Origin of the sequence: Streptomyces sp. NPDC013457 (assembly GCF_043089925.1) — a bacterium.
Classification (GTDB): domain Bacteria; phylum Actinomycetota; class Actinomycetes; order Streptomycetales; family Streptomycetaceae; genus Streptomyces.
The window spans coordinates 112101-226679 of the sequence record NZ_JBICBL010000001.1 but is presented as its reverse complement, the minus strand read 5'-3'; the positions used below and the strand labels follow the sequence as shown (position 1 = coordinate 226679).

The window sequence follows — 114579 nt, the reverse complement described above, 5'->3', positions numbered from 1 at the left end:
ACGACCGCACGCTGGAGAGGCACGGCGGCGACAGCGAGGCCGCCCACCGCGATCTGCGCGAGCGGGCCGAGCGGCACGGCGGCATCCGCCCTCTGCCGCTGGAGCACGCGGTTCGCGAGCACTACACCGCTCAGTGGACGATGCTCCAGGAGCGCTTCGTCGACGCGCCGCGGCAGGCCGTCGCCGATGCCGAGGAGCTCCTCACCCGGATCGCCGCGACGCGGGGATTCCCGGAGCCCGAGCGGCGCGAGGAACAGCTCGCCGCCCTGTCGGTGCACCATCCGCACCACGTGGAGGGTCTGCGCGCGGTACGCCGCGCGGTGCGCTCCGACGCGGCCTCCACGGAGGAGCTGCGTGAGGCGCTGGTGCACGCGCGTGCCCTGTTCGAGGACCTGACGGCGGCCGGGAGCCCGACCGCCACGGAGAGCGCGCGGACACGACCGGTGGCCGGGCGCGACCGCAGGCATCTCCTCAAGCCGAAGGGAAGTGGTGCGTGATGTCACGCGAGAACCGGGACAGGCGGGCAGCGGGCGGGCCCGAGGGCGACGCGCGGCGGGACACCGCACCCGAGGCCGCGAAGGCCCCGGGCGCGGCGGGCGGCGCCGGAGGGCCGGCGCCCACCGGGAACGGGGGAGTGCCCTCCGCGGCCGTACCCGCCCAGCGCACCGGCCTTCCCACGGTGCCGGCGGGCGGCGCGCCCCCGCCGCCGCCCCCGCTTCCCGCCCCGCGCACGTCGGGCACGCCGACTCCGCCTGCTCCGCCGACCCCGCCTGACCCGCCTCCGGCCATGCCGCTGTCGAAGGCGCCCCAGTCCGCAGTCCCGCCCGGCGACCCCGGTGCCACGGGCCGGAGCGGCGGGAGCCGCACGAACGCTCCCGCCGCGACCCCCGCCGCACCTCGCGGACGGGACACGACGGACCGGCACGGCGACCGGCGGGGCGTCGGCTCCGCGACCGGTACGGGACACGGTGCCGCCGCCGACGCCGACGGAGGTCCGGCCGGACAGCTCCTCGGCGAGGGCGAGCGCGACCGCCTCGGGCAGCGCCTGCACCACGCGCTCGCGGGGTTCGTCGACTCGCCCCAGGGCTCGGTCGCCGAGGCGGCCGAGGTTCTCGCCGAGGCGGAGCGAGAGCTCATCGCGGCGCTGCGGGACCGCAGCACCGCGTTGCGGGCGGGCTGGCAGGAGAACGGCGACCCGGACGGGCCGGGCCCCGACACCGAGCAGCTCCGGCTCACCCTGCGGACCTACCGCGAGGTGACGGAACGGCTGCTCCGGGCCTGACCCGGCCCCGCCACCGCGGAGCGCAGAAGCCCCCATGGCCCCATGGGGGCTTCTGGCGTGCGTGCGGCCCGTCCCGGCCCAGGAGCCACGCGTCGAGGGGTCGTGGCACCGTGTCGAGTACGTGTGCGAAAGTGGCCCGGTGACGACCCCCGAGAAGACCGACCACCGCCTCCTCTTCGGCTGCATGGGCCTCGGGGGAGGCTGGGACCCGGCGCCCCACACGGCCGCCGACATCGACGAGGCGGAGACCGCCGTCGAGGCGGCGCTGGACAGCGGCATCACCGCGTTCGACCATGCCGACATCTACCGGCACGGAAAGTCGGAGGCGGTGTTCGGCGAGGTCCTGGCCCGCTCGGCCGGACTGCGTGAGCGGATCACCCTGCAGACCAAGTGCGGCATCCGCCTGCCCGAAGGGAACCGGCCCGGCCTGTACGACCTGCGAGGCGCCTCCATCGTCCGCAGGGTCGAGGAGAGTCTGCGGCGGCTGCGCACCGACGTCCTCGACGTCCTTCTCCTGCACCGCCCCGACCCGCTGGCGGACCCGGCCGACATCGCCGACGCCCTGACCTCGCTCCACCGGCAGGGGCTCGTCCGCCGCTTCGGTGTCTCGAACATGAACGGAGCGCAGATCGCCCGGCTCCAGGCGCACATGGACCTGCCGCTCGTGGCCAACCAGCTGGAGATGAGCCTGCACCGGCGCGCCTGGCTGGAGGACGGCGTCCTCGTCAACGCCCCGGAGTCCGCGGCCAACGGCTTCCCCGCCGGCACCGTCGAGCACTGCCTGACCCATGGCATCGAACTGCAGGCGTGGGGGTCGCTCGCCCAGGGGCGCTACACGGGGGCGGCTCCGGGGACCCCGGAGGAGACGGCCACGGCCGCGCTGGTGGCCTCGCTCGCCGAGGCCAAGGGCACCACACCCGAGACCATCGTGCTCTGGTGGCTGCGGCGCCACCCGGCCCGCATCGCCCCCGTCATCGGTACGTCGAACCCCCAGCGCATCCGGGCCTGCCGGGACGCGGCGACGGGCGAGCCGGACCTGAGCCACGACGAGTGGTACGCCCTGTGGGTCGCCGCCCGCGGCGCCGCGCTGCCGTAGCGAGGAACTCGCTCATTCGCAGGGATGTCTGACGAAGTGCGGGGCAGGCGGAGAGCCTGGAGGTGGATAGGAATGGTTCCTCTTCTCTTGGTTCTGCTGATCGTGCTGGTTCTCTTCGGCGCCGGCTTCGCGGTGAAGGCGCTGTGGTGGATAGCCGTGCTCGCGCTCATCCTCTGGTTGCTGGGCTTCGTGGTCCGGCCTCAGGGGCGTACGAGCCGCTGGTACCGCTGGTAGCCCGCACGTCGTGTCCGTGGGCGCCATCCCTCGACGGGGTGGCGCCCACGGCCTTTTCGACGTACCGCATCGCCTCCACCGGGTGGGCGCGGTGTGCGGCGGGCACAGAGGGGAATCCGACGGACAGGGGAAAGGACGACATCATGCGAAGGAGGACGGACGATGGATGAGGCGAACGGCACGGCGAGCGCCGTGCGTCGGCCGTCACTGTCGGCGAGCGTGGCCTTCGAGGACGCCGACATGGGGGTGAGGACGATCGCGTCGGCCCGCGACTTCGCGGCCGACTTCCTGACCGCCGCGCCGGCCGCCGGAGGCGGACCGGTGCCCCAGGAGCGTGTCGACGTGGCCCGCCTGGTGGTCAGCGAACTGGTGACCAACGCCGTACGGCACGCGCCGGGCCCCTTCCGGGTGCTTCTCGAATGGTTCGAGGACGCCCTGGACATTTCGGTCGCCGACCGGCTCGACGCCGCCCCGGTCCCCAGGCCCCCCGATCCCCAGCGCATCGGCCAGCACGGGCTCGAGATCGTGGTGGCAGTGTGTGAGAGCGTACGCGTGGAGCCGGAGTTGACCGGGAAGCGGGTGCGGGCGCGGCTCTCATTGGCTTGAAACATATGACTGAAAGTCGACTGACATGTTCTGAGAAAGTGGGGGTAGGCGAAGCCCGCACGGGGGGTAATCGCTGCCAACGGACGAGAGAAGGTCATCAGAGTGCCGACCGAGGTGACGACGGATACGAGGACTGGTGTCGAGACGGGTGCGGAGGACCTTCCCGCACTCGAATCTCCCCGCAAGGTCGCTCCGAAGGACGCGCGGGAGCTGTCGAAGGTGTTCTTCGACAAGCTGGCGGTGTTGGAGGAGGGGACGCATGAGTACCAGTACGCACGCAACACGCTGATCGAGATGAACATGTCGCTCGTCCGCTACGCGGCCGGCCGCTTCCGGGGGGCCCGCGGCGACGAGATGGAGGACATCGTCCAGGTCGGAACCATCGGTCTGATCAAGGCCATCGACCGCTTCGACCTCTCCCGGGAGGTGGAGTTCACCAGCTTCGCCATCCCCTACATCGTCGGTGAGATCAAGCGCTTCTTCCGTGACACCTCCTGGGCGGTCCACGTGCCGCGCCGGTTGCAGGAAGCGCGGCTGGAGCTGGCCAAGGCCACCGACGAGCTGAGCTCCCGGCTCGGCCGCTCGCCGAGCGTGGCGGAGCTGGCGAGCCTGATGAACCTCTCCGAGGACGAGGTGATCGAGGCACGGATCGCCGCGAACGGATACAACTCCGCGTCGCTCGACGCGGCGATCGGCCCTGACGGCGAGGACGACGCCACGGCGCTGGCCGAGTTCATCGGAGTGGATGACCCGGCGCTCGAACTCTTCGAGGAGTTCCACACGCTGGCGCCGCTGCTGGTGGAACTCGACGAACGCAGCCGCCGCATCCTGCATCTGCGCTTCGTCGAGGAGCGGACGCAGTCGGAGATCGGCAACGAACTCGGCATCTCCCAGATGCACGTCTCCCGCCTGCTCTCCCGCAACCTGAAGCAACTGCGCAAGGGCATGCTCGACGAGTCGTAGACGCACGCCCCCCCGACGGGAACGGCCTCACCAACCCCCTTCTGGTGAGGCCGTTCCGCGTGCGTGCACCGGTGTCGAGGAACCGTCGGGGAGCGCATGACGACCTGGTGCGCAATCCGCTCGCGCACGAGTCACCACGCGAACTACGCTCGGGCCATGACGTCACAGGATGCGCCGGGAAGCTCTCCGACCACTCCCGCCGGCGCCCGAGCGGTGATCCGGCAGGAGACCGCCGACGATCACCGGGATGTACGCGAGCTCCATGCGCGCGCCTTCGGTGACGGCGAGCGGGTTCCCGGGCTCGTGGAGGCACTGCGCGCCGCTGAGGCCGCATGGGCGCCGATGTCCTTCGTCGCCGTCGTCGACGACCAGGTCGTCGGGCATGTCCTGCTGAGCGCGACGAGATTGGACGCCCCGCGCCGGATCGTGGACGTCCTCTCGTTGTCACCGCTGGGCGTGGTCCCGGAGTTCCAGGGCCAGGGCATCGGTACGCGGCTCGTCGCCCACGCCCTCGAGGCGGCCGACAGCCAGGGCGTGCCGTTGGTGTTCCTGGAGGGTTCGCCGAGCTACTACGGCGCGCGCGGCTTCGAAGCCGCCGGCGCGTTGGGCTTCCGTTCGCCCTCGCTGCGTATCCCCGAGGCCGCGTTCCAGGTCGCCCGGTTGTCCTCTCACGAACCGTGGATGACGGGCACCTTCGTCTACTCGGAGGCCTTCTGGGCCTTCGACTGCGTCGGCCTGCGCGAGCCCGTAGCCACTCGGTGACACCGCATCGGCCCACCGCGCGGCGCCAGGGCGTGTTTCGAGAGTCCCGTCTGGCCGGGAACGCCTGGCACCCACGCTCGCCGCGTTGTCGGTCGTGGGCGCGGCCCGAAACAGGCCCTAGGCGTCCCGGGCCGGGATCGGGGTGGCCTGGTGGTAGTACATGCGCAAGGCCGCCCCTTCGTCCGGCCTGCGCCACAGCGAACTCCGGCGCGCTCGGCGGCCCTCGATCTCGGTCTCGTACGTCAGGTGCACCACGCCCGGCGCCAGCACGGCGCCCGTCATGCCTGACGGCACGTAACGGGGGCCCTCGGCCGAGTTGCCGGCCATGGCCGGCAACTCGGCCAGCATCTCCTCGTACGACCACCGTCGGCCCGAGGCGCCGACCTCCACGAACTCCGGGTCCAGCAGCTGCCTGGCCTCCGCCCGCGACGTTCGCACGCCCGGGTCCATGAGCCTCAGCTCACCCCTGATCGCCTCTTCTACCGCGTTCGCCTCATCGTTCACCTCGGTATCATCGCCTGCCTCAGTCCGATCGGTTCGCCCGGCGGCGCGCCCTTCGCTTCAGCGACTGCCGCTCGCCCTCGTCCAGGCCGCCCCACACGCCCGTCACCTGGCGGGAGTCGTCCATGGCCCAGCGCAGGCACTCCTCCCTCACCGGGCAGCGCCGGCAGACCTCCTTGGCCTCCTCGACCTGGATCAGCGCCGGTGCTCCCGTCCCCACCGGGAAGAAGAGGTCGGGGTCGACATCCTGGCAGGCCGCACGTGCACGCCAGCTGTCCAACATCATGTCCTCCTGTCGTCTTCATGTGTGAGTCCGTCGCGTGATCCCGCGTCTACGGCCGCGCGAACAGTTGCGGGGTCTCGGCCTCCCAGACGATCCGGGCGGCCTCCTCTCCCTCGGGCACGGCACCGTACGTCTCGCCCAGCCAGCCCCGCAGACCCGCGCGATCCACGTCGACCACGGCGAACAACTCGACCGGGCCGAGCCGCATGCGGACGCGCCCCTCCCTGCCACCGCGGCGCAGGGGCCACAGCCGGACGTCGCCCTCGCCGCTCAGGACGCGGGTCCCGGAGCGCAGCAGCTCCCGGGAGAACGTCCAGTCGACGGCCTCGCCCAGCGGGGGCCGGAAGGTGACGCGTACCGCCCAGGGGTCGTCGGGGTCGTAGTGGAACGTCGCCTCGACGGGCAGACCGACCCCTCCGTGGACCCGACGCGCGGTGGTCCGCCACGACCGCACCTGAGGTGCAGGGGGCGGCTGCGCGGTCTTGTGCCGGCTCGTTTCAGACATCGTCACCCGTTCCGTCGGGGGCAGTCGCGGCGCGTCCGAACGGCGCCGTACCCCCGCTCGTAACCCCGGATCGCGATTTCACGCATGCTCGCTGTGAGAGGGGCGTGAAAGGCATGCCCGGGGCCGGAATTATCGGTTCCAGGTTCGGTTCGGGTGCACTCGGGCGAATGCGCGGCGCGACTCGGGGCAGACGGAGCCGAGGCGGGGCAGGCGCCCCGCCGGGAAAGACACACGGAAGTGGAGGACGGCAGCGTTCCGTTGGCCGTCCTCGCGTACCGGAGGAGTTGGTTTCGCGTGACTGAGCAGGTGTGGAGCTACAAGTCGACCGCGGGTCATCTGGCCGGCACGGACCTGACCGGCTACAAGGTCGAGGCGATCGACGGCAGCATCGGGAAGGTGGACAAGCACTCCGACCAGGTCGACGACGCCTACCTCGTCGTGGACACCGGGGTCTGGATCTTCGGCAAGGAGGTCCTCCTCCCGGCCGGCACCGTGGTGCGGATCGACGTGGACGACCGGAAGATCTTCGTCGACCGGACCAAGGAACAGATCAAGGACGCTCCCGAGTTCCACCGCGACAAGCACCTCGAGGACCCGGACTACCGCCACGGCATCGGCACGTACTACGGACTGGGCGGCCCGTTCGGCGGCCCGATGATCTGAGGCTCCGCATGGCGGTACGGCGGGAGGGCCCGGACTCGTCGAGTCCGGGCCCTCCCGCCGTACCGACCGGCGCGTGCGGAGGCGATCACCGGAGGGCCTGCGTAGCCTGAGAGCCACGGGCCGTTCCCTGCCGCCGCCCCGCGAGACGTCCTGAGGAGAACCGCGGAGGTCGTGTGTCGACGTACGAGGATGTGCTGGCCGATCTGTTGAGCCGCTCCCACCTGCTGTCCGTACGGGAGCTCGCGGGCCTCGTCGACGACGCCGGCCGGTCCATGGGGCTCCAGGGGACGGCCATGTACGTGGCGGACCTGCAGCAGATCCGGCTGATCGCACTGCCCCAGCCGGGTGCCGCACGGCAGGAGACCGCCGACATCGACGCCTCACTCGCGGGCCTCGCCTACCGTACGCAGCAGGTGCAGCGGTCGAGGGACGGCGGAACCGCCTGGCTGCCGATGATCGACGGGATCGAGCGCCTCGGCGTCCTGATGGTGACGGCGCCCTCGCTGGGGGACGCCCTGCTCAGGCGCAGCGAGACGCTCGCCGGTGTGGCCGCTCTGCTCGTGGTGTCGAAGTCGTCCCACAGCGACCTGCTGGTCGAGGTCGAGCGCATGCGGGCGATGACGGTGCAGGCGGAGCTGCTGTGGGCCTTCCTGCCGCCGCGGACCATCGGTACGGCGGAGGTGACCTCCTCGGCGGTGCTGGAGCCCGCGTACGACATCGGCGGCGACACCTTCGACCACAGCCTGGACGACCGAGGCCTCCACCTGACCGTCATGGACTCCATGGGCCACGACCTCGCCTCGGGCGGGGCCAGCGCCGCCGGGCTCGCCGCGTGCCGCGCGACCCGCCGCTCCGGCGGTTCGCTGACCGACATCGTCACCGCGATCGACCGCATCCTGGACCAGTGGTTCGTCGACCGGCTCATGACCGCCGTCGTCGCCCACCTGGACACCTCCGACGGACGGCTGACCTGGATCAACTGCGGACATCCGCCGCCGCTGCTCATCCGCGAGGGAAGGGTGCTGCCGCAGGTGCTGGCGCGGGAGCCCGACCTGCCGCTCGGGTGGGCGTTCGTCACCGAGTTCCCGCCCACCGAGCACTCCCAGCGCCTCCAGCCGGGCGACCGGATCCTCCTCTACAGCGACGGGGTCACCGACGCCCGCTCGCGCGACGGGGACCTGTACGGAGAGGAACGGCTGGCCGACACCGTCATCCGCGCCACCGCGGCGGGTGATCCCGCCCCCGAAGCCCTCCGCCGCCTGATCCAGAGCCTGCGGCAGCACCAGGGCCACAAGCTGCGCGACGACGCCACCATCCTGCTCACCGAGTGGCACCCCAGCGGGCGCGGCACGACGGCACGGGGCCGGATCGCGACGTCCGCATCCGCAGACACGCCCTAGGTGTATCGACCCTCATGCGTTCTCCCGGACGCTCCCGTCCTCCCGGGCAGGGTGCCCCTGCCGGTCCCGTTCGAACGTGCGCAGCAGGTCCGCGGCGACGCTCACCGCGATCGTGGCGGGCTCCTTGCCCGTGATCTCGGCGATCCCGATCGGGGTCCTGATCCGGTCGATGACGGCGTCGTCGTGGCCGCCCTCGGTGGCCAGGCGGTGCCGGAACCGCGCCCACTTGGCGGCCGAGCCGATCAGCCCGATCGGGCCGAGACCGTCGGTGCGCAGCGCGGCGTCGCACAGCGCCGCGTCCTCGGCGTGGTCGTGGGTCATGATCAGGACGTGGGTGCCGGGCGGCAGTTCCGCCAGCACCTCCTCGGGAAGCAGCAGCGTGCGGTGCACATGGATCTGCGCCACCGCGTCCGCGAGCACCCCGAGCCGTTCGTCGGTGAGCATGTCGGGGCGGGTGTCGATCATGTGCAGATCGAGGTCGTGACGGGCCAGGACGCGGGCCAGTTCGAGGCCGACGTGCCCGACGCCGAAGAGCGCGACCGCCGGGACCTGCGGCAGCGGTTCCAGCAGGACGCTCACGGCGCCGCCGCAGCACTGCACGCCGTGCCGGCCGACGACCTTGTCGTTGAGGGCGAAGTCCATCAGCTCCGGCTCGGCGTCGGGCGTCCCGATCAGCTCGCGGGCCCGGTCGATCGCGACGGCCTCGATGTTGCCGCCGCCGATCGAGCCCCAGGTCTCGGTCCGGCCCACCACGAGTTTGGCACCGGCCTTGCGTGGTGCGTGGCCGCGCACGGTCGCGACGGTCACGAGCACGCCGGTCTCCCGGCGGGCCCGCAACCGCGCGACCGCGGCGACCCAGGTCATGTCAGGCATGGCTCAACGAGGTCGCTCCGGCGGGGACTTCGCGAGCGCCGCCGGCCCTGGCGGCGCGCGCGGCCTCGACGGCCCAGTACACCGCCTCCGGCGTCGCGGGAGAGGCGAGTTCCACGCTGACCCCGGCCGGTCCGAACGCCGCGGCGGCCTCCCTCAGTGCCTCCCGTACGCAGAACGCCAGCATCAGCGGAGGCTCGCCCACCGCTTTGGAGCCGTAGACCGCGCCCTCCTCGGTGGCGTTCTCCAGCAGCGTCACGTGGAACTCCTCGGGCATCTCCGAGAAGCTCGGAAGCTTGTACGTGCTCGCCGCCTGGGTCAGCAGCCGACCGCGGTTCGGACCTTCCCCGGCGTCCCAGCGCAGGTCCTCCAGCGTCAGCCAGCCCGCGCCCTGGACGAAGCCGCCCTCCACCTGGCCGATGTCGATCATCGGGGACAGGCTGTCACCCACGTCGTGCACGATGTCCACCCGGCGGATGCGGTACGCACCGGTGAAGCCGTCCACCTCCACCTCGGCCGCGGCGGCGCCGTAGGAGAAGTACTTGAACGGCGAGCCCCGGAACGACTTCGCGTCCCAGTGCAGCCCCTCGGTCCGGTAGAAACCGGCCGCCGAGAGCTGGACCCGCTGGAAGTACGCGGTCCGCACCAGCTCGTCCCAGGCCAGCTCCCTGTCGTCGCCGAGGACGCGCGCGACGCCCCCGGCGATGCGCACGTCCGAGGCGTTCGCGCCCAGTTGGGTGCCCGCCACCCGCAGCAGCCGCTCGCGCAGCTGCTCGCAGGCGTTCTTCACCGCCGCGCCGTTGAGGTCCGCCCCGGAACTGGCGGCCGTGGCCGAGGTGTTGGGCACCTTGTCGGTACGTGTGGGAGCCAGCCGTACCTTGTGCAGCGGAATGCCCAGTGTGGTCGCGGCCACCTGCAGCATCTTGGTGTGCAGGCCCTGCCCCATCTCGGTGCCGCCGTGGTTGATCAGGACCGAGCCGTCCTTGTAGATCAGCACCAGCGCGCCGGCCTGGTTGAAGGCGGTGAGGTTGAACGAGATGCCGAACTTGATGCCGGTGATCGCGAGCGCCCGCTTGGTGTGCGCGTGCGACGCGTTGAAGGCCGCGATCTCCCGTCGGCGGTCGGCGAGGCCGGCGGCGTCCTGAACCTGGTTCCAGACGACGGAGATCCGCTCGGGCTGCGTGACCGGCTGCCCGTACGGCGTCGTCTGCCCCTGCCCGGGCCGGTAGAAGTTGCGCTCACGCAGCTCCGTCGGGTCCAGGCCGAGCAGCGGCGCGCACCGCCCCAGGATGTCCTCGATGACCAGCATGCCCTGCGGCCCGCCGAAGCCGCGGAAGGCGGTGTTGGAGACCTTGTGGGTCTTGGCGATGCGACCGGCCACGCGCGCGTGGGGAATCCAGTAGGTGTTGTCGATGTGGCACATCGCGCGGGCCACCACCGGCTCGGACAGGTCCAGGCTCCAGCCGCCGTCCGCGGTCAGGGTGGCGTCCAGCGCCTGGATGCGGCCGTCGGCGTCGAACCCGATCTTCCATGTGGCGTGGAACCCGTGCCGCTTGCCGGACATGGTCAGGTCCTGGGTCCGGTTGAGCCGCACCCGGACCGGCCGGCCGGTCAGCCTGGCGCCGAGCGCGGCGACGGCCGCGAACCCGTGCGGCTGCATCTCCTTGCCGCCGAATCCGCCGCCCATGCGCAGGCACTGCACGGTCACCTCGTGGCTGTGCAGGCCGAGGACGTGCGCGACGATCTCCTGCGTCTCCGAGGGGTGCTGGGTGCTGCTCTGGACGAACACCTGCCCGCTCTCGTCGACGAGGGCCAGCGCCGCGTGCGTCTCGAGATAGAAGTGCTCCTGGTCGGAGAACCGGAACTCCCCGGTGAACACGTGCGCGGAGTCGGCGAAGCCCGCGTCGACGTCGCCGGTCACCATGACGGGCCGTGCGCCGTGGAAGCTGCCGGCCGCGATGGCGTCCTGCAGCGTGATCAGGGAGGGCAGCTCGTCGAGCTCCACCTCGACGGCCGCCGCACCGAGACGGGCCGCCTCCAGCGTCTCGCCGAGCACCCAGGCGACCGCGTGGCCGTGGAACATGACCTCGTCGGGGAAGAGCGGTTCGTCGTGCTTCATCCCGGCGTCGTTGACGCCGGGCACGTCGGCGACGGTGAGCACGCGCACCACACCGGGGACGGCGAGCGCGGGCTCGGTGCGGAGCGCGGTGATCCTGCCGTGGGCCTTCATGACCTGCACGGGGTAGGCGTGCAGCACGTCCTTGGTACGGGAGACCAGGTCGTCGGTGTAGAGGGCGGCGCCCGTGACGTGCAGGCCGGCGCTCTCGTGCGGCAGCGGGACGCCGACGACCGGCTTCTCGGGACGTTCGGACAGATGACTCATGACGACACCGCCTCGGTGGTCTGTGCGTACAGCTTGAGCAGGCTCTGGCCGAGCATCGCCGATCGGTACTCGGCGCTGGCACGGTGATCGTCCATCGGCGTGCCCTGGGCCCGCAGCACCTGGGCCGCGGCCTCGACATGCTCCGCCGTCCAGGACCGGCCCTCCAGGGCGGCCTCGGTGGCGAGGGCGCGGATCGGGGTCGCGGCCACGCCGCCGAGGCCGATGCGTGCCTTGCGTACGATCCCGTCCTCGATGTCGAGCGCGAAGGCGACCGCCACGCTGGAGATGTCGTCGAACCGGCGCTTGGCGATCTTGTGGAAGGCCGTGACGGGCGACAGGGGCAGCGGGATGCGTACGGCCCGGATCAGCTCCCCGGGACGGCGCACGCTCTGCCGGTAGCCGGTGAAGTACTCGGCGAGCGGTACCTCGCGCTCACCGCCGGCGCCGGCGAGGACCACCGACGCCTCCAGCGCGAGCAGCACCGGCGGGGTGTCGCCGATGGGCGAGCCGGTACCGAGGTTGCCGCCGAGGGTCGCGCTGTTGCGGATGAGCCGCGAGGCGAACTGCGGGAACAGCTCGCCCAGGAGCGGGACGCGGCCGTCGAGACGTCGCTCGATCTCGGTCAGCGTCTGTGCCGCCCCGATCACGACGGAGTCGGATGCGACGCGCAGCTCCCGCAGTTCGGGCAGCCGGTCGACGGCGACCACGTAATCCGCCCTGCGGGAGCGGATGTTCACCTCCACGCCCCAGTCGGTGCTTCCCGCGACGACCACCGCGTCGGGCCGCTCGCCCAGCACTCGCAGCGCTTCGGCGAGGGTTCCCGGCCGCAGGAACGTGCTGTCGTCACGGGTGTACTCGGTGGCGACCGGTGCGGGCGGGGACTGTTCGCGGCGCCGGGCCAGCGGGTCGTCCTCGGCGGGCATGCCGACGGCGAACGCGGCGTCGCGGATCGGGCGGTAGCCGGTGCAGCGGCACAGGTTTCCGCTGAGGGAGTGCAGATCGAATCCGTTCGGTCCGTGCTCGGCGTCGGCACCGCCGGCCGCGTTCGTGCCCGCTCCCGGGTCCGTGCCCGCTCCCGAGTCCGCGGCGGCGTGCGCCCCCGCGCTCGCGCAGCGGTCCGGCCGGTAGTACTCCGAGGCCATGCTGCAGACGAACCCCGGTGTGCAGTACCCGCATTGGGACCCGCCGCGGACCGCCATCTCCTCCTGCACCGGGTGCAGTGCGGGCGGCATGCCGGGCTCGCGGGGGGTGGCGAGACCTTCGGAGGTGACGACCTCCTGACCGTCGAGCGCCGCGACCGGGACCAGGCACGCGTTGACCGCCACCCAGTCCGTCGGCTTGTCCACCCCGGGGCGGGCCACCAGGACCGAACAGGCGCCGCACTCGCCCTCGGCGCAGCCCTCCTTGGTCCCGGTGAGGCCGCGCTCGCGCAGGAAGTCCAGCACGGTGGTGTGGGGAGCGGCCGGCGAGATCGGTGTTCCGTTCCCGTTGACCGTGATCCGCGCCTCTACCACGGCAGACCCCCGTTCCGGCGCACGGTCGACGTGTACATCCCTGTAGTCATGTCAGGAGCTTCCTCGTTCGGTTGCGCAGCGCGATGACCCGGAGCGCGCGCGTCGGCACGCAGCGGCGTGCCGCAGGCGGTAACAGAAATCGAGAGAGACCGGGGCCGCAATCGGGCACGCCGGGAAAGAGGCTGCTAGCAGCCGTGTGCTACGCGCCCGGGAGCCCAGGCGATCTCGTGAGCGAGGCGAATCTGCGCGGAGATGGTCGACATCCGGCTTCGCCTCCTTCCATCGGCTCACGGGCGGGTGCGCTGAAACTACGACGCCACAGGTCGATCGGTCAACCGGCGCGGTGGCGGACGCTGGTCCTGGTGGCCCACGTCGTGGTGCGGGGACCGGCCGTCCGCGACACCATCGAGATGACCCTGGCAACCAGGAGGAGACGGAGGCGTCCATGGCGACCGGTTGGGGACCTCGTTCTTCGGTCGACGACGAGGAAGGCGAGTGGCGCCCGCCGCTGGACGTGCCGCCGCCGGGGCGGCAGCGCCGGTGGACGGTGCTGCTGCGCTGGCTGCTGCTCGTCCCACAGTTCGTCGTCGTCCTCCTGCTCTCGATCGCCGCCTTCTTCGTCACGATCGCGGGCTGGTTCAGCGCCCTGGTGCTGGGGCGGCTGCCCGAGCCGATCGCCTCGTTCCTCGGCTCGGTACTCGCCTATCAGACCCGGGTCTCCGCCAGCGCCGCGCTGCTCGTCGACCGCTACCCGCCGTTCGCGTTCGACGCCCCCGACTACCCGGTGCAGATCGAGCTGCGCAGCACCCCGCTCAACCGTCTGGCGGTGTTCTTCCGGCTCATCCTGATGATCCCGGCAGCGATCGTCAGCAGCCTGGCGCAGTCCGGCTGGTTCGCGATCAGCTGGGTGTTCTGGCTGATCGGCATCGTCCTGGGGCGCCTGCCCGAGCCGGTCTTCGGTGCGACGGCGGCGGTCGTCCGGTACCGGATGAGGCTGTCCGCCTACGTGATGATGCTGACGCCCGTGTACCCGAAGGGAATCCTGGGCGACGCCCCCGCTCCCGCCGGAGCTCCGGCGCGCTCCGCCACCCGGCCGCTCCGCCTGGGCACGGGTGCGCAGGTACTGGTCTGGCTCTTCCTGCTGCTCGGACTGGCCGGCCATCTGACGTCAGGAACCGTCCAGAGCGACATGGACGACGACCGGGCGGACGCGCCCGCCGTGTCGGTGGCGCGCTGACCTTCCGGTATCCACCCGGCCGGGGCCGGGTGACCCCTTGAGGTCCACCCGTCCGGTCCACGGTGAGGACGGCGCGTCGGCGATCCCGTCGGGCGCCGACGCGTCGACGACGCGGGGTCCGGGTCACTGCTCGCTGATGTTGACCATCCACGTGATGCCGAACTGGTCCGTGCACATGCCGAACACATCGCCCCACATCTGCTTTTCCAGGGGGACGGACACGGTGCCACCGGCGGAGAGCTTGTCCCAGTAACCGCGCAGCTCCGCCGCGTCGACGCCGCTCAGGCTCACGGCGAAGTTGTTCCCGGGCGTGTGCTCGCTCCCGGGCGGGTTGTCGGCGGCCATCAGGGTGAAGCCGCCGGTGCTCTCCAGCATGCCGTGCATGATCTTGTCGGAGTATCCGGGCGGCGCCTCGGCGCCGAAGTCGCCGTAGGTGTTGAGGCTCAGGGTGCCGCCGAGGACCTCCTTGTAGAACTCCAGGGCTTGCTTCGCTTCACCGGAGTACGTGATGTAGGGATTGAGGCGAGACGCCACAAGAGGCTCCTTTCGTGACGCGTGGTCGGTGCGGGGAGCCTATGCGCGGTCGCGGTGGATTCGAACGACGTGAGGGTCGTGGTCACTCGCCTGGGCGCAGGCGCAGACCTCACGGGGCCCGGGCCCGCCCGGCCCGGACGGGTCACCTGTTCAGGGACTGTGCGAGGCGGCGTACAACTGGCTCCATGGGGAGGGGCGTCCGCCGTTGCGGCGCCGATCCGATGGCTCTCGTGACGAGGTGATCAGCGTTGGCGACCGACCGGTACGGTCACGACTTGTACAACGGCTCAGCAGAGGCCGCCGCGCACCTGGACCGTGCCGTGGAGGAGCTGCTCTTCTTCCGCCCCGCGGTGGTCGGTGCCGTCGACGGCCTCCTCGGGGCCGCCCCCGGCTCGCCGGTGGCTCAGGCGTTCGGCGCCTATCTGGGAGTCCTCGGCACGGAGCCGGCGGACGCCGCCGAGGCGCGGCGGAGATTCGGCGGGTTCGTCTCCGGGCTCGACGTGACCGGGCTGCCCCTGCGGGAGCGACTGCACACGGAGGCCGCCGGCAGTCTGCTCGCGGGGGATCTGCGGCGGGGGAGTGCCGTGCTCGAGGAGCTGACGGTGGCCTTTCCCCGCGACGCGCTCGCGCTCTTCGTCGGGCATCAGCTCGACTTCCTCACCGGTGACGCCCCGCGGCTGCGGGACAGGATCGGCGGCGCCCTCTCCGCCTGGGAGGAGGACGACCCTCACCTGGGCCCGCTGCTCGGCATGTACGCCTTCGGCCTGGAGGAGTCCGGGCACTACACCCACGCCCGGGAGACGGGATCGGCCGCGGTCGAGCGGAACCGGCACGACGTGTGGGCCATCCACGCCGTCGTGCACACCTACGAGATGCAGGGCCGCTTCTCCGAGGGCATCGCGTTTCTCGACGCGCGCAGCGGAGACTGGTCCGGAGGCAACTTCCTCACGGTCCACAACTGGTGGCACTACGCGCTCTACGCCCTGGAGGCGGGCGACACCGGCACCGCGCTGGACATCTACGACGCGGCCCTGCACAACGAGGAGTCCAGAGGGCTGGCCATGGAACTCCTCGACGCGGCAGCCATGTTGTGGCGTTTCCGCCTCGCGGGCTCCGACCAGACCCGCCGGTGGGAGGCGCTCGCGGACGCCTGGTCGGCGCGGTGCGACCCTCCGTTCTACGCCTTCAACGACGTGCACGCCGTCATGTCCTACGTCGGCGCCGGCCGGGTCGCGGACGCGCGGCGGCTGATCGCCGACCGGCGGCGCTGGCTGGCGGAGCCGGGCGCGGACGTGGTCACCAACCACGCGATGACCGCGAACGTGGGGCTGCCGGTGTGCGAGGCGCTGGTCGCCCACGCCGCGGGGGACCACGACGCCACCGTGGAACTGCTGTGGCCGGTGCGCCGGAGACTCCACGAGTACGGCGGCAGCCACGCCCAGCGCGACGCGATCCAGAAGACCCTCGTCGAAGCCGCCCTGAAGTCCGGGCGGCACGACGCGGCGCGGGTCCTCATCAGCGAACGGACCGCGCTGCGCCCGCACAGCCCGTACAACTGGCTGAGCAGGGCCCGCCTCGCGGACGCCCTGGGCGATGCCGCGCAGGCCGCCGTCGCCCGCGAGCGGGCCGGCCGGCTCGGCCGGGCCGGGGACCTCACGACCGACCGGTTCTGAGGCGGTCGATCTCGTGCCAGGCGGGGACAAGGGCCGGCCGGCCGGTGGCAGTTGACCCCCGTGCAACACCACCGACCGCCCGGCCCCGCCCCCTGCCGTCACTTCACCGAGCCCGCCATCACCCCCTGCACGAAGTGCCGCTGGAAGGCGAAGAAGACCACCACCGGCACGATGAGCGAGAGGAAGGCCCCCGGCGCCAGGACGTCGATGTTGCTGCCGAACTGCCGTACCTGCGACTGCAGTTCCACCGTCAGCGGCTGCGACGAGCTGTCGGCGAAGAGCAGCGCCACGAGCATGTCGTTCCAGACCCACAGGAACTGGAAGATCGCCAGGCTCGCGATCGCCGGCCGGCCGACCGGGAGCACGAGCCGCGTGAAGATCCGCCACTCGCCGCCGCCGTCCATGCGCGCCGCCTCCAGCATCTCGCGCGGGATGTCCGCGAAGTAGTTGCGCAGCAGGAACACGGCGAACGGCAGCCCGTAGGCGACGTGGAAGAGCACCACGCCCGGGATCGTGCCGAACAGCCCCAGCTGCCCGAACAGCTTCGCCACCGGGAGCAGACCCACCTGCACGGGCACCACGAGCAGCGCCACCACGCCCAGGAAGATCCAGTCCCGGCCCGGGAACTCCAGCCAGGCGAAGGCGTATCCGGCGAGCGCCGCGACGACCACGACCAGGACGGTCGTCGGCACCGAGATCAGCACGGTGTTCCAGAAGGCCTGGGTGATGCCCGCGTTGCCCAGGAGGGCGGTGTAGTTGTCCACGGACAGCTCACCGGGTCCGGTCAGCGCCGTCCACCAGCCGCTCGCGGCGTTGTCGCTCGCCGAGCGCAGCGAGGACAGCAGCAGCCCGGCGACCGGGGTCACCCAGATCAGGCCGACGACGGCCAGGAAAGCCTGGACCAGACCGTTGCCCAGCCAGCGGCGCAGCCGGCCGCCCGGCATCGTGGCGGTCGCACTCATGACTGACTCCTGCGGAAGCGGCGGACGTTGAACACCATCGCGGGGATCACCAGGAGCAGGAGCAGGACGCCCAGCGCGCTGCCGAGCCCCTGGTCGTTGCCGCCGCCGAAGGACACCAGCCACATCTGGGTGGCCAGTACGGTGGCGTCCTCCTGCACCGGCCCCGGCGCGATGATGTAGATCAGGTCGAAGACCTTCATCACATTGATCACCAGCGTCACGAAGACGACGGTCAGCACGGGCGCCAGCAGGGGGACGGTGATCCGCCGGAAGACCTGCCACTCGTTCGCGCCGTCCATCCGGGCCGCCTCCAGCGCGTCGCGCGGCAGGGACGAGAGTCCGGCGCCGATGAGCACCATCGCGAAGCCCGTCCAGATCCACAGGTACGCGCCGATGATCGCCGGAGTGACCAGGGCGGGACCGAGCCAGGAGACACCCTCGTAGGGCGGCGCGAAGTTCTCCGCCGGCAGCCGGACGGTGTAGGCGCCCGGCTCCAGGCCGGTGAGGCGGAACGATCCGTCGGCCGCCGTGGTCGCGGTGGCGACGGTCCTCCCGTCACGTACCGCCTGCACCGTCATGTCGGGCAGCCCCCGCTCCGCGGTGTCGATCGCGCCCGGACGCCCTCCACCGCCTGGCGTGAAGTCCAGGTAGACGGCGCCGGCCACGTCCTGCGGACCGGCCTTCCCGGCCGCCGCCGGCTCGGCCCCCGCGGGCAGTTCCTTGGGCGGTACGCCGACGAAGCCGAGGGCGATGCTCTGCCCGGGGGAGACCGTGCGGGACGTTCCGTACGAGCCGTCCTGCCCCCGGTCGAGCCCCTGGTCCTCGCGGGCCCGGGCGGTCGGGTACGACGACGCGTCCTGGAAAGCGTCGTGGACGCCGACCACGGCCGCGTTCAGCACGCCCTTGTCCGGGTCCTCCTCGTACGCGAGGCGGAAGATGATGCCCGCCGCCAGGAAGGAGACGGCCATCGGCATGAAGAGCAGCAGCTTGAACGCCGTCGCCCAGCGGACCTTCTCCACCAGCACCGCGAGGATCAGCCCGAGGCCGGTCAGCAGGGTCGGCGCGACGACCACCCAGACGGCGCTGTTGCGGATCGCGGTCAGTGTGGCCGGATCGCGGAACATCTCCGCGTAGTTGTCCCCGCCGACGAAGCGCGTCCCGGACGCGTCGAAGAAGCTGCGGCCCACGGAGAACAGCACGGGGTAGACGACCAGTGCGCCGAGCAGCAGCAGCGCCGGCAGCACGAAGGTGACGGCGGCGACCCGCCGGCGGCGCCGGGCCCGGGCCCGCGGACTGCTGTCCCGCCGACCGTCCCCGGCGGCGTCGACCCGGGGCGGCGGGGGAGCGGTGGCTGTGGACATGACCGCCGCCTCAGTTCTTGTACGCCTTGGCCGCCGCGCCCTCCAGCGCCGCGGCCGTGGCGGCCGGGTTCGACGGGTCGCGCAGGAAGTCCTGGAGGATCTTCCACTCGCCCACGCCCTTGGTGCCGCCGAAGGCCGCCGGGGCCTGGTCCGACATGTCGAAGCGCACCGAATCCCCGGCGTCGATCAGCGACTTGGCCGTCTCGCGCAGCGTGTCGTCGCCGTAGGAGGCGAGGTCGAGCTTCTTGTTCGGCGAGAGGAAACCGCCGGCCTCGGCCCACACGGCCGCCGCCTCCGGCGTCGCGAGGAACTCCAGGAACGCCGTCGCGGCCTTCTGGTTCTTGCCGTCCTTCAGGACGACGGCCGCGTCACCACCGCTGACCACCGGAGCCGTGCCGCCCGCGACCGCCGGGAAGGGGAAGAAGGCGGCGTCCTCGCCGATCTTCCTGCCGAACTGGTCCTTGGCGATGCCGGCGACGAAGTCGCCCTCGTACACCATGCCCGCCTCGGGCTTCGGTCCGAAGACCTTCTCGACGGAGCCGGGGAAGTCGGTGCCCAGCGCCCCCTTCTGGCCGCCCGCGATCAGCTTCTTGTCGGAGAAGAGCGCCCCGAGGGTGGTCAGGGCCTTCACCACGGTGGGATCGGTCCACGCGATCTCGTGCCGGGCGAGCCGGTCGTACTTCTCCGGGCCGGCCTGGGACAGGTAGATGTTCTCGAACCAGTCGGTGAGGGTCCAGCCGTCCTCGCCGGCGACCGCGAAGGCCGGCAGGCCGGAGTCGGAGACGGCCTGACCGCTTCTGAGCATCTCCTCGTACGACTTCGGCGGCACCACTCCCGCCTGTTCGAACGCCTCGGGGCTGTACCAGACGGTCGACTTGTGGGCGGCCTTGAAGTAAAGGCCGTAGAGGGTGCCGTCCACGGAGCCGTAGTTCTTCCACACCGGCGCGTAGTTGGCGTCGACGGACTTCTTCGTGGTCTCGGACAGCGGCCTGAGCCACTTCTGCTCGGCGAACTGCTGGAGCACTCCGACCTGGGGGACCATCACCACGTCGGGGGCGTTGCCGCCCTCGATCTTGCTGCCGACGACGGTGGAGACGTTGTCGCCGGTGGACACGAACCGGGTCTTCGCGCCGGTCTTCTCCGTGAAGGCGTCCAGCACCTTCTGGAAGTTCTTCTGCTCGGCGCCCGACCAGACGCCGGCCACGTCGAGGGTCTGGCCGGACAGTTCCTTGCTGCCGCCGCCGGCGCTCACGGCTCCTCCGCCGCACGCGGTCGCGGCGAGCGCCAGGGCGAGTGCGGAGCAGCAGGCCGTCGTCATCCGTCGTATGGTCATCGCGGTCCCTCCAGGGTGGTGTCGTCGCTGATCCACCAGGCGGCGGTGGATCCGGGAAGTACGCCGGTCGGGCAGGGCCCGCTGGACAGCAGCGGGGCGCCGGAGACCGGGGCGGGCACCGGAGCGGTGCCGAAGTTGACGGCGCAGACGAGTCCGTCACCGCGCACGAAGGCCAGCACACCGGGCGGTGCGTCCAGCCAGCGCAAGGTGCCCTCGCCCAGCTGCGGCAGACCGTGCCGCAGCTGAAGGCCGTCGCGGTACAGGTGCCAGAACGAGCGGGTGTCGGCCAGCGCCCGGTCGGTGGCGTGCTCGGCGAACCAGCCGGGCTGCGGCAGCCACGGCTTGGCGCTCTCCGCCCCCGTGCTGAAGCCGAAGGGAGAGGCGTGCCCCGACCATGGCAGCGGCACGCGGCAGCCGTCGCGGATCCGGGCCCGGCTGCCGGTGCGCCGGAATATCGGGTCGGTGAGCACCTCGTCCGGCAGGTCCACGACCTCCGGCAGGCCCAGCTCCTCGCCCTGGTAGATGTACGCGGCGCCGGGCAGGGCCAGCATCAGCAGGGCGGCCGCGCGCGCCCGGGCGGCCCCGAGCCCGCTGCCCTCGGTGCCGGACTCGCCGTACCGGGTGACCGTGCGCACCTGGTCGTGGTTGTTGAGCACCCAGGTGACGGTGGAGCCGGTGCCCGCGATGTCGCGCATCGCCTCGTCGATGACCTTGCGGAAGGCGTCGGCGTCCCAGGGCGCGCCCAGCAGGTCGAAGAAGAACGCCTGGTGCAGTTCGTCGGGGCGGACGTACTCGGCGTGTTCACGGGCGGTCGGCACCGACACCTCGCCGACGAGGAGCCGCTCGTGCCCGTCGCGGGCCGTGTACTCCTCGCACACGGACCGCCAGTGGCGCCATACGTCGTGCACCTCGGGCTGGTTCCAGGCGAGCGGGTTGACCGAGTCGCGGGTACGGGCGTCGGCCTCCGGGTCGGGGGAGTCCGGCAGCGCGGGGTGCTTGAAGAGGCCGGCCGCCACGTCGATGCGGAATCCGTCGACGCCACGGTCGAGCCAGAAGCGCAGGGCGTGGTCGAAGTGGGCGCCGACCTCGGGGTTGCGCCAGTTCAGGTCCGGCTGTTCGGGGGTGAACATGTGCAGGTACCACTGGCCGGGCGTGCCGTCCGGCTCGGTGATCCTGGTCCAGGCCGGGCCGCCGAACATGGCGTGCCAGTTGTTGGGCGGCAGCTCGCCGTCCGGGCCGCGGCCCTCGGCGAAGTGGAAGCGGGCGCGGGCCTCGCTGCCGGGGCCGGCCGCGAGGGCCTCGCGGAACCAGACGTGGTCGCTGGAGCAGTGGTTGGGGACGATGTCCAGGAGCACCTTGACGCCCAGCCGGCGGGCGTCGGCGACCAGCAGACCGAACTCGGCGAGGTCGCCGAAGACGGGGTCCACGTCGCAGTAGTCGGCGACGTCGTAGCCGTGGTCGTGCTGCGGCGACGGGTAGAAGGGGCTCAGCCAGATGCCGTCGACCCCGAGCTTCTTGAGGTAGGGAAGACCGGCCCGGACACCGGCGAGATCGCCGATGCCGTCGCCGGTGCTGTCCAGGAAGCTGCGGACGTACACCTGGTAGATCACCGCGTCGCGCCACCAGTGACGGCGGCTGGGGGCTGTGAGCATCACCCGTTGACCTGTATTTCTGCGTGAAGGGGTGCGCGCCACCCAGAATGGGCAGCTGTTATGCATGCATGTTAAGTAGGTGTGTCGCGGGGGTGTCAATGAAGCTGCCGAAAAACGGTGCTTGTTGGGGATTTATGCCCTGCTTTGTCCCGATCGCGAGGGCGTGCAGTTCCGCATGCTGATACCTAACAGGTATGTAGATCGCCAGAAGGGGGTGCGGAGGTGAGAGGGTGCTGAAGGCGTCAGCGACGACCGGCGATGGCCGCGAGCTCGTCCGCGAGCCGGCGTACCGCGGCCTCGGGTGTCTGGTGCTGAGCCATCGCGTCATGGACCACGGCCTGCACGGCGAGGCTCACCTGCTCGTAGTGCGGGCTCTTGGGGCGCGGCGCGGCCGCGAGCACACTCGCCCGCAGCGCGGGCAGATAAGGGAAGCGCGCCACCAGCGCGGGATCCCCGTACAGCGCGGCCCGCACCGGTGGCAGGGCGCCCTCGCTCAGGACGCGGCGCTGCACCCGCTCGCTCGTGAGGTACGCGATCAGGTCACGCGCCGACTCCGGGTGCCGGGCATGGCTGCTCACGGCCAGATTCGACCCGCCCAGCACGCTCGTGCCCGCCCTCCCCGGGCCCGGCAACGGCACCGCGCCGAACTTCCCGGCGACCTTGGACTGGGCGCCCGAGGCGCCGGCGTACGCGTACGGCCAGTTGCGCAGGAAGAGCAGCCGGCCGTCCTGGAACGCCTGCCGGGACTCCTCCTCCTTGTACGTCAGGGCTTCCTCCGGGATCCAGCCGTCCCGCACACCGCGGGCGAGGAACCCCAGCCCCTCCCGGGCGGCCGCCGAGTCGACCGTGACCCGCTCGCCCTCGTCGCCGAGGATCGTCCCGCCGGCCGAGTACACCGCCTCCGCGGCGTTGACCGTCAGCCCCTCGTACGGCAGGAACTGGCCCGCGTAGCCGCCCAGGCCGTACTCCGGGGCGACGGTCCGGGCCTGCCGCTCCAGCTCCGCCCAGGTCCGCGGCGGGCGCTGCCCCTCGCGGTCGAGCACGTCCTTGCGGTAGAAGAGCATCCCCGCGTTGGTCACGTACGGGACGGCGTACAGCCCTCCGTCGTACGTGGCCGTGTCCACCACCGGCGGCAGGAAGCTCTCCAGCGGGAAGCGCCCGCGCTCCAGCGGTGCGATCCATCCCGCCGCGGCGAACTCCGACGTCCACGCCACATCGATGTTGAGCAGGTCGAACCTGCCCTCGCCGGACCTGAGATCCGTGATCATCTGGGCCCGGGTCTCGTCGGCCGAGTCCGGCAGCTCGACCAGGGTGACCCTCTCGGCCGGATGCGCGCGGTTCCAGCCCTCCAGGACGGGGCCGAGATAGCCGGTGAGATCGCCGGCCGTGGCCAGCGTCATCGGGCCGCGCCCGCCCGCGGGCTCCCCGCCGGACGGGACACCGGCAGCGATGTAACCCGTCAGTACGACCGCGAGCGCCAGGAGACCCCTACCCGCGGCACGCATCCACCGCATAGGTTCCTCCCAGAGCACCGCGCCGTACACCTTCGTCCGACGACAGGGCATGTATACCCGTTAGGCATGGGCGATACTAGAGCCCAGATCACACCGGGAGCACGCCAAGGGAGGACAGCACGGGTGCGCCTTCCCCTTCTCGCCCTCCTGGCCAGGGGCCCTGCCCACGGGTACGAGCTCAAGCAGGACCTTGAGCAACTGCTGGGCGCCGCGTACCCTCCCACCAACGTCGGGCAGATCTACGTCACGCTCGGACGGCTGGAGAAGTCCGGGCTGATCGAGGGCGAGGAGATCGCCCAGGAGAGCCGCCCCAACAAGAAGATCTACCGCCTCACCGACGCCGGGCAGGAAGCACTGCGCGGCTGGTTCGACGAGACGGCGGACGAACCGAGGGTCCGCGACGAGTTCTTCATGAAGCTCGCCCTGGCCCCGCGCACCGGTCTCGCCGACCAGATCGCCCTCATCAACAAGCAGCGACGCGAGTACCTCACCACCATGCGCAACCTGTCCAAGCTGGCCGCCACCGAGAACCGGGACAACCGCATCGCCCACCTGCTCATCGAGGGCGCCATGCTGCACCTCCAGGCCGACCTCGACTGGCTGGAGCGCTGCCAGGAGGAACTGGAGGAGCTGCAATGACGGACTCCGCCATACCCGTGCCGCTCGTGCACGCCGAAGGCCTCGTCAAGACCCACCACGGCGAGGGCGCGCCCGCGCACGCCGTCCGCAGGGTGGACCTGACGGTGCGGCGCGGCGAGTTCGTCGCGATCACCGGGCCCTCGGGCGCGGGCAAGTCCACCCTGCTCCATCTGCTCGGCGGCCTCCAGCGTCCCGACAGCGGATCGCTCCGGCTCGACGGCGAGAGCACGGACGGCTGGACCGAGGCGCGCTGGGCGGTGGAACGGCGCCGCCGCATCGGCATCGTCTTCCAGTTCTTCAACCTCGTCTCCAACCTCACCGTCGCCGACAACGTCGAACTCCCCGCCCTCCTCGCCGGCACCTCCGCCAAGCGGGCCCGCGCCGAACGCGAGAAGCTCCTTGCCGAGCTGGGCCTCGACAGCAAGGCACGCAGCATGCCCGGCGAGCTCTCCGGCGGCGAACAGCAACGCGTCGCCCTCGCCCGTGCCCTGGTCAACCAGCCTCGGCTGCTCCTCGCCGACGAACCGGCCGGCAGCCTCGACAGCAAGGGCACCCGCGAGGTCATGCGCCAGCTCGCCCGGCTGCACGAGCGCGGCCAGACCATCGTGCTCGTCACCCACGACGCGCGGCTCGCCAGCGCGGCGGACCGGGTGATCAGCTTCTTCGACGGCCGGATAGCCGACGACGCCGAACTGGGCGGCACGCCGCCGCGCGGCACCGGCCTCGCCGGCGTACTGGAACTCAAGGACTGACCGTGCGGGCCACGCTGCGCTGGGCGCACGCCGATCTGCGCACCCACCGGGGCGAAGCGCTGTTCATGGTCGCCGCCACCGCCGGGATCGTCGCCTCGCTGCTGCTCGCCACCGCGCTCTTCGGCTACGCCACCAACCCCTGGCAACGGGTCTTCACCCAGTCGCGCGGGGCCCACGTGTGGATCCACACCGGCTCCGCCGCCGACCCCCGCACCCTCGCCGGCCTCGACGGCGTCGAGCAGCTCTCCGGCCCCTACCGCACCGCGGCCGGCACCGTCACCTCACGCGGCGCCCGCGCCGACGTGGAGATGCGCGCCACCGCGGCCGAGCCTCCGGACACCGGCCGGCCCCTGCTGACGTCGGGCCGCTGGCTCGACGACGCCGACCCCGAGGGCGTCGTCCTCGAATCCGGCCTCGCCCAAGCCCTGTGGGCCGAACCGGGCGACCGTCTCACCCTGCCGGCCGGCCGCACCCTGACCGTCCTCGGCGTAGCGGACAGCGCGGAGCCCCGCTACCGCCCGGGGGAGCGGCCCGGCACCGTCTGGGCGCTGCCGCGCGCCGTGCCGGACGGACGCGGCGGCGGCCACGTCGTCGGACTGCGCCTCGCCGACCCGGAGGACACCGACTACGCCGTCCAGCGCGCCGTCACCGCACTCGGCGCCGGCGCCGTCACCGACGTCTCCACCTGGCAGCAGGCCCGCGCCGAGGCACAGGGCGACACCAAGCTGCTCGGCCAGGTCCTCGGACTCTTCGGGCTCGGCGCGCTGATCGCCGCCGCCCTCGCGGTGTTCGGCGCGATCAGCACGCGGGTGCGCGGCCACTTGCGGGACATCTCCGTCCTCAAGGCCATCGGCTTCACACCCGGCCAGGTCGTCCGCGCCTTCCTCGGCCAGCACCTCGCGTTCGCCGTGTTCGGAGCGGCCCTCGCCACGGCCGCCGTCCAGGTGCTCGGCGACCGTCTGCCCGGGCGCCTCGGCGACGCCGTGGGCGTCTGGCAGGGGCTCCCGGGCCACACGATGGCCCTGCTCGCCGTACCCGCCGCGGTGGTGCTGTTCATCGGAGCGGCCACCTGCCTCGCCGCGTGGCGGGCCGGACGCGTGGAGCCCGTCCCCGTCCTGCCCGCGGCCGCGGCCACCGGCCGGGGGTCTTCCCGGCCGGCCTCCGGGGCCGGACTCTCCCGGGCCGCCCGGAGTGCGCTCGGCCTGCGCGTGCCGGCGGGTCTGGTCCTCGGCTGGCACCGGGCCTTCGGCCGAGGCCGCCGCGCACCGGCCACCATCGTCCGCCTCGCCCTGCCCCTGCTGCTGGTCACGGTCGCGGTCGGTGCCTGGACCACGCTCCAGCGCTTCGACACCCACCCCGAGCATCTCGGCCACGCCGCCGCACTCACCGCCCGCCCCGACGCGACCCTCACCGACCGCGAGGCCGACGCGCTCCTCGACGCCGACGACCGGATCACCGCCGCCCACCCCGGTCTGGAGGTCGCCGCCCTGGTCCCCGGCCAGACAGGCACCATCGCGCTGCGCGGCCTCGGCACCCGCGCCGAGCCCTACCCGTACTCGATCGCCGAGGGCCGCGCCGCCCACGGCCCCGACGAGGCCGTCGCCGGCCAGGGCCTGCTCGACCTGCTCGACGTACGCGTCGGCGACTGGGTCCGCGTCACCGTCGGCGGCCACCCACAGGTCCTGCACCTCGTCGGCCGGAGCATCGAACCGGAGAACGGCGGCCGGGTCATCTCCACCTCGCTCGACACCCTGCGCGAGAACGACCCCACCCTGCGCCCCACCCTCTACCAGCTCCGCCTCGAACCCGGCGCCGACCCACGCGCCGTACGCGCCGGACTCGCCGCCGCCTCCGCGGGCCACCTGGACCTCCACGAGGTCACCACCCCCGCCGACCGGCTCTCCGCCCTGCGCGGTGTCGTCGTCGGCCTCATCGCCGTCTTCGCGCTGATCGGCCTGACCGAACTCTCCACGGCGATCGGCGGCAGCATCCGCGACGGCGAACGCGACCTGCTGGCGCTCAAGGCCATCGGCCTGTCCCCACGTCAGATCACCGCGGTCACCGTGACGGCCGTCGGCTGCACCGCACTCGCCGCCGCTCTCGCCGCGACAGTCCTCGGAATCCCCTTCACCCGCTGGCTGATCGACCGCGAGGCCGACACCACCGGCATCGGCTCGGGCATCGCCCACACCCCGCCGGTCTGGTACTTCGTGGCGATGTGCGCGACCGCCGTGCTCGGCGCCGTCGCCCTGGCGGCGGTCCCTGCCGCCCGCGCGGCCCGCCGCCGTCTCGCGGACACCCTGAGCGCCGCAGCCTGACGTCCGCCGGCACCCGGCCCCCACGGACCGGACCGTGGAGCCGGGCCGCCTACGTGAGCTGCGCGTCCGAGCGGAGGGCGGCGCGGACACCCGTGCTGACCACGACGAGCAGGCACAGGGCGATGACGCTCTCGGCCCAGAAGAAGGCGAACCAGTCCATCACGCAGCCGATCGGAGGCGTGCCGGGGGCGGTGTTGCGGAACGCGGAGAGCGCGAACAGCGTGGCGGCCATCCAGGCGAGCGCGGGCCAGACCACACCCTCGCCACGGGTCGTCAGATACCAGGCCCCCAGGAGCACGGACGTCGCCAGGGCCCACATCACGACCATCATGAAGACCGCGAAGACGAGCAGACTGCCCGACCGGGCCAGCGCCAGCTCCACCGCGGCCTCCTGGCCCGAGGGCGGCGGCGTCACGGAGACGGCGAAGAGCGTCTCGTTGTTGGAGAAGAGCATCCGCACCGGCACCGGTTCGCCGCCCATCAGGGCCCAGAACTCCAGGTCCGTACGGTAGGAGTCGAAGGGGTAGTCACCGATCGATCCACCGGTGATCGCGACCTGTACGTCCTTGGGCGCGATCCGCTCGTGCGCCGTGAACGCCAGGTCGCTGAGGGTGGCCGTGGAGGTCTGGAGGCTGAGATCCTCCACCGGGGCGGTCCCCTCCTCCTCTCCGAGGCTCCCGCGCGGGACGACCCGCACCCGCAGGACCAGTTCTCTCGCCGCGGCGTCGACGCTCTGCACCGTGGCGACCACGTCCACCCGGTCGGCCGCCTGGGAGCCGACCGTGTGGACCGTGTCGTTGGCCTGCCGCTCGGTGTACTGCAGCCACGACCCGACGGCCACCGCCACCAGGATCAGCACCCCGAGAGGCAGCAGGACCGGCAGCATCGACGCCCCGAAACGGCGTGGGCGGCGCGGGCGCGGGGGCGGGGCCATGGTGACTCCGACGAGGTGAGAGGGGCGACGGGCTCCTCCCGCGCGGTGCCGGGAGAGGGCCTTCGATCACAGACCGCCACTGTAGGTGTTCCAAGGCCGGTCGCCGCGGAGGTGCCGGTGTACGTCTCGCTGAGGACCTTGCGACGGCCGTGTAGCACTCGAGGATGACCCGGTGCCAGCACCGAGACGGACATTGCGTCGCATGCGGAACCCGCGTCCGCGGTCGACGTCTTGCTCCTCGCGTCGGCTTGATCGTCGAGTCGACATGAGGAGGTTCTGATGGCAGGTCAGGTACGTGAGGCCGGGCGGGCGAAGGCGTCGGCGCCGGAATATCAGGGGGCTCTCGGGTCCCTGTCCGTGAACTCCTCCCTGCCGGAGGTGCTCGCCCGGGGCCTCGAGGAGCTCCGGGCGGCGGAACGGGCCGGAGATTTGCGCGAGGCGGCGCGCTGCGGACTGGCCGTGGCGGAGGCGTGCCGGAGGCTCGGGCGGATCGAGGAGGCCGACCGGGCGTGGAAGGCGAGCTTCCGGGCGGCGCGTTCGGCCGGCCACGAGGGGGCGATGGCGTGGGCGCTCTGGAGCGGCGGGACGCTCGCCCGGCAGCGCGGCGCGCTGAGCCTCGCGTACCGGCTGCTGAGGCTGGCGGCCGAGGCGGGTGAGCGGGGCGGCGATGTCGTCGTGCGGGGCTACTCGCTGGCGGGGCTCGCCGAGACCGGGCGCATACAGGGCGACTACGCGGCCGTGGGCAGGCTCCACGAGCAGCTCCTTGCCGAGGCCCGACGGCGCGGCGAGGCCCGGCACACGGTGTGGGCGCTGGAGGGCATCGCGCAGATGCACCGCAACACCGGCTCGTACGACAAGGCGCTGGCCCTGTTCGAGGAGGCGGCCGAGACGGCGTCACGCGCCGAGGACCGGCGCGGCTGGGCGTGGGCACTGCGGGGCATTGCCGACGTGGTGTCCGTGCGTGACGGGGATGTGGAGCGCGCGCTGTCCCTGCTGTCGGAGGCTGAGGAGGCGTGCCGCGAGATGCGGCTGTCCAGCGCGCTCGCGTACAACCACAAGATGCGCGGCAACGTGCTGTACCGGGCGGGCCGGTACGAGCAGGCCCGTGAGCTGTACGCACGGGCACTGGAGGAGTTCCGGGAGATGGAGGAGCCGCGCGGGACGGCGCTGTCGAGGCTGGGACTGGTCAAGGCCCGCGCCCGCCTGGGCCGCGACGCCGCGGGCACCGCCGTCGAACTGGCCGAGCTGCGCTCGACGCTCGACCGCATCGGGCTGCGGCACGCGCGGGACATGGTGGACAAGGCCGCGGCCGAGCTGGGGGTGGGGCCGCTGCCGGACCACGGCGGAAGGGACGGAGCGCGCGCGGCCGAGCCGGTGCTGCCGGCCGTCGGGGCGGAGGCCCTGAGGACGGCGGACGTGGAGGGGCTGCGGTGAGCGCGCTCCCGATGCCGCCCTCGCCGGTCCGCCCGCCGGTCCGCTCGGCGACCGACGTCCTGGAGCGGTGCCGTGAACTGGTCCGGCCCGCGCTGGTGGAGGCGGTGGGCCGGTTGCATCCCTGGACCGGTGAGATGGCGGCGTACGCGCTGGGCTGGGCCGATACGGCCGGGAACCCGGACCCCGGCGGGTCCGAGGGGAAGGGGGTGCGGCAGGCGCTCGCCGTGCTCGGGGCCGAGGCCGTCGGTGCGGACGGCTCCGACGGCGTCCCCGGCGCCGTGGCCGTCGAACTCGTGCACACGTTCTCCCTGCTCCACGACGACATCATGGACGCCGACGCGCTGCGCCGGCAGCGCCCGGCGGTGTGGAAGGCGTACGGGACGGGCCCGGCCGTGCTGGCGGGCGACGCGCTCTTCGCCCAGGCCGTGGCGACCCTGGCCGAGGCCCGGGGCCGGTACACGGCGGCCGCGGTACGGTGCCTCGCCCGGACCCTGGGCGCGCTGGTGGCAGGCCAGGCCGAGGACCTGCGCTTCGAAGACCGTCCCTGGCACGGACCCGACGCGGTCGGGCCGGACCGCTACCGGCTGATGGCCGAGCAGAAGACGGGCGCCCTGCTGGGCGGTGCGATCGCGCTCGGCGCGGTCCTCGGGGGCGCGCCGGACAGGACCGTGAACGCTCTCGAACGGGCCGGGCGCCACCTCGGTCTCGCCTTCCAGGCGGTGGACGACATCCTCGGCATCTGGGGCGACCCGGAGGTGACCGGCAAACCCGTCCACGCGGATCTGCGCCAGGGGAAGAAGACGTACCCGGTCCTCACGGCACTGGCGGGCGAGGGCAGGGCCGCGCGCGAGCTCGCGGTGCTGCTCGACTCCGGCCGGCGGATCGACGGAGAGACGGCCGAGCGCGTCGCGAGGCTGGTGGAGGAGGCGGGCGGACGGACCGCGACCCGCGAGGAAGCGCGCCGACACCTGGACACTGCGCGCCGCGCCCTGAGAGAGACACCGCTCACGGGCGCTGCCGCGGACGAACTGGACGCGCTGTTCGCCTACGTGCTCGACCGCACCTGGTGATCGCGGGGCGTCGCGGGCGGAGGGGTCGTCGCTCCGCGCACCTTGTGGGCGCTGTGCGGGCGACGGGATCGACGTCGGGTGGACGCCTTTACGACACGTCCCGGGCCTGTTGGGCGATCTGCTCGAGGACGAGCTTCGGGTCGGCGGACGGCGCGACGGCCTTGCCGATGTTGCGCTTGATGGTGTTGCTGACCTGCAGCCAGGACGGTTCGTCGACCGGGTAGAGCTCGGCCGTGCGCAGTGCGGTCAGGAACTGCTCGGCGCTGGGGTCCGCCGCCGCGTACCGGGACGCCTGGGTGGCGGACACCGTCGACGGCAGCAGGTGGTAGCGCGCGGCGAACTCGCTGAGGTTCTTGTCCTCGTAGACGAAGTCCAGGAACGAGGTGACCAGTTCGCGGTTGCCGTCCCGCTTGAAGGCCATCATCCAGTCGGCCACGCCCGCCGTCGGCGGGGTCGTCGCGTCGCCGAGCGTGTCCGACACGGGCATGCGCAGCGTGCCGACCTTCATGCCCTTCTCCCTGGCCTTGTGCAGGAGGGAGGGATAGCCGTTGACCATGCCGACGTCGCCGCGCAGGAACGCGTCGAAGGCGTCCTGCCGGTTGAGCTCGGCAGGGGGGACCGGACCGGTCAGGGCAGGTGTGACCAGGTTGTCCCGGATCCAGCGGAACGTCTGGGTGTTCGCCTGCGACGCGATGCTGTAGCTGCCGGTGCTGTCGGTGTAGCCGCCGCCGTTGCTCAGTTCCCAGATCAGGGCTTCGGCGTGGGCCTCCTCGGGGCCGAGCGGCAGGGCGTACGGGTAGAGCACCCCCTCCTTCTTGAGCGCCTTGGCCGCGGCTTTCAGGTCCGACCAGGTCTTCGGCGGCTCGGCGCCGGCCTCGTCGAACAGCTCCTGGTTGTAGAAGAGCAGCCGGCTGCTGGCCACGAAGGGCAGGCCGTAGAGGGTGTTGTCGACCGAGCCCGCCTCCGCGAGGGGCGGCAGGAAGTTCGACTCCGTCTTGATCGACATCACCTCGCCGGCGGAGTAGAGGCGGCCCTGCGCGGCGAAGTCGGAGTACGCGCCCATCAGAGCCACGTCCGGGGCGTCGTCCTCCTCCACCATGCGGGTGACCACCCGGTCGACGTCGGCCCACGGGCAGAGCGTCACCTCGACCTTCTTGTCGGGGTGGGCAGCGGTGAAGGCCGCGGTCAGCTTGTCCCAGTACGCCTTGGAGCTGGTCGCCGGGCTGTCCCCGTACTCGGGGGCCACCAGTCGGAGCGTCGTCCCGCCGTCGTCGGACGAGCCGCAGGCGGTGACGAGGGATCCCAGTATTCCGAAGGCCGCCACGGAGGCGGTCATGCCGAAGAGTCTTCGTCGCACGGATCTTTCCTCTTGATCTTCTTTTGGACAGTGCGTCCGAAATTCTCTCCTGGTCAGGGGCATATTCGGCGCTCTGGCGACCAGTTGTGGTGATAGCTCCAACGGGGAAGATTCCGAATGGTGTCTTCCGATATGCCAGAACTGCATCCGACGCGCGTAGAAGCTTCCGCGATGTCCGGAGCGGCCTCGGTTCGGGACGTCCGACGGAACCAAGGGCCGTCGGACGGCAGTCTGCTCGGGCATGACCCTCCAGCGGATCGCCCACGGGTGCGCCCAGTTCTGGCGCTTCGGGCTCGACCAGGTGCGCGCCGTCGCCTTCGCCGTCACGCTCGTCGGCGGCATCGGTGCCTCGCGGCTGCTGCCCGGCGATCTGCCGGTCGCGCGCTACGACCTGCTCCTGATCTACGGCATCGCCCTGACGGTCCTGGCCCGGACGGCCGGCTGGGACGGCCCCCGGGACACCGCCGTGATCCTGGGCTGCCATGCCGTGGGGCTGCTCTTCGAACTCGTCAAGGTGCGCATGGGCTCGTGGAGCTATCCGGAGGACGCCGTGTCCAAGTTCGCGGGCGTTCCGCTCTACGGCGGTTTCCTCTACAGCGCCGTGGGCAGTTACTGCTGTCGCGCCTGGAAGATCATGGACCTGTCGCTGTCCCGGTACCGGCCGCGCCTGATGGCCGCCCTCGCGGCCGCGGTGTACCTCAATTTCTTCACCCACCACTGGCTGCCGGACGTACGACTGGTCCTGGCCCTGCTGCTGCTCGCGGCGACGGCCGGCACCTGGGTCCACTTCACGGTGGGGACCTCCCGTCAACGGATGCCACTGGCCCTGGCCTTCGCCCTGATCGGTTTCTTCCTGTGGGTCGCGGAGAACGCGGCCACCTACGCCGGAGCCTGGAGCTACCCCCACCAACTCGACGGCTGGCAGCCCGTACCCCTCACCAAGTTCGGAGCCTGGGCCCTCCTGATCAGCGTCACCTTCGTCCTCGTCGCGCGCACCAGGGGCGGCTCGACGGGGACGGCGGCGAGGTTTGCGTGGCACCACACCGGTCAGCAGCCGAAGGGAAGGGCCGTCTCGGCCGGCGAAGGCACGTGACCAGAGGAAGGTGAGCAGTATGCGCACTCCGGGCGATCCCGAGGAGACGGCGGAGCCGCTTCCCCGTGACCCGCAGAACCAGCAGTCGGCGGAGGGGGAGGACCCTCTGGCGATACCGGTACCGGACTGGCCCGACAGCGAGCTGCCCCACACCGACGTGGCGGGCACCGCGCGCCGGGACCGTGCCGAGGACGACGACACCGAACAGGAGGGGAAGGAAGGCTCCGCCCTGGACGAGCCGGTGGACTGACACCCCCGTGGCACGGCGGTGTCAGTCCACGGGCGGGGCCCCGGCCGGCCTGTCTCAGTCGACGTCGGCCCGCGTCGTGCCCATCTTCAGGCCGTCGACCCAGTGGATCGACTCGACGTCGAAGATCGTGGATCCGTACGAGCCCCAGCGCGGAACATTGCCCTGGAGGTCCCACGTGCGTGCGTTCCGGCGGTCGGCGACCAGCCGGCCGTTGACGTACAGGGCGAAGGAACCACTGGTGGAGGTCTGGGCGTCGATACCCAGCTCGATCTTGTTCCAGGTGCCCGGCGTCCAGGCGACGTCGCCGACGGAGATCCACTGCTCTCCCGGGGCGACGTACCAGATCTTCAGCCGGCTGTCCTCGACCTTCATGATCACCGGGTAGTTCTGGTCGTGCTCGTCCCCGGTGCCCCACGACTTCCACTGGAAGACCGTCTGGGCGTCGCCCGTCTTGGTCATGGACTCCCAGCCGAACCAGTACGCCCTGCCGGACGTGAGGGTGCGGCCGGCGATGCCGTGCCCCTCGCACCGCTCGGAGCCCGCCGCCTTGGTGAAGCCGAAGATCTTCCCGCGGCCGTCGTTCCAGTCCGGCTGGTACACGGAGGACGGGGCGTCGCAGAGCACCGAGGCGAACACGGCGGTGCCGCCGTTGTCCGCGTCGCCGTTCCACTCGACCGACGCGTGCGCGGGTGTCGCCGGGAGAAGCGCGAGAGCCGCGGCCGGCGCCGTGAAGGCGAACGGCCGTACTCGCCGGGGCCGGGACGTCCGGGGCCGGGAGAAGCGTGAGGTGGTGCCCTGGTCGGTGCCGTGACGCATGGGTTCCTCCGGTGGGGGGGAGTGGGCGGGTTCTGCCGGAGAGGCGCACCCCGGGTGAGGTGGGGGGAGGTGCGACCTCGCGGCCGGGGAGGCGCCGTCCTGTCCGTGCGTGGCACGCGGGCCAGGCCGGCGCCTCCCCGGTCCTCGGGTCAGCCGAGGCGTACGGTGATCTTCTGGGGCGCTCCGGCCTGGCCGGTGAGGTCGCCGAACGTGAGCTTCAGCGACGAGCCGGTCGTGGCGGCGGCGACCGTGGCGGGCTTGGAGAGCACCCGGCTCACCCTGCGGTTCCAGACGACGCTCAGCGAGGTGGCCTGCCGGGCGGGGTCGGAGACGACGATCGTCGCCGTGCCGTTGCGGTGCTCCCGGACGAGGACGGAGGCGGGGCCGCCCGCGTGGATCCTGTCGACGGTGCCCGCCGTCCAGAAGTTCACCGCGGTGAAGCCCAGCTTGGGGACGCGTACCCCCTGCTGTTCGGCGGAGTTGGCGAGGATCCGCAGCCACCCCCTGTCGCAGGCGCGGTGGGCCGTGGTCCTGGTGCCGGCCCCGGGCAGGAGGACGTAGGCGTAGCCGGCGTCGGCCGGATCGACGCCGTGGTCGGTGAAGAGCGTCAGATACCGGCGGGTGATCGGGTCCGGGGTGCCGCCGGTGTTGATCTCCTTCCAGGAGCCGGTGCGCTCCTCGCGTACCGCGCCGATCCTGGCCCCACCGGGGAACACGTACCCCGCATGCCCGGCGATGTGGGCCCACTCGACGTCGTCGAAGGCGGCGGTCCAGCCCTGCGTCACCGGCTGCGCCCTGCCGTCGACGGTGAGGACGGGGGCACCGGTGGCGCCGAGGGCGCGGTTGTCGACGGTCGTCTCGACGGCGTGACCGTCGGCAGAGGTGATGCCGGCCCCGAGACAGACGATGGAGTCGTCGAGGCAGAACCAGGACTTTCTGGCCTCCATGGTGCTGGAGATGCCCTTGAGGTGCTGACCGACGGCCGCGTATTCGCCGTCGGTGGTACCGCCCACCCAGGCTGCGTCCGGCATCGGCTGCCCCCAGTTCCCGCCCTCGCCGTCGGCGAGAGGCTTGCGCGAGGCGGTGATCCCGGGCAGACGGTACGGGTCGACGGTCGGCCAGTACGCGTCCGAGTACTGCTCCAGGCCGAAGTCGCCGCCCCACCAGGAGAGCCAGCCGGCACCGGTGTGGTAGCCGCGGGCGTGCTCGCCGTTGCCGAACTCGTAGTGGGCGATGCGGTTCGAGGCCATGGAGAGGGAGGCGGCCCAGCCGCGACGGCGGTGGGTGGCCCGCGCCATCTCGGGGAAGAGGCGGTGCTCGACGGGTTCGGGGGCGGCCTTGACGGCGGTGTCGTCCTGGAGCGCCTGCAGGAGCGAGGCCCTGATCAGGCTCAGTCCGGGGTTCTTCAGTGCGGGGTAGTAGTAGTCGCGCTGCAGCCAGCCCTTGACCATCGCGCGCCAGCGGGCGTTCTCCTCGGGGCTCGCCCCCTGACCCACGAGAAGGATGGTCGCCATGAGCCCGTGCGCCCGCTGGTGCTCGTTCGTCCCGACGCGGCTGATGCCCCGGCTGCTGACGTTGTCCATCATCAGGCCGTTGTAGATGAACGGTGCGACGGCCTTCTCGATCGTGTCGAGGAAGAGCTGGGTGCCGGCGTCCTTCACCTCCCAGCCCGACCCGCGCAGCAGGGCGAGCAGTCGGCCCACACCGTCGTGCAGGACCGCTCCGTACCCGCCGATGTACGGGACGTTGCGGTGCTGGACGAACGATCCGTCGGCGTAGAAACCGTCGCCCGAGGTGACGTACGGGAAGACCGGGGCCAGCGCCCGGGCGGCCAGCGCGATCCTGCCCGCGTCCTTGCCGACGATCCCGCGCAGGATCACTCCACGGCACAGATCGACCCGGTTGGCGCCCGTACTGGTACCCGTGTACGAGGCGAAGACCGAGTCCGGCACGAACGCGTCGACGGCCCGGCAGTAGGAGGCGATCTGCGCGGCAGACAGGTGGTCGTACATCAGGACGCAGGTGTCCATCAGCGCCTGTGGTGCGCCGATCTGCCAGTTGTACCAGTTGCCGTACCGTGCGGTGGTCTCGTTGTAGACCTCCGCGTAGAGGTGGTCGAGGCCGGCGATGACGGCGTCACGGAGCCCGGCGTTCCCGGTCAGCCCGGTGCCCGGCTGGGAGTAGGCCTCGGCCATGGTGCGCAGCCGGTTGTAGCTGTCGTTGATGACCGCTGAGAAGGCGTAGGACTCGGCGTCGAGGTCGGGCTCGGGATCGGTCCAGGTGCGGCCCGGCCAGAGGGAGCCACTGGCCGGGGCCATGGTCGCCCGGTAGCCGGCCGCGGTGGTGCCGAGGCTGGTGAGGATGGTCCGGAACGGCTCGGCGGTCGGGCTGAATCCCGTACCGAGGATGAGGTCGCGCCACTTTCCGCGCAGCGCGTCGTACTCGGCGTCGGTCGCGGCGGCCGATGTGCCGGCCGGATCGTCTGCTGCGGCGGACGGGTGCGCGAGGGTGCCCGTGAGTCCGAGGGCGAGCGTGCCCCCGCCCGCGGCCTGGAGGAACGTGCGACGACGCCAGGGAGATGGCATGGGAGACGACCTTTACGGGAGGAGCGCGTCGTTGCCTCGGCGCTGTCGCTGGCTCGTGAGCGTGGGGTTTCTAACACGCAGAAAAGCAGGACAGCAACAGTTTGGACAGAAACAGCCACTCAATGTTCGTTCGAACTAAAACAGACAGAGACGATCAGGGGGTCGCTACACTGCTCGTGAACGGGGGTTCGTCGGAGGGGAGCGCGGCAGTGCACGCGGAACACAGGCATCAGGCGATCCTGCGGAGACTGCGGGAAGAAGGCTCGCTCCGCGTCAGCGACTTCGCGGCCGAGCTGGGAGTCTCCCCGGTCACCGTCCGCCGTGATGTCGAGATCCTCGCGGACCGCGGTCTGGTCGCCCGTGTCCACGGCGGGGCGATGCTTCCCGAGACCTGGGCGGAGACCGCGACCGCCGAGGCGGCGCCCGCCGCGTCGTCGCGGGGCGGCCGGGAGCGTGTCATCGGTCTGATCGTGCCGTCCGCCGACTACTACTACCCCGAGGTGATCAAGGGCGCGCGCGAGGCCGCAGCCGCCCGGCGCGTCCGGCTCGTGCTGGACATCTCGGGGTACGACGCGGACGAGGAGCGCGCACAGGTCGAACGGATGGTCGGCGACGGGATCGACGGACTGCTGGTGGTCCCCTCGGGGCCGCGTGGCTGGTACGAGCAACTGCCCGTCCCCGTCGTGATCGTGGAGCGCCGCCCCGAGGCGGACGAGGTCGCCGGGATCGACCATGTCGTGTCCGACCACGTCCACGGAACACGCCTCGCCGTGCGGCATCTCGTGGAGGCCGGCCGCCGTCGCGTCATGCTGCTCGTCCGCGGGACCAGCCCGACCGCGCAGGGGATCATCGAGGGCTTCCAGGCCGGAGTGCGCGCCGCCGGGCTCGAGACCTCCGGCTCGGTGTCCGTCTTCGACACCGGGGACGCGGGGCCCGGGAGCCCGGAGCACGACGGCCCCTTCGAGGAGCTGCTCGACGCCGCGGCGGAGGGCCGCGTCGACGCCGTCATCGCCCATCCCGACCAGGAGGCGCTCGTCCTGCTGAGGCGGTTGCGCGCGCGGTCGATCCAGGTTCCCGGCGACGTCGCGATCGTGGCGTACGACGACGAGGTGGCGGGGCTCGCCGACATCCCGTTGAGTGCGATCGCCCCCGCGAAGTACGAAGTCGGTTCATCCGCGGTGGAGTTGCTGGTCCGCAGGCTCGACCAGCCGGACGCTCCGCGGCACCGGCTCTTCGTCCTCCCGAGACTCCGGGTGCGCTCGTCCAGCGGCGGCTGAGCCTCGATCGCCCCGCGCCCGACAAGGCTCGGGCGGCCTCGACTCGGGCGGCCTCGATTCAGGCGGCCTCGACCTGGAACCAGACCCACTTGCCGCGGTCGCCCACCGTGGCCACACCCCACGCCCCCGCCACGGCGTCCAGCAGATCCAGCCCCCGGCCCGTCTCCAGCTCGGTCTCGGCGGTGTCCGGCTCGTCGCGACTCGACCGTGCCCCCGTGCCCATGCGGGGGTTGGTGTCGAAGACCGCCCCGGTGACGACACCGGCACGGCGGTCGTAGCCGATGGCGACCTCGATCGCCGGCCCGTCCGCGTGCCGGACCGCGTTCGAGACGACCTCGCTCAGGAGCAGGGCGGCCATGTCCACCTCGTCGTGTCCGTCGGGCGTGATCCGGTCCAGGACGTCACGGGCGTCCGCGGCGGCGCGGGGGTGGCGGGGCAGGACGGCGATACCGCTGTGTGCGTTCACGATGAACTCCAGGTCTGGGTGCGCCCCCCCGACGGGCGGAACGGTCCCCCACCATCCCCGTCGTGGGCGGCTCCGCCCCGCCGAGGAGGGAGGAGGAGGGCGGTGCCGCGCCACTCCTCCATCGTCCCGTCGATTCCCGGCCCACCAAGGTGCCTATGGTCGGCCTTCGGACTGACGAAAGTAGGGGGCCACCGGTCCGCGCGGCCGGGTCAGTCCGTGTCCAGCCCCGCGCGGTACGCCACGCGCGCGGCCTGGACACGGCTGTCCGCGCCCAGTTTGGCCAGCACGGCGCTCACGTACCCCTTGACCGTCCCCTCCGTGGTGTCGAGCTCGGCCGCGATGCCGCTGTTGGTGAGCCCCCGCGAGAGCAGCCGGAGCACGTCGAGCTCGCGGCCCGTGAGGGAGTCGAGCCGGTCCCGCTCCTCGGGAGAGAGCGCGGCCGAGCTCCGGGCGAGACCGTCCACCAGACGCCTGGCCACCGGGGGGCCGAGGGCGGCCCGGCCGCCGTGGACGTCGCGGATCGCGCGCAGCAGCTCCTCCGGCGGGGTGTCCTTGAGCAGGAACCCCGAGGCCCCGGCACGCAGCGCGGTCCGAACCTGTTCGTCGTCGTGGAACGAGGTGAGCATCAGCACCTTCGGCGGCTCCGGCAGCCCCAGCAGCCGGGGGAGCGCCGCGAGACCGTCGACGCCGGGCATGCGGATGTCGAGGAGGACCAGGTCAGGGCGGGTCTCCTCGGCCCGGGCGAGCGCCTCGTCCCCGTCCGCCGCCTGACCGCACACCTCGATGTCACCGCTGGCCTCGATGATCCACAGCAGTCCGCGCCGGGTGATCTCGTTGTCGTCGGCGACCAGGACGCGGATGCTCATGGTGCTCCTCGTGGGGGTGCTCCCCGGCGGTGGGGGGATGAAGGCCGAGAGCAGGAAACCGCCGCCCTGAGGCCCCGCGGTCAGTGTCCCGCCGAGCAGCGCGACGCGCTCGGTCAGGCCGACGACACCATGCCCGCCGCTGGGCAGATCGGGCGACGCGGGACGCGTGGCGGCCGTATTGGCGACGGCGAGGTGCACACCGTCCGCGCGGCAGGCGACGTCCACCCGCACCGCCGCCCCGGGAGCGTGTTTCGCGGCGTTGGTCAGCGCCTCCCGCACGATCCGGTGCAGGGCCCGCTGCACCGGGAGCGGCAGGATCTCCGGATGGCCGTTCACCAGCAGCTCCACCTCCTGGCCGCGCTCGCGGGCGTGCGTGACGAGGTCGGACAGCTCCTCCGCGTCCGGCCCGGGCGGCGCCGCCCGGGCCGGACCGGCCGCCGGTGCCCCGGACGGCTCCCCGGCCGCGACACGAGCGGGAGCGAGCACGCCGAGGATCTCGCGGAGCTCCTCCAGCGCCTGCCGGCCGTCGGACCGGATCAACTCCGCCGTACGGGCCGCCTCCGGCACCCCCGAGGCCGGACCCGACTCCAGGGCACCCGCGGCCAGCACCATGTTGCTCACCCGGTGGCCGACCACGTCATGCATCTCCCGGGCTATCTCGGCCCGTTCCTCCGCCCGCGCCCGCTCTTCCATGAGCCGGTTCTCACGCTCAAGGTCGGCCACGCGGGCCTGCACGGACGCCGTCAGATCACGGCGCACACCGACCGCGTAACCGACGGCCAGCGGGCCGACGATCGCGGCCAGCGAGTACGCGGCCTCCCGGATCCCGGCGTCCGGCAACCCTCCGCGCAGCCCCCCGAGACCGGCGACGAACCCGGCCACGCCGTACGCGCAGAGCACCTTCAGCCGCCGGTCCAGACTGCCGACGGTGTACATCGCGACGGCCAGCGCCACCGGGGTGAAGGACACCACGTGCATGACCGTCACGAACACGGCCACCAGATGGGGCCGGCGTCTGCGCCACCACAGGCTGAGGCCGACCGCCGCCGAACAGGCCGCGATCACCGGGGTCGGCAGGCCCGTCAGCAGACCGCTGGACGGCTTCACCCAGGAATCGGCGATGCCGAGCGCGACGACCACCACGGTGACCAGGGCGTCGACGCGCCGCGGAGACCAGCGGGAGAGCGGCGTAGCGGCCATGCCGCCACGCTAGTCAGCGAGGGGGCCCCGGGCGCGGCGAGCCGCCGCCGCCCTCACCCGTACGGGCCGTCCCGATCCCCGCCCCGTCGCCCGCCTCCGCGATCCGGGCGAGGATGGCGGCATGAGGCGCTGCTCATGATCACGGTCCTCGTCGCGGACGACGACTCCGCCGTGCGCGACGGGCTGCGGGCGATCATCGACTCGGCACCGGACCTGCGCGTGGTCGCGGAGGCGTGGGACGGCCACTCCGCGGTCGACCTGGCGCGCCGTCTGCTCCCGGACATCGTGGCGATGGACGTGCAGATGCCCGGCATGGACGGGATCGCCGCGACCCGGCGGCTCCGCGAACTGCCCAGCCCGCCCGCCGTGCTCATCCTCACGACCTTCGGCCGCGACGAGTACGTCGAGCAGGCCCTCGCGGCCGGCGCGGTCGGCTTCCTCGTCAAGGACACCCCGCCGGCGGAACTGCTCGGCGCCCTGCGCAGCGTCGCCGAGGGGCACGCGGTGTTCGGCTCCACGGTCACCGGCCACGTCATCGACCTCACCACGAGGAACGGGGACCGTACGGCCGCCGAGGGCGACCCACGCGTCGCCTCGCTGACCGCCCGCCAGACCGACGTGCTGCGGCTGCTCGGACGGGGACTCTCCAACGCCGGCATCGCGGCGGAACTGGGCATGACCGAGGGCACGGTCAAAGCGCACGTCACCCAGCTCCTGGCCCGGCTGGAGGTGTCGAACCGGGTCGAGGCGGCCCGGATCGCGTACCGCTCCGGCCTCTCCCCCGACGACGCGTGAAAGCGGGTGTCCCTAGCGGGCCGCCTGGCCGGCGCCTCGGGCCCACCACCGGCGGCGGGGGCGGGGGTGGACGGCACGGCCCATACGGCGACCGATGAGAAGGTAGCCGAGGAGCGCGCCGGCGGTGTTGAGGAGCACGTCGTCGATGTCGAAGGCGCGTCCCGTGATGAGGGCGCCCTGGACCAGTTCGACCAGCAGCATCGTCCCGACCACGAGCAGGCACACGCGCAGCGAACCGCGCGTCCTGCGGGAGAGCAGCGGCAGGAGAACGCCGAACGGCACGCCGAGCGCCACGTTGCCGCCGAGCTGCTTGACGGTGTCCACGAAGCCCGGCTGCTGGAGGTACGCGCGGATCGAACTGCCCGGCGTCAGGTTGCTGTGGGTGAGGGGCACGGACGCGGGGGACGCGTTGAGCGTGAGCCGGGCCAGGACGATCGCGAACGCGACCATCCCCGCCAGGGCCACCAGCGCCACCAGCGCCCGGACCACCCGGCCGGGCCCGCGCCGCCGCGGTGCCTCCTCCGGCGGCGTCTCCCCGGCCTCGCGCTTCTCCCTCGCCGCCTTCTCGACCCGCACGGCTCTCCACGCCTTCATGTCCGTCCCCTCCTCGCAGAGCCTTCCTCGGCTGAACCCGGTTACCCGGGACACGGCCCGGCAATCCGGGGGCCGTTCGGAATGACCGCGCGTACGGAGGGCACCAGACTCCTATGCGAGACGACACAGAGACCAGACCCTCGCGCATACCGTCGCCACGTGGACGAGAACGTGGCACCCCACGGTGGACCGCCGTCACCGCCGTACTCCTGGCCCTGGCCCTGGCCCTGGCCTTCGTCCTGCTGGGGCGCTTCTTTCAACTTCCGGGCCTGGGAGACCTGTTCGGGACCGAGAGCAAGGACCGCTCGGGACCGGCCGTGCTGAAGTCGATCCAGGACATGAACCGCCACGAAGGCGCTCTCGGTACCTACCAGGTCGTGGTGGACCTGGAGAAGGACGCCCGGTTCCTGCCGGACGCGATCCGGGGCACCCGCACCCTGTACGTGGCGTACGGCAGCGTCAGTTCGTACGTCGACCTCTCCCGTCTGCGCTCCGACGCCGTCACCGTCGACGAGGAACGGACGACCGCCACCCTGCGCCTGCCCCACGCACGGCTCGGCGACCCCGCCCTCGACCCCGAGCGGTCCTACACCGTCTCGAAGCAGCGAGGGCTCCTCGACCGGCTGGGCGACCTCTTCTCCGACAACCCGGCCGGCGAGACGGCCGTCCACCGTCTCGCCGCCCAGCACATCGGTGAGGCGGCCCGGGAGAGCGACCTCACGAGCCGGGCCGAGCGCAACACCACCGCGATGCTCCAGGGGCTGCTGAGCGCGCTCGGCTTCGAGAAGGTCACCGTCACGTACGGCTGACACCAATGGAGCAGGAGGCGCTTCACACGGGGGGCTCGGTCCTCAGCGGTGGAGCCGGCTCTGCCAGTCCTGGGGGACGCGGTCGGCGGGGCCGGGCGCCGGCTGGTCGGCCGGGTGGCCGCCGGGAGGGGTCAGCGGGGGGCCGGACGCGAACATCTCGTTGGTGGCGTAGTTCCAGTACCACTCCTCGCCCGGTTCGAAGCTCTGTACGAGAGGATGCCCGGTGGACTTCCAATGGGCCGTCGCGTGCTGGGCCGGTGAGGAGTCGCAGCAGGCGACGTGGCCGCACTGGGCACAGCGCCGGAGGTGGAACCACCAGCCGTCCAGCGCGTCGCAGTCCGAGCAGCCGGTGCCGCTGGGCGGGACGGTCGGGTCGATGCCGTCGATCTCGGTCATGTGGGCTCCTCCGCGGTCTCGGCGGCGGTCAGCGGCAGCAGCACCTGGAACCGGGTGTCGCCGGGTACGGACTCGACCTGGAGGCTGCCGTGGTGCTTGCTGACGACGATCCGCCAGGAGATGTCGAGTCCGAGACCGGTGCCTTCGCCGACCGGCTTGGTGGTGAAGAACGGGTCGAAGATCCGGCTGCGGATGTCCTCGGGGACACCGGGGCCGGTGTCACGGAACTCGACGAGCAGCCGGTCGCCCTCCCGGGCCGTGCGGACCGTCAGGGTGCCCTCACCTCCGGTCGTTCCGATGGCGTGCACCGCGTTGTCGATCAGGTTCGTCCACACCTGGTTGAGCTCGGCCGGGTAGGCGGGTACGGCGGGCAGGGAGCGGTCGTACTCCTTGACCACCCGCACCCGCGGTCCGATCTTGGCTGACAGCATCAGCAGCGTGCTGTCGAGGAGTTCGTGGACGTCGACCTCGCGGTGCGGGGCGCGGTCGAGCTGCGCGTACTGCTTGGCCGCGTCCACCAGATGGGAGATGCGGTTGGTGGAGTCGTCGATCTCGTCCATCAACAGCTCTGTCTCCACCGTGTAGTTGAGCCAGCCCACGGCGCCCGGCAGGATGTCGTCGGCCACGGTCGCCGCGACCTGCTCCAGCCAGTCCGTGTCGAGCCCTGCCTGGACGAAGGTGGGCGCGATCCGCCAGCCCTCCGGGATGCCGTGGTCCTCGAGCCAGTCCGTCAGCTCGTCCTCCCGGTCCGACGCCTCCAGGGGGGTCAGCACCGGCGCTTTGGCGACGCGCTCGGCGGTTCGCTCCTGGATCTCGATGAGCGAGGCGAGGGCCTCGCGCGAGTACGGCCCCTGGGCGATCACCGCCAGCTTGTGCCGCATCTTGCCGACCCGCTCACGCAGGGTCGCGGTGGCCCTTACGGCGGCCGCCGCCGGGTTGTTGAGCTCATGGGTCAGTCCGGCGGACAGCGAGCCGAGCGCCAGCAGGCGCTCCCGCTGGCCGATCGCCCGCTGGGTGTTCTTGGAGCCGAAGAAGAGCCCTTCCAGCAGGTGCGCCGCCATCGGGAACCACTCCTGCATGATGTCCGCGAACGACTGCGCGGGCAGCACGAAGAACCGGGTGGGCTCGGTCACCCGCATGGTGTTGTTGTACGTCTGCGGGACCCGGTCGCCGAGGTACGCCTGCATGGCCCCCGCGTACACCCCGCGCTGCGAGGTGCGGCTGACCTCCACGTCGTCGCCGCCCACCCTGCGGGAGAGCACGACCGTGCCTTCGACCATCACGTAGAAGCAGGTGGCCGGGTCGCCCTCGACATACACGGGACCGGGCTCGAACACCTCCATGCGCCCCTCGACGCACAACCGGCCGAGCTGTTCCGGGGTGAGCTTCTCGAACAGGAACAGCGAGCCGATCTCGTACGGATCGCAGGGCGCGGCCTGGTCGCTCATGACTGCTCCAGATAGCGGTGGACGAGCATCACGGCCATGGCTCCCTCGCCGACGGCGGACGCCACGCGCTTCGCCGACTGGGCGCGCGCGTCGCCCGCCACGAACACGCCGGGAACGCTGGTCTCCAAGTGGTAGGGAGGCCGGTCCAGTTCCCACTCGCCCGGCGGCCGGCCGTCCGGCGTGAGGTCCGGTCCGGCCAGGATGAAGCCGTGCTCGTCACGCAGCACCGTCCCGCCCAGCCAGTCGGTCAGCGGGGCCGCCCCGATGAAGACGAACATCCACTGGGCGTCGACCACCTCGCTGTCGCCGCTCACCGCGTCGCGGAGGGTCAGCCGCTCCAGGTGGTCCTCGCCGTGCGCCTCCTCCACGACGGTCCGCGGCCGCACGGTGATGTTCGGCGCCTCCTCGATCTGCTGGATCAGGTAGTACGACATCGATGCCGCCAGGGACTCCCCGCGCACCAGCAGCGTCACGGACTTCGCGCCGCGCGCCAGGAACACGGCCGCCTGCCCGGCGGAGTTCGCGCCGCCGACGATGTACACGTCCTGGCCCTCGCACGAGGACGCCTCGGTGAGGGAGGAGCCGTAGTACACCCCGCGGCCGGTCAGGCCGTCGCAGCCCGGCGCACGGAGCTGCCGGTAGGACACGCCGGTCGCCAGGATGACGCTGTGCGCGGCGACCTCGGAGCCGTCGGAGAAACGCACGACGCGCGCCGCGCCGTTGGCTTCGAGGCCCGTGACCTCACGCGCCGTGAGGATCTCGGCGCCGAAGCGGGTCGCCTGACGGCGGGCGCGGTCGGTGAGCTGCGCCCCGGAGACGCCGTCCGGGAAGCCCAGGTAGTTCTCGATGCGGGAGCTCTGCCCGGCCTGTCCGCCGGTCGCCGACCGCTCGACGAGCACGGTCCGCAGCCCCTCGGACGCCCCGTACACCGCGGCGCCGAGCCCGGCCGGACCGCCGCCGATGACGACGAGGTCGTAGAACTCCGCGGCCGGCGTGGTGGCCAGCCCCACATGGGCCGCCAGCTCCGGCGCGTCCGGCTCGATCAGGACCGATCCGTCCGGCGTGAGCACCAGCGGCAGCCGGTGTCCGTCCGTGCCGGCCGCCTCGAGCAGCCGCCGCCCCTCGGGCTCGTCTGACGCGTACCAGCGGTACGGCACCTGGTTGCGGGCCAGGAACTCGCGGACGCGTGAGGAGTGCGCCGACCAGCGGTGTCCGACCATCTTGGTCTCGGGTACCGGCCGGTAGTCGCTGGAGCGCCAGGCGGTGAGCAGGTCGTCCAGGACCGGGTAGAGCTTCTCCTCCGGCGGGTCCCAGGGCTTGAGCAGATAGTGGTCGAGGTCGACGACGTTGATCGCGTCGATGGCCGCGTTGGTGTCGGCGTACGCGGTCAGGAGCACGCGGCGCGCGCCCGGGTACACGCCGAGGGCCTGTTCGAGGAACTCGATGCCGTTCATCTGCGGCATGCGGTAGTCGGCCAGGATCACGGCCACCAGGTCGCCGCGCAGTTTCAGCTCGCGCAGTGCGTCGAGCGCGGACTCGCCGGACTCGGCGCGCACGATCCGGTACCCGTCGCCGTAGCGTCTCCGCAGGTCACGGGCGATGGCGCGGGAGACGCCCGGATCGTCGTCCACCGTCAGGATCACGGTTCGTGCTGCGTCGCCGGCCTGTGCCATGCCTCTCCGCCCTGCGAGCTCCGGCCCGACCGGCACGACGCGGTGCCCGCCGGCTCCCGTCCATCGTAAGTTCGATCGCCCGGCCCCGCTCTGCCTCGCCTCAGAGGGCCGCGGCGCCACCGTGGGCGTCCTCGGGCCGGCGGGCGTAGCAGAAGAGGTGCTCCTCGGGCTGCGCGAGGTCGCCCTCGGGACGGAAGTGCGAGATCGCGTGGTGCAGCACCTCCAGGCCGCACTCCTCGCGGAGGCGGCGCAGATACTCCGGCGCCGAGAAGCTGGAGACCTCGACCCCGCGCCCCATCCACTCGATCCGCACGCCCTCCACGTCGGCGGGCACGGTGGCCGACACCAGATAACCGCCGGCCGCCAGCCAGCCTGCCATCCTCTCCAGCGCCGCACCCGCCTCCGCCCGGCTCATCATCAGCAGCGGGAAGAAGGCGCACACGGCGTCGAACGCCCCTTCCGGAGCCTCGTACGTCCGTACGTCCGCCTGCTCGAACGAGGCCCCCGGAACCCGGGTCCGCGCCAGTTCCACCATCGTCCCCGAGACGTCGATCCCGACGACCTCGCAGCCCGCACGGACCAGCCGGTCCGCCACCGGCCGGCCCGTCCCGCTGCCGACGTCGAGCACCCGCGCCCCCGGTCCGAGCCGCTCCGCCAGCCAGTCGACAGCGGCCGCCTGCTCCGGCAGCCTCCCGAAGGCCTCCTCGTAGGCCGAGCCCAGCCCGTCGAACAGCTCGGCCGCCGACAGGGCCTCCGGCTCTCCCTTCGACCGGCCCGTCTCCTCGTCCCGCACCGTGTCCCGCCTTCCTCCGCGCCGCCCTGGCACGGCCGTCCGATGACACGACCGACCTACCCCGCCTGCCACAGGGCCACCCACGCCGGACGGCGGCCCGGAAGCGCACGACGGCCGGGACACCCTGATCGGTGTCCCGGCCGTCGTGCGCTGCGACGGAGGCGCACGGCGCGCCACCGCCCACCCCGTCAGCCGATCTCGACGAGCAGGTCGCCGCCCTCCACCTGCTGGATCCTGCTGATGGCCAGGCGGGACACCCGCCCGCTCTTCGGCGCGGTGATCGAAGCCTCCATCTTCATCGCCTCGATGGTGGCCACCGTCGCACCGGTCTCGACCTCGTCGCCCTCGGAGACGGCCAGCGTGACCACACCGGCGAACGGAGCGGCGACATGGCCGGGGTCGGACCTGTCGGCCTTCTCGGTCACCGGGAGATCGGCGGCCGCCGCGTTGTCGCGCACCTGGATCGGCCGCAGTTGGCCGTTCAGGGTGGACATGACGGTACGCATCCCGCGTTCGTCGGCCTCGCCGACGGCCTCCAGCTCGATGAGCAGCCGCACACCGGGCCCGAAGTCGACGGAGTACTCCTTGCCCGGGCGCAGCCCGTAGAAGAAGTCCTTGCTGTCGAGCACGCTGGTGTCGCCGTACGCCTGCCGGTGCGCCTCGTAGGCCTGCGTCGGACCGGGGAAGAGGAGCCGGTTCAGCGTCGCGCGCCGGTCCTTGGCGAGGCCGGTACGGTCCTCCGCGGTCAGCTCCCGCATCGGCTTGGGCCCGGCGCGGCCCTCCAGGGCCCGGGTGCGGAACGGCTCCGGCCAGCCGCCGGGAGGTGTCCCCAGCTCGCCGTGGAGGAAGCCGACGACCGAGTCGGGGATGTCGAAGCGGTTCGGCTCCGCCTCGAAGTCCTCGGGCGCGACCCCGGCGCCCACGAGATGGAGCGCGAGGTCGCCCACCACCTTCGACGAGGGCGTGACCTTCACCAGCCGGCCCAGCATCCGGTCCGCTGCGGCGTACGTCGACTCGACGTCCTCGAAGCGGTCCCCGAGGCCGAGCGCGACCGCCTGCGTCCGCAGGTTGGACAGCTGTCCGCCCGGGATCTCGTGGTGGTACACGCGACCGGTCGGCGAGTCGAGACCCGCCTCGAAGGGGGCGTACACCTTGCGCACGCTCTCCCAGTACGGTTCCAGGTCGCCGACCGCCTGCAGATCCAGGCCCGTGGGCCGGGCGGAGTGGTCGGTCGCGGCGACGATCGCCGACAGCGACGGCTGAGAGGTCGTGCCGGCCATGGAGGCCACCGCGCCGTCCACCGCGTCCGCCCCGGCCTGGATCGCCGCGAGATACGTGGCGAGCTGCCCGCCCGCGGTGTCGTGGGTGTGCAGGTGCACCGGCAGGTCGAACTCCCTGCGCAGCGCCGAGACCAGCGTGGCCGCGGCGGGGGCGCGCAGCAGGCCGGCCATGTCCTTGACCGCCAGTACGTGCGCGCCGGCGGCGACGATCTTCTCGGCCAGCCGCAGGTAGTAGTCCAGCGTGTACAGCTGCTCCGCCGGGTCGGAGAGGTCGGAGGTGTAGCAGAGCGCGACCTCGGCCACCGCGGTCCCGGTCTCCCGTACGGCCTCGATGGCGGGACGCATCTGGTCGACGTCGTTGAGCGCGTCGAAGATCCGGAAGATGTCGATGCCGGTGGCCGCGGCCTCCTGCACGAAGGCGTCGGTCACCTCCGTCGGGTACGGGGTGTACCCCACGGTGTTGCGGCCCCGCAGGAGCATCTGCAGGCAGATGTTCGGCACGGCCTCGCGCAGGGCGGCGAGGCGATCCCACGGGTCCTCGGCGAGGAAGCGCAGCGCGACGTCGTAGGTGGCGCCGCCCCAGCACTCCAGGGACAGCAGCTCCGGCAGGTTGTGCGCCACCGCGGGGGCGACGGCCAGGAGGTCCTTGGTACGGACCCGGGTGGCGAGGAGCGACTGGTGGGCGTCGCGGAAGGTGGTGTCGGTGACACCGATGGTCGGCGACTCGCGCAGGCTCCGGGCGAAGCCCTCCGGTCCGAGCGCGAGGAGCCGCTGCCGGGAGCCGGCGGCCGGCTCGCTGGCGCGCAGCGCGGGCAGCTTAGTGGCGGGGGAGATCAGCTCGGGCCGGGGGCCGTGCGGCTTGTTCACGGTGACGTCGGCGAGGTAGGTGAGCAGCTTCGTGCCGCGGTCGGCCGAGTGGCGTGAGGTGAGCAGGTGCGGGCGCTGCTCGATGAAGGCCGTCGTGACGTGACCCGCCTGGAAGTCCTCGTCGTCGAGCACGGCCTGCAGGAACGGGATGTTCGTGGACACGCCGCGGATCCGGAACTCGGCCACCGCACGCCGTGCGCGGTCGACGGCGGTACGGAAGTCCCGGCCCCGGCAGGTCAGCTTGACCAGCATCGAGTCGAAGTGGGCGCTGACCTCCGTACCGGCGTGGGTGGTGCCGCCGTCGAGCCGGATGCCGGAGCCTCCCGGAGAGCGGTACGCGCTGATCATGCCGGTGTCCGGGCGGAAGCCGTTCGCGGGGTCCTCGGTGGTGATCCGGCACTGCAGCGCGGCACCGCGCAGGACGACGGACTCCTGGGCCAGGCCGAGGTCGGCGAGGGTCTCGCCGGAGGCGATGCGCAACTGCGACTGCACGAGGTCGATGTCGGTGACCTCCTCGGTCACCGTGTGCTCGACCTGGATGCGCGGATTCATCTCGATGAAGACGTGGTTGCCTTCGCGGTCGAGGAGGAACTCCACGGTGCCGGCGTTGCGGTAGCCGATCCGGCGGGCGAACCTCACGGCGTCGTCGCAGATGCGCTGCCGCACCACCGGGTCGAGGTTCGGGGCGGGCGCGAGCTCGATCACCTTCTGGTGGCGCCGCTGCACCGAGCAGTCGCGCTCGAACAGGTGGATGACGTTGCCCTCGCCGTCGGCGAGGATCTGCACCTCGATGTGGCGCGGGTCGACGACGGCCTTCTCCAGGAAGACGGTCGCGTCGCCGAAGGCGGACTCCGCCTCGCGGGCCGCCGCCTCGATGGACTCGCGGAGCGTCGCCGGGTCCTCGACCCGCCGCATGCCCCGGCCACCGCCGCCGGCGACGGCCTTGACGAAGACCGGGAAGCCGATGCCCTCGGCGGCCGCCACCAGCTCGTCCACGTCGGTGGAGGGCGCCGAGGAGCCGAGGACGGGTACGCCCGCCTCCCGGGCGGCGGCCACGGCCCGGGCCTTGTTGCCGGTGAGCTCCAGGGTCTGCACGCTCGGGCCGACGAAGGTGATGCCCGCCTCCTCGCAGGCGCGCGCCAGATCCGGGTTCTCGGACAGGAATCCGTACCCCGGGTAGACGGCGTCGGCGCCGGCCTTGCGGGCCGCCCGGATGATCTCCTCCACCGAGAGGTAGGCGCGCACCGGATGTCCGGGCTCACCGATCTCGTACGCCTCGTCCGCCTTCAGCCGGTGCAGAGAGTTGCGGTCCTCATGGGGGAAGACGGCCACCGTGCGCGCACCCAATTCGTAGCCGGCGCGGAACGCGCGAATCGCGATCTCCCCGCGGTTGGCCACCAGTACCTTGCGGAACATCCTGATCCCTTCACCCTGCCGGTGATGAGCACAACGGATCGCCGTCACGTCCCCGCGCACGTGGTGCCCTGGGATCGGCACTCGCCCGCGTCGCGCCCGGCCTGTTTCGGCAACGCTAAGGGCTGCGCGGTGGCCTTCTGAAGATCCCACGACAGTGACATGGATCATCGGCATGCCGACCTTCCCGACGGGTAAGGAGGACGTGTCCGGCGCGCGGGGCGCGGCCTCGCCCGGGCAGAATCCTTTTCGCACCATGTACTGCATTCGGGTGATATCCGACCGTCCCTGCAATATTCGGTGCCTATGATCCACTGTTGTGACAGAGAGTCAGTACGCCCGGTCCAACCAGGACTCGGCCGATGTGGTCATCCTCGGAGCCGGCCCGGCCGGCCTGGTGCTGGGGAACCTCTTACTCCGCAGCGGAATCGACTGTGTCGTGCTGGAACGCGCCGGCCGTGACCACGTCCGGAACCGGGCACGGGCGGGCTTCCTCGCCCCCAACACCGTGCGGGTCCTGGAGCGCCACGGCCTGGACGCGGGACTGCGCCGACGCGGACAGGAGCACAGCGTCTGCGAGTTCCGTACCGAGGACGGCCGGTTCCGCCTGGACTACCGAGGGCTCGGCCGGGGGGAGCCGCACACGGTCTACCCGCAGCACGAGCTGGTCACCGATCTGCTGGCCGAGTTCATCGACGCCGGAGGGCGCATCCGCTTCGAGACCGAGGCGGTGACCGTCTCCGGTGCGGACGGCCCCGCGCCCACGGTGACCGTACGGGAGGAGGACGGGCGCCCCGGACACTGGCGGGCACGGTACGTCGCCGCCTGCGACGGCCGCCATGGGGCGGGACGCAGCTCGCTGCCCCCCGGCGCGGTCCGGCGCCACCACCGTGACCACGGGGTGTCCTGGCTGGGCCTGCTCGCCGAGGCGCCGCCGAGCCTGGACGCCGTGGGTTACGCGGTCCACCCGCGCGGCTTCGCCGGCCACATGGCCCGCTCCAGCGAGATCACCCGCTACTACCTGCAGTGCGACCGCGGGACCCGGGCGGAGGACTGGAGCGAGGACCGCGTCTGGGACGAGCTCGCGCTGCGCATGCGCGCCACCGAGTACGGACCCCTGCTCCGCGGCCGGATCGTCCAGCGCGCCGTCGTCGACCTCGAGTCCGACGTGCTCGAACCGCTGCGCCACGGGTCGCTGTTCCTGGTGGGTGATGCCGCCGCCCTGATCAGTCCGTCCGCCGCGAAAGGCGCGAACCTCGCGGTGCTGGAGGCGGAGATCCTGGCCCGGGCCCTGACGGACGACCTCACCCACGGCGACCCGGAGGGGCTCGCCTCGTACTCGGCGCGGTGCCTGGCCCACATCTGGCGGGCGCAGGAGTTCTCGCACTGGATGATCCGCCTTCTGCACGGCGGTGCCCAGGGCTCCGAGGAGGCCTCCTTCCAGGAGCGTCTGCGCCACTCCCGGATCGGCTCGCTGCGCACCTCGCGCACCCAGCAGGACTGGTTCGCCGAGAACTACGTCGGCATCTGACCGACCCTCCTTCTTCTTCCTCTCGCTTCGTCCCGTTCCGGGCCGGGCCCCGGGGCTGTCGTGCGCCTGCACGGCGTGCTCCGGCGGCCCCGCCCGGGCTTCCTCCTTCACCCACGGACAGGGAATGCATCCCGAACATCCCTTCACCATGCCCGCGAACGCGGCACCCGCGATCCCGACGCCCGCAGACGAGACCCCGGCGAACGCGACCCCCGCGATCCCGACCCCCGCGATCCCGACCCCCGCGATCCCGACCCCCGCGCAGCCCGCGCCCGCCGGAGGCGACGCGGAACGTCTCGGCGCGACAACCGGATTCGTCCGTGAGCAGGACACGTCCGTCCTGCTGTCACGCGTGCTGCCCGGCCTCGACGGCCCCGAACTGCGCGCGCTGACGGACCGGTGCCGGTTCGCGCACGCGGCCGTGCTCGTGTTCCCGCCCGACGAGTACGCCCTGCGCGCCGACCTCGCGGCGTGCGGGCTGTCGGCCGACGCTCCGGCGCAGCCCAGCGTCGTCGTGCGCGAGCGCCTCGCCGCACGCCATCGCCGCGATCCGGCCGATCTTGACGTAAGGATTCTCCGTCCCGTGGTCCGCGGTCCCGCCGAAGAACCTCGGGCGGTCGAGGTGTTCGCGCTGACCGTGCCACCGGGTTCCGGACTGTCCGTCATCGCCGCCGAGGAGCGCCGCCACGACCACGAGGCGCACCTCGCCTTCGACGTCGCCCGCCCGGACCCGCTGGTGCTGCGCGGGCTGTTGGCGAGCTTCCAGCGGCACGGTGCCGCGGCCGACGGAGGCGGCTACAACCCGCACGAGGACGGCACCGTCTTCTACTTCACGGCCCCCGCCGGCACGAAGACCGCCTACCGGCGGGTCGAGCTGTACGCGAGCGGAGACCACCGTGACGTACTGGCCGAGCACCTCGCCCGGCCCCTCGCGGCTTCGGGGCCGACGCGCGGGACCGGTGAACCGCAGCCCGCCGAAAGGCTCCTGTGGCTGCTGACCGGTGCCTGGACCACCCAGGCCCTGGCGGCGTGCGCGCGGCTGGGGCTGCCCGAGGCCATGAACCGCCACACCGGGGTCGACGGTGCGCAGCTGGCCCGGACCGTCGGGGCCCACCCGCAGAGCACGACGACCCTGCTGCGGTACCTCACCATGCTGGGCGTGGTCTCCGACGCGCCGGACGGCTACCGCCTCACCGAGGTCGGCGCTCTCCTGCACCCCGAGGCCCCGGGCTCGATGCGGCCCCTGGCGCTGATGTACGGCGGCCCCTTCTACCAGTCCTTCGGTCACCTGACCCACACCGTGCGCAGCGGAGAACCCGGCTTCGAGCACCTCTACGGCGAGAACCACTTCGACCACTTCGCCCGCGACCCCGAACTCGCCGCCCTCTTCGACCAGTCGATGGCGTCGAGCGCGGCCATGTTCGACCCTCTCCCCTCGCACCCGGTCCTCACCGCCGCCACCGCCTCCGGCCGCCCTCGTACCGTGGTCGACGTCGCGGGCGGCACCGGAGAACTGCTGGGCCGCGTCCTGACCGCCCACCCCACCCTGCGGGGCATCCTCCTCGAACGCCCTCAGGTCCTCGCGGCGGCGCGGACGTACCTGGACGCCAACGGTGTCGGCGGGCGGTGCGACTACCGGGCGGGCGACTTCTCGGACGTGCCCCCGGGCGGCGACGTCTACATCCTCTCCCGTGTCCTGCACGACTGGGACGACGACCGGTGCCGCGGCATCCTGGGGCACTGCGCCGAGGCCATGCCCCGGAAGGCGGACCTGCTCGTCGTCGAGCGACTGCTGCCCGACGACGCCGGCGCCGAGCCTTCGCTCGCCACCGCGTGGGACCTCCACATGAGGTGCAACACCGGAGGCCGCGAGCGCACGGCCGGCCACTACGGCCGGCTGCTCGAGGAGCACGGCCTCGAACTCACGGGCCACACCCCCCTCGCGCTGGGCGCCCACGTGCTCCACGCCCGCAGGCCCTGACGCGGCGCCGGTGCCTGGAGGAGTGCGACTCCTCCAGGCACCGGCGCTGTGCGAACCGGCCGTCGGTTCGGCCGTGCCACACGTTCCGCCGGCCCCGGCCGGGGGCATAGTGGTGGAGTGATCACCAAAAGTGACGAGGCCGGCAGCGGCCGCGACGCCGGCAGCGGCCCCGAAGGCGCCGGCGACGAGGAGGCACAGGTCATCGTGGTCGGGGCGGGACCCGCGGGCTCCGCCGCCGCGGTGCACCTCGCGCGAGCCGGTGTGGACGTGCTGCTCCTGGAGAAGAGCGGCTTCCCCCGGGAGAAGGTGTGCGGCGACGGGCTGACACCGCGCAGCGTCTACCAGTTGGTACGGATGGGCATCGACATCGATGCACCGGGCTGGATGCGCAACAAGGGAATGCGCTGGGTCTGCGGAGGCCTCGAAGCCGAGCTGGACTGGCCGAGTCTGGGCGCGCTTCCCGACTTCGGACTCACCCGAAGCCGGCACGACTTCGACGATCTGCTCGCCACCCACGCGAGCGCCACCGGGGCGCGCCTTCGCACCCATGTGAAGGTGACGGGACCTCTGACCGACCGGGCAGGACACGTCGTCGGCGTCTCCGCCACGCGCGGAGCCGGCAAGGAACCGGTCCGCTATCGGGCCCCGTTGGTGGTCGCGGCCGACGGGGCCTCGGCGCGCACGGCCCTCGGCCTGGGGTTCGAAAGGGACGGCAAGCGACCCGTCGCGGCGGCCGCCCGACGGTACTACCGCAGCGAGGCCCGTACGCACGACCCCTATCTGGAGCTCTGGGCCGACCTGCGGTGTCCTGCCACCGGACGGGACCTGCCCGGGTACGGATGGGTGTTCCCGCTGGGGGACGGGCGCGTCAACGTCGGCCTCGGCGCGCTGCCGCAGCAACGGCGGCGCAGGCCGGTGGACCTGCGGGCGGCCCTGGAGCACTGGCTGCCCCGCCTGCCCGAGGAGTGGGGGGTGCGCGAGGAGAACGCCGACTCACCGCTGAGGAGCGCGCCGCTGCCCATGGGACTGAACCGGCGTCCGCAGTACGGTCGCGGTCTGCTGCTCGTGGGCGACAGCGCCGGCATGGTCAGTCCCTGGAGCGGCGAGGGCATCGCCCAGGCGATGGAGGCCGCCGAGGTGGCGGCGGACGTCATCGCCCTGGCGCTGGCCCGGCCGGCCGGGCCGCGCCGGGAACACGCGCTGCACCAGTACCCGGTCGAGATCCGGCGCCGCTGGGCGCGCTACTACCGGCTGGGCAACGCCGTCGGTGATCTGGTCTTCTCCCGCTACGGCTTCCGGCCGGTCCTCCACCCCCGTGTGATGGCCTCGCCCCACGTGCTGCGCACCCTGGCCCGCCTGCTCACCCACGTGACCGACGAGCCCGCACAGGACACCATCGACGCCGTCCTCCACGGGCTGCTGCGCCTCGTTCCCACGCCACGACGGTAGACCGCGTACGGGGGACGGTCACCGCTCCGCCGCCTCCGCCTCGCCTCCGGTGGGGTGGGCGCGGAGGTACCCGACGACGGTGTTGCCCACGGCGACGAGCGGTACCGCCACGACGGCCCCGCCGATCCCGGCGACGGTGCCGCCCGTGGCGACGGCCAGGACGACGGCCAGCGGATGGACCCGGACGGCGCGGCCGAGGATGAACGGCTGGAGCACGTGCCCCTCGATCTGCTGCACCACGAGGACGACCATCAGTGCCATCAGCGCGGTGAAGACCCCCTCGGTGACGAGCGCGACGACGACCGCGAGGGCCCCGGAGACGACGGCACCGACGAGGGGCACGAAGGACGACAGGAAGATCACCACGCCGATGGGGACGGCCAGCGGTACGCCGAGGAAGTAGATGCCCAGGCCGATGAAGACCGCGTCGATCATGGCCACGATCATGGTGCCGCGCACGTACGCGGTCAGCGTCCGCCAGGCGCGCGGACCCGCGCCCGCGACGCCGGGGCGGGCTCCGGCGGGGACCAGCTTGAGGGTCCACCTCCAGATGCGCTTGCCGTCGTACAGCAGGAACAGGGTGGCGAACATGGCGAGCAGCAGGCCGGTGATCACCTCCACGAGCACGGTCACGCCCTGGAGGCCGGTGGACGCGAGTTCACTCGTGCTCGTGCCGATGCTGTCGCTCAAGTTGTCGGCGATGTCGTTGATCTGTTGCTCCGTGACGTGGAGCGGGCTGTCGATCAGCCACTGTTTGAGTTCGTCGATGCCCTCCTGAACGCGGTCGGAGAGGTCGCCGAGGTTGTCCAGCACCTGCCAGACGACGAACCATCCGACCAGTCCGAGCAGCACGAACCCGCACGTCGCCGTCAGCGCCGTGGCCGGCCCCCGGGGGAGGCCGCTCCGGTGCAGCCGGGCCACCGTCGGCTGGAGCAGAGCGGTGACCAGGAGCGCCACGACGAAGGCGAGCACGACCAGGCGTACCGCCCCGATGACCCGCATGAGCACCCAGAGGGTGGCGGCGAGCACCAGGAACCGCCAGCCTGCCTCCGCGGCCACCCGCACCGGCCACGGCACCGACGCCGCCGGCCCCCGTGCCGGGGGATCGCCCTCGCGCCCTTCCGGAGGAAGTGATTCCTCCCATGCCCTTTGGTCCTCCGCGTCCCGCTCGGCCTGCAGCCGCGCCCGACGCTCGCGGAGCGCCGCGGCACTCTCCTTCACGCGCCCGGGCCACCGGCGCAGGCGGGGCAGTCGAGGTCGGTCCACCGAGGAGACCCTCCAAGTCGCTTCCCAAGTCGGACGAGACTCCCCCCAGGCTGGCGCGTGCGCAGCCGTCCGGCACCCCGGGCGGGCGCCGCGTAACCCGACTCGGGGGCGTCCCGGGCCAGGGACGCCCCCGGGGAAACCGCCGCCGGGCACCCATACGGCGGCCGGATGGGGGTAGGCGCCGTTCGTGGGTGACGGGACATCTGCCCTGTCGCCCGCGGGTGTCGGCCGACTCGCCGGGAGTCCGGCCCCTCCAGAGACTGAGGTAAGCCATGATCCTTGTCGGAGTCATCCTGCTCATCATCGGACTCGTCGCCGGGATATCGATCCTGTGGACCATCGGGATGATCCTGGTCCTCATCGGCGCCGTCCTGTGGGTCCTCGGAGCCGTGGGACACGCGGTAGGCGGTCGGCGTCACTACTGGTAGACGCCACGACCGGTAGCACCTGCGCCCAGCAGGTAAGGAGGAGACAGGTCATGCGCGCACTGACGTGGCAGGGAACGCGGGACGTCCGCGTGGAGTCGGTGGCCGATCCCGCGATCAAGGATCCCTCGGATGTCGTCGTCAAAGTGACCTCGACCGGTATCTGCGGCTCCGACCTGCACCTGTACAACCTGCTGGGCGCCTATCTGGAGCCCGGTGACATCCTCGGGCACGAGGCGATGGGCCTGGTCGAGGCGGTCGGACCGGAGGTGTCCACGCTCTCGACCGGGGACCGGGTCGTCGTCCCGTTCAACGTGTCCTGCGGACAGTGCTTCATGTGCGACCAGGGTCTGCACTCCCAGTGCGAGACGACTCAGGTGCGTGAGTACGACAAGGGCGCGTCGCTGTTCGGCTACACGAAGCTGTACGGACAGGTCCCGGGCGGTCAGGCCGAGTACCTGCGCGTGCCCTTCGGCGACACACTGCCCGTCAAGGTTCCGAAGGGACCGCCCGACGAGCGGTTCGTCTACCTCTCCGACGTACTGCCGACGGCCTGGCAGGCCGTCGAGTACGCCGACATCCCGCCGGGCGGTTCCGTAGCGGTGCTCGGGCTCGGGCCGATCGGCCTGATGGCCGCCCGCATCGCGCTGCACCGCGGCGCCCGGCTCGTCATCGGAGTCGACCTCGTCCCCGCCCGTCTCCAGCGGGCGAGAGAGGCCGGCGTGCGCACGCTCGACCTCACCGGCCACGGAAAGCGCCTCGTCGCCGAGGTGCGGAACCTGACGGACGGACGGGGGACCGACTCGGTCATCGACGCGGTGGGCATGGAAGCCCACGGAGCGCCGCTGGCCGCGGCCGCGCAACGCGTCACGGCACTGCTGCCGGACGCCCTCGCCCGTCCCCTCATGGAGCATGCCGGAGTCGACCGCCTGGCCGCTCTGCACACGGCGATCGACCTGGTACGGCGCGGCGGCACGGTCTCCGTCTCCGGCGTCTACGGAGGGGCCGCGGACCCCATGCCCCTGCTGACCATGTTCGACAAGCAGATCCAGCTGCGCATGGGGCAGGCCAACGTCCGGGCCTGGGTGGACGACATCCTGCCCCTGCTCGACGACAGCGATCCGCTGGGAGTGGAAGGCTTCGCCACGCACGTGCTGCCCCTCGAAGAGGCGCCGCGCGCCTACGCCATGTTCCAGGCGAAGGAAGACGGCATGATCAAGACGCTGCTCCGCCCGTAAGCGGGAGTCAACGGGTTTCGAGGTGGCGAATCCGGCAAGCCGCGCCATATGGTACGCATCGGCTACACCATGATGACCGAGCAGGCAGGGCCCAGGGAGCTGGTGTCCCACGTCGTCGGGGCGGAGCGCGCGGGCTTCGACTTCTCCGTGATCTCCGACCACTCCTTCCCCTGGCTCGACTCCCAGGGGCACGCGCCGTACGCGTGGAGCGTCCTGGGAGCGGCGGCGCAGGCGACCTCGCGCATCCCGCTGATGACGTTCGTGACGTGCCCGACCTTCCGCTACCACCCCGCGGTGATCGCGCAGAAGGCCGCGACGATGCAGCTCCTCAGCGGCGGCCGCTTCCGGCTCGGCCTCGGTTCCGGGGAGAACCTGAACGAACACATCGTCGGATCCGGCTGGCCGGCCGCCCACGTCCGCCTGGAGATGCTGGACGAGGCCGTCGGCATCATCCGCGACCTCTTCGACGGCGGCTACGTCACGCATCACGGCACGCACTTCGACGTCGAGAACGCCAGACTCTGGGACCTCCCCTCCACCCCGCCTCCTCTCGGCATCGCCGTGTCCGGGGAGCGGTCCTGCGAGATCGCGGGTCGCCGCGCGGACGTGCTGGTCTCCACCGAGCCGAAGGGCGGCCTGATCAAGGCGTTCGCGGAGCACGGCGGCGCCGGCAAACCGTGCGTCGGCCAACTCCCGGTCTGCTATGACCCCGACCGCGCTTCGGCCGTCGCCCGGGCGCACGAGCAGTTCCGCTGGGCCCTCGGTGGCTGGGAGGTCAACGCCGAGCTGCCGGGCCCGAAGGGCTTCGCCGCTGCCACCGCCCACACCCGCCCCGAGGACGTCGCCGAGGCCGTCCCCTGCGGCGACGACGTGGACTCCTTCGTCGAGGCGGTCCGGCCCTACGCCGAGGCGGGATTCACCGAGGTGGCCCTCGTCCAGATCGGGGGCGACCACCAGGAACCCTTCCTGGACTGGGCGGAGACCGAGCTGCTGCCCGCACTGCGGGAGCTGTGAGGGAGCCGAGGACGCCTGAACCGGGCCGGTCCCGGGTCAGGCGTCCGGCCGGCCGCCGGGCAGGACGTCTGCCCGGCGGCCGGTGGGCTCAGGCCGCCGCTGGGGTGTAGTGGGCGGCGTCGTCGCCCTCGATCACCCGGCTGAGCGTTCCGTCGACACCGGCCGGGACGTCGCCCGCGACGGTCACGCGGTGCAGCAGGCGCGGCAGGTCGCCGTAGTCGTCGGGGGCGTAGTGCTGGGTGATCCGGTTGTCGAACAGGACGAGGTCGCCCGGCTGCCAGGCCACGCGCACGATGTTCTCGGGTCGCGTGACGTACGACTGGAAGAGGCGCAGCAGGTCGCGGGAGTCGGAGGGGCCGAGGCCGACGATGCTCTGGGCGAAGCCGCCGATGAACAGCCCCCGTTCCCCGGTCTCGGGGTGGACCCGGACGACCGGGTGGGCGGTGCGGTACCGCCGGGAGACGAACTGCCTGCGGTGTTCGGCCGCCTTCTCGCTCTTCGGAGCGGCGTAGTCGTAGTCGTTGGTGTGCACCGCCCACAGCTTGTCGGCCAGCTCCCGCAGCGGCTGGGGCAGATCCGCGTAGGCGGCGCCGGAGTTGGCGATGAGGGTGTTGCCGCCGTAGGGGGGAACCACGATGCTGCGCAGCGTGGACGCCTTCGGCGGTGTGCGGACGAACGTGACGTCGGTGTGCCAGTGGTTGGCGCGGATGCCCTCGTCGCCGTCGACGGGCAGGATCTGGGGCCGGCCGTCGACGGACGGCACGGTCGGATGCGCGGTGGTGAGCTCGCCGAAGAGCGAGGCGAAGCGGAGCTGGCCCGCCTCGTCGAGCCGCTGGTCACGGAAGACGAGCGCCTTGTGCTCCAGGAGCGCGGAGTTGATCTCGGTGACGACGGCGGGGGCGAGTTCGGCGCCGAGGTCCACGCCGTGGATCTCCGCGCCGATACGGCCTCCGATCCTGCGGACGTCGAAGCCGGTGCTGGTGGTCATGGGAGGGATCCTTTCGAAGGCGGTCAGAAGGTGATGGACGGTGAGTGGCTAGGCGTCCCCGGCGTCCCCGGCGCCCCCCCCGGTGTCCCGGGCGTTCCGGGTGTTCGGGTCGTTCGGGTTGTTCCGGGCGTTCCGGTGGACGGGTGACAGCTCGAAGCGAGCCGGACGCGCGGCCGTGTCATGCGGGCCGCCGCCCTGCCGTCGCCGTCGCGGCGACAGCGGACGTCCGGTCGGCCGCCCTGCCGGCCGGGCGGGCGAGCCCGTAGTGCTCCCGCAGGGTGCGGCCGCCGTACTCGGTACGGAACAGGCCACGGCGCTGGAGGATCGGTACGACCTGGTCGACGAAGTCCTCCAGTCCGCTCGGCAGAAGAGGCGGCATGATGTTGAAGCCGTCGGCGGCGCCCTGGGTGAACCACTCCTGCAGCTCGTCGGCGATCTGCTCCGGAGTGCCGGCGAAGACACGGTGGCCGCGGCCGCCACCGAGGCGGGCGATGAGCTGGCGCACGGTCAGTCCGTCGCGGCGCGCGATGTCGGCCACGAGCGTGAAGCGGCTCTTGTTGCCGTTGATGTCCCGCTCCTCGGGCAGCTCGGGCAGCGGCCCGTCCAGCGCCACCCCCGTCAGGTCGGTGCCGAGCATCCCGGACAGCTGGGCGAGTCCGTACTCGGGGATCTGCAGCTCCGTGAGCTCCTGCTCCAGCGCACGTGCCTCGGCCTCGGTCGAGCCGATGACGGGCGCGATGCCCGGAAGGACCAGCAGCTGGTCCTCGCCGCGGCCATGGCGCGCGAGCCGGGACTTGAGGTCCTTGTAGAACGCCTGGCCGTCGGCGAGCGTCTGCTGGGCGGTGAAGACGGCCTCGGCGTACCGCGCGGCGAACTCCTTGCCGTCCTCCGACGAACCGGCCTGCACCAGCAGAGGGTGGCCCTGAGGACTACGAGGCACGTTCAGCGGCCCCTGCACCCCGAAGTGCTCCCCGCGGTGATCGATCGCCCGCACCCGGTCGGTGTCCGCGTAGACGCCCCGTTCGCGGTCGAGCAGGATCGCGTCGTCCTCCCAGCTGTCCCACAGTCTGGTGGCGACCTCGACGAACTCCCGGGCCCGCTCGTAGCGGAGCCGGTGCTCCAGGTGCTCCTCCTGGCCGAAGTTGCGGGCCTCGTTCACGGTGCCGGAAGTGACGATGTTCCAGCCGGCCCGGCCGCCGCTGATGTGGTCCAGGGAGGCGAACTTGCGGGCGATGTGGAACGGCTCGTTGAAGGTGGTGGAGACGGTGGCGATCAGTCCGACGTGCTCGGTGACCGCCGCCAGGGCCGACAGCAGGGTGAGCGGTTCGAAACCGCCGAGCGCGTTGTACCGGGCGTTCCCCCACAGGGCGAGCCCGTCGGCGAGGAAGACCGAGTCGAGCAGCCCGCGCTCGGCGGTCTGGGCGAGCTGCTGGAAGTAGCGCAGATCGGTGACCCGTTCGGGCTGGGTACGGGGGTGGCGCCAGGCGGCGTCGTGGTGGCCGGCGTTCATCAGGAAGGCGTTGAGATGGAGCGTGCGGGGGCTGGTCGCGGTCATGGGTTCCTCGGATCGGGGGCGGCGGAACGAGCGGGCGTTGTGAGGAGGGGCGGGCGTTGCGAGGAGGGGCGGGCCGGGGCGGGTCAGGCGGCGGATACGCGCCAGGAACTGAGCCGGCGCTCCAGGACGACCAGGAGCTGGTTGAAGGTCACGCCGATGGCGGAGATCGTGATGATTCCCGCGTACATCTGCGGGATCGCGAAGTTGTACTGCGAGGCGTTGATCAGATAGCCGAGCCCCGCCTTGGCCCCGATCATCTCGGCGGCGACGAGCACCAGGATCGACCCCGCTCCGGCGAGCCGGATGCCGGTGAACATCACGGGCACGGCGGACGGCAGGATGACCTTCTGGAAGAGCCGGGGTGCGGACAGGTCCATCGACTTCGCGAGCTTCAACAGTGTGGGGTCGACCGTGCGCACGGCGCTGATCGTGTTGAGCAGGATCGGCCAGGTGCACGCGTACACGACGATGGAGATCTTCGAGGTCTCCCCGATGCCCAGCAGCAGGACGAAGACCGGCAGCAGGGCCAGCGCGGCGGTGTTGCGGAACACCTCGAGCAGCGGGCCGAGCAGATCGGCGACGGGCCGGTACCAGCCGATCAGCAGCCCGAGGGGTACGGCGACGGCCACGGCCAGACCGAATCCGCTGAACGAGCGCACCAGGCTGGCGTAGGTGTTGTCGGCGAGCCGGCCGTCGGCCGCCAGCTCCCACCAGGCGACGAGCACCTCGCTGAACGGGGGCAGGAAGGTCCGGTCGACCAGCCCGAGCCGTGGCGCGGTCTCCCACAGCAACAGCAGGGCGACGATGGCCGCGGACCTGGTGACCCCGGTGGCCAGGAGGGACGCCAGCCGCCGGAGCACCGGGCGGACACTGGCCGCCCGGGAAGGGGCCCGGGGCGAGGGGTCAGACGACGCGTGCGTGACGGAAGGGGCGGGGGCGGGGGTGGCTTCGGCGAGGCTCGGCGGGGGCGGCGGGGGAGCCTTCTCGGCGGTGGTGCGGGTCGTCAGGCTCATGCGGATGCCTCCTGCTTCTCCAACTGCTGGGCCCTGGCCACCTCGTCGTGCAGCAGCGACCAGATCTCGTGGCGGTGGCGCGCGAACTCAGGAGCGGAACGGATGTCGTCCGTGTCGTCACGGGAGCCGAGCACGACCGGTACGACCTGCTTGATGCGGCCCGGCCTGGACGTCATGACGGCGACGCGCTGCCCCAGGTAGACGGCTTCGTCGATGCTGTGCGTGATGAAGACGACGGTCTTTCCGGTGCGCTGCCAGATGCGGAGCAGTTCGTCCTGCAACGACTCACGGGTCTGGGCGTCCAGCGCGCCGAAGGGCTCGTCCATGAGCAGCACGTCCGGGTCGTAGGCCAGGCTGCGGGCGATCGCCACCCGCTGCCGCATCCCGCCCGACAGCTCGTGCGGGTGCCGGTCCTCGAACCCGGAAAGGCCGACCAGATCCAGGAACTCCCGTGCCCGCGCGGCCCGTGCGCGGCGCGGTACGCCGGTCGCCTCCAGACCGAACTCGACGTTCCCCTGCGCGGTGCGCCAGGGCAGCAGCGCGTACTGCTGGAAGACGATGCCGCGGTTCAGGCCCGGGCCGGTGACCGGTGCGCCGTCCAGCAGGATCCGTCCGCCGGTGGGGCGGGTGAGGCCGCCGAGCATGTCGAGGAGCGTCGACTTGCCGCAGCCGCTCGGGCCCACCAGGGCGACGAACTCACCCGCCGCTATCTCCAGGTCGACGCCGTCGACGGCGGTGAACTCCCTGGACCCGCGTGTCCCCGAACCGCCCTTCGTGGTGGACTCCTTGACCGTGAAGACCCTCCGCACGTCCTCGAACACGATCTTGGGCGTCGTGGATGCCGGCATGGGATCAGCTCCCGCTCTTCGAGGCGGAGGGTGCCGGAGAGGTGCGCGCCGTGCTCGCCTCGGCGGCCTTGTTGAACTCATTGGTGTAGAGGTCCTCCACCGTGACCAGGTCCTTCGGGATGTCGCCGCGTTCGGCCAGCCAGTCGATCCACAGCTGGAGTTCCTTGCCGGTGATCCGGCCCGCCTGCTCGGCGACGCCCCAGGAACGCCAGTACTTGAGGGGCGTGGCGTCCTCGTTGCGTCCGCGCTTCTTCACGATGTCCGTCATCCGGGCGATGACCTCGGCGCGCGGAGTGGTGCGCGACCACTCGATGGCCCGCCCCACTGCGGTGACGAAGGTACGGGCCGTCCCGGGGTTCTGCTCGAGGAAGCGGTTCGTCATCACATAGGTGCCGGCACTGAACGCGCCGAGCAGTTCGAAGTCCGTGAAGAGCGGCCGGATTCCACCTGTCGCGAGGGCCTTGTCCCGCAGAATTCCGCCGAGTACGGCCACTCCGATCTGTTTCTGGCGCAGTGACTGCTCGGTGTTGACGGGAGGCACGACCAACGGCTCGACCTTGCCGATCTCCGCCTTGGACAGCCCGCCACGCTGGAGATAGATGTCGAGCATGGCCTCCGCGTGGGCTCCGAGGGTGTTCATCCCGACCTTCTGGCCGGTCAGATCGCGGGCGGAACGGATCGGGCTGTCCTCGAGGACGTAATAGCCGTTGTAGGCGTGCTGGTCGGCGCCGTAATAGCTGATGACAGCCTTGATGGGGGCCTTGTTCGCGGCCAGTTTGACGACCGCGCCGTTGAACGCGCCGCCGAAGTCCGTCTGTCCGGTGGCGGCGGACTGGATGTCCTGGGGGCCGCTGATCGTGTTGCCTACCCATTCCAGCCTGACGTCCTCGAGGTAGCCGAGGTCCTCGGCCAGCTCCGGCAAGGTGACCTGTCCCGCCCAGCCCTGGTACCGCAGCGTCCGGGTCCGGTCCTTTCCGGAGGTCCCCGCGGTCGTGCCGCAGCTCACCGCGACCGCGGAGAGTCCGAGCAGTGTGATGAACCGTCGTCGGGTCGATGTCGTCGTGGTCATGGACAGTCCTGTTCGCATTCGATGGAGCGGCTGGGTCGTGCTTCTGCCGACTTCTTCTGCGCATGGCGCGAGAACGCGCGTCGATACGGTTTCCCGGCCCGGAGCGGGCGTGTTTCAGGAAAGGGCGCGCCGGAATTCCGGACAGTGGAGGGGAAACCGCCCGAACGGCGGGAAGGGAAACGCGGCCGGAGAAATCCCTGCGGGAGTCCGGTCAATTACCGCGGACGCACGGAACGGCGTTCCGGGATGGGGCAAGGAGCAGGAGAAAGGCCTGCCGAGGGTCTATCGACCGACGGCACAGATGGCGCTGGCTTGACGTCGGAGATCGACGTGGAGCCGCGCGGCGAGGTTCTCGAAAGTGCTCACGGCCAAGAGACTTGCAGCGAAAACCGGACGCGTCAACGTCGCGTCCGGTTGCGTCTCGCATACTGAATCGACTGACATACGCGTGAAGCACGGCGTTCACAACCGGCTCGGTACGAGGCCCGGAAACAGACCTCCGCCCGGGCCCGGCGGGGCCTCCTGGTGGCGGTCGCACCGAGTCTTTCAGCGTGGCCTCCCAGGGAGGCTCGCCTTGGCGATGGGGTCGTGCGCCGTTTGGGGCCGGGGTTACGTCAAGGGCCGGCGCGCTGGTGGACGAGGTCTGCCGGCAGCACTCCGACCGCACCTCGGTGCGTCTTGGCGCATCAGCCCCAACTGTATGACCGACATCACCAAAGCGGCCCGCACCCTGGAGCGGCGAGGCTGAAAACGCTCACCGAATCAGGCCATCAGGACCGAGTCGTCCTCGGGGCGCGCACCGGGCAGGCGGTACCGGGCGGCGATCAGTGCCGCGTCCACATCACGTGTGCCGGTGGAGACACACAGCGTGTACGCGACGTCGTCAAGGCGCTGCCGTACCTCGGCGCCGCCGTTCTCCGCGTGCAGCACCTTCAGCGTCTCGTACTGCTCGATCAGATTGCTCAGCACCGCGGGATGGGCCATCAGCACAGTGGATCTCCCCTCGTCGTCAGGGCGTGACCGCCCGGTTCGCAGCGCCGGGTACCCCCGGTCCCGGGTTGTATGCGGGCCCTCGGATCGGCTCGTTCCAGCCGCTTGCCTCCCCACCGCTCTCTTTGTGACGATCACGGGGGAGTAGGGTCGTCATAATTGCCGTACGGCAACGGTCGAGGTCGGGGCCGTACGGGACGGGGTGCGGTCCTACCGTCGCCCGCGACCAGGTGTGGTCCCTGCGGGTACCCGGCGAGCGAACGAGGATGAGGCATGTCTGAGACGACGATCGAGGGCCCCTCGGCCGTGCCGCGGTCGGGACCCGCAGCGGTGGGGGAGTCCGAGCTGCGCCAGCTCCTGGACGGCCTCACCGCCGTCCGGGACGGAGACTTCGGTACCCGGCTGCCCGGCACGGCAGAGGGGCTGATGGGCGAGATCTCGAGTGTGTTCAACGGGATGGTCGACCAGCTCTCCCTGTTCACCTCCGAGGTGACCCGGGTCGCCCGGGAGGTGGGTACGGAGGGGACCCTCGGCGGGCAGGCCAAGGTGCCCGGGGTCTCCGGAACCTGGGCGGACCTGACCGAGTCCGTGAACGCGATGGCCGGCAACCTGACCACTCAGGTCCGTGACATCGCTCACGTCGCCACCGCCGTGGCCAAGGGCGACCTCTCCCAGAAGATCGACGTGGACGCCCGTGGCGAGATCCTGGAGCTGAAGAACACCATCAACACGATGGTGGACCAGCTCTCCTCCTTCGCCGACGAGGTCACCCGCATGGCCCGAGACGTCGGCACGGAGGGCATTCTCGGCGGTCAGGCGGACGTGAAGGGCGTCTCCGGAACGTGGCGCGATCTCACCGACTCCGTCAACTCCATGGCCGGCAACCTCACCGCGCAGGTGCGCTCCATCGCGCACGTCGCCACCGCCGTGGCCAAGGGCGACCTCTCCCAGAAGGTCGACGTGGACGCCCGTGGCGAGATCCGGGAGCTGAAGAACACCATCAACACGATGGTCGACCAGCTCTCGGCGTTCGCCGACGAGGTGAGCCGCGTCGCCCGGGAGGTCGGCACGGAGGGCAACCTGGGCGGCCAGGCCACCGTGCGGGGCGCCTCGGGCACCTGGGAGGACCTCACCGACAACGTCAACGTGATGGCGTCCAACCTCACCGGCCAGGTGCGCTCGATCGCCCAGGTCGCCACCGCCGTGGCCCGGGGCGATCTCTCCCGCCGGATCACCGTGGAGGCGAAGGGCGAGGTCGCCGCGCTCGCCGACACCATCAACACGATGGTGGACACGCTGTCGGCGTTCGCCGACGAGGTGACGCGAGTCGCGCGCGAGGTCGGCACCGAGGGCCGCCTCGGCGGACAGGCACGGGTGCCCAACGTGGCCGGCACGTGGAAGGACCTCACCGACAACGTCAACTCGATGGCGAACAACCTGACCGGCCAGGTCCGCAACATCGCCCAGGTCACCACCGCCGTCGCCAACGGCGACCTCTCGAAGAAGATCGACGTCGACGCGCGCGGCGAGATCCTGGAGCTGAAGACCACCATCAACACCATGGTCGACCAGCTCTCCTCGTTCGCGGCCGAGGTGACCCGGGTGGCCAGGGAGGTCGGCAGCGAGGGCCGTCTCGGCGGTCAGGCCGAGGTGGAGGGCGTCTCCGGCACCTGGAAGCGGCTGACCGAGAACGTCAACGAGCTCGCCGGGAACCTCACCCGCCAGGTCCGCGCCATCGCCGAGGTCGCGAGCGCGGTCGCCGAGGGCGATCTGACACGCTCCATCAACGTCGACGCCTCGGGCGAGGTGGCGGAGCTCAAGGACAACATCAACGCGATGGTCGGCTCGCTGCGCGAGACCACCCGGGCCAACCAGGAGCAGGACTGGCTCAAGTCCAGCCTCGCCCGGATCTCCGAGCTCATGCAGGGCCACCGCGACCTGGCCGTCGTCGCCGACCTCGTCATGGACGAGCTGACCCCGCTCGTCTCCGCCCAGTACGGTGCGTTCTACCTGGCGGAGGACGGCGCGGACGGCGTCGAGCTGGGACTCGTCGGGTCCTACGGGCTCCCCGCGGAGAACGCCGGCCGTGACCGCTTCCGGCTGGGCGAGTCCCTCGTCGGACAGGCCGCCGGCAGCCGACGGATCATCGCCGCCGAGAACGTACCCGGCGACTACGTGTACATCTCCTCAGGACTCGGCAGCACGGCACGGGCCAGCCTGATCGTGCTGCCGATCGTGGTCGAGGACCAGGTGCTCGGCGTCATCGAGCTGGCGTCCTTCTCGCCCTTCACCTCCGTGCACCGGGACTTCCTGGAGCAGCTCATGGAGACGGTGGGCGTCAACGTCAGCACCATCGTCGCCAACGCCCGGACCGACGAGCTGCTGGACGAGTCCCAGCGGCTGGCCGACGAACTGCGGGCACGTTCCGAGCAGCTGCAGGTCCAGCAGGACGAGTTGCAGCGGTCCAACGCGGAACTCGAGGAGAAGGCGGCCCTGCTCGCCTCGCAGAACCGGGACATCGAAGCCAAGAACCTGGAGATCGAGCAGGCCCGGCAGGAACTCGAGGACCGGGCCCAGCAGCTCTCCCTCGCCTCCAAGTACAAGTCCGAGTTCCTGGCCAACATGAGCCACGAACTGAGGACCCCGCTCAACAGCCTCCTGATCCTGGCCCAGCTGCTCGCCCAGAACCCGACCCGCAACCTCACGGCCAAGCAGGTCGAGTACGCGGGCATCATCCACTCGGCCGGATCCGATCTGCTCCAGCTGATCAACGACATCCTCGACCTCTCCAAGGTGGAGGCCGGGAAGATGGACCTCAACCCGGAACGCGTACAGCTGCGCCGGCTCCTCGACTACGTCGAGGCGACGTTCCGCCCGCTCACCACCCAGAAGAGCCTCGCGTTCACGGTCTCCACCGCGGCCGGCGTGCCCGTGGACCTGGTCACCGACGACTCCCGGCTGCGGCAGGTGCTGCGCAACCTGCTCTCGAACGCCGTCAAGTTCACCGAGCGCGGCGGCGTGGAGCTGTGCATCGAGCCGGCGTCGGACGACGAGCTGCCCGCGACGGTCCACCGCGGCGGCCCCGTGGTCGCCTTCCGGGTCCGGGACACCGGCATCGGAATCGAGTCCCAGCACCTGGAGGCCATCTTCGGCGCCTTCCGGCAGGCGGACGGCACCACCAACCGGAAGTACGGCGGCACCGGCCTCGGCCTGTCCATCAGCCGGGAGATCGCCTACCTGCTCGGCGGAGGCCTCACCGCGGCCAGCGAGCCCGGTGAGGGCAGCACCTTCACCCTCTATCTGCCGGTCGCCCGGGCCGACTTCAAGGAACAGTCCACACACGTCCAGGCCGCCGGTCCCGACGGCGACCCGGAACCCACGGCCTCCGGCGTAGCCGTACCCACCGGCCGTCCCGCGCTGCCGGTCGCCCCGCAGTCCCGGCACCCGCGGCAGCAGCCCCGGCGCCTCCTCGTGATCGAGGAGCGCCCGCGCGGACTGCTCTCGCTCGTCGCCGAGAACGCCGTCGCGGAGCTGACCGCCGGCCGGGGCCGCGGCGACCGGGAGGACCTGGAGGTCATCGCGGCCGTGGGGCCGGCGGAGGCCGCGGCGGCCCTCGCCGCCCAGCCGTTCCACTGCGTGGTGATCGAGGTCGACATGGCCGACGGCGAGGCGCTGCGCTTCCTGGACGCCATGGACGGGGACGCGGCCCTGCGCAACGTCCCCGTCCTCGCCCACAACAACCGCAGGCTCACCGACGCCCACGAGCGGGCCCTTCAGGAGCTGGCGGGCCGACGACCGCTGGAGCTGATCTCCAGCCTCGACGAACTGCGCGAGCGCATCGCCCTGCACCTGTCCGCGGACCAGCCGGGCGAGGTCGTGCCCCTGGTGCGCGGCGAGCACCGGCCGCCGGTTCCCCACACCATCGACTCCACCCTGCACGGCCGTACGGTGCTCGTGGTCGACGACGACGCCCGCAACCTCTACGCCCTCAGCGGCATCCTGGAGCTGCACGGCGTCAACGTCCTGCACGCCGAGAACGGGCGGGAGGGAATCGACGCCGTCACCGCGCACCCCGACATCGACCTGGTCCTGATGGACGTCATGATGCCGGAGATGGACGGCTACACGGCCACCTCCCGGATCCGGCAGATGCCGGCCCATGCCGACCTGCCCGTCATCGCGGTCACCGCCAAGGCCATGCCGGGGGACCGCGAGAAGAGCCTTGCCTCGGGCGCCAGCGACTACGTGACCAAGCCCGTCGACGCCGACGACCTCATCGCCTGCATCCGCCGGTGGCTCCACGACGGATAGCGCCACGGTTGCCCCGTCGGTCCGCCGGTACGCGCCACCGGCGCGTCCGTCGAGCCCATCCCGGCGGCGGAGCCTCCGCCCACCCCGATCCGTCCCGATCCGTCCCGCGGCCCAGCGCCGCCGTACTCGAGGAGAGTCACCGTCTTGAGTGCTCCCCACCAACACGGCGAACACCCGGCCGTGGGTCCCCAGGGGGACGGCGCTCCGATGCCGACCGAGCCGGCCGGAGTCGCCACGGCATCCGCCCCTCCGGACGCCGAGCGACACCTGTCGGACGACCGATCCGCCGTCGGCCGGCTCGCCGCGACGGTGGAACGACTCCGTGGAGAGGTGCGCGCCGCACACGCCGCCGCCGAGGGGCGCGCCCTGATCGAGGTCGCCAAGGGAGTCGTCGTCGAGCGGCTCGGGTGCGGCCCGGCGCGGGCGGCGCAGCAACTCGCCGCGCTGGCCGACCAGGCCGGGATCTCGCAGCTCGAGCTCGCCGCGGACATCGTCAACCAGGCCGCCCGGGACCGGGTCTCCGAGGTTGCCGAGGACTTCGTCAGACGGGCCACGGCCGAGCCGGGGACCGGCGCCGAGCCCGGCGCTTCGGTCGGCGTCCGCCTGCGCACGGCCGAGAGCGCCGCGCTCAACGCGGGGGACAGCCAGGCCTTCGCCGAGTCCCTCCTGGCGCACGCCCTCCTGCCCCTGGGCGCCAGCGCCGTCGCCATCTGGACCACCGGCGCCGACTCCTCCCTCACGCTCCGCGGTCACGCGGGCTTCGGCGCGGACGAGCCCGCCCGATGGTGCTACGTACCGCCCGGGGTGGCCACCGTGGCCCGGCAGGCGCTCACCAGCCGTCGAACGGTCTGGTACTCCTCGCTCGGAGCCACCGGCATCCCCTCGATCGGCCACACACGCCACCCCGACGGCGGCCGGGTCGCCGTACCGGCCGGCACCGGCGGCCGCATCCACGGCGTCCTGGAGATCTGCTGGCCCCGGCCGCTGGAGCCCCAGCCCCAGGCCGTGGAGCGCCAGATCGAGGCCCTGGCCGAACTGTGCGCCCACACGCTGGAGACGTCCCCCGGGCAGCCGGTGGGACCGTGGGCCGGCCAGCCCGACGCGGTCTCCGAACTGATCGAGCTCGCCGACGGGCTCTACGACCCCGTCCTGGTCCTGACGCCGGACCTGGACGTCGACGGACGGCTGCGGGACTTCCGTATCCGTCACGCCAACGCCCACTTCCAGGATCCCGCCGGCCGGTCCCGGGGCGCCGTGGACGGCGCCCTGCTCCTGGAGGCGTACCCCATGGCCGCCGGCGAGAGCGAACTCTTCGAACGGGTCGAGCGCGTCTACGCCACCGGTGAGCCGTTCCGCGCACGCCGGACGCGGCTGACCGCCCTCGTGGACCAGGTGCCGATCTCGTCCGCCGCCGACATCAGCATCAGCCGGCACGGTGACTGCGTCCTGCTCGTCTGGCGCATCGAGGACGAGTCCGCCCGGCTCGCCAGCCTGTTGCAGCACGCCCAGCGACTCGGCCGCATCGGCGGCTTCGAGGAGGACGTCTTCACCGGAGAGATCACCTGGAGCGGACAGCTCTTCGACCTCTTCGGCCAGGACGTCGGCGAGGCGCCGGTCTCCGTACGCGACCTCACCGCCCACGCCCATCCCGACGACGCCGTCGCCATCGGCCGGTTCCTGCGTGCGGTGCTGCACCAGAGGCGGCCGAGCTCGACGGCCTTCCGCATGCTGCGCCGGGACGGAGTGACCCGCCACATCCGGGTGATCGCCGAACCCGCCCTCGACGCCGATCAGCGGCTCCTCGCCGTGCGGGGCGCCTACCAGGACATCTCCGCGCAGCACTGGACGGAGGTCGCGCTGGCCGCCACCCGTGACCGACTCGCCGTCACGGAGCAGGAAGCGGCGGAACGCAACCGCCTGACCCTTCAGCTGCAGCACGCCATCATGCCGCCGACCAAGGCTCCCCTCGCCGCCCCCGGCCTCGACGTCGCCGTGCGCTACCGGCCCGCCGAGACCGAGTCCCTGGTCGGCGGCGACTGGTACGACGCCGTCGTGCTGCCGTCGAAGAAGATCCTGCTCTGCGTGGGGGACATCGCCGGCCACGGCATAGGCGCCGCCACCGGCATGGTGGTCCTGCGCAACGCGATGCGCGGCCTCGCCGTGACCGGCGCGGGCCCCGCCCAGCTGCTGTCCTGGCTGAACAGCGTGGCGCACCACCTCACCGCACAGGTCACGGCCACGGCCGTCTGCGGCGTCTTCGACCCCGAGACGCGCACGCTGCGCTGGGCCAGGGCAGGACACCTGCCGCCGGTACTCGTACGGGGATCGGAGGCCACCGCCCTGCCGATGCTCCAGGGGATGCTGCTCGGGGCCGTCGCCGACGCCGCGTACGAGGAGGCGGAGATCCAGCTCGAGGCGCACGACACGGTGCTGATGTACACCGACGGTCTGGTCGAGCGGCGGGACACCTCCGTGCACGACTCCGTCACCCAGCTGCTGACCATGGCCGAGGCCCCCGCCGACACCCTCGAACGGCGGCTCGACCTCCTGCTGACGCACAGCAAGTCCGACACCGACGACGACACGTGCCTGATCGGCGTACGGGTGGCGTGACCACACGCCACCCGCACGCCATGACCGACCATTCCCCCACCCGTGGAAAGCAGGGAACATGACCGAGCGAGAAGTGAACCTGGATGTCGAAGTGGAGACCGTCGACGCCGGCACCGCAGTGCTGACCGTCGGAGGCGAACTCGACCTGGACACGGCCACGCTGCTCCACCACCACCTGGCCAACCAGTTCCTGCACGGCCGGCACCAGCTCGTCCTCGACCTCTCCGCGCTGAGCTTCATGGACTCGTCCGGACTGAACGTCCTGATCAGGGCGGCGCGGGAGGCCCGGGAAGCCGGGGGAGACCTGCATCTCGCCGCGCCCGCGCCCGCTGTGCGGCGCATCCTGGAGATCACCGGTCTCACCATGACCACCCCGCTGCACGCCGACGTGGCCGAGGCCCTGGTCGCGGCCGGTCGCGCGGCATAGACGAAGGGCCTGCGGTCCCGCCCGTGGAAGGGCCCGCGCCTCGGGCACAAGGAGAAACGGAAGCACGTGGAAGAGATCACCGCCGTCGAGCAGGCACTGCGCCGGGCCGCCCCTCACCTGCTGGTGAGCGTGGTGGAGGAGAGCCTGCGGAAGCACTGCGGCGCACGGCGGGTGGAACTCCGGCTGGCCGACTACGGGCTGCGCTCGCTCCAGCTCGTCGGAGGAACGCCCGAGGCGACACCGGCGGTCCTGATCCACGACAGCCCGCAGGGGCGCGCCTTCGGTGCCCAGGAGCCGTACGTCATCCACGCCCCCGACTCCGTGGAGGCCCACCTCCCGGTCACCGTCAGGGGTGACCGGATGGGCGTCCTCTCCGTGTCCCTGCCTGCGGCGAGCGACCTCGCGCTCCTGCTGCCCGAGCTGGGGCACATCTGCGGCGCGCTGGGCCACGAGATCCTCGTGGCCGAGCGCGACACGGACCTGTACGTCCTCGCACGGCGGGCCACGCGGCTGACGCTCGCGGCCGAGATGCAGTGGCAGCTCCTCCCGGGCCGCTCGTGCTCCCGACCCGAGTTCGCCCTCGGCGCGCACCTGGAACCCGCCTACGCGATCTTCGGGGACAACTACGACTGGTCGGCCTCGGCCGACCATCTGACCCTGACGGTCACCAACGGGATGGGGGAGGGCATCGAGGCCGCGCTGCTGACGAACCTCGCCACCAACGCGCTCCGCAACGCCCGCCGAGCCGGCCTCGGCCTCGCGGACCAGGCGGCTCTGGCGGACCAGGCCGTGTACGCGCAGTACCGCGGCAGTGCCTTCGTCTCCGTACTCCTGCTGCGCTTCGATCTCGCCACGGGCGAGGTGGAAGCCCTGGACGCGGGCTCGCCGCGTCTGTGGCGCCTGCGTGACCGCTCCGTCGAGCCCATCTCCTTCGACGCACAGCTGCCCCTGGGCATGTTCGAGGACACCGTCTACGTCCCCCAGCGCTTCACGGTGCGCCCGGGGGACCGGCTCCTCTTCGGCAGCGACGGGGTGTACGAAGCCTCCTCTCCCGAGGGAGAGAGCTACGGACACCGGGCGCTGGCCCGGGCGCTCACCGCGACGAGACTGCTGCCGCCCACCCAGGTCCCGGGGGCGGTGCTGCGGGAACTCGCCGCGTACCACGGCGGCACCCCGCTGGAGGACGACGCGCTGGTCGTCTGCCTCGACTGGAACGGGCGAGAGGAAGGGCACGACTCCGTACCGCCGGAGACCGCCGGCTCCTGAGCAGCCGAGCCGGCCCGCCTGGCCGCGCCCCCGTCCCGCGCCCCGGTGTCCGTCCCAGGCGTGACCCTGTGTTCATAGTTGCCGTGCGGCAACTGTATCCTTGAGGCAACACCTGGCTCGTGCCCGGGATAGACACGTCGTACCAGAGGGTGACCAGTGGGACATGGGGCACGCGGCCGGCCGGAGCGCACGGCACGCAGACGTCAGGCCGTCCGGACGTCCTTCAGTGGCGCGCCCGGGCGGGACGCGGGCGGCGCGGACACCCCGTCCAGCGCGTCCTGGAACCCGGTCAGCCCGCGCAGCAACGCCTTGCGGCTCGTCGGGGACATGGCGGAGATGACGGCCAGCAGGGCTTCCTCGCGCTGGACCCGGAGGTCCCGCAGGTACGCCTTCCCCGGGGCGGTCAGGTGCAGTTCGAGCTGCCGGCGGCTGACCGGGCTGGGCAGCCGCTGCACGAATCCCAGCGCCTCCAGGCGGTCGCACATGCGGCTCACCGAAGGCGGCGCGGACCCGAGCAGCTCACCCAGGGTGCGCAGGCTGATGCCCTCTTCGCGATCGAGGCTGTAGAGGACACGGAGCTGAGTCGCCGACACCGGTGTCGACGACACCATGTCCCGGCCACGCTCCCACAGCACCTCGAGAAGCTCGATGAGCTCACGGGCGGCCTGTGTCGTCTCCTCCGGTTCCCGTCGGGACGGGGCGGGCTTCGGGTCCATGGCTACCGACACTCCTCAGACGTCCGGGGCCGAGGACGTCGGCCGTGCGACACGCCAGTCATCTCCACATCTCTCCAGAAGGCGGTACTGATTCGGTGGATCGACGCGTGACTACGGAACGCGCGCTGCGCGGAGCGCCGCCACATCGCCTTCTGGACTCCCTCCGGGTCGAACTGGCACAGCTCGTCGCGGCACTCTCCGTCGACCTGCTGCTCGTCGACTACGGGCTGACGTCACTGCACCCCGTCGAACCGGTGCAGGCTCCGGCCGCGGTGCAGCACGTGACCGTGGGGTCGGGGCCCGCGGGTCGTGCCTTCTCCACCCAGCAACCATATCTTTTCGGTGGTGACGGGCCCACGGCGACCGTGTTCCTTCCTGTGACGGTTCGGGGCGACCGGTGTGGCGTCCTTGTGGTCGTCCTTCCCTCCCACCGGGTCACGGCGCGATCGACCGAGGATCTCGTCCATGTCGCCGAGATCCTGGGACACGCCCTGCGCGTCGCCGACCGGCACACCGATCTGTACCGCCGTACGCGCAGGGCACGCCCCCTCAGCGTCCTCGCGGAGATGCAGTGGGGAGTGCTCCCGGGGCGGGCGTGCACGGGTGCGGAGTTCGACCTGAACGCCTACTGGGAGCCCGCCTACACCTCGGGCGGGCACGTCCTGGACTGGTGCGTGACGGAGGAGGAGCTGACGCTGGTCGTGGCCAACGGCACCGGTCCCGGCACCCGGTCCGCCCTGGTGAGCAACCTCGCCCTGAACGCGATCCGTAACGCTCGACGTGCGGGCCTCGACCTGGTCGGCCAGGCGAGCCTCACCGACCAGGCGCTGTACGGGCAGCACCGGGGTGAGAGGTCCCTCTCCGCCCTGCTGCTGAGCTTCGCCCGGGCCACCGGCGACTTGCGGGTGGTCGACGCGGGCTCGCCGACCGTCTGGCGGCTGCGTGGAACCGTGACCGAGCGGATCGAACTGGACCGCCAGCTGCCCCTGGGGATGTTCGAGGACACCGTCTACGCCCCCCAGCACCTGCGCGTCCTCCCCGGTGACCGGCTCGTCTTCCTGGCATGGGACCGGAGCGAGGCCGCGCCTGACGGGAACGACGAGGCCCTGGACCTCTCGGTCGGCCGGGTGATCGACCGCACCCGGCTCGTCCCAGGCCGCGACGCGCCCCAGGCCGTCGTCCGCGCGCTGCGCGAGGCGCCCGGCACCACGCCGGACGATGTCCTCGTGGTCTGTCTGGACTGGCACGGCAGGGGCGGCGAGGGGCGCGGCGGGGACGGGGGCGCGGCGGCCCAGGCCGCAGGGCAATCCTGAAGATCCCTCGCCAGGAGGGCGGTCCTGTCCGTATTCTCTGCATTCTCGGCCCGAGGACGAATGGAAAGCACGCAACAGGGAAGGGCGAGTTACGAGAGTGAAGCACGGTGCGCAGCCGGGCGAGGGGAGGGTAGGCGGATGACGGACGCGATCGCCGCGGAGCGTGCGACCCGGATTCCCATGCGATCCGGGAGTGTCGACTACGACGGCGCGGACGCCACGGACGGCATGATCGGCTCCGCCCGCGACTTCACGGCCGACTTCCTCGCCGGCCCGACCGCGGCGGAGCACCCGCCGGTGCCGCGCCAGTGTGTCGACCTGGCACGGCTCGTGGTCAGCGAGATGGTGACCAACGTGGTACGCCACGCCCCGGGGCCTTGCCGGCTTCTGCTCGAACTCTTCGAGGACACCCTGGAGATCTCGGTGTTCGACCGCGCGGAGGCGTCGCCCGTCCCCCGGGGCCACGACCCCGGGCGCATCGGCCAGCACGGGGTCGAGATCCTCGTCGCGGTCTGCGAGAGCGTGAGCGTGGAGCCGCTTCCCTCGGGCAAGCGCGTCAGAGCCCGCCTCCGCCTCGCCTGAGACCGGCCGAGGGGTCGAAGTCGCCCTGACTCCTGAAGACTTCGACCAGGCGCCCAGGCCGTGGACGCGGTGACTCCCTCGCCCACGGCCGTCAGACGGCCTGGTGAATGGCCCAGGCGGCGTTGACCAAGCCGATGTGACTGAACGCCTGCGGGAAGTTGCCCAGAAGGTGGTCGCCCTCGGGGGCGACCTCCTCCGAGAGCAGTCCGACGTCGTTCGCGCACCGGGCAGCCCGCTCGAAGACCTCACGCGCGGCCGTCGTGTCCCCGGCCAGGGCCAGTGCCTGGGCGAGCCAGAACGTACAGAGAAGGAAGGTCCCCTCGTCGCCCGGAAGCCCGTCGTCGGCCCCCACGTACCGGTAGACCAGGCCGTTCCCGCCGACGAGCCGAGCGCGTACGGCATCGATGGTGGCCCGCATCCGCGGGGCGTCGGCGGGCATGAAGCCCACGATGGGCATCATCAGGGCCGAGGCGTCGAGAGCGGCCGAGCCGAAGGCCTGGGTGTACGCTCCGGCCTCCTCGCTCCAGCCTTCCTCCTCGATCGCGGCCGCGATCTCGTCCCTGGCAGATGTCCACTCCGGTACGCGACCGGACGCGTCGAGATCGTCCGCCAGGTCCAGCGCCCGGTCGACGGCGACCCAGCACATGAGCTTCGAGTAGAGGAAGTGCTGAGGGCCGCTGCGCACCTCCCAGATGCCCTGGTCCGGCTCACGCCATCGCCGGGCGGCGGCATCGGCGCAGCCGGCGAGGAACGCCTTCGTGGGCGCGTCCAGACCACGGAGGTGGTCGCGCAGGCGATGGGCGGCCGAGAGCAGTTCCCCGTACACGTCGAGCTGTCTCTGCTCCCACGCGCCGTTGCCCAGGCGGACGGGGCTGCTGTCGCGCCAGCCGGGCAGATGGGGGAGGACCCGCTCGGTCAGATCCCGCTCGCCGCGGATGCCGAACATGATCTGCATGGACGACTCCTGGCCGGGGTCGCTCGCCGCCGCTTGGGCCATCCACCGGAAGAACGCCTGCGCCTCGTCGGGGCACGCGGCCACCCAGAGCGCGTCCAGCGTGAAGGAGGCGTCCCGCACCCAGGCGAACCGGTAGTCCCAGTTGCGGACCCCTCCGACGGTCTCCGGCAGGGACGTGGTCGGGGCGGCCACGATCGCTCCGGTCGGCTGGAAGGTGAGCCCCTGGAGCACGCGGCCGCTGTGATGGACGAGATCGGCCCAGGGCCCCTCGTACGACTGGTGGAGCTCCGACCACGAGCGCCAGCCCCGGACGGTGTCCTCCAGCTGCGTCAGGATGGTGTCCTGGGAGAGCAGGACGGGGCTCTTCCCTGCGGGAACCTGCTGGAGGGCGAAGGCCGCCGTCCCGCCGGCGCTCAGCGCGACCCGGCCGCGAGCGCTGCCCGACAGCTCCAGCGGGACCGGGCTGCAGAGCCCCAGGGTGTCGGGCCCTCCATGACACCAGACACCACCGTCCGTCGGAATGAGCAACGGCTTGACCAGTCCGTACTCGGGCCGGGGGGCGAACTCGACGTCCATGTCGGCCCGGCCCTCCGTGCACTCCACCACACGCAGCAGCAGATGCGGCGCATCCCTGCCCAGGTCGTGCCCTCGCTCGTTGATGCCCGAAGCGAGGGCGTCGGTCACGCTGACCACGCCCGACTCCATGCGGTAGTCCGTGCGCAGGACGAGGGTGCGGTCCAGATAGCGCCGCCGCACGTCGTACGGAGCGGCGGGCGTGATCGACCAGTGGCCCGCCTCGGCGCCGAGCAGTCGCGCGAAGGTGGCGCGGCTGTCGAAGTGGGGCAGGCACAACCAGTCCACGGAGCCGTCCCGGCCGACCAGCGCAGCGGTCTGGCAGTCCGAGAGCAGTGCGTAGTCCCCGATCGGACGGTCGCTCATCCAGCCCACCTACTCGCAGCCCCTCTCTCATCCTCGCTCGTTTTTTCGGACCGAGCAGCCGGGAACCGGGCCCCAGTCCGGGCTCGCCCGGTATTCGGGTGAACCTCGCCCCGGTCGGCCGTCCGGGACGGACGGGCGGGAGTGGAGTGCTCCCCGGCACGGAATGCATGGCGGAAACCCCCCACCGAGAGGCTCATGCCCCCATGTCTCGACGTTTCCTGGTCGCCGCCTGTGCGGCGGCCACCGCCTTCGCCGCCACCCTGCCCCTGGCCCTGACCGCACCCGCCTCCGCCGCGCCCGGTGGGGGAGGGAGCGAGCACGAGCCCTGGGTGGTGCGTGCCGCCGCGCAGCGCGCGGACGCCAAGGCGTTCAGTTCCCTGTGCGGCAAGCAGAAGGAGGGCGCACCCGAGCGCCGCACGTTCCCGCTGTTCGGGAAGGAGAAGGGCTTCACCGCCGTGGCCGACTTCACCCGCCGGCAGGCGAACGGCACGGTGTACTGGAGCGGCCATGATCCGAAGAACCCGGAGAGATCCATCGCCGTCTCCGTCATCGGGGCCTGCAGGAAGGGACCGGTCACCCTCTCCGGCGTCATCACGGAGAACTTCCGGCAGTACGAGTACCAGCCGCTGGCCAAGCGCCCCGGCTGGTACGAGCTGAAGCAGATCGACTCCCTCGCGCTGCCGCCCAGCGGGCAGGGCGTCGACACGGTCAGCGTCCCCGGGAAGAAGCCGCACCACCCGCCGCACCCGCACCACCCGCCGAAGCCGGATCTGCGCGCGGCCACGCTCAACGACCCGGCCGCCATCGACATCGTCGTCGGCTACACCCCGGCCACCGTCGCCACCGTGGGCAGTGTCCAGGCGGTCCTCTCCAGCATCACCTACGGCGTGAACCAGCTCAACAAGGCGCTCGCCTTCAGCAACGTGCCGGCCAGCGTCCACGTCGTGAACACGTACCAGACCGCGGACCCCAACGTCCCCCGCGAGAACGTGAACACGCTGCTGTCCATGATCAGCAACCCGGCGAACCCCGTCCTCGGCGCCACGGCCGCCGCACAGCGCCAGACCTACGGCGCCGACCTGGTGGCGCTGATCGCCGCCGTCCCGTACGAGGACAGCTCCGGGGCGGCGAGCCTGCCCGACCCGGCGACGTCCGCGGCGACCGACACCGCCGCGTTCTCAGTCACCAGCCTCGGCTCCGTGACGGCCTGGGAGAACCTCGGGCACGAGATCGGCCACAACTTCGGCCTGAAGCACGACCGAGCGACGATCGCGCGGCAGAACGGAACCACCCCCGCGGGCACCTTCAACTACGGCTGGGTCACCCCCAACGGGCAGCACCGCACGCTCATGGCCTACTCCCAGTCCTGCCCCCAGGCGTGCACAGTGGTCAACGCGTACTCCAACACCGAGCGGACCTGGAACAACCAGGCCCTGGGCGACGCCGACAACAACAACGCCGCCGCCGCGCGCGGGAACGTCGACGCCGTGGCCGCCTACCGTGCCTCCACGGTGACCAATCGGGTCTCCCTCACCGTGATGCACGACCCCGAGGGCGCCGGTACGGTCCGGGTCAGCCAGTTCGGTCCGTACGCCCCCGGTACGCAGGTCACCGTGACCGCCGTCCCCAACGCCGGCTTCCGGTTCGACGCCTGGGCGGTCGACGGCGTCGAGCAGGAGGGGAACAACCCGAGCTACCAGCTCACCATGAACGCCAACCGGACCGTCAACGCCCTGTTCGCCCCCATCGAGCAGCCGTAGCGGCTGCGGGGCGGAGGGACCACACCGCTCCGCACGGGAAGGCATCCCTCTCGGCCATGAGAGGGATGCCTTCCGTCATCCGGGTTCAGTGCTCGCAGAGGGAGAATTCCCGCTCGTAGAGCTGCTCGTTGTGTTCGTCGACGAAGAACTTGCGTTCCTGCATGAGCTGTTCGCGGTAGGCCTTCGCCTGTTCGAGCGTCATGGTCGAGGTGTCGGACCAGGGCTGCTGCGGCGGCACATCGGAGGTCGAGACGATCCTTTCCGACGGGTCGACGAGAAAGAACGCGAGAATCTTGCGATGCCCCGGGCGGGTCGGGTCGGTGAGGCGGAACGAGCCGACGCGGTGCTGCAGGACGTTCGGGAACGCCAGGCAGCGGCCCGCCGGGGTCGACGCCGATCCCAGCACCTGGTTCAGCGCGTCCTCGTCCTCCAGGCCGTACACCTCACGCAGACCGTTGTCGTCGTTCTGCTCGTAGTCCGGGTCGTCCAGTGCCGTCCGGAAGCTCAGCCGGCTCTCGGTGATGTTCTCGCTGTCCCAGTAGTAGATTCCGGTCGAGACGATCCGCTCGTTCAACATCCCCTCGACATGCCAGGAACCGCCGGCGTACTCGGGCTTGTCCGGGGTCAGTTGGATCGTGGCGAGCTTGACGATGACCTGCAGGCCGCGTCCGCGCAGGTCGACTCGCGCGGACGCGTCGGGCACTGCCGGCGCGGTGAAGTCCGGGGCGTCCGGAACGACCGGGCGGCGGTTCTCCCACCATTCGTCCTGAGCCTTCTCCCATGCGCGACGGGCCTCTGCGTACGCCTCGTCGTCACTGTAGGAGGACCTGTTCGGATACTCCGGCTCCGAGTCGTACCACCCGTAGGGATCGGCCTCGATCCGCAGAGGACGCGGATGGCGCAGATCGGTGAGCACGTTCTCGAACAGCGGGCGCACGCGCGCGAACAAGTCCGGCAGGACGGAGGCCAGTTCCCGGTGATGCTCGGGGTGGACGTTGTTGACGTACGAACGGAAGGTCACATCGCCGTCGTCGCCGACCTCGACATCCGAGGGCAGCCACTGGAACCTCTCCGAGAACTCGTGTTTCGAGTACCGGTCCGTCGGATTCCGCCAAGCCCGCTCGGCCCCGACGCTCGCCTCTCGCACCAGGCAGAACAGCGAAGGATGCACCAGATCCAGTACCTGGCCGTCCGATCCGGGGTGCCAGTCCTGTTCCTCTCCGGGGACCTGTTCCAGAACCTCGACCGCCTCGCGCAGCCGGGTCCTGAGCTTCTCGTCGACCAGCGTGTCCGACTGCCACACCCCGTCGACGGCGGACACCTCGACACCGGTACGCCCGTCCCGCAGCGCGGCGTAGTGCACGAGTTCGTCGAGAACATAGCGAACCTGCGCCTCGGTGAGGCCCTGGGCCACGGCCTCCTGTGTCCACCGGGCGACGATGTCGGCGTCGTTCATCTTGTCGAACCACCCCGCCTTCGCCCGAATGTGCGCGCTGCACTCCATCATCTGAAGCTCCCGCAGCGTTCGGGGTTTCGCGAAGGCTACGGAGCGCGAAGCTTGAAAGGGCAGCGGGAAAGCGGACAGGCCAGTCAATTCTCTCGGTCCTCCGAGTCGGTGTGCGGTGGCCGGAAGGATACGTGAGCGGACTGACACCACAGCCGCGGCCGATGCCGGACGCTTGGCGACCCCGGTACCGTCCGCGTGATCAAGCCCGCTTTTCCGCCACCTGATCGGCTCGGCAGGACCTAGAGTGTGCGCGTGACCGAGCAGAATCCCGAACTCATCGCCGGCCGGTACCGATTGGTCGAGCGCATCGGCCAGGGCGGTATGGGCCGGGTCTGGCGTGGCCTGGACCAGCAGCTCTTCGGGCGCGAGGTCGCCGTCAAGGAGATCCTCTTCCCGCCGGGCATGGACGACGGCGCCCGCGCCGCGCTGCTTCGGCGGTTCACCGGTGAGGCCCGCGCGGCGGTCACTCTCAGCCACCCCGGTGTCATCACCATCCATGACGTGGTCGAGCACAACGGCGCCCCCGTCATCGTCATGGAGTTGATCCGCGGCCAGTCCCTGGCCGCCGCCATCGGCGAGCAGGGCCGCCTCCCCGTACGGCGGGTGGCCGAGATCGGCGCCGTCATGCTCGACGCGCTGGCCGAGGCGCACGGGGCGAGGATCGTCCACCGCGACATCAAGCCGGACAACGTGCTGCTGGCCAAGGAGCGCGTCGTCCTGACCGACTTCGGCATCGCCCACCTCGCGGACGCCACGACCAGGCTGAGCCACAGCGGGATCGTCATCGGCACACCGCACTACATGCCGCCGGAGCAGCTGGAGGGCAAGCGTCCGACGCCGGCCAACGACCTGTGGGCGCTCGGCGCCACTCTTTACCACGCGGTCGAGGGGCGCCCGCCGTTCGACGCGGAAGGGCTGCACGCCCTCGCCGTGGCCGTCTTCACCAGCCCGCACCGCCCACCGGTCCACGCCGGTCCGCTGGCCCCGGTGCTCGACGCGCTCCTGACCAAGGACCCGGCGCAGCGCCTGAGCGCCGCGGAAGCGGCCGAGATGCTCGCATCGGTGCTGCGGTCCACCGAACTCGCAGCCGGCGCGCCCGCATCGACCCCCGCGCCGACCCCCACCCCCGCGCCGGCGCCCGCACCCGCCCCCGAACCGAGCCCGACCCCCACCCCCGCGCCGGCACCCGCACCGGACGAGCCGTCGGACGCGGTCGTGGAGCACGCTTCGGCTCCGACGATGCCGCAGCAGGCACCGTCGCCGACGCCGTCGATGCCCACCCCCACGGTCCTCGACTCCGAGGCCACCACCGGGGCTCCGCGCGACGACGTGCCCGACCGGCCGACGGCCCCGCCCGTGCCGGTACCCCCTCCTGAGGACGCGGTCACGCTCGGCGCGACCGACGGGCAGCACAATGAGCGCGTCGCGTCCGCCCGGCGACGTGGCCTCACCCGGCGCTCCGCGGTCCTGGCCACGGCGCTGGCCGTGCTCGCCACCGGGTCCGTCCTGACCTGGACTCTCGGCGGGGACGACGACGAGCCGAGCGGCGGGGCCGCCGGCAGCGGTGCGAAAGGCCCTTCCGCCACCGTGGTGATCGGGGTGGACGCACCACTGAGTGGCGGACTGTCCTCGATGGGTGTCGGAATCAAGAACTCCGCCGACCTGGCGGTGAGAACCGCCAACGAGTCCAGGCACGTCCCCGGTGTGACGTTCGAGATCAAGGCCTTGGACGACGCGGCCGACCCGGCCAAGGGCGCGCTCAACGCCGCCCAGTTCGTGTCCGACGAGAAGCTGCTGGGGGTCGTCGGCCCGCTCAACTCCGCCGTCGCCCGGACCCTGGTGCCGCCGCTCGCGCGGGCGGACGTGGTCAACGTGTCACCGGGCAACACCGACCCCGTCCTGACCCTGGGCCCCGACTGGGCCGCCGGCACCAGGTCCCGTCCCCACTCCACGTACTTCCGCACCATCGCCACGGACGTCGACCAAGGGCCCTTCGCCGCCCGGTACCTGCACGAGGCGAAGAAGACCAAGCTGTACGTGATCGACGACGCGAGCGCCCATGGCACGGCCCTCACGTCCGGTCTCACCGCCGAGTTCACCAGACTCGGCGGGACCGTCGTCGGCACCGAACAGGTCGACCCCGCGGAACGCGCCTTCGGGGGCCTCTCCGTCAGGGTGCGGTCCTCGGGCGCCGACGCCGTCTACTTCGGCGGCTACTACGACACCGCGGCCCCGCTCTCCCAGCAGCTCGAGCAGGCCGGAGTGGACATCCCCCTGATGGGCGGCGACGGCATCTTCGACCAGCAGTACCTCACGTCGAACCCGCAGGCCGAGGGCGACCTCGCGACCAACATCGGCCTGCCCGCCGCGGAGTCGCGGGCGGGTCAGGACTTCCTCACCAGATACGAGAAGGCGGCCTACCCGGAGCCGGCCGGCTGGTACGGCCCCTACGCATACGATGCGACCTGGACCCTCATCGAGGCGGTGAAGGACGTCGTGAAGGCCAACGGCGGCACCCTCCCCGACAACGCCAGGGCCAGGCTCCCGCGGGCCGTCGCCGGGGTCGGTTTCGACGGGGTCACCGGCCGCGTCGCCTTCGACGAGCAGGGCGACACGGTCAACCGGGGGCTGACGGTGTACACGGTGCACGGCGGTAGTTGGCAGCCCGTGAAGAGTGGCACCGCCACCCCCTGAGCGCGGGGGAGGGGCGCGGCGCTTCGACGCCTACGTCCGGCCGGCGGCCGACGGCGGTTGGAAGCAGGCGGTGACGCCCTTGCCGTGAGGACAGGGACGGGCCTGCCACTCGTCGGCCAGGGCGTCGATCAGGAACATCCCCCGCCCACCGAGGGCCGCGTCGTTCGCCTCACGCTGGTGCGGCAGCTCGGGCGAGGAGTCGTGCACCGTCACGTGCAGGCACTTCTCGTCCCAGGTCAGGATGAGCTGAGCATCGCTGCGGGCGTGCACATGGGCGTTGGTGACCAGTTCGGACACGGCCAGCACGACCGAGTCCACCAGATCCGGTGCCGTACGTGTCCAGCCGAGGGCCACCAGATGCTCGTGCGTCCAGTCCCTCGCGGTCTTCACACCATTGCTGATCGGCAGGGAACGGGCCCACCCGACCGCTCTCAATGACGGGTCCTGTGCCATCGTCCGTCCCTCCTCGGCTGACGTCCACGCTCGTCCCGTCTTCCCTCCGAGAGGGGACCCAACCGCCCGCCCACGACGCGGGGACCCGATCGCCCGCCCACGACGCCACCCGTCTCAACGGGAGCCGGGCCGGTGGACCGACTCCGGGGTGTCCGTCGCGACCTCGGGTTCAAGGCCCTCGGCGGGTGTCGTACGGGAGCGGCCGACGTCGCCGCGCCACGCCTCGAAGGCGAGCGTGGTCGCGGTCACCACCGCCAGCCCCAGGAACCAGCCCCCGACCACGTCACTCACCCAGTGCACCCCCAGCGCGACCCGTGTGTACCCCACACCGAGCACCGCGACGGCCGCCAGGACCCACGGCACCGGCCGCCAGGCCCGCGGGACCAGGGGGAGCAGGACCAGCAGCAGTACGGCGCAGGAGGTGGTGGCCGTCATGGCGTGCCCGGAGGGGAAGGAGAAGCCCGACGCGTGGGCGACAGGATCCGGCAGGTGCGGCCGGGCACGCTCGACCACGTGTTTGACCAGCAGTCCCGCCAGCCCGCCTGCCGTCGCGGTGACGGCCGCCCAGGCGGCGAGCCGGTACGCCTTCCGCCGGAGGAGCCACACCACCACGACGGCCACCAGAAGCCGCATGGTCAGCGGCCCCCACGCGACGTGCGTGAGGAGTTCGAGTACCCGTACCCAGGCCGGACTGGCGAGCGCGGAACGGTGCAGCCGATCAGCCACGTCCTGGTCGAGACGGAGCAGCGGGGCCCAGCGCGACTCCAGCAGCACCAGCGCCAGGGAGAACGGGACGGACGCCAGGGCGGTGAGAGCCGCGCCCGCCACCAATCGCACGCCGAACCGGGCGTCGGGCCCGCCGCGGCCGGTCACGAACCGTCCGAGACGATGCTGCCAGGTGCTGCTGGAACGCTCAGTCATGGTCGGTACGGGTGTCCTTTCCGTTCGCGCCGGGTGGGCGTCGAGCTCGCGCGATGGACGGCGTATTACCTGCCGCGGGCGGCTCATGCGTCCGCCGGACCACCCCGGCCCCCGTCCTCACCGGTGCGACACTGGGAGGGTGACGGACAGCGAACAGCAGAGGGACCGGCGCCTGGAACGCGCCGTCCTCGAGCTGCTGGACCGTCGGGCCCCCACCGCGACGATCTGCCCCTCCGATGCCGCTCGCGCGGTGTACGAAGGGGACGACGACGGCTGGCGCGCACTCATGGAACCGGCCCGCCGCGCGGCCGAGCGTCTGGTCGAGGCCGGCGAGGTGGAGATCACGCAGGGCGGGCGCCCCGTCGATCCACGCGCAGCCCGCGGCCCGATCCGTATCCGCCGGGCCGTCTCCGGGACCTGATCGCCGCGCCGCACGGCTCGCGTGTGTGGGTCCGCGATCGAGGGGCAGGCGGTCGCCCTGAGGTTGTGGCGGGAACGCGGTCCACGCGATCTGTTCCTGCCGAACCCATGGTGAGCATGTGTCTCGACGAAGCGTCTCAGAGAGCGGAGTGGTGATCGGTATGGCGGAGAACGTGTGGAGCTACGGTCAGGCGTTCAGCCACCTGGTGGGTACGGACCTGACCGGCTGGCGGGTCGAGGCCACCGACGGGCACATCGGCAAGGTCGACAAGCACTCCCACGACGTCGACGACGCGTACCTGGTCGTCGACACCGGCGTGTGGATCTTCGGCAAGGAGGTGCTGCTTCCCGCGAGCACGGTGGCCCGCTTCGACCTGGAGAACAACACGGTGCACCTCGGTCTGACCAAGGACCAGGTCGAGAACGCACCGGAGTTCCACACCGACAAGCATCTCGCGGACCCGCAGTACCGGGAGGAGATCGCCGTCTACTACCGGACGGGCGGCTGGTTCGGGGGCGGACAGGGCCCCGTCTGACGGTCGAGCGGACACGACGGTTCCCGCACCCGGGTGCGGGAACCGTCCCGTGCCGCCACCGGCCGCGCCCGATCCGCCGTCGCCCGTGGGGGCTTCACCGGTGGCACGTGAGGCCGGCGGAGCCCCCGGGGCGCATGCTTGTAGGCAGAGACACCGCGGCCGGGAGGACGCACCGCTCGATCACGTGCGGACGAGGAGGAGCCATGACCACGCCTCAAGGCCCGACACCGACCACGGAGCCCGGACCGACCGCCGTCGGGGCGGCCCAGGCCGACCCCGCCGACCAGCTGGCACGCCTCGGCCGTTCGTGGACCTGGATCATGGGCGCGGCGATCGTCACGCTCGTACCGGGCGTCATCGCGCTGGTCTGGCCGGACGTCACCCTGCACGTCCTGGCCGTGCTCATCGGGTTGTACCTGCTCGTCATCGGCGGCTTCCGGTTCGTCAGCGTGTTCGCCCAGAAGGAGCAGGGCGAACGACTCCCGGGGCTGCTCATCGCCGTGCTGTTCGTCCTGGGCGGGGTGCTGTGTCTGCGCAATCCGCTGCAGACGATCGCCGCACTCTCCCTGATCGTCGGCGGCGTCTGGCTGGTGTCCGGCATCCTCACCCTCTACACGGCCGTCGCCAGCAGGTACATGCCGCACCGCGGGGTCGTCATGGGCGTCGCGGCCCTCGGCATCGCCGCCGGCATCGTGGTCCTCGCCCTGCCCACGGAGTCCGCCCAGGTCCTGACCCGGCTCCTCGGCCTGTGGCTCGTCCTGCTCGGCCTGGCCGAGGCGGCCGTGGCCCTGGCCTGGCGCTCGGCCCTCCGCAGGGCGGGCATGACGGGCCAGAACCCCTCCGGGGCGACAGCCGACCCGGCGGGCTGACCGGCCTCTCACCGGGAGTGCGCCTCCGGCGCACCACCGGCGGCGGGAGCGTGGCCGGGACCTGGCGTACATGCACGAGGCCGAGCGATCCGCCGGCCTGCGGCCGGGAAGCCGCCTGCCGTCCGCCGAGGACCGCTGAGCGCGGGATGACCCTGCAGTCGTCGAAGACTCCACAGCAATACCCAGTTGGGTGACTGCGGCGCGCAGGCGGCTCGGGCCAAGATCATCGGCATGAGATCCTTCTTGACGCGCCGTGTGTTCGCGACGGCCCTGGTGCTCGCCTCTTCGCTGTCTCCCGTAGTGGCCTCGGCGGCTCAACCCGACTCCGGGGAACGGAATTCGGAACACGCCGCGCCCGCTCGCCTGCTCGGCGAGAAGATCGTTCCGCACAAGCTCGACTTCCGGGACACCACGGTCGGCGGTTTCTCCGGCATCGACCGCAACCGGTGCACCGGCGAGTACGTGTTCATCAGTGACGACCGCTCGAACCTCCAGCCCGCCCGCTTCTACACGGCCAGGCTGGACGTGGACGCCGGCGGTGTTCACTCTGTCGACTTCACCGGTACCCACCCCTTCCTCCAGCCGGACGGATCGGTCTATCCGTCGCCGGCCCTCGCGGACGGCAAGGCCGTCGATCCGGAGGAGATCCGGGTCGACCCGCGTACCTGCACCTACTGGTGGGCGCAGGAGGGCGACCGCCCCACGGCGGCCGGGGCGCCGGTCATCCAGCCGTCCATCCAGTTCGCCGCCCGCACCGGCGCGTACCTCGGCCGGCTGCCGCTGCCGCCGAACTACGAGGTCACCACGGAAGAGCGCGGGCCGCGCCGGAACCAGGCGATCGAGGCGATCACCTTCGGGGCCGACGGCAGGGTGGTGACCAGCGCGATCGAGGGTCCGCTGCTCCAGGACGGGCCGGTGCCCGACCTGCAGCACGGCGCGCTCGTCAGGGTCACGAAGCAGACGCGGAACGGCCGGGTACTCGGGCAGTTCGCGTACCCGATCGAGAAGATCTTCGCCGAGTCCGACCCGAGCAGTCCCTGGGGCCCGGACACCGGCGTCCCGTCCCTCCTCGCCTTCCCCGACGACCCCGACCGCTACCTCGTCCTGGAACGTACCTGGGTGGCCGGCGCGGGATACAAGATCCGCCTCTACGACGCCACCACGCGTGGGGCGACCGACGTGCAGGCGATGGACTCCCTGGCGGGACAGTCCGTCGTGCTGATGCGCAAGAAGCTCGTCGCCGACTTCGACACTCTGGGCCTGTCCGCGGTCGACAACACCGAAGGCATGACGTGGGGTCCGCGCCTCGCGTCCGGCGAACGGTCGCTGATCCTGGTCAGCGACGACAACTTCGTCGCGGACGCGGTCACCCAGATCGTCGCCATCGCCGTTCGCTGACACCGGGGGACACACGGCGTCCCGGCCGACAACGCCGGCCGGGACGCGTCGCCGACCCTGGCGATCCAGCAGCGGAGCACCGTGTCTATGGCCGATCGGACAACGTCGTCCGTCGAGCACAGGCGGCCGATCCGTTGGCCCGGTCGTCGTCGCCCTACAGGATCCCAGCAGCGCCCGGGTGCCCCGGGCGGACGGATCCCTGAGGAGCACGGACGATGCCGACGTTCACGAGAGCGGTCATGCGCCGCAAGCCACTCGACCAACTGGTGCGCGAGGCGGACGGAGGGAGTGCCCAGGACGGGCTGAAGCGCACCATGGGGCTCGGGCAGCTGACCCTGCTCGGCATCAGTTCGGTCGTGGGAACAGGCATCTTCTTCGTCCTCGGGTCGAACGTGCCCAAGGCGGGACCGGCCGTCGTGCTCGCGTTCGCGCTGGCGGCCGTCGTCGCCGGCCTGGGAGCCCTGTGCTACGCGGAACTCGCGGGCGCGGTGCCGGTCGCGGGCAGTACCTACTCGTACGCGTACGCCTCGCTGGGCGAGGGTGCGGCGTATCTGGTCGCCTGGTGCCTGATCCTGGAGTACGGAGTGGCCGTCGCCACCGTCGCCGTGAGCTGGGGCCAGTACCTCAACGAGGTCACCGACGCCCTGTTCGGGTTCACGCTCCCCGACGTGATCAGCCAGCCGCCCGGCGCCGGTGGAGCGGTCAACCTGCCGGCGCTGGCCGTGGTGCTGCTCTGCTCGCTGCTGCTGGTCCGCGGCACCCGGGAGTCGGCGATCGCCAACGCGGCGATGGTCTGCGTCAAGATCGGTGTGCTGGTTCTCTTCGTCGCCGTCGCCCTGACGGCCTTCGACGGCGGCCGGTTCACCGACTTCGCCCCGCACGGCGTGGCCGGCGTGACGCTCGCCGCGTCCGGGGTCTTCTTCTCGTTCATCGGCTTCGACACGGTCTCCACCGCAGGCGAAGAGGTCCGCGACCCCCGCCGCACCGTGCCGCTGGCGATCCTGCTCACCCTGCTCGTGGTCACCACCCTGTACGCGGCGGTCGCCCTGGCCGGTGTCGGCGCCCAGGACCCGGCGCGGTTCGGCGAGCAGGCGGACGCCGGAGAGGCCGTCCTCGCCGCGATCCTCCGGGATGTCACAGGCGCCGGATGGCCTGCGCTGGTGCTCTCCGCGGGAGCGGTGGTGTCGATCTTCAGCGTGGTGCTGGTGACGCTCTACGGGCAGACCCGCATCCTGTTCTCGATGGCCCGCGACGGGCTCGTTCCGGGAGTCTTCTCCCGTGTCGACCGCAAGCGGCACACTCCGGCCCGCAACACGTGGATCGTCGGGGCGGGCGTGGGGCTGCTCGCCGCCTTCGTGCCGCTCCAGCAGCTGGCCGATCTGACCAGCCTCGGAACGCTGATGGCGTTCGTCGCCGTCGCCGCGGCGGTCGTCGTCCTGCGGCGTACGAATCCGGACGCGCCGCGCCCCTTCCGGCTGCCGCTGCATCCGCTCGTCCCGGTCCTGGCCACCGTGTCCTGCCTGTACCTGGCGTGGCTGCTGCCCGGGCTGACCTGGGGCCTGTTCGGCGCATGGCTGTTGCTGGCGGCGGGGCTCTACCTCGGGTTCGGCCGACGCCACTCCCGGCTGGAGCGGACCGACCCGGAGCCCGCTTCCCCGCAGCCCGTTCCCCCGGCGCACGAGGTCACGGCGTCCGAGGTGACTGCGTCGGACGCCCCGTCCGGGCCGATCGCCTGAGCTCCAGCCAGACGGCCAGCCGGACGTCGGGATCGTCGAGGTCGAGGGCGAACAGCTCCCGCGCGCGCCGCAGGCGGTGCCGAAGGGTGTTCGGGTGCACCCGCAGCCGGCCCGCGGCCGTGGCGATGTCGCCGAGTTCGTCCAGCCAGGCCGTGATCGAGGCCCCGTAGCCGGTGCCCTGTTCGGCGTCGTGGGCGACCAGCTCGTCGACGCCGGACAGCCGGAGCCACGGGTCCCGTGCCAGCTCGTCCCCGATCCGGTCGAGCAGGATCCGGTGGCGGACGTCGGCGACCGTCGTCACGCCGGCCGGGACCGGGGCGTCCGCCGTGGCCCGCAGAATCGCCTCGGCCTCCCTGCGCAGGGAGGCCGAGGCGCCCGCGTTCCGGCAGGAGCGACTCAGCGCGGCCCGCATTCCGGGTGCGACGGCCCGCCGTACCACCGCGAGCGCGGTGTCGGCGAACCGACTGCCGTCCCCCGCCTCCGCCGAGCAGGGCACCAGGACGAAGACCACCCCGCCCGCCGCCGCGACGGTGACGTCCGGCCGGTGCGCCGCCGCATGCCGGGTCAGCTCGGACTCCGCGTGCTCCAGGACGGTGGCCAGAGCCGCGCTCAGGACCGGGAACGTCTCCGCGGCCGTCGCCGTCCCGGGCGCGGCGAACGCCAGCAACCGGAAGGGCACTCCCGTACGTAGCCCGAGGAGCGCGCATGCCTCCTCCGGCGCCGAACCCGAGTCCAGCAACGCCAGCAAGGTCTCGCGGCGCAGCCGCCGTTCGGCCTCCGGCAGGTTCAGCAGCCGCAGCAGGTGGGGGGCGACGAGCCGCGCGGTCTCCGCGAGCGCCGTCATGCCTTCCGGGGAGATGCCGCCCTCCGGTTCGATCACCCACAGGGTGCCCAGCGGGAGCGATCCCGCCCGCACCGCGACGGCGGCACGCGGCAGTTCCTCGTCGATGGCCGGGAACCGGACCACCGTCTGCGCGGCGAGCACCCGCTGGTACTGCCGCGGCTGATCGGGCCGCCCCGGAAGGTCCTCGATACGGCGCAGGAGGATGCCGCGTTCGCGGGGCGCGTCGATGCGGACACCCGGGACGCTCGAGTACGCGATGACCCGCCGGGCCAGGTCCTCCACCACGGCCGCGCCCCCCACCACCGACGCGAGATGGTCGGTGAGCGCGTACAGCTCGCCCGCGACCGGTACGGCCCCCAGCAGGGCCGACGCGCCGGCGCCGGTGATCGCGCAGCTCAGCACGGCGTCGATGTTCCGCCAGGGCAGATCGTCCTCGGCGGCCAGCACCGCCACACCGTGCCGCTCGGCCTCGCCGACGAGCGGTGCCATGTCCCGCCCCCGGCGTTTGACGACGAGGGCCGCGCAGCCCCGGCCGGCCGCCTGGCCCGGCAGCGCGAGCGCGCGGGGATCCGACGGATCGACTCCGACGAGGAGCAGAAGCCCGCCGGGCGACTCGGCGATCCGGTCCCCGGCGTCGTAGATGACCGTCCCTCGCACGGGGGCACCCAGACCGGCCGGGGCGGTGAGCAGGCGGATGCCCGCGGGCCCGGCGCCGTCCAGCACGCCGCCCAGGGTGGCTGCGCCGTCCAAGGAGGTTGTGAGATCGGACAATGCTGGTCTCGTTTCGTCGGCCGATCGACAGCGGCGCTTCCGGTGAAGCCCCGCCAGGATAGCCACAGGAGAACACCCGACGAACCGAACGGAAGTGCGTTCCATGCTCATCGACCGACCTGCGACCACCCCTGCGCATCCGCTCGTCGAACTGTTCCCCGACGGCTCCCACCTGGATGAACGCGAGGAGCTCGTGGTCGGCGGATGCGGCCTCACGGAACTCGCCGACCGGTTCGGCACACCGGCGCTCGTGGTGGACGAGACGGCGCTGCGCGGCCGGGCCCGCGCCTACCGCGACGCCCTGGACCGCTATTGGCCGAACAGCCAAGCCGTCTTCGCCTCCAAGTCCTTCCCCTGCACCGAAGTGGTCCGCACCCTGGTGGAGGAGGGCCTGGGGGTCGACATCGCGGGAGGGGGCGAACTGGTCACGGCGCTGGCAGCCGGAGCGGACCCCGAGCACATCGTCATGCACGGGAACGCCAAGACCGACGAGGAGCTCGCCATGGCGGTCGCCGCCGGGGTGGGCACCGTCGTGATCGACAACCTGCACGACCTGGAACGCCTGGAGAACCTGGTCACGTCAGGAAGGCAGGCCGTGCTCCTGCGCGTCGTCCCCGAGGTCGACGCCGACACGCACGCCGCGATGATGACCGGACACCGCGGCTCCAAGTTCGGTCTGACGGGCAGCCAGGCGAGAGAAGCCGCCGACCGGATCCGTCGCAGTTCCCGGCTGCGTCTGGACGGGCTGCACGTGCACGTCGGATCCCAGCTCATGGACACCGACCCGTTCCGGCGCGCGGTCGAGGCCGTCGCCGCGCTCCCCGGGCTCGGCAGCCACAGCGTGTACGACCTCGGCGGCGGCCTGGGCGTCCGCTACACATACGACGACCGGCCCCCGACCATCGACGACTACGTCAGGACCCTCACCGACGCCGCGCGGGAACACCTGCCCGAAGACGCCCGGCTGATCGTCGAACCGGGCCGGTCCCTGGTGGCCCCGACGGCCGTGACCCTGTACCGCGTCGTCACGGTCAAGCCGGGCGAACGCCCGCTGGTCGCGGTGGACGGAGGCATGGCCGACAACCTCGAACCGATGTTGTACGGCCAGCGGTTCGAAGCCACTGTGGTGGACCGGGTCGGCGGGGGAGAGGCCTGCGACCTGGTCGGCCGGCACTGCGAGTCGGGCGACACCCTCATCCGTGACGTCCCCTTGCGCTCCCCGCGCGCCGGGGACGTCGTAGCCGTCCCCGCGACAGGCGCCTACTGCTACTCGCTGGCCAACAACTACAACGGCGCGCGCAGACTCCCGGTCGTCTTCTGCCGTGACGGCCAGGCGCGGGAGGCGGTCCGCCGGGAGACGTACGCCGACCTGTTGCGCCGCGACGCGGGTGCCGTACACCCGCGCGCCCTGCCTTTCCTCCAGCCCCGTTCCTGACGGCGAAGGGCGGTGACCGTCCAGGCCCGCGACGAGTCGGCGACAGAATCTGATCAGTTCATTGCATCTAAGGCTCGGTGATTGGCTGCTTTTTGGATGGAAGGCGACCGGTGGAGGCAGTCCTTTCGGCAATGTCACACGGCGAACCCGAACTGACTATGCTCCCCGATGTGTTGCGCTGCGCTCACAGCGAGTCATGGACGCTGTGATGCGTAAGGAATGTGGCCGCAGAAGGAAAGCGGCCGTCGGCGCTATCCCGAAGCGCCCCGTAGGGCCTCGTCGGAAGACGCACACATGTCCGACGGTAGCCCGTTGTTCCTTTCGGCGCATCGCATTGCCTCAGTCCGCTCAACTCAGACCGTATAGGGACCCCCTGATGGTTCGTGCAGGTGTGATTTCCAGACCCCGGTCGACCGCAAGAGTCGCCCGGGTATGGCTCCTCCCTCCCGGAGTCCTCGCCTCGGCCTCCGTCATAGCGTGGGCCGCCTCCCCTGCACAGATACGGACACCGGTTGCCTGGTGCGGCCTCGTCGCGGTCGTCCTGACGGTCGTCACCTCGGCCGCGACGTCACGCCGGCTGCTCGCGGCGGAGGCCGCCCGCCACGCGCGGGCGCGGGCCGAGGCGGACGAGTCCCACGCGGAGCGGGTGGCCGCGCTGATCGCACGCCTGGCCGATCAGCGGGCGACCACCGTCTGGATGGCGGAGCAGCTCCTCCCCGCGGCCGTCGCCCGCCTGCAGAAGGGCGATCCCGCCTCGGAGGTCCTGCAGGCCGTCGACTTCGGCGAACACCTCGACGGCGAGTTCACCGAGGCGCTGAAGGGCGCCCTGCAGACGCTCCTGGAAGCCGTGGAGGCCGAGGAGTACACGCGCGACGCGTCGCAGCGGGCACTTGTGGCGGTCGCGCGCCGGGTTCAGGCGATCGTGCACCAGCTCGCCAAGGACCTCCACTCCATGCAGATCATCCACGGCACTGATGTCGTGGTCTCCCGCGGCCTGCAGGACATCGACCACCGCAACGCTCTGATCGGCCGCCTCGCGGCCAGCATCGCGGTCCTGGGCGACGCCAGGCCCGGGCGCCAGTGGTCCAAGGCGATCCCGCTCTACGACGTCCTGCGGGGCGCCATGTCGCGCATCGTGGACTACCCCCGCGTCAAGCTGCAGTCGGTCGCCGAGGTGGCCGTGGTCGGTCCGGGCGCCGAGCCGCTGATCCACCTGCTCGCCGAACTGCTCGACAACGCCACGACGTTCTCGCCGCCGCACACCCCCGTGGAGGTGACCGCTAGCGAGGTGCCCTCCGGCATCGCGATCGAGATCGAGGACCGCGGGGTCGGCCTCACCGAAGAGGTCCGGCAGCACGTCGAACGCGTCATGGCACAGGCGCAGTCGGGCATCAACCTCGCGGGCCTGGGCGAGGTGACGCAGCTCGGCCTGCCCGTCGTCAGCAGACTGGCCCGCGAGCACGGCTGCGAGGTCCACCTGCGCACCTCCGCCTACGGAGGCGTCCGCGCCGTCGTCCTGGTTCCCAGGCGTCTGATCACCACCGTGCCCCAGCCCGTCGTGAAGGCCCCGGAGCCGATGCGGAACCGTACGGGCGGCCTGATCCTCCCCCGGCGGGCGCCGGCGCGCGAGACCGTCAGGGATTCCGGCGAGGTCAGGAAGACCGCCAACGGGCTTCCGCAGCGGCGACGGGAGTCGCCCGTCCCGAAGCCGGTCGTACTGGCGACTCCCACGCCCCCCGTCGCTCCGGCCGCCCCCGGGGGCCCCTCCGGCACATCGCGTGAGCCGGGCCTGATGTGGGAGGCGTTCAACGGCGACAAGCGATCGACCGCCGAACCTTCCACTCCACCCAACGAGCCGTCAGATGAGGTCGAGTAACATGCAGCCACTGCCCAACATGGACTGGATGCTCAAGGAGCTCGTGGGCGGCGTCCCGTACGTGCGACACGTGGTGGTGCTGTCGTCCGACGGCCTGTGCATCGGGCAGGCGAACACCGCACCCGACACCGCCGACGCGATCGCCGCCGCCTGCTCGGGCATCCAGAGCCTGGCGAAGGCCATCGCCCAGATGTTCCCGCACGGGGACAGCTCGACCCGGATGGTCGGCATCGAGGCCGACGGCGGGTACTTCTCCCTCATGGCGGCCGGTCCCGGTGCCTATCTCGCGGTGCTCGCCGACCAGGAGGTGGACGCCGGGCTGCTGGGTGACCGCATGCGGACACTGGTGGTCCGCATCGGCCGGCACATGACCAGCCCTCCTCGTGAGGACATCGGGCAGGCGATGTGACATCAGAGAACCAGGGGCCTTGGGATGAAGGCACTCCCGTTCCGCTCTATGTCATCACCGGTGGCCAGGTCTCCGCGGCCAAGAAGTTCAACCTGGTCACCCTCATCGCGGCGAGGTCCGAGCCCGAGCCCGCGATGCAGCCCGAGCAGGCGGCCATCCTCACCCTCTGCACGTACCCGCTCTCCGTGGCCGAGGTGTCGGCGTACCTCCGACTTCCCTTCAGCGTCGTCACCGTGCTCCTGTCCAGACTCGTCGACGACGAGCGGGTCGAGGCCATCGCACCTGTGCCCGTGGCGGCATTCCCCGAACGAGGTCTGCTGGAGGCGGTGATCCATGGATTACGCAAGCTCTGACACGACGACCGACGCCGGCCCGCGCGGCACCGACGTGCTGCTGCCCCACGGCGCCAGAGGAGTCAAGGTCGTCATCGTCGGCGGCTTCGGAGTCGGCAAGACGACCATGGTCGGGTCGGTGAGCGAGATCCCGCCCCTGACCACCGAAGAGACCATGACGCAGGCAGGCGTCGGAATCGACAACAACCCCGGTGCCGAGGGCAAGAAGACCACGACCGTCGCGATGGACTTCGGACGGATCAGCATCAACCAGGAGCTGATCCTCTACCTGTTCGGCACCCCCGGACAGGAGCGCTTCTGGTTCCTGTGGAACGGGATCTTCGAAGGCGCCCTCGGCGCCGTCGTCCTCGTCGACACCCGCCGGATCGAAGTCTGTTTCGAGGTCATCACCCGCCTCGAGGACCGCCGCGTCCCGTTCGTCGTGGCCGTCAACACCTTCCCGGAGGCTCCGCAGTACCCCCTGCCCGATCTGCGCGCCGCCCTGGCCCTCGGCGAATCCGTCCCCATCGTCACCTGTGACGCACGGGACCGGGTGTCCTGCCGCGACGCCCTCCTCTCGCTGATGGTCTACCTGCACACCCTCGCCGCCGACCAGGAGAACGCATGACCGTGCCACCTGCCGAACAGGACACCGAGAAGTCCGGGGCCACCCCGCCCCCCGGCTGCCCGGCCCACACCGCCCCGGGAGCCGAGGGGGCGACGCGGCTCTACGGAGCCGCCGCCGAGACGGACCCCATGGGTCTGTACGAGGAGCTGCGGTCCGTCCACGGACCGGTGGCGCCCGTTCTGCTCGACGGCGACGTGCGCGCCTGGCTGGTCCTCGGGTACTCCGAGAACCGCGAAGTGGCCACCCGCCCCACCCAGTTCTCCCGCGACCCCCGCGTCTGGCACGGCTGGGAGAGCGGGGAGATCGATCCCGCCACGTCCCCGCTCGTACCGATGATCGGCTGGCGCCCCGACTGCGTCTGCGCGGACGGTGAGGAACACCAGCGACTGCGCGGAGCGGTCACGGCCGGCCTCAGCCAGTTCGACCACCGGGGCGTCCGCCGCCACATCACCCGCTTCGCCCACCAGCTGATCGACACCTTCTGCGAGAGCGGCGAGGTGGAACTGGTGGGTCAGTTCACCGAGCACCTGCCCATGCTCACCCTCACCCACCTCCTCGGCATGTCGGACGAGGCCGGCCCCAAGCTCGTCCACGCGGCCCGTGACCTCTTCAAGGCCACCGAGACCTCGCTCGCCAGCAACGCTTACGTCCTGGAGTGCCTCGAACAGCTCGTCGTCGCCAAGCGCGCCCGCCCCGGGCACGACATCGCCTCCGCGCTGATGGCCCACCCCGCCCGGCTCACGGACGAGGAGGTCCAGCACCACCTGCGCCTCATCCTGCTCGCGGGCTACGAGACGACCGCCAACCTCATGTCCAACGTCCTGCGCATGGTCGTCACCGATCCCCGGTTCCGCGGTTCGCTGGCCGGCGGCCAGATGACCCTGCCCGAGGCCGTCGAACAGGTCCTCTGGGACGAGCCGCCGCTGATGGTGTGCCCCGGCCGATGGGCGAACGGAGACACCGTCGTCGGTGGACAGGAGATCAAGGCGGGAGACATGCTCCTGCTCGGCCTCGCCGCCGGAAACGTCGACAAGGCGATCCGGTCGGACTCCTCGGCCCCGGTGCACCACAATCGCGCGCACCTGTCCTTCAGCGCCGGCAACCACGAGTGCCCCGGCCAGGACATCGGCCGTATCATCGCCGACGCCGGAATCGACATCCTGCTCACCCGCCTTCCGGACATCACCCTGGCCGTCCCCGAGGAGAGCCTCACCTGGCGCTCCTCCACCTGGGCCCGGCATCTGACGGCGCTGCCCGTGACGTTCGCCGCCCGCCCGCCCCAGGCGCCCGACGTCCCGGTCCCGCTTCCGGCCCCGCCCACCCAGAGCAGCGGAACGGAGTCGGAGCCGGCGCCCGGTGCGACGACCGGCTCCGGCCCTGAGCTCCGGGTGCCCGGACCGCGTGCCTCGTGGTGGACGCGCGTCGGACGACGCCTCCTGCGCAGGGGATAGCCCGGCCGTACGGCCGGTGCGCGGCGGGCCGTCGTGTCAGAGGCGAAGGGGTGCCGACGCGTGTCGGTCGGCACCCCTGCGCACGGGTCCGCTTCCGGTGTTCCCGTCAGGAGATGTCCGTGGAGGTGTAACGGGGTGCTCCGGTGTACCAGGCATGCAGGCCGGACAGAAAACTGCACGCCCCTCGGAGCCACGTCTCCAGCTCGGCCCGCTCGGCATGCTGCAGCCCGGACCGCCGTACGAGCTGCGGCAGGGCCTGCTGCCTGAGGTGCTCGAAGTCCCGCAGACGGGCGTTCACCAGATTCAGGGCAGCGGGTACAGCGTCGTGGAGGCTGATCGCCAGGGACGTGCCGACGACGAGGACGAGGTTGTTGACGTCGTGCTCCTCATGCACCTCCCTTTCGAACGAGGCGACGTCGTTCGCCAGCCCCATGAAGTCCATGAAGGCGTCGAGAAGGGCCCGCACGGTCCGGTGCTGGCGAATCCGCTCGGGTATTCGCCCTCCGGTGGCCAACTCCACCGAATAGAGGGCGGTATGAGCCGCGAAGCTCTCACGTCGGAACGGGGCGTAATCGATCAGATGGGGAATGCGGCCGCTGCGGCTGTTGGCCAGTTCCTCGACTCCCGCATCGATGTATTTGGCCAGTGCCCGGTTGAAATCGTGTCGCCAGTGCGCCAGCCTCGGCGGGAAAAGGCTCTGCTGCAGATCGGCGATTCCCCTTTCCACGGCATTCGTCGGCTCCGGTAACCGGGACCCGTGATCCGGTCGGAGGAAGGTGTGCAGCCGGGCGGTGAACGCCTGCGCACCGGCGAGATCACCGGTCTGCTTGAACGCGCCGGCGAAGTAGTCGTCCCAGGCGAGAGCCCAGATGTTGAACCGGTGGTTGAGCCGGAGGTCGGCGAGCGAGGCGTCGGGCAGGGTCCAGGCGGTCAGCTGGTCGACGGTCATGGCATGGAACGTGGACCCGGTCCATATCGAGCCCCGTCCCGACGGACCCTCGCTCCCGCCCAGCATGCCCATCTCGCGCGCCCAGGACTCGCTCTCCTGGCGCAGGGCCGGCAGACAGGGATTCACCCGCAGCGGGTAGGGCATCCACAGCTGGGGGAGTTCGACGGTACGCACTGTCATGGGACCGGCCTCCTTCTCTCCTCGGCCCGCAACGGAGTGCGGACCACCACGCGAACTGCCCGCCTGCAGGAAGGCGGCCCACCCTGTGCGTTGTGCGTGTTCCCGCATGTACTGCATGTGCTGCTGTCAATCGCCACTGCCGCGAGGACGGACGCTGCCCGTCCCGCGGCTCTCTAAACCTGCCCGCCTCGGACGACCGGCAATCCCCCATCCGTTTCCGGCCGGTGAGCGGCGTTCGGGCCACGTGGCCCGGAGCCGGATGCGCCACGCCCTCCCGGCCTGAATCGTGCGCCCTGGCTGACAAGTGTCTGCCATGGCGAGCACTTGCCTCCATGAGGCCTTCACGACGGCGCTCACCGGTCGATAGACCCATGGCATGCACTCCCTCCCTCATGCGTATGCCGTGCTGCGCAAGCGCCGGCGGCTGATCGCCGCGGCCACCGCGGTGCCTCTTCTGGCCTCCGGGCTCGCCTTCCTGCAGGCGCCCGCACAGGCCGCTCCGAGCAGGCCGGCCGTCTCCGCCAAGCCCTCGGCGACCCACAAGGTCACCCTGGTCACCGGCGACGTCGTCACGGTCACCACCACGGCCGACGGCCGGCAGATGGCCGAAGTCGACAGGCCGGACAGCGCCGTCGGCGGGGTGAAACTCCAGCAGGTCAAGGGCGACTTGTACGTCGTCCCGGACGAGGTCGCGCCGTTGCTCGGCACGAACCGGCTGGACCGCCGGCTGTTCAACGTCACCGACCTGATCGAGATGGGGTACGACGACGCGCAGTCGGCGACGGTGCCGCTGATCGCGACGTACACCGCGCAGAGGTCCCGGTCGGCCGCCGAGCCCACGGCCCCCCGGGGCAGCAAGCTGACCCGCAAGCTGAAAGGCATCGGCGGAGCCGCCCTCAGCACCGAGAAGCGGCAGACCCGCACCTTCTGGAGCAGCCTCGTGCCGCGGGGAGGTACGAAGCTGGGCGCCGGAGTCGAGAAACTGTGGCTCGACGGCCGTGTGAAGGCCAGCCTGAAGGAGAGCGTGCCGCTGATCGGTGCCCCCGAGGCCTGGGCGGCCGGCTACACCGGCAAGGGCGCCAAGGTCGCCGTGCTCGACACCGGCATCGACGTCGACCACCCCGACTTCGAGGGCCTGGTCGACGGCACCGCGAGCTTCGTGCCGGGTGAGGGCGTCAGCGACGTCAACGGACACGGCACGCACGTGGCGGGCACCATCGTCGGCTCGGGCGCCGCCTCCGCCGGCGACAACAAGGGTGTCGCCCCCGGCGCCGACCTGTTCGTCGGCAAGGTGCTCGGAGGCAAGGAAGGCCACGGCCAGGACTCCTGGGTCATGGCCGGCATGCAGTGGGCCGCCGAATCCGGCGCGGACGTCGTCAACATGAGCCTCGGCGACTCGTACCCGACGGACGGCAGCGACCCGATGTCGCAGACCGTCGACGCCCTCTCCGCGCAGTACGGAACCCTGTTCGTCATAGCCGCCGGCAACGCCGGCCCGGAGACCATCTCCGCCCCGGGCGCCGCCGCATCGGCACTGACCGTGGCGGCCACGGACAAGGAGGACCGGCTCGCGTCCTTCTCCAGCACCGGCCCGCTGGCCCATTCCGGCGGCATGAAGCCGGACATCGCGGCGCCCGGCGTCGACATCACCGCCGCCCGCTCCCAGGAGATGACCGACGGCGGTGAAGGCCTCTACCGCACCATCAGCGGCACCTCGATGGCCACGCCGCACGTCGCCGGAGCTGCGGCGATCCTCGCGCAGCAGCACCCCGACTGGACCGGCGCGCAGCTCAAGGAACACCTGATGAGCACCGCCAAGGGCCTGGACGCCGGATACTCGCCGTACGAGGTCGGGACGGGCCGTCTCGACGTGGCCGCCGCCGTGCGCACGACGGTCCGCGGCACCGGATCGCTCTTCTTCGGCAACTACACCTGGCCGCACGAGCCGGGCGACGTCGCCGTCACGAAGGACCTGACCTTCACCAACACCGGTTCCACCGACGTCACGCTGAACCTGACGGCGCCCGAGGGCCCGTTCACGCTGGGAGCCAGGACGGTGACCGTCCCCGCGCGCGGCACCGCCGCCGTCCCGGTGACCGGCGACCCGCGGACCGCCCCCGCCGGCCGCAGCGCCGGCTATGTGACGGCCACCGACGCGGCCACCGGACAGCCGGTGACCCGCACCTCCCTGGCGCTGCTGAAGGAGGACGAGCGCTACGACCTGAACATCGAACTGGTCGGCAGGGACGGCAGGCCCGCCGCCGGCTGGGTCACCGTCAACCTGGCCGGGGACACCTGGCCGTGGTCGCTCTACGTCGAAGGCTCGACGACCCTGCGCATGGCACCCGGGCTCTACACCGTCGCCGGATACCTCGACGTCGACGGTGAGAAGTCCGACCGCTCGGGCCTGGCCGTGCTCGTCGACCCCGAGACCGTGCTGAAGGACGGCTCCGCGAAGGTGGTGCTGGACGCGAGCAGAGCACACCTGCTCCGCACCGAAGCGCCGCAGCGCACCGAGGACCGTCAGCGCAAGGTCGACTTCAACATCCACTACCAGGGCTTCGACCCGTACACGGACTTCCGCAGTGCCTACGTACTGCCGCCGGCCTACGACGACGTCTACGTCGCGCCCACGGAACCGATGCGGCACGGCGAGTTCACCCTGGTCACCCGCTGGCGCAAGGGCGAGCCGCAGCTGAGCCTCAGCACGCCGGGCGGACGCCTCGAGTTCGAGACCCGGGTGCAGGCGGGCAGCGCCCTCGGCACCGCCACCGACCGGCTGGCCGCCGTCCACGCGGGCGACGGCTCACCGGCCGCCTACGCGAAGGTCAAGGCCAAGGGCAAGGTCGTCGTCGTCGAACGCAGCGACGGGGTCTCGCCGCAGGAGCGCACCGAAGCCGCCGTCGCGGCCGGAGCCAAGGCACTGATCGTCGTCAACGACGGAGTCGGCGCCCTGATGGAGTACGTGGGCGAGTCGCCCATCCCGGTCGCCACCGTGCACCGCGACGCCGGCAGGGCCCTCGCCTCGATGGCCAGGTCCGGCACCCTCAAGCTGACCGTCAAGCAGACCGAGTACACGCCGTTCGTCTACGACCTGACCCGGGACTACCCCGGCCGGGTGCCGGACCGGGCACTCGTCTACAAGCCGGCCAAGAGCGACCTCGCCCGGATCGACGCCCGCTACTACGCGGCGGCCGGCAGCCGTCCGTCCGAGGGGTACAGGGCCGACTTCACCCTCAGCCCGTCGTTCAACTTCCCCGAACCCGAGTGGCACCCGGGCACCCGCACCGAGTGGGTGACCCCCGGCCAGGTCTGGCGGGAATCCCACGCACAGGGCATCGACGGCACGCTGCCGTGGGTGATGGTCTCGGGCGACAACACGTACACGAAGGGCAGCACCACGCGCCTGGACTGGTTCGCCCCGGTCACCCGACCCGCTCAGAGCGAGTCCTTCGGCGTGTACAACTCCCGCTGGCAGAACCACATGACCTGGAACGTGCAGGCCTGGTCCTCCGCCAGTGACACCATGCGCCTCGGCGGCTTCCTCCCCTGGGGCGAGACACCCTCCCGCCTGCGGGTCTTCCAGGGCGACACCCTGATCCACGACAACCCGCTCGGTGGAGACATGCAGTGGCAGGAGGTACCCGCGGGCAACCTGCCCTACCGCGCCGTCCTCGACGTGGAGCGGCCCGGTGACCTCTTCAGGCTGTCGACGCGCACCCACACGGAGTGGACGTTCATGTCCGACACCGTCGACTCGGAGTGGTTCGAGCCGTTCTCGGTGCTGAACCTGGACTACGCGCTGGAGTCGGACCTGCACGGCGACATCAGGAGCGACGCGACCCAGCGGATCGTGCTCAAGCCGGTGTCGAGCGACCTCGGCGACGTACCCGGCACCGTCACCGAGGTGACGCTGGACGTCTCGTACGACGACGGCGCGACCTGGCAGAAGGTGACCCTGGCCAAGGGCGCCGACCGCTCCTGGACGGGCTCGTTCAGGACCGCCCGGAAGCCCGGCGGCTTCGTCTCCCTGCGCGCGAGCGCCGGGACGGACAGCGGCTACGGCGTCGAGAACGAGATCATCCGGGCGTACGGCCTGCGATGAACCACACCGCGGGGCCCCGGGGAGGCGACTTCCCGGGGCCCTTCCCCTCACCCCCGCTCCCACCCGGGACTGTTCAGGGTCCGCCGTCGTGGCCCATAATCTCCCCGCTGCGGCAAGCGGAAGAGAGTCGGTCGCCGATGCTGGATGTCCTGGGCCTGGAACCCGACGACGAGGTCGTCTACCGGGCGCTGCTCGGACGGCCGGACTCCACGGCGACGCAGCTGGCCGACCCGGTGGACCTGTCGCGGGCCCACACCGACAAGGCCCTGTCCCGCCTGGTCGAGTGGGGCCTGGTGACCAGATCGGCGGACGAGCGGTACACCGCCGCGCCGCCGGCGATGGCGCTGGGCGCGCTCATCAGCCAGCGCCGGGACGGACTGCGCACGGCCGAGCGGGCGCTGGTGACCTTCGCCGAGGAACACCGGGCCGCGATGACCGGAACCAGCATCAGCGATCTGATCGAGGTCATCACGGGCGCCGACGCCATCCGCCACCGCTTCCTCCAGGTGCAGCAGGCGGCCCGCACGCAGGTGCGAAGCTTCATCACCGCACCCTTCGTCGCCCTGCCGCCCGACGAGAACACGGCCGAACCCGTGGCCATCGACCGTGGAGTGCACTTCCGGGCGGTGCTGGACCGGGCCGTACTGGCGGAGCCGGGCATCATCGACGACGCGATCGACTCCCTGCGCAACGGCGTGGAACTGCGGGTCGCCGACCGCCTGCCGATGAAGCTCGTCCTGGCCGACGCCGACCTCGGCCTCGTCCCGCTCGCGGTCACCCCGGCCGGCGAACCCGGCGCGGCGCTGCTGCACCGCAGCGGCCTCCTGGACGCCCTGGACGCGCTCTTCGAGACGGTGTGGAACAACGCCCACCCGCTCGACCTCTCGGACACCGGCGGAGAGACCGACCGCATCGTCGAGGCCGGCGAGACAGGCCCCACCGACCTCGACCGCAAGATACTCGCCCTGCTCCTGGCCGGCCTGACGGACCTGACGGCCGCGACCCGGCTCGGCCTCTCACCCCGCACCCTGCACCGTCGCCTCCGTCACCTCATGGATCTCGCCGGAGTCCGGACCCGGATGCAACTCGGCGCCCACGCCGTACGGAACGGCTGGACACAGCCCTTGTGACGGGCGCCTGACCCGAGCCGTCAACGACGTCCGCGCAGACGACCGAGGAGCGTGCGGGCCTGCGCGCGCCTGCGCGGGTCGGCGGCGGCGTGCCGGACGGAAGCGACGGCCCGCCGGCCCTGGGGGGTGCGGGTGAAGTGCTTGATACGCGTGATGAATCCGGACATGTCATCTCCTCGGGGTCGGTTCGTGCGCTCCGCCTACCCCGCGAAGCCGCGCCGACGCCTCGACCTCACACCCGCGGGTCGCCTGACACGTGATCGGTCGGGCCAGACGCGCGAAGCAGGCGACTCGGGTGTGCGCGGGGCAGCTCTGGGCAGGTGCGAGGAGAGCAAGCGGTCGTCGCCTTCGGGTCCAGCCCCTTCCCGCAGGCGACGCCCGCTCGCTCCTGCGCCCGTGGGAGCGGGAGAGCCGGGTGCTACCGCCGCGTCGCCGGGTCAGTTGTCGAGGACGTCCTTCACCTTGCCGAGGTCGACGAACTTGAAGTTGGTCGACGGGCGGTCGCCGTCACCAGGGGCGTCGTGTCCGTCCTGGACGACGAGGAGACCGTTCGGGTACCTGGAACCGAGCGGGGCGTTCAGGACCGCGGCGCCGTCGCACTCCTCGGATCCATCGGGCGTACCGGCCGCGGCAGCGACCCGGAAGCCGCCCTCGTATTCGTTGGCGTCGTCCAGCTCCCGGTCGTAGGCGGCGAAGGTGTCGTCGCCCTGGCTGGAGGCAAGGAGGTAGCCGTCGCCGTCGGACTCGGTGAGCATCGTCAGGCCCTCGACGTCCGCGGAGATCTTCGTGCCGCCGAATCCGGGGTCGGCGCCCGGCGTGCACTCCTCGCTCGCTTCGTCGTAGGTGCCGGGTACGCCGTACTCGCGGACCTTGTCGATCAGCTTCGGGGTTCCGGTGAGGTCGGCACGCAGACGCCAGATGCCCACGTCCTCCTGGCCGGCGTAGAGAGTGCCGTTCCCGGGGTCGACGACCATGCCCTCGACCTGCGCCAGCTCACCGGGCTCGCCGCACGGGGACCACGAGGTGCCGTCGGGCAGCCGGAAGGAGGAAGGCAGGTCGATAGTGCGGATCTTTCGGTACGTGACCTTGCCGTCCGGGGCCGGCAGAAGCTCGAGCAGGGCGATGCTGGTGCGCTCGCGGCGACTGACCAGAGCGTAGGACTTCCTGGTCGCCGGGTCGGTCCAGGTCGCCAGACCGTACGCGGTGCGCTGGTCGTTGATCTCGGCCTGGTCCCGGGAGAAGACGGTCGGCACGCCCGGGTCGGTGACGTCGGTCAGCGGACCGCCGGTGCGGTCGCGGTCGATGCGGTAGAAACGCAGCCGGTCGTGGCCGCGGTCGCTGGTGACGGCCAGATCGGCCCTTCCCGAGGAGAGCCGCAGGCCGCGGACGAGGTCCACGTTGTTGAAGCGACCAGGGGCGTCGTCCTCGCCCGCAGCGGGGGGTGCGGCGATCGACTGCACCAGCCGCGCGTCGAGGTCGTAGACGCGCAGACCGCCCTCCTTGGCGGTGGCGACGACGAGGCTGCGGCCGGGGGCCGCGTCGTTGCGCCAGATAGCGGGGTCGTCCGCGTCGGCGTTGCCACCTTCGTCGTCGTCGTGCAGCACCGGTGTCTCCGCGCGGGGGCTGACGGCCGACAGCGGACCGGCGGAGACATGGCGGCGACCCTCGGCCTGGGTCGGCGCCGCCAAGGCCGCTGTGGTGAGAGTCATGGACACGGCCAGCACAGCCGATCGGACGATCATCGAGCGGGACACACAAGTCTCCTCTGCAGGGGGGGTGGTTGACGGCCAGAGCGTGCTGCCTCTTCGTGTCCGCACAGCAGCCGCCGGACGACCCGTAACGCCACACTTACATGTACATGCGGTGAACGACGTGCCGTGTCGGTCCGGCCGTCGACCCCGCCCGCACCGCCCCGGACGGTCGAGGCGGCCACGGCCCGCCATCGGGCCACAACGGCGCGGCGCGCCGCTCACCGTCCGGGGCTCATGGGGGATTCGTCCGATACTCGCCGTCATGACCGCTCAGAACGCCGCAGCGTCCGACCCGGGCCCGGACTCGTCCGGTGAGTCCGAACGGCACGCTTCATGGCTGGAGTTGTTCTTCGACCTCATCGCCGTCGCCGGTGTCGCCCAGTTGGCCCATCTGCTGCACGGTGCACCCGACCACGCGGACCTCGCCCTGTACTGCGTGCTGTTCCTCGCCTTCTGGACGGCGTGGATGTGCTTCACGACGTACGGGAACGTGGCGGCCGACAAGGTCCACACCCGCACCGTACTGATCGGCATGTTCGGGCTCGCGGTGATGGCCGCGGCCGTACCGGAGGTCCGCTCGGACCACGGGGACGCCTTCGCCCTCGCCTACGTCTTCGTCCGTCTGCTCGCCTCACGGGTGTGGCAGGGGCGCGGCGAGGTCCCGGCGGACTGGCCGATGGCGCAGCTCTCGGCGGGTGTCACACCGTGGATCGTCTCCGTGTGGGCCGAGGATCCCCTGCGGTACTGGCTGTGGGCCGGCGGGCTCGCCGTCGATCTGACCCTGACGTTCGCCCTGTCCGGTAACCGGCTCATGGCGCGGATCCGGAAGCAGCAGGCGGCGGGGGACCGGAGCCATGGACAGGACGGAGAGGCCCTGCGGGCCGCCCGCTTCGACCCGCGCCATCTGGACGAGCGGCTGGGCCTGTTCACCCTGATCGTGATCGGCGAGGGCATCGCGCAGGGTGTACAGGCCGCCTCCGGCGCCGAGTGGAACGCGGATCTGGGCAGCCTGTCCGTGGGGTCCTTCGCTCTCCTGCTGGCCCTCTGGGCGCTGGCGGTGCGCCGCTCCAGCGGCGTACCCCTCCTCGGCTTCGGGGTGCTGGCTCCACGCTTCTCCTTGCCGATGCACTGCGTGGCGACCGGAGCCCTCGCGTCTCTGGCCGCCGCTCTGGGCGCCGCGGTGGAGCACGTGGAGGGCCGGCTACCGCTCGGCATGCGGTGGCTGATGTGCGGGGCCGTCGCCGTGTTCCTGGGAGTCGGTCTGGTGGCCGGAGCGCTTTCGGGACGGGGCGTGCGGTGGATGGTGGCGGTGGGCCTGCCCATGGTCGGACTGCCGCTGCTCCTCGCCGCCTTCGCCGGTCGATGGACGCCCGACAGTCTGGTGTGGTCGCTCGTCCTGGTGTCCCGCTGGAACTGGCTGTACGAGAAACGCTTCGCGTAGAGCCCACCCGCCAGGTGCCACGTCCACGCCCGATCCGAGCGGTGTGGCAGGTCCCGAGGGTGTGGTGCCGCCTGTGTAGCCCGGCCGGTGGGCCGGCGCAGTTCACAAGAGGAGTGTGTCTACGCTGGACACGTGAGGGATACCAGGGACTTCCGGGCCGGTGACGTCGTGTCGGTCGCCTGCCCCTTCATGCCGACACGAGTCGAGCGGGGTGTGACGTGGGACTGCATCTCGCTCCGGTGGCCCTGGTGGGACATCGACGCGGGCAGTGACTTCGTGCGCTGGAACGGGGTCGTCGCCCTGGGTGTGGACACCGACGGTCAAGCGCCCGGCCCAGAGGTGGAGCTGTTCCGGACCGATCCGCCGCCCGAGCAGCTTGCCACGGGCGACACCTGCCGGGTCGGAGTGCCGTCGACCGTCGTTCATGTGACGGCGGTCGACCACCACGACCCTCCGCTCGAGACCGGCTGGCTGCCGCGTCCCGACCTGACTGTATGCGTGCTGCCCCGTGGTGTGTCCTACCGCGAGTTCCCGGACGACAGCCATCTCAACGGGATCGGGTACAGCCTCCACCCTGGCAACGGCATCCCCTTCACCTTCGAACTGCTGCTGCGCCCCTACGCGTTTCTGGAGGTCGGCGACGAGATTGCGGACGCCACGGATCGGGCGTGGCGATTCGACGGCCCGTGGGACTGGACCCCCTTCGACGGAGAGCCGACCGGTGCGGGCCCCGCCTGGCCGCTCGCCCTGCTCACCCGCGCACGGACGCCGTGCTCCGCCGCGGACGCCGAAGCAGTGGCTGCAGGCACGGCGAGCGGCTCGCACCTGGAGACGGTCCGAGCCTGGATGGCACTCACCAAGGCCTCGCCCACACCCTGACCCGTCGGCCTGATCGAAGTGGGCAGGGCCGGGCCGAAGAGGCCCTTGCGGGGGCGGTCGTTCCCTGCCGGTTTGAGCGGACGCGGTTGGGCGAAGTGGCACGTGGTTGGTTCGCGTCGGGTGTCTTCAACGCTCCGTCGGACCCGAGTGGGCTCACGGCGGGGGTGGACTCGTTCCCACAGAGGTGTCGGAGTGCCGCAGTTCCGCGAGTAGCTCGTTCTGCCCGGCCAGGAGTTCGGTGAGGATGCGCCGCGCGGCGCGAAGGAGCTCCGCCACATCGCCGCCGGCCAGCGCGTAGCTGACGGTGGAGCCGTCACGGATGGATATCACGATGCCGGCACGGCGCAGTACGGCAAGCTGTTGGGAGAGGTTCGACGGTTCGATCTCGATCTCGTTCAGGAGTTCACGAACGGGTACGGGCCCGTGCTGGAGCAGCTCCAGGATGCGGATCCGGGCGGGGTGTCCGAGCATGCGGAAGAACTCCGCCTTGGCTTGGTACAGCGGCACCTGCATGCGACAACGCTCCCACCTGGTTTGGCCATTGCAAAGGCTGTCAACCGAGGCCGCCGGTTCCTCGGTGTCCAGCTTCCCTCATTCTCCCGCCTCCCGGCCCGGACTCGCCCCTAGGCTGATCACTTTCAGATGTGTCGAGTTGAAGAATCTTTCAACTCGTGGGCGTCCGAAGCCGGGAAGCGGAAGAGCGGCTACAGCTCCAGTTCCGCCTCGATGCGCCTGAGTTGGTGCCGGGCCATGGCCAGGTTCGCCCTCTCCTTGTCCAGAACGAGGTAGAGGAACAACCCGTTGCCCCCACGCCCCTTGATCAACCGGATGAGGTGGTACTGGGTTCCGAGGCTGATCAGCACATCCTCGATGTCCTCCTTCAGGCCCAGCATCTCCAACGTGCGGGTCTTCGCCCGGATCACGTCGGTGTTCCCGGCCGCGGCCACCGCCAGATCAAGGTCCTTGCCTCCACCCAGCGTTCCCAGGGCCATGCCGCTCGTGTAGTCCACCAACGCGACCCCCAGGCTCCCTTCGATCGAGGTCATCGCCTCTTTGAGAGAGGTCTCCACAGACAACATTGCTACTCACTTCCTGCGCTTGCGACGGCCCAGCCGGCCTCATGCCCCGGCCGAGTGATGACGGCAGACGCTACCCACCGACCACCGAGGAGTTCAGGAGAACAGCGAATCCGGCGTGAAACGACCCACAAGCCCCGACACCCGACAACCACACCCTGGGACGCCCTGCACCCGCAGGCCGGCGCGATGATCGTCCTCGGTTCACCGCTGTTCTCGGGAACATCCGAGTATCCCGGACCACCGTCGGCGACGAGGCCGGGCGACGCCGCGGCGGAAAACGACCGCCGCGCGGAACCTCATACCGGGCCGGTCACCGAGACAGGGGTCGTAGGATCCGCGTCGAGCGCCTCCCAGGGGGGCGGCGCGATCTGATCGGTCCACGCGGCCAGCGCGTCGCCGTCCACGCAGATGATCCCGCACGTGGCGGCGTACTCGGCAGCCGGTGCGGTGAAGGAGCTGGTGGTCACGACGACGGCCACATCCGCCTCGTGGATGGTGAAGCAGGTGCCGCCGAACCTCTGCAGATCCTGGGATCCGACGCGGTTGTCCTCCGCGTAGTGCTTGCACTGAAGCACGACACGCCGGCCGTCTTCCGTGACAGCGAGCACATCGGCGCCCAGGTCGCCCGCTCCTCCCACCACTTCCACGGCGGTGCAGCCGTCCCGCGCGCACAGTGCGGCGACCGCGTGCTCGAAGCCGTCGGCGTCGACCGCGGCGTGGTCCAGAGCCGTGGCATCCACGTCGGGCACGTCCGGGGCGGGCGGTGAGTCGTGCGGCACGCCTGAGAGGCGAAGGCGTTCGCGGTGCCGGACGGGTACGGAACTCCGCCTGGTCGCTCCCAGCCCCACGGCGAGCACTCCGAGGACGGCGAGCGTCGCGAGCACGGCGACCGGGACGCCGGACCCGCGACGCCCCGCCGTTTCGGCCGTCCTGAGGAAGAGAGCAAGGCCGCCGCCGCATATGCCTATGAGCCCCACCGCCAGCAGCAGATCGCGTCCGATGGCCACAGGGCCACGCCGTGCCGCACCGCGGCCCTCCCCGGTCACCTTCATCCGGGCCCTCCCTCACTCGTCCATGCCTCTCGCACACCGCGGCCCCGACCCGGTAAGGGTTCGGGGGCCGCGTCGTACCGGTCCGCGGGTCGGCACTGAAGCTGTCCCCGCCGAGAGGCCGATGTTCCTGACGGAACGCCACATATCCGTGAACGCGCTTTCGAAACGTGGCCGACCACGTCGGCGCATACGGAAACATCACGATCCGGCCGAGACCGCACCACTCGCTGACCGACCGCTTAGCATGGTGCCCGCCGGAGAGGACGCTGCCGGTTCACGCCCACGGCGACCGGCCCGTCGAAGGCTCCCGCGCTCCGCGCAGCTCCGTCGGCACCGCACGTCGGCGCCTCGCGCCCGCACCTAGCACGTGGTGCTCGCACCCCCGTCCACCTGGAGCGTTCCATGCACCGTCGTCTCGCCCCCGACAACGCCACCGACCCGTCCTCCGCCGAGCTGTTCGACCGTGCGTGCCGGCGGCTTCTCGGATACGGCACGGTGTTCACGGACTCCGTCCTGGAAGCGATCCGCGCCGAGGTGCCGTACTACGCCGACCCGGTGCTCGCGCCGCCCGACGCGCGCGAGAACGTGGCGACGGGCATCCGCCACGCGTTGGAGACCGGGGTGGAGCCGGACAGGATCGTGCACGTCGAGCGGTTCGCCAGAGAGCTGGGCACGCGACGCGCGGAACAGGGACGCCCCCTCGACGAAGTGCTGCACGCCTACCGCGTCGCCGGATCCGAGGTCTGGAGCGGGATGATCGGGGTGGTGGAACGCGATGGTCTGGGCGACATGCGCAGGATGGTGCACGTCGCCGAGCTGGTGTGGAAGAGCAACGACCGTGACGCCGTCCTCGTCGCGGACGCCTACCGGCAGGTCGTCGAGGGGGTGACCGGCCGGCACCACGAACGCGTCCGTCTGACCCTCGCCGCCCTCCTCGAGACGCGTCACGACCCCGAATTCACCCGGAGCGCGGCCGACATCCTCGATCTGCCGCTCGACAGCCGGTACGCGGTGGCGGTCGTGGAGGCGACACCGCCGTACGGCCGCGTGCCCCAGGCCGCCCCGGAGCTGAAGGACATCCGGGTCCTACGGCACTCCTGGGATCGGCGCGCCGTGTTCGTCGCCCACTTGGGCGACCGTCCGCTGGACGCCTTCGCCTCCGGCCTCGTCGCCGGACCAGGGCTCCGCATCGGCATAAGCCCGGTGGTCACGGGCCTGGACAGCCTGGCCCGCGCGCGTGACATGGCCGGACTCGCGCTTCGTACCTGCCGCGATGACGGGGAGGTCGCCCGGCTCGACTCCCGCCTGCCCGACGGGCTCCTGGTCTCCAGGCCCGACCTGTCCCACGAACTCGTCCGCCAGGTACTGAGGCCCCTGTACGACCTGGAGCCCGCCGACCGCGACCTGCTGTTCGACACTGTCGGTGTCTGGATCGAATGCGGCGGATCCTCCGTCCGGGCGGCTCGGCGGATGTTCTGCCATCGCAACACCGTGCTGAACCGGCTGCGCCGTGTGGAACAGGTCACCGGCCTCACGCTGTCCCGCCCCCGCGACCTGGTGCAACTCACCCTCGCGCTCGATGCCCACCGCCTGCTGGGGCCGGCGGCGGCAGCCGGACCTGCCGACGACGGACGCCGGCGTCGTCCACCAGCCTGACCCCCTCCCCGCTGCCCCGGAGTCCGATCTTTCCCGGCATCCCCTCGCCTCCCTGGTCCTCCACGCTCCTGGGCCCCGGCACAATCGCACGTGCCGGGCGTTGGGAGCGGACACCGGCGCGGGAAGAGCGCATGGACGTGTCACGGGGCCGGGTGCTCTGGTGAGGCCCGTTCAGAGGCGACCCACTCGCACCCACGCCTGCCAGGAGAGCTCCGTCATGACCAACCCGCACGCCCCTCGCCACCCTCATCACTCGCGGTCCCGTCGTCGTCCAGGCGTGTCCTTCGCCGTGGTCAACGGAGCGGTGCTCACGGCGCATCTGCTGCTCGTGTGCTCCGCGCCCGACCTCATAGCCGCCCCGTTGCGGGGCGAGACCGGCATCGGCGTGTGGGCACTCCTCCTCCAGGGCGTGCTGCTGGTCTGGACGGCGGTGCGCTACGACCGCAGTGCGGACGGGGTCCGGACGCCCGTCCGCCCCACCGCGCACGGGCACGGGGAGTACTGATGAGACCGGAGATCCCGCTCGCCGTGCCCGGCACCACGGACCCGGAAACCCAGGCACTGATCCTCGGCTGCTTCGTGGCGTTCATCGTCCCCGTCCTGTTCCTGTGCGTCCTCAGTGGCCCTCCGAGGGACCGCGTCGAGGACTTCTACACGGCGGGACGCACGCTGCGGCCCCTGCGAGGAGCGCTGGTCCTCTCCGGCGTCTACCTCTCCTCGGCCACGGTGCTCGGCACCACGGGAAGCGTCGCCGTCTTCGGATACGACGGCCTGTTCATCGCGCTCTGCACCGTGCTCTCCCTCGGCGTTCTGCTCCTGCTCGCCGTGCCCCTGCGCGAGCGCGCCGGCTACACCCTGGGCGACACGTTCGGCCGGCGGACGCCGGGGCGCGCCGTGAGGATCGCGGTCGCCGTGGTCACCCTGTCCACCTGCGTCCCCTACCTGGTCGTACAGCTCTCCGGCGCGGGGGTGACCACAGCGGCGCTGCTGGGGCTGTCCGGTCCGGGGATCGAGAAGACGGCGATCGTCATGATCGGTGCTCTCGTCGTCTGCGCCACGGCGTTCGGCGGCATGCGCGGCACGATCGTGATCCAGGTGATCAAGACGGTGGTGCTGCTCTGTGTGGCTCTGGTCGTGTCTTCCGTGCTCCTGCACCGTTTCCACTGGAGCAGCGACTCCCTGGTCGCCGCGGCCGGACAGGGAAGCGGCCGCGGTGCCGACTATCTGCGCCCTGGCCTCCGATTCGGCGCGAGCGCGGAGCCCGCCGCCACCCTGGACTTCATAGGCCTCATGATCACCATTGTGTTCGGTGTGGCCTGCCTGCCGCACGTCGCCCTGCAGCTCGGCACGGCGCCCGACGCCGCCACGGCCCGCC

At 71.5% G+C, this 114579-nt stretch carries 96 protein-coding genes (2 of these 96 running past the window's edge); 53 read left to right on the top strand and 43 right to left on the bottom strand.

From position 1 onward, the window contains the following. The 7 genes from ACF1G2_RS01055 to ACF1G2_RS01025 form a co-directional block, all read left to right on the top strand. Positions 1 to 497: the 3' portion of a hypothetical protein gene (locus ACF1G2_RS01055; RefSeq protein WP_391796180.1), read on the top strand. The gene continues 133 nt to the left of window position 1, outside the view; 497 of the gene's 630 nt are visible here — the last part of the coding sequence; the start codon falls outside the window, past its left edge; its stop codon occupies positions 495 to 497. Next, the gene (locus tag ACF1G2_RS01050; protein ID WP_391796179.1) at positions 497 to 1282 is read left to right on the top strand and encodes a hypothetical protein; all 786 of its coding nucleotides are present in this window, start codon (positions 497 to 499) and stop codon (positions 1280 to 1282) included. The genes ACF1G2_RS01055 and ACF1G2_RS01050 overlap by 1 nt, the downstream gene beginning before the upstream one ends. A 139-nt stretch (positions 1283 to 1421) precedes the next feature. Continuing rightward, positions 1422 to 2378 carry an aldo/keto reductase family oxidoreductase gene (locus tag ACF1G2_RS01045; RefSeq protein WP_391796178.1) on the top strand — a complete coding sequence of 319 codons (957 nt, stop codon included), beginning with the start codon at positions 1422 to 1424 and terminating at the stop codon, positions 2376 to 2378. Positions 2379 to 2450: 72 nt separating this feature from the next. After that, complete coding sequence (locus tag ACF1G2_RS01040) at positions 2451 to 2612, top strand: hydrophobic protein (protein ID WP_391796177.1); 162 nt, start codon at positions 2451 to 2453, stop codon at positions 2610 to 2612. A gap of 162 nt (positions 2613 to 2774) precedes the next feature. Then, a complete protein-coding gene (locus tag ACF1G2_RS01035; protein WP_391796176.1) occupies positions 2775 to 3218 on the top strand; it encodes an ATP-binding protein in 444 nt (147 codons plus the stop codon). Positions 3219 to 3320: 102 nt separating this feature from the next. Continuing rightward, positions 3321 to 4181, top strand: a complete 861-nt coding sequence (locus ACF1G2_RS01030) for an RNA polymerase sigma factor SigF (protein ID WP_391796175.1) — start codon at positions 3321 to 3323, stop codon at positions 4179 to 4181. A gap of 213 nt (positions 4182 to 4394) precedes the next feature. Then, entirely contained in the window at positions 4395 to 4943 is a 549-nt protein-coding gene (locus ACF1G2_RS01025; protein ID WP_391797007.1) for a GNAT family N-acetyltransferase, read from the top strand. A gap of 117 nt (positions 4944 to 5060) precedes the next feature. Here ACF1G2_RS01025 and ACF1G2_RS01020 read toward each other — a convergent pair whose 3' ends face one another. The 3 genes from ACF1G2_RS01020 to ACF1G2_RS01010 all read right to left on the bottom strand — a co-directional run bounded on the left by ACF1G2_RS01020 (position 5061) and on the right by ACF1G2_RS01010 (position 6232). Continuing rightward, entirely contained in the window at positions 5061 to 5393 is a 333-nt protein-coding gene (locus ACF1G2_RS01020) for a DUF4440 domain-containing protein (RefSeq protein ID WP_391797006.1), read from the bottom strand. A 73-nt stretch (positions 5394 to 5466) separates the two neighbouring features. Then, positions 5467 to 5727 carry a WhiB family transcriptional regulator gene (locus ACF1G2_RS01015; RefSeq protein WP_391797005.1) on the bottom strand — a complete coding sequence of 87 codons (261 nt, stop codon included), beginning with the start codon at positions 5725 to 5727 and terminating at the stop codon, positions 5467 to 5469. Between the two features lie 49 nt (positions 5728 to 5776). After that, positions 5777 to 6232 carry an SsgA family sporulation/cell division regulator gene (locus ACF1G2_RS01010; protein ID WP_391796174.1) on the bottom strand — a complete coding sequence of 152 codons (456 nt, stop codon included), beginning with the start codon at positions 6230 to 6232 and terminating at the stop codon, positions 5777 to 5779. 294 nt (positions 6233 to 6526) lie between these two features. Between ACF1G2_RS01010 and ACF1G2_RS01005 the strand changes: the two genes are divergently transcribed. Continuing rightward, on the top strand, positions 6527 to 6895 hold the full coding sequence (locus tag ACF1G2_RS01005; RefSeq protein ID WP_383220782.1) for a PRC-barrel domain-containing protein: 369 nt from the start codon (positions 6527 to 6529) through the stop codon (positions 6893 to 6895). Positions 6896 to 7068: 173 nt separating this feature from the next. Continuing rightward, positions 7069 to 8295, top strand: a complete 1227-nt coding sequence (locus tag ACF1G2_RS01000) for a PP2C family protein-serine/threonine phosphatase (protein ID WP_391796173.1) — start codon at positions 7069 to 7071, stop codon at positions 8293 to 8295. Between the two features lie 12 nt (positions 8296 to 8307). On the opposite strand, the gene xdhC is transcribed toward ACF1G2_RS01000, so the two are convergent. From xdhC to ACF1G2_RS00985, 3 genes are read right to left on the bottom strand one after another with little or no spacing between them, the layout of a single operon-like run. Then, a complete protein-coding gene (gene xdhC / locus ACF1G2_RS00995) occupies positions 8308 to 9159 on the bottom strand; it encodes a xanthine dehydrogenase accessory protein XdhC (protein WP_391797004.1) in 852 nt (283 codons plus the stop codon). Position 9160: 1 nt separating this feature from the next. Continuing rightward, entirely contained in the window at positions 9161 to 11548 is a 2388-nt protein-coding gene (xdhB, locus tag ACF1G2_RS00990) for a xanthine dehydrogenase molybdopterin binding subunit (protein ID WP_391796172.1), read from the bottom strand. After that, on the bottom strand, positions 11545 to 13062 hold the full coding sequence (locus ACF1G2_RS00985) for a xanthine dehydrogenase small subunit (protein ID WP_391796171.1): 1518 nt from the start codon (positions 13060 to 13062) through the stop codon (positions 11545 to 11547). Before ACF1G2_RS00985 ends, xdhB begins: the two co-directional genes overlap by 4 nt. A gap of 445 nt (positions 13063 to 13507) precedes the next feature. On the opposite strand from ACF1G2_RS00985, the gene ACF1G2_RS00980 reads away from it, so the two are divergent. Beyond that, a complete protein-coding gene (locus ACF1G2_RS00980; protein ID WP_391796170.1) occupies positions 13508 to 14299 on the top strand; it encodes a DUF4389 domain-containing protein in 792 nt (263 codons plus the stop codon). Between the two features lie 123 nt (positions 14300 to 14422). On the opposite strand, the gene ACF1G2_RS00975 is transcribed toward ACF1G2_RS00980, so the two are convergent. Next, on the bottom strand, positions 14423 to 14833 hold the full coding sequence (locus ACF1G2_RS00975) for a VOC family protein (protein ID WP_391796169.1): 411 nt from the start codon (positions 14831 to 14833) through the stop codon (positions 14423 to 14425). Positions 14834 to 15081: 248 nt separating this feature from the next. Between ACF1G2_RS00975 and ACF1G2_RS00970 the strand changes: the two genes are divergently transcribed. Next, the gene (locus ACF1G2_RS00970; RefSeq protein WP_391796168.1) at positions 15082 to 16506 is read left to right on the top strand and encodes a tetratricopeptide repeat protein; all 1425 of its coding nucleotides are present in this window, start codon (positions 15082 to 15084) and stop codon (positions 16504 to 16506) included. Positions 16507 to 16604: 98 nt separating this feature from the next. On the opposite strand, the gene ACF1G2_RS00965 is transcribed toward ACF1G2_RS00970, so the two are convergent. From ACF1G2_RS00965 to ACF1G2_RS00945, 5 genes are all read right to left on the bottom strand, one after another. Then, the gene (locus ACF1G2_RS00965) at positions 16605 to 17450 is read right to left on the bottom strand and encodes a carbohydrate ABC transporter permease (RefSeq protein ID WP_391797003.1); all 846 of its coding nucleotides are present in this window, start codon (positions 17448 to 17450) and stop codon (positions 16605 to 16607) included. Positions 17451 to 17464: 14 nt separating this feature from the next. Further along, positions 17465 to 18829: a carbohydrate ABC transporter permease gene (locus ACF1G2_RS00960; RefSeq protein ID WP_391796167.1), complete on the bottom strand. Its 1365-nt coding sequence runs from the start codon at positions 18827 to 18829 to the stop codon at positions 17465 to 17467. Positions 18830 to 18839: 10 nt separating this feature from the next. Next, positions 18840 to 20162 carry an ABC transporter substrate-binding protein gene (locus ACF1G2_RS00955; RefSeq protein ID WP_391796166.1) on the bottom strand — a complete coding sequence of 441 codons (1323 nt, stop codon included), beginning with the start codon at positions 20160 to 20162 and terminating at the stop codon, positions 18840 to 18842. Further along, positions 20159 to 21814, bottom strand: a complete 1656-nt coding sequence (locus ACF1G2_RS00950) for a glycoside hydrolase family 13 protein (RefSeq protein WP_391796165.1) — start codon at positions 21812 to 21814, stop codon at positions 20159 to 20161. Before ACF1G2_RS00950 ends, ACF1G2_RS00955 begins: the two co-directional genes overlap by 4 nt. Positions 21815 to 22056: 242 nt before the next feature. Next, positions 22057 to 23328 carry an ABC transporter substrate-binding protein gene (locus ACF1G2_RS00945; protein ID WP_391796164.1) on the bottom strand — a complete coding sequence of 424 codons (1272 nt, stop codon included), beginning with the start codon at positions 23326 to 23328 and terminating at the stop codon, positions 22057 to 22059. A gap of 123 nt (positions 23329 to 23451) precedes the next feature. Here ACF1G2_RS00945 and ACF1G2_RS00940 point away from each other — a divergent pair, with 123 nt between their 5' ends. Genes ACF1G2_RS00940 through ACF1G2_RS00930 form a run of 3 tightly spaced genes read left to right on the top strand, consistent with a single transcriptional unit; the run spans position 23452 to position 27037 of the window. Beyond that, on the top strand, positions 23452 to 23967 hold the full coding sequence (locus ACF1G2_RS00940) for a PadR family transcriptional regulator (protein ID WP_391796163.1): 516 nt from the start codon (positions 23452 to 23454) through the stop codon (positions 23965 to 23967). Then, positions 23964 to 24719: an ABC transporter ATP-binding protein gene (locus ACF1G2_RS00935; protein ID WP_391796162.1), complete on the top strand. Its 756-nt coding sequence runs from the start codon at positions 23964 to 23966 to the stop codon at positions 24717 to 24719. The genes ACF1G2_RS00940 and ACF1G2_RS00935 overlap by 4 nt, the downstream gene beginning before the upstream one ends. A 2-nt stretch (positions 24720 to 24721) precedes the next feature. After that, the gene (locus tag ACF1G2_RS00930; protein ID WP_391796161.1) at positions 24722 to 27037 is read left to right on the top strand and encodes an FtsX-like permease family protein; all 2316 of its coding nucleotides are present in this window, start codon (positions 24722 to 24724) and stop codon (positions 27035 to 27037) included. Positions 27038 to 27086: 49 nt separating this feature from the next. Here ACF1G2_RS00930 and ACF1G2_RS00925 read toward each other — a convergent pair whose 3' ends face one another. Next, complete coding sequence (locus tag ACF1G2_RS00925; RefSeq protein WP_391796160.1) at positions 27087 to 27971, bottom strand: DUF4436 family protein; 885 nt, start codon at positions 27969 to 27971, stop codon at positions 27087 to 27089. Positions 27972 to 28250: 279 nt separating this feature from the next. On the opposite strand from ACF1G2_RS00925, the gene ACF1G2_RS00920 reads away from it, so the two are divergent. Together ACF1G2_RS00920 and ACF1G2_RS00915 are read left to right on the top strand one after the other, a co-directional pair. Continuing rightward, positions 28251 to 29405 carry a tetratricopeptide repeat protein gene (locus ACF1G2_RS00920; protein ID WP_391796159.1) on the top strand — a complete coding sequence of 385 codons (1155 nt, stop codon included), beginning with the start codon at positions 28251 to 28253 and terminating at the stop codon, positions 29403 to 29405. Between the two features lie 11 nt (positions 29406 to 29416). Continuing rightward, a complete protein-coding gene (locus ACF1G2_RS00915) occupies positions 29417 to 30475 on the top strand; it encodes a polyprenyl synthetase family protein (RefSeq protein ID WP_391797002.1) in 1059 nt (352 codons plus the stop codon). 88 nt (positions 30476 to 30563) lie between these two features. Here the strand turns inward: ACF1G2_RS00915 and ACF1G2_RS00910 are convergent, their stop codons facing one another. Then, positions 30564 to 31832 carry an extracellular solute-binding protein gene (locus tag ACF1G2_RS00910; protein ID WP_391796158.1) on the bottom strand — a complete coding sequence of 423 codons (1269 nt, stop codon included), beginning with the start codon at positions 31830 to 31832 and terminating at the stop codon, positions 30564 to 30566. Between the two features lie 241 nt (positions 31833 to 32073). Here ACF1G2_RS00910 and ACF1G2_RS00905 point away from each other — a divergent pair, with 241 nt between their 5' ends. Next, entirely contained in the window at positions 32074 to 32925 is an 852-nt protein-coding gene (locus ACF1G2_RS00905) for a DUF817 domain-containing protein (protein WP_391796157.1), read from the top strand. Positions 32926 to 32944: 19 nt separating this feature from the next. Further along, positions 32945 to 33175: a hypothetical protein gene (locus ACF1G2_RS00900; protein WP_391796156.1), complete on the top strand. Its 231-nt coding sequence runs from the start codon at positions 32945 to 32947 to the stop codon at positions 33173 to 33175. A gap of 54 nt (positions 33176 to 33229) precedes the next feature. Here ACF1G2_RS00900 and ACF1G2_RS00895 read toward each other — a convergent pair whose 3' ends face one another. Beyond that, complete coding sequence (locus ACF1G2_RS00895) at positions 33230 to 33991, bottom strand: heparin lyase I family protein (protein ID WP_391796155.1); 762 nt, start codon at positions 33989 to 33991, stop codon at positions 33230 to 33232. A 149-nt stretch (positions 33992 to 34140) separates the two neighbouring features. Next, complete coding sequence (locus ACF1G2_RS00890) at positions 34141 to 36576, bottom strand: polysaccharide lyase 8 family protein (protein WP_391796154.1); 2436 nt, start codon at positions 36574 to 36576, stop codon at positions 34141 to 34143. A 209-nt stretch (positions 36577 to 36785) separates the two neighbouring features. Between ACF1G2_RS00890 and ACF1G2_RS00885 the strand changes: the two genes are divergently transcribed. Then, complete coding sequence (locus ACF1G2_RS00885) at positions 36786 to 37853, top strand: substrate-binding domain-containing protein (RefSeq protein WP_391796153.1); 1068 nt, start codon at positions 36786 to 36788, stop codon at positions 37851 to 37853. Between the two features lie 58 nt (positions 37854 to 37911). Here ACF1G2_RS00885 and ACF1G2_RS00880 read toward each other — a convergent pair whose 3' ends face one another. Both ACF1G2_RS00880 and ACF1G2_RS00875 read right to left on the bottom strand, forming a co-directional pair. Continuing rightward, positions 37912 to 38319: an ATP-binding protein gene (locus ACF1G2_RS00880; RefSeq protein ID WP_391796152.1), complete on the bottom strand. Its 408-nt coding sequence runs from the start codon at positions 38317 to 38319 to the stop codon at positions 37912 to 37914. Positions 38320 to 38528: 209 nt separating this feature from the next. Beyond that, positions 38529 to 40385, bottom strand: a complete 1857-nt coding sequence (locus tag ACF1G2_RS00875; protein WP_391796151.1) for a response regulator — start codon at positions 40383 to 40385, stop codon at positions 38529 to 38531. A 135-nt stretch (positions 40386 to 40520) separates the two neighbouring features. Between ACF1G2_RS00875 and ACF1G2_RS00870 the strand changes: the two genes are divergently transcribed. Next, entirely contained in the window at positions 40521 to 41180 is a 660-nt protein-coding gene (locus ACF1G2_RS00870) for a response regulator (protein ID WP_391796150.1), read from the top strand. Positions 41181 to 41192: 12 nt separating this feature from the next. On the opposite strand, the gene ACF1G2_RS00865 is transcribed toward ACF1G2_RS00870, so the two are convergent. Beyond that, positions 41193 to 41774, bottom strand: a complete 582-nt coding sequence (locus ACF1G2_RS00865) for a VanZ family protein (protein WP_391796149.1) — start codon at positions 41772 to 41774, stop codon at positions 41193 to 41195. Positions 41775 to 41887: 113 nt separating this feature from the next. Here ACF1G2_RS00865 and ACF1G2_RS00860 point away from each other — a divergent pair, with 113 nt between their 5' ends. Beyond that, positions 41888 to 42583, top strand: coding sequence for a DUF4230 domain-containing protein (locus ACF1G2_RS00860; RefSeq protein WP_391796148.1), 696 nt, complete (start codon positions 41888 to 41890; stop codon positions 42581 to 42583). A 42-nt stretch (positions 42584 to 42625) separates the two neighbouring features. On the opposite strand, the gene ACF1G2_RS00855 is transcribed toward ACF1G2_RS00860, so the two are convergent. The 5 genes from ACF1G2_RS00855 to ACF1G2_RS00835 form a co-directional block, all read right to left on the bottom strand. After that, positions 42626 to 42979 (bottom strand): UBP-type zinc finger domain-containing protein, encoded by a 354-nt coding sequence (locus ACF1G2_RS00855; protein WP_391796147.1) that lies wholly within the window; start codon positions 42977 to 42979, stop codon positions 42626 to 42628. Beyond that, positions 42976 to 44427 carry an ATP-binding protein gene (locus ACF1G2_RS00850; protein ID WP_391796146.1) on the bottom strand — a complete coding sequence of 484 codons (1452 nt, stop codon included), beginning with the start codon at positions 44425 to 44427 and terminating at the stop codon, positions 42976 to 42978. Before ACF1G2_RS00850 ends, ACF1G2_RS00855 begins: the two co-directional genes overlap by 4 nt. Beyond that, positions 44424 to 46100: an FAD-dependent oxidoreductase gene (locus ACF1G2_RS00845; protein WP_391796145.1), complete on the bottom strand. Its 1677-nt coding sequence runs from the start codon at positions 46098 to 46100 to the stop codon at positions 44424 to 44426. The genes ACF1G2_RS00850 and ACF1G2_RS00845 overlap by 4 nt, the downstream gene beginning before the upstream one ends. A gap of 100 nt (positions 46101 to 46200) precedes the next feature. After that, entirely contained in the window at positions 46201 to 46893 is a 693-nt protein-coding gene (locus tag ACF1G2_RS00840) for a methyltransferase domain-containing protein (protein WP_391796144.1), read from the bottom strand. 188 nt (positions 46894 to 47081) lie between these two features. Further along, positions 47082 to 50456, bottom strand: a complete 3375-nt coding sequence (locus ACF1G2_RS00835) for a pyruvate carboxylase (RefSeq protein ID WP_391796143.1) — start codon at positions 50454 to 50456, stop codon at positions 47082 to 47084. A 316-nt stretch (positions 50457 to 50772) separates the two neighbouring features. Between ACF1G2_RS00835 and ACF1G2_RS00830 the strand changes: the two genes are divergently transcribed. From ACF1G2_RS00830 to ACF1G2_RS00820, 3 genes are all read left to right on the top strand, one after another. After that, entirely contained in the window at positions 50773 to 51984 is a 1212-nt protein-coding gene (locus ACF1G2_RS00830) for a 4-hydroxybenzoate 3-monooxygenase (RefSeq protein ID WP_391796142.1), read from the top strand. A 148-nt stretch (positions 51985 to 52132) separates the two neighbouring features. Beyond that, complete coding sequence (locus ACF1G2_RS00825; protein WP_391796141.1) at positions 52133 to 53965, top strand: methyltransferase; 1833 nt, start codon at positions 52133 to 52135, stop codon at positions 53963 to 53965. 201 nt (positions 53966 to 54166) lie between these two features. Continuing rightward, complete coding sequence (locus tag ACF1G2_RS00820; protein WP_391797001.1) at positions 54167 to 55414, top strand: geranylgeranyl reductase family protein; 1248 nt, start codon at positions 54167 to 54169, stop codon at positions 55412 to 55414. Positions 55415 to 55432: 18 nt separating this feature from the next. Here ACF1G2_RS00820 and ACF1G2_RS00815 read toward each other — a convergent pair whose 3' ends face one another. Then, on the bottom strand, positions 55433 to 56635 hold the full coding sequence (locus ACF1G2_RS00815) for an AI-2E family transporter (RefSeq protein ID WP_391796140.1): 1203 nt from the start codon (positions 56633 to 56635) through the stop codon (positions 55433 to 55435). A gap of 317 nt (positions 56636 to 56952) precedes the next feature. Here ACF1G2_RS00815 and ACF1G2_RS00810 point away from each other — a divergent pair, with 317 nt between their 5' ends. From ACF1G2_RS00810 to ACF1G2_RS00800, 3 genes are read left to right on the top strand one after another with little or no spacing between them, the layout of a single operon-like run. Continuing rightward, a complete protein-coding gene (locus ACF1G2_RS00810) occupies positions 56953 to 57108 on the top strand; it encodes a hypothetical protein (RefSeq protein WP_391796139.1) in 156 nt (51 codons plus the stop codon). Positions 57109 to 57158: 50 nt separating this feature from the next. Then, positions 57159 to 58343, top strand: a complete 1185-nt coding sequence (locus tag ACF1G2_RS00805) for an alcohol dehydrogenase catalytic domain-containing protein (RefSeq protein WP_391796138.1) — start codon at positions 57159 to 57161, stop codon at positions 58341 to 58343. Between the two features lie 48 nt (positions 58344 to 58391). Further along, on the top strand, positions 58392 to 59357 hold the full coding sequence (locus ACF1G2_RS00800; RefSeq protein WP_391796137.1) for an LLM class F420-dependent oxidoreductase: 966 nt from the start codon (positions 58392 to 58394) through the stop codon (positions 59355 to 59357). An 88-nt stretch (positions 59358 to 59445) separates the two neighbouring features. Here ACF1G2_RS00800 and ACF1G2_RS00795 read toward each other — a convergent pair whose 3' ends face one another. The 6 genes from ACF1G2_RS00795 to ACF1G2_RS00770 form a co-directional block, all read right to left on the bottom strand. After that, positions 59446 to 60345 (bottom strand): TauD/TfdA dioxygenase family protein, encoded by a 900-nt coding sequence (locus ACF1G2_RS00795; RefSeq protein ID WP_391796136.1) that lies wholly within the window; start codon positions 60343 to 60345, stop codon positions 59446 to 59448. Between the two features lie 178 nt (positions 60346 to 60523). Beyond that, positions 60524 to 61900 (bottom strand): LLM class flavin-dependent oxidoreductase, encoded by a 1377-nt coding sequence (locus ACF1G2_RS00790; RefSeq protein WP_391796135.1) that lies wholly within the window; start codon positions 61898 to 61900, stop codon positions 60524 to 60526. An 83-nt stretch (positions 61901 to 61983) separates the two neighbouring features. After that, positions 61984 to 62913 carry an ABC transporter permease gene (locus ACF1G2_RS00785; RefSeq protein ID WP_391796134.1) on the bottom strand — a complete coding sequence of 310 codons (930 nt, stop codon included), beginning with the start codon at positions 62911 to 62913 and terminating at the stop codon, positions 61984 to 61986. Further along, positions 62910 to 63761: an ABC transporter ATP-binding protein gene (locus ACF1G2_RS00780; RefSeq protein ID WP_391796133.1), complete on the bottom strand. Its 852-nt coding sequence runs from the start codon at positions 63759 to 63761 to the stop codon at positions 62910 to 62912. The genes ACF1G2_RS00785 and ACF1G2_RS00780 overlap by 4 nt, the downstream gene beginning before the upstream one ends. Before the next feature lie 4 nt (positions 63762 to 63765). After that, positions 63766 to 64830, bottom strand: a complete 1065-nt coding sequence (locus ACF1G2_RS00775; protein ID WP_391796132.1) for an ABC transporter substrate-binding protein — start codon at positions 64828 to 64830, stop codon at positions 63766 to 63768. Between the two features lie 762 nt (positions 64831 to 65592). Further along, positions 65593 to 65820, bottom strand: coding sequence for a DUF5133 domain-containing protein (locus ACF1G2_RS00770; protein ID WP_391796131.1), 228 nt, complete (start codon positions 65818 to 65820; stop codon positions 65593 to 65595). 273 nt (positions 65821 to 66093) lie between these two features. Here ACF1G2_RS00770 and ACF1G2_RS00765 point away from each other — a divergent pair, with 273 nt between their 5' ends. The 4 genes from ACF1G2_RS00765 (at position 66094) to ACF1G2_RS00750 (ending at position 74437) form a co-directional block, all read left to right on the top strand. Then, complete coding sequence (locus ACF1G2_RS00765; RefSeq protein ID WP_391796130.1) at positions 66094 to 70131, top strand: HAMP domain-containing protein; 4038 nt, start codon at positions 66094 to 66096, stop codon at positions 70129 to 70131. 207 nt (positions 70132 to 70338) lie between these two features. Then, complete coding sequence (locus ACF1G2_RS00760) at positions 70339 to 72744, top strand: GAF domain-containing SpoIIE family protein phosphatase (protein ID WP_391796129.1); 2406 nt, start codon at positions 70339 to 70341, stop codon at positions 72742 to 72744. A gap of 58 nt (positions 72745 to 72802) precedes the next feature. Continuing rightward, the gene (locus ACF1G2_RS00755) at positions 72803 to 73171 is read left to right on the top strand and encodes an STAS domain-containing protein (protein WP_391796128.1); all 369 of its coding nucleotides are present in this window, start codon (positions 72803 to 72805) and stop codon (positions 73169 to 73171) included. A 66-nt stretch (positions 73172 to 73237) separates the two neighbouring features. After that, a complete protein-coding gene (locus ACF1G2_RS00750; protein WP_391796127.1) occupies positions 73238 to 74437 on the top strand; it encodes a PP2C family protein-serine/threonine phosphatase in 1200 nt (399 codons plus the stop codon). A gap of 203 nt (positions 74438 to 74640) precedes the next feature. Here the strand turns inward: ACF1G2_RS00750 and ACF1G2_RS00745 are convergent, their stop codons facing one another. Continuing rightward, complete coding sequence (locus ACF1G2_RS00745) at positions 74641 to 75153, bottom strand: MarR family winged helix-turn-helix transcriptional regulator (RefSeq protein WP_391796126.1); 513 nt, start codon at positions 75151 to 75153, stop codon at positions 74641 to 74643. Positions 75154 to 75260: 107 nt separating this feature from the next. Between ACF1G2_RS00745 and ACF1G2_RS00740 the strand changes: the two genes are divergently transcribed. Then, the gene (locus tag ACF1G2_RS00740; protein ID WP_391796125.1) at positions 75261 to 76466 is read left to right on the top strand and encodes a PP2C family protein-serine/threonine phosphatase; all 1206 of its coding nucleotides are present in this window, start codon (positions 75261 to 75263) and stop codon (positions 76464 to 76466) included. A gap of 138 nt (positions 76467 to 76604) precedes the next feature. Beyond that, complete coding sequence (locus ACF1G2_RS00735; RefSeq protein WP_391796124.1) at positions 76605 to 77048, top strand: ATP-binding protein; 444 nt, start codon at positions 76605 to 76607, stop codon at positions 77046 to 77048. 91 nt (positions 77049 to 77139) lie between these two features. Here the strand turns inward: ACF1G2_RS00735 and ACF1G2_RS00730 are convergent, their stop codons facing one another. Beyond that, positions 77140 to 78942 carry a glycoside hydrolase family 15 protein gene (locus ACF1G2_RS00730; protein WP_391796123.1) on the bottom strand — a complete coding sequence of 601 codons (1803 nt, stop codon included), beginning with the start codon at positions 78940 to 78942 and terminating at the stop codon, positions 77140 to 77142. Between the two features lie 203 nt (positions 78943 to 79145). Here ACF1G2_RS00730 and ACF1G2_RS00725 point away from each other — a divergent pair, with 203 nt between their 5' ends. Beyond that, complete coding sequence (locus ACF1G2_RS00725; RefSeq protein WP_391796122.1) at positions 79146 to 80702, top strand: M12 family metallo-peptidase; 1557 nt, start codon at positions 79146 to 79148, stop codon at positions 80700 to 80702. 85 nt (positions 80703 to 80787) lie between these two features. Here the strand turns inward: ACF1G2_RS00725 and ACF1G2_RS00720 are convergent, their stop codons facing one another. Further along, the gene (locus ACF1G2_RS00720; protein ID WP_391796121.1) at positions 80788 to 82296 is read right to left on the bottom strand and encodes a DUF4246 domain-containing protein; all 1509 of its coding nucleotides are present in this window, start codon (positions 82294 to 82296) and stop codon (positions 80788 to 80790) included. 165 nt (positions 82297 to 82461) lie between these two features. Between ACF1G2_RS00720 and ACF1G2_RS00715 the strand changes: the two genes are divergently transcribed. Continuing rightward, the gene (locus ACF1G2_RS00715) at positions 82462 to 84903 is read left to right on the top strand and encodes a bifunctional serine/threonine-protein kinase/ABC transporter substrate-binding protein (RefSeq protein WP_391796120.1); all 2442 of its coding nucleotides are present in this window, start codon (positions 82462 to 82464) and stop codon (positions 84901 to 84903) included. Positions 84904 to 84933: 30 nt separating this feature from the next. Here ACF1G2_RS00715 and ACF1G2_RS00710 read toward each other — a convergent pair whose 3' ends face one another. Further along, positions 84934 to 85356, bottom strand: a complete 423-nt coding sequence (locus ACF1G2_RS00710; protein WP_391796119.1) for an ATP-binding protein — start codon at positions 85354 to 85356, stop codon at positions 84934 to 84936. Positions 85357 to 85470: 114 nt separating this feature from the next. After that, complete coding sequence (locus tag ACF1G2_RS00705; RefSeq protein ID WP_391796118.1) at positions 85471 to 86277, bottom strand: phosphatase PAP2 family protein; 807 nt, start codon at positions 86275 to 86277, stop codon at positions 85471 to 85473. A 139-nt stretch (positions 86278 to 86416) separates the two neighbouring features. On the opposite strand from ACF1G2_RS00705, the gene ACF1G2_RS00700 reads away from it, so the two are divergent. The 5 genes from ACF1G2_RS00700 to ACF1G2_RS00680 all read left to right on the top strand — a co-directional run bounded on the left by ACF1G2_RS00700 (position 86417) and on the right by ACF1G2_RS00680 (position 91236). Beyond that, the gene (locus tag ACF1G2_RS00700) at positions 86417 to 86698 is read left to right on the top strand and encodes a DUF3253 domain-containing protein (protein ID WP_391796117.1); all 282 of its coding nucleotides are present in this window, start codon (positions 86417 to 86419) and stop codon (positions 86696 to 86698) included. 160 nt (positions 86699 to 86858) lie between these two features. Next, on the top strand, positions 86859 to 87233 hold the full coding sequence (locus ACF1G2_RS00695; protein ID WP_391796116.1) for a PRC-barrel domain containing protein: 375 nt from the start codon (positions 86859 to 86861) through the stop codon (positions 87231 to 87233). 203 nt (positions 87234 to 87436) lie between these two features. After that, the gene (locus tag ACF1G2_RS00690; RefSeq protein ID WP_391796115.1) at positions 87437 to 88102 is read left to right on the top strand and encodes an HdeD family acid-resistance protein; all 666 of its coding nucleotides are present in this window, start codon (positions 87437 to 87439) and stop codon (positions 88100 to 88102) included. Between the two features lie 231 nt (positions 88103 to 88333). Beyond that, on the top strand, positions 88334 to 89500 hold the full coding sequence (locus ACF1G2_RS00685) for an esterase-like activity of phytase family protein (RefSeq protein ID WP_391796114.1): 1167 nt from the start codon (positions 88334 to 88336) through the stop codon (positions 89498 to 89500). A 215-nt stretch (positions 89501 to 89715) separates the two neighbouring features. Further along, positions 89716 to 91236 (top strand): APC family permease, encoded by a 1521-nt coding sequence (locus ACF1G2_RS00680; protein ID WP_391796113.1) that lies wholly within the window; start codon positions 89716 to 89718, stop codon positions 91234 to 91236. Here the strand turns inward: ACF1G2_RS00680 and ACF1G2_RS00675 are convergent. After that, a complete protein-coding gene (locus ACF1G2_RS00675) occupies positions 91184 to 92851 on the bottom strand; it encodes a helix-turn-helix domain-containing protein (protein ID WP_391796112.1) in 1668 nt (555 codons plus the stop codon). The genes ACF1G2_RS00680 and ACF1G2_RS00675 overlap by 53 nt on opposite strands. Positions 92852 to 92954: 103 nt before the next feature. Between ACF1G2_RS00675 and lysA the strand changes: the two genes are divergently transcribed. The 6 genes from lysA (at position 92955) to ACF1G2_RS00645 (ending at position 98982) form a co-directional block, all read left to right on the top strand. Then, positions 92955 to 94286, top strand: coding sequence for a diaminopimelate decarboxylase (lysA, locus tag ACF1G2_RS00670; protein ID WP_391796111.1), 1332 nt, complete (start codon positions 92955 to 92957; stop codon positions 94284 to 94286). Between the two features lie 391 nt (positions 94287 to 94677). Further along, positions 94678 to 96162 (top strand): sensor histidine kinase, encoded by a 1485-nt coding sequence (locus tag ACF1G2_RS00665; protein WP_391796110.1) that lies wholly within the window; start codon positions 94678 to 94680, stop codon positions 96160 to 96162. Between the two features lies 1 nt (position 96163). Further along, complete coding sequence (locus tag ACF1G2_RS00660; RefSeq protein WP_391796109.1) at positions 96164 to 96571, top strand: roadblock/LC7 domain-containing protein; 408 nt, start codon at positions 96164 to 96166, stop codon at positions 96569 to 96571. After that, the gene (locus ACF1G2_RS00655; RefSeq protein ID WP_391796108.1) at positions 96568 to 96924 is read left to right on the top strand and encodes a DUF742 domain-containing protein; all 357 of its coding nucleotides are present in this window, start codon (positions 96568 to 96570) and stop codon (positions 96922 to 96924) included. The genes ACF1G2_RS00660 and ACF1G2_RS00655 overlap by 4 nt, the downstream gene beginning before the upstream one ends. Beyond that, positions 96905 to 97531 carry an ATP/GTP-binding protein gene (locus ACF1G2_RS00650; protein ID WP_391796107.1) on the top strand — a complete coding sequence of 209 codons (627 nt, stop codon included), beginning with the start codon at positions 96905 to 96907 and terminating at the stop codon, positions 97529 to 97531. The genes ACF1G2_RS00655 and ACF1G2_RS00650 overlap by 20 nt, the downstream gene beginning before the upstream one ends. Then, entirely contained in the window at positions 97528 to 98982 is a 1455-nt protein-coding gene (locus tag ACF1G2_RS00645; RefSeq protein WP_391796106.1) for a cytochrome P450, read from the top strand. Before ACF1G2_RS00650 ends, ACF1G2_RS00645 begins: the two co-directional genes overlap by 4 nt. Before the next feature lie 106 nt (positions 98983 to 99088). On the opposite strand, the gene ACF1G2_RS00640 is transcribed toward ACF1G2_RS00645, so the two are convergent. Further along, positions 99089 to 99931, bottom strand: coding sequence for a hypothetical protein (locus tag ACF1G2_RS00640; RefSeq protein WP_391796105.1), 843 nt, complete (start codon positions 99929 to 99931; stop codon positions 99089 to 99091). 556 nt (positions 99932 to 100487) lie between these two features. On the opposite strand from ACF1G2_RS00640, the gene ACF1G2_RS00635 reads away from it, so the two are divergent. After that, on the top strand, positions 100488 to 104216 hold the full coding sequence (locus ACF1G2_RS00635) for a S8 family serine peptidase (RefSeq protein WP_391796104.1): 3729 nt from the start codon (positions 100488 to 100490) through the stop codon (positions 104214 to 104216). 137 nt (positions 104217 to 104353) lie between these two features. Then, positions 104354 to 105346 (top strand): helix-turn-helix domain-containing protein, encoded by a 993-nt coding sequence (locus ACF1G2_RS00630; RefSeq protein WP_391796103.1) that lies wholly within the window; start codon positions 104354 to 104356, stop codon positions 105344 to 105346. Between the two features lie 20 nt (positions 105347 to 105366). Here ACF1G2_RS00630 and ACF1G2_RS00625 read toward each other — a convergent pair whose 3' ends face one another. Next, positions 105367 to 105513: a hypothetical protein gene (locus ACF1G2_RS00625; protein WP_391796102.1), complete on the bottom strand. Its 147-nt coding sequence runs from the start codon at positions 105511 to 105513 to the stop codon at positions 105367 to 105369. A gap of 270 nt (positions 105514 to 105783) precedes the next feature. Next, complete coding sequence (locus ACF1G2_RS00620; protein WP_391796101.1) at positions 105784 to 107055, bottom strand: phytase; 1272 nt, start codon at positions 107053 to 107055, stop codon at positions 105784 to 105786. Between the two features lie 304 nt (positions 107056 to 107359). Between ACF1G2_RS00620 and ACF1G2_RS00615 the strand changes: the two genes are divergently transcribed. Both ACF1G2_RS00615 and ACF1G2_RS00610 read left to right on the top strand, forming a co-directional pair. Next, the gene (locus tag ACF1G2_RS00615) at positions 107360 to 108538 is read left to right on the top strand and encodes a low temperature requirement protein A (RefSeq protein ID WP_391796100.1); all 1179 of its coding nucleotides are present in this window, start codon (positions 107360 to 107362) and stop codon (positions 108536 to 108538) included. 132 nt (positions 108539 to 108670) lie between these two features. Next, positions 108671 to 109417: a hypothetical protein gene (locus ACF1G2_RS00610; RefSeq protein ID WP_391796099.1), complete on the top strand. Its 747-nt coding sequence runs from the start codon at positions 108671 to 108673 to the stop codon at positions 109415 to 109417. Positions 109418 to 109570: 153 nt separating this feature from the next. Here the strand turns inward: ACF1G2_RS00610 and ACF1G2_RS00605 are convergent, their stop codons facing one another. The 3 genes from ACF1G2_RS00605 to ACF1G2_RS00595 all read right to left on the bottom strand — a co-directional run bounded on the left by ACF1G2_RS00605 (position 109571) and on the right by ACF1G2_RS00595 (position 111548). Next, complete coding sequence (locus tag ACF1G2_RS00605; RefSeq protein ID WP_391796098.1) at positions 109571 to 109930, bottom strand: ArsR/SmtB family transcription factor; 360 nt, start codon at positions 109928 to 109930, stop codon at positions 109571 to 109573. A gap of 191 nt (positions 109931 to 110121) precedes the next feature. After that, a complete protein-coding gene (locus tag ACF1G2_RS00600; protein WP_391796097.1) occupies positions 110122 to 110496 on the bottom strand; it encodes a hypothetical protein in 375 nt (124 codons plus the stop codon). Positions 110497 to 110792: 296 nt separating this feature from the next. Continuing rightward, the gene (locus ACF1G2_RS00595; RefSeq protein ID WP_391796096.1) at positions 110793 to 111548 is read right to left on the bottom strand and encodes a restriction endonuclease; all 756 of its coding nucleotides are present in this window, start codon (positions 111546 to 111548) and stop codon (positions 110793 to 110795) included. A 402-nt stretch (positions 111549 to 111950) separates the two neighbouring features. Here ACF1G2_RS00595 and ACF1G2_RS00590 point away from each other — a divergent pair, with 402 nt between their 5' ends. From ACF1G2_RS00590 to ACF1G2_RS00580, 3 genes are all read left to right on the top strand, one after another. Continuing rightward, positions 111951 to 113204, top strand: a complete 1254-nt coding sequence (locus tag ACF1G2_RS00590; RefSeq protein WP_391796095.1) for a PucR family transcriptional regulator — start codon at positions 111951 to 111953, stop codon at positions 113202 to 113204. A 277-nt stretch (positions 113205 to 113481) separates the two neighbouring features. Beyond that, positions 113482 to 113709, top strand: coding sequence for a hypothetical protein (locus ACF1G2_RS00585; RefSeq protein ID WP_391796094.1), 228 nt, complete (start codon positions 113482 to 113484; stop codon positions 113707 to 113709). Then, on the top strand, positions 113709 to 114579 hold the 5' portion of the coding sequence (locus tag ACF1G2_RS00580; protein ID WP_391796093.1) for a cation acetate symporter. Its footprint extends 707 nt past the window's final position; the window shows 871 of its 1578 coding nt (coding positions 1-871); its start codon is at positions 113709 to 113711; its stop codon lies beyond the right edge, outside the window. The genes ACF1G2_RS00585 and ACF1G2_RS00580 overlap by 1 nt, the downstream gene beginning before the upstream one ends.

Excerpts from the sequence above, each read along its gene's own strand:
- ACF1G2_RS00745 (WP_391796126.1), bottom strand. The coding sequence starts at position 75,153 with ATGGACCCGAAGCCCGCCCCGTCCCGACGGGAACCGGAGGAGACGACA.
- ACF1G2_RS00615 (WP_391796100.1), top strand. The coding sequence starts at position 107,360 with ATGACCGCTCAGAACGCCGCAGCGTCCGACCCGGGCCCGGACTCGTCC.
- ACF1G2_RS00965 (WP_391797003.1), bottom strand. The coding sequence starts at position 17,450 with ATGCCGGGCGGCCGGCTGCGCCGCTGGCTGGGCAACGGTCTGGTCCAG.
- ACF1G2_RS00860 (WP_391796148.1), top strand. The coding sequence starts at position 41,888 with ATGCGAGACGACACAGAGACCAGACCCTCGCGCATACCGTCGCCACGT.
- ACF1G2_RS00800 (WP_391796137.1), top strand. The coding sequence starts at position 58,392 with ATGGTACGCATCGGCTACACCATGATGACCGAGCAGGCAGGGCCCAGG.
- ACF1G2_RS00595 (WP_391796096.1), bottom strand. The coding sequence starts at position 111,548 with ATGAAGGTGACCGGGGAGGGCCGCGGTGCGGCACGGCGTGGCCCTGTG.
- ACF1G2_RS01015 (WP_391797005.1), bottom strand. The coding sequence starts at position 5,727 with ATGTTGGACAGCTGGCGTGCACGTGCGGCCTGCCAGGATGTCGACCCC.
- ACF1G2_RS01040 (WP_391796177.1), top strand. The coding sequence starts at position 2,451 with ATGGTTCCTCTTCTCTTGGTTCTGCTGATCGTGCTGGTTCTCTTCGGC.
- ACF1G2_RS00625 (WP_391796102.1), bottom strand. The coding sequence starts at position 105,513 with ATGTCCGGATTCATCACGCGTATCAAGCACTTCACCCGCACCCCCCAG.
- ACF1G2_RS00855 (WP_391796147.1), bottom strand. The coding sequence starts at position 42,979 with ATGACCGAGATCGACGGCATCGACCCGACCGTCCCGCCCAGCGGCACC.
- ACF1G2_RS00835 (WP_391796143.1), bottom strand. The coding sequence starts at position 50,456 with ATGTTCCGCAAGGTACTGGTGGCCAACCGCGGGGAGATCGCGATTCGC.
- ACF1G2_RS00730 (WP_391796123.1), bottom strand. The coding sequence starts at position 78,942 with ATGAGCGACCGTCCGATCGGGGACTACGCACTGCTCTCGGACTGCCAG.
- ACF1G2_RS00710 (WP_391796119.1), bottom strand. The coding sequence starts at position 85,356 with ATGGCACAGGACCCGTCATTGAGAGCGGTCGGGTGGGCCCGTTCCCTG.
- ACF1G2_RS00925 (WP_391796160.1), bottom strand. The coding sequence starts at position 27,971 with ATGGCCCCGCCCCCGCGCCCGCGCCGCCCACGCCGTTTCGGGGCGTCG.
- lysA (WP_391796111.1), top strand. The coding sequence starts at position 92,955 with ATGCTCATCGACCGACCTGCGACCACCCCTGCGCATCCGCTCGTCGAA.
- ACF1G2_RS00795 (WP_391796136.1), bottom strand. The coding sequence starts at position 60,345 with ATGACCACCAGCACCGGCTTCGACGTCCGCAGGATCGGAGGCCGTATC.
- ACF1G2_RS00905 (WP_391796157.1), top strand. The coding sequence starts at position 32,074 with ATGACCCTCCAGCGGATCGCCCACGGGTGCGCCCAGTTCTGGCGCTTC.
- ACF1G2_RS00620 (WP_391796101.1), bottom strand. The coding sequence starts at position 107,055 with ATGACTCTCACCACAGCGGCCTTGGCGGCGCCGACCCAGGCCGAGGGT.
- ACF1G2_RS00685 (WP_391796114.1), top strand. The coding sequence starts at position 88,334 with ATGAGATCCTTCTTGACGCGCCGTGTGTTCGCGACGGCCCTGGTGCTC.
- ACF1G2_RS00705 (WP_391796118.1), bottom strand. The coding sequence starts at position 86,277 with ATGACTGAGCGTTCCAGCAGCACCTGGCAGCATCGTCTCGGACGGTTC.
- ACF1G2_RS00870 (WP_391796150.1), top strand. The coding sequence starts at position 40,521 with ATGATCACGGTCCTCGTCGCGGACGACGACTCCGCCGTGCGCGACGGG.
- ACF1G2_RS00825 (WP_391796141.1), top strand. The coding sequence starts at position 52,133 with ATGCCCGCGAACGCGGCACCCGCGATCCCGACGCCCGCAGACGAGACC.
- ACF1G2_RS01050 (WP_391796179.1), top strand. The coding sequence starts at position 497 with ATGTCACGCGAGAACCGGGACAGGCGGGCAGCGGGCGGGCCCGAGGGC.
- ACF1G2_RS00695 (WP_391796116.1), top strand. The coding sequence starts at position 86,859 with ATGGCGGAGAACGTGTGGAGCTACGGTCAGGCGTTCAGCCACCTGGTG.
- ACF1G2_RS01020 (WP_391797006.1), bottom strand. The coding sequence starts at position 5,393 with ATGGACCCGGGCGTGCGAACGTCGCGGGCGGAGGCCAGGCAGCTGCTG.
- ACF1G2_RS00805 (WP_391796138.1), top strand. The coding sequence starts at position 57,159 with ATGCGCGCACTGACGTGGCAGGGAACGCGGGACGTCCGCGTGGAGTCG.
- ACF1G2_RS00945 (WP_391796164.1), bottom strand. The coding sequence starts at position 23,328 with ATGCGGTGGATGCGTGCCGCGGGTAGGGGTCTCCTGGCGCTCGCGGTC.
- ACF1G2_RS00640 (WP_391796105.1), bottom strand. The coding sequence starts at position 99,931 with ATGACCGTCGACCAGCTGACCGCCTGGACCCTGCCCGACGCCTCGCTC.
- ACF1G2_RS00850 (WP_391796146.1), bottom strand. The coding sequence starts at position 44,427 with ATGAGCGACCAGGCCGCGCCCTGCGATCCGTACGAGATCGGCTCGCTG.
- ACF1G2_RS00775 (WP_391796132.1), bottom strand. The coding sequence starts at position 64,830 with ATGACCACGACGACATCGACCCGACGACGGTTCATCACACTGCTCGGA.
- ACF1G2_RS00875 (WP_391796151.1), bottom strand. The coding sequence starts at position 40,385 with ATGGCCGCTACGCCGCTCTCCCGCTGGTCTCCGCGGCGCGTCGACGCC.
- ACF1G2_RS00735 (WP_391796124.1), top strand. The coding sequence starts at position 76,605 with ATGACGGACGCGATCGCCGCGGAGCGTGCGACCCGGATTCCCATGCGA.
- ACF1G2_RS00865 (WP_391796149.1), bottom strand. The coding sequence starts at position 41,774 with ATGAAGGCGTGGAGAGCCGTGCGGGTCGAGAAGGCGGCGAGGGAGAAG.
- ACF1G2_RS00650 (WP_391796107.1), top strand. The coding sequence starts at position 96,905 with ATGGATTACGCAAGCTCTGACACGACGACCGACGCCGGCCCGCGCGGC.
- ACF1G2_RS00810 (WP_391796139.1), top strand. The coding sequence starts at position 56,953 with ATGATCCTTGTCGGAGTCATCCTGCTCATCATCGGACTCGTCGCCGGG.
- ACF1G2_RS00765 (WP_391796130.1), top strand. The coding sequence starts at position 66,094 with ATGTCTGAGACGACGATCGAGGGCCCCTCGGCCGTGCCGCGGTCGGGA.
- ACF1G2_RS01010 (WP_391796174.1), bottom strand. The coding sequence starts at position 6,232 with ATGTCTGAAACGAGCCGGCACAAGACCGCGCAGCCGCCCCCTGCACCT.
- ACF1G2_RS00790 (WP_391796135.1), bottom strand. The coding sequence starts at position 61,900 with ATGACCGCGACCAGCCCCCGCACGCTCCATCTCAACGCCTTCCTGATG.
- ACF1G2_RS00935 (WP_391796162.1), top strand. The coding sequence starts at position 23,964 with ATGACGGACTCCGCCATACCCGTGCCGCTCGTGCACGCCGAAGGCCTC.
- xdhC (WP_391797004.1), bottom strand. The coding sequence starts at position 9,159 with ATGACCTGGGTCGCCGCGGTCGCGCGGTTGCGGGCCCGCCGGGAGACC.
- ACF1G2_RS00630 (WP_391796103.1), top strand. The coding sequence starts at position 104,354 with ATGCTGGATGTCCTGGGCCTGGAACCCGACGACGAGGTCGTCTACCGG.
- ACF1G2_RS00920 (WP_391796159.1), top strand. The coding sequence starts at position 28,251 with ATGGCAGGTCAGGTACGTGAGGCCGGGCGGGCGAAGGCGTCGGCGCCG.
- ACF1G2_RS00680 (WP_391796113.1), top strand. The coding sequence starts at position 89,716 with ATGCCGACGTTCACGAGAGCGGTCATGCGCCGCAAGCCACTCGACCAA.
- ACF1G2_RS00755 (WP_391796128.1), top strand. The coding sequence starts at position 72,803 with ATGACCGAGCGAGAAGTGAACCTGGATGTCGAAGTGGAGACCGTCGAC.
- ACF1G2_RS00955 (WP_391796166.1), bottom strand. The coding sequence starts at position 20,162 with ATGACCATACGACGGATGACGACGGCCTGCTGCTCCGCACTCGCCCTG.
- ACF1G2_RS00635 (WP_391796104.1), top strand. The coding sequence starts at position 100,488 with ATGCACTCCCTCCCTCATGCGTATGCCGTGCTGCGCAAGCGCCGGCGG.
- ACF1G2_RS00890 (WP_391796154.1), bottom strand. The coding sequence starts at position 36,576 with ATGCCATCTCCCTGGCGTCGTCGCACGTTCCTCCAGGCCGCGGGCGGG.
- ACF1G2_RS00900 (WP_391796156.1), top strand. The coding sequence starts at position 32,945 with ATGCGCACTCCGGGCGATCCCGAGGAGACGGCGGAGCCGCTTCCCCGT.
- ACF1G2_RS00845 (WP_391796145.1), bottom strand. The coding sequence starts at position 46,100 with ATGGCACAGGCCGGCGACGCAGCACGAACCGTGATCCTGACGGTGGAC.
- ACF1G2_RS00785 (WP_391796134.1), bottom strand. The coding sequence starts at position 62,913 with ATGAGCCTGACGACCCGCACCACCGCCGAGAAGGCTCCCCCGCCGCCC.
- ACF1G2_RS00950 (WP_391796165.1), bottom strand. The coding sequence starts at position 21,814 with ATGCTCACAGCCCCCAGCCGCCGTCACTGGTGGCGCGACGCGGTGATC.
- ACF1G2_RS00780 (WP_391796133.1), bottom strand. The coding sequence starts at position 63,761 with ATGCCGGCATCCACGACGCCCAAGATCGTGTTCGAGGACGTGCGGAGG.
- ACF1G2_RS00605 (WP_391796098.1), bottom strand. The coding sequence starts at position 109,930 with ATGCAGGTGCCGCTGTACCAAGCCAAGGCGGAGTTCTTCCGCATGCTC.
- ACF1G2_RS01035 (WP_391796176.1), top strand. The coding sequence starts at position 2,775 with ATGGATGAGGCGAACGGCACGGCGAGCGCCGTGCGTCGGCCGTCACTG.
- ACF1G2_RS00915 (WP_391797002.1), top strand. The coding sequence starts at position 29,417 with ATGCCGCCCTCGCCGGTCCGCCCGCCGGTCCGCTCGGCGACCGACGTC.
- ACF1G2_RS00590 (WP_391796095.1), top strand. The coding sequence starts at position 111,951 with ATGCACCGTCGTCTCGCCCCCGACAACGCCACCGACCCGTCCTCCGCC.
- ACF1G2_RS00960 (WP_391796167.1), bottom strand. The coding sequence starts at position 18,829 with ATGTCCACAGCCACCGCTCCCCCGCCGCCCCGGGTCGACGCCGCCGGG.
- xdhB (WP_391796172.1), bottom strand. The coding sequence starts at position 11,548 with ATGAGTCATCTGTCCGAACGTCCCGAGAAGCCGGTCGTCGGCGTCCCG.
- ACF1G2_RS00895 (WP_391796155.1), bottom strand. The coding sequence starts at position 33,991 with ATGCGTCACGGCACCGACCAGGGCACCACCTCACGCTTCTCCCGGCCC.
- ACF1G2_RS00660 (WP_391796109.1), top strand. The coding sequence starts at position 96,164 with ATGCAGCCACTGCCCAACATGGACTGGATGCTCAAGGAGCTCGTGGGC.
- ACF1G2_RS00690 (WP_391796115.1), top strand. The coding sequence starts at position 87,437 with ATGACCACGCCTCAAGGCCCGACACCGACCACGGAGCCCGGACCGACC.
- ACF1G2_RS00645 (WP_391796106.1), top strand. The coding sequence starts at position 97,528 with ATGACCGTGCCACCTGCCGAACAGGACACCGAGAAGTCCGGGGCCACC.
- ACF1G2_RS00600 (WP_391796097.1), bottom strand. The coding sequence starts at position 110,496 with ATGTTGTCTGTGGAGACCTCTCTCAAAGAGGCGATGACCTCGATCGAA.
- ACF1G2_RS00980 (WP_391796170.1), top strand. The coding sequence starts at position 13,508 with ATGGCGACCGGTTGGGGACCTCGTTCTTCGGTCGACGACGAGGAAGGC.
- ACF1G2_RS00725 (WP_391796122.1), top strand. The coding sequence starts at position 79,146 with ATGTCTCGACGTTTCCTGGTCGCCGCCTGTGCGGCGGCCACCGCCTTC.
- ACF1G2_RS00760 (WP_391796129.1), top strand. The coding sequence starts at position 70,339 with ATGCCGACCGAGCCGGCCGGAGTCGCCACGGCATCCGCCCCTCCGGAC.